General features: G+C 67.0%; 101 protein-coding genes and 3 pseudogenes (1 of these 104 running past the window's edge). 55 read left to right on the plus strand and 49 right to left on the minus strand.

Translation table 11 applies throughout. The annotated features are described in order from the left end of the window. Positions 1–632: 632 nt before the first annotated feature. A complete protein-coding gene (locus tag KY49_RS10760; RefSeq protein ID WP_042584680.1) occupies positions 633–1100 on the plus strand; it encodes a universal stress protein in 468 nt (155 codons plus the stop codon). 145 nt (positions 1101–1245) lie between these two features. Continuing rightward, entirely contained in the window at positions 1246–1992 is a 747-nt protein-coding gene (fnr, locus tag KY49_RS10765) for a fumarate/nitrate reduction transcriptional regulator Fnr (protein ID WP_010093341.1), read from the plus strand. 66 nt (positions 1993–2058) lie between these two features. Here fnr and KY49_RS10770 read toward each other — a convergent pair whose 3' ends face one another. Beyond that, positions 2059–2952, minus strand: a complete 894-nt coding sequence (locus KY49_RS10770; RefSeq protein WP_042584681.1) for a LysR family transcriptional regulator ArgP — start codon at positions 2950–2952, stop codon at positions 2059–2061. Between the two features lie 100 nt (positions 2953–3052). Here KY49_RS10770 and KY49_RS10775 point away from each other — a divergent pair, with 100 nt between their 5' ends. From KY49_RS10775 to KY49_RS10800, 6 genes are all read left to right on the plus strand, one after another. Then, positions 3053–3673, plus strand: coding sequence for a LysE/ArgO family amino acid transporter (locus KY49_RS10775; protein ID WP_042584682.1), 621 nt, complete (start codon positions 3053–3055; stop codon positions 3671–3673). A 259-nt stretch (positions 3674–3932) separates the two neighbouring features. Continuing rightward, the gene (locus tag KY49_RS10780; protein ID WP_042584683.1) at positions 3933–4454 is read left to right on the plus strand and encodes a pyridoxamine 5'-phosphate oxidase family protein; all 522 of its coding nucleotides are present in this window, start codon (positions 3933–3935) and stop codon (positions 4452–4454) included. Continuing rightward, complete coding sequence (locus KY49_RS10785; RefSeq protein ID WP_042584684.1) at positions 4451–4954, plus strand: NuoB/complex I 20 kDa subunit family protein; 504 nt, start codon at positions 4451–4453, stop codon at positions 4952–4954. Before KY49_RS10780 ends, KY49_RS10785 begins: the two co-directional genes overlap by 4 nt. 109 nt (positions 4955–5063) lie before the next feature. Next, complete coding sequence (locus KY49_RS39230; RefSeq protein ID WP_042584685.1) at positions 5064–5414, plus strand: LysR family transcriptional regulator; 351 nt, start codon at positions 5064–5066, stop codon at positions 5412–5414. A 130-nt stretch (positions 5415–5544) separates the two neighbouring features. Next, the gene (locus KY49_RS10795) at positions 5545–6933 is read left to right on the plus strand and encodes a uracil-xanthine permease family protein (RefSeq protein ID WP_042584686.1); all 1389 of its coding nucleotides are present in this window, start codon (positions 5545–5547) and stop codon (positions 6931–6933) included. Positions 6934–7004: 71 nt separating this feature from the next. Next, the gene (locus KY49_RS10800; RefSeq protein WP_042584687.1) at positions 7005–7640 is read left to right on the plus strand and encodes a LysE family translocator; all 636 of its coding nucleotides are present in this window, start codon (positions 7005–7007) and stop codon (positions 7638–7640) included. Here KY49_RS10800 and KY49_RS10805 read toward each other — a convergent pair. After that, on the minus strand, positions 7637–8068 hold the full coding sequence (locus KY49_RS10805; RefSeq protein WP_042584688.1) for a hypothetical protein: 432 nt from the start codon (positions 8066–8068) through the stop codon (positions 7637–7639). The two genes, KY49_RS10800 and KY49_RS10805, sit on opposite strands and share 4 nt — an antisense overlap. 482 nt (positions 8069–8550) lie before the next feature. On the opposite strand from KY49_RS10805, the gene KY49_RS10810 reads away from it, so the two are divergent. Next, positions 8551–9594 (plus strand): M4 family metallopeptidase, encoded by a 1044-nt coding sequence (locus KY49_RS10810; protein WP_042584689.1) that lies wholly within the window; start codon positions 8551–8553, stop codon positions 9592–9594. Positions 9595–9644: 50 nt separating this feature from the next. After that, positions 9645–10001, plus strand: a complete 357-nt coding sequence (locus tag KY49_RS37065) for a protealysin inhibitor emfourin (protein ID WP_139253309.1) — start codon at positions 9645–9647, stop codon at positions 9999–10001. Between the two features lie 83 nt (positions 10002–10084). On the opposite strand, the gene KY49_RS10820 is transcribed toward KY49_RS37065, so the two are convergent. The 10 genes from KY49_RS10820 to KY49_RS34455 form a co-directional block, all read right to left on the minus strand. After that, the gene (locus KY49_RS10820; protein WP_042584691.1) at positions 10085–12217 is read right to left on the minus strand and encodes an AprA-related methyltransferase; all 2133 of its coding nucleotides are present in this window, start codon (positions 12215–12217) and stop codon (positions 10085–10087) included. A gap of 11 nt (positions 12218–12228) precedes the next feature. Further along, positions 12229–16077 (minus strand): AMP-binding protein, encoded by a 3849-nt coding sequence (locus tag KY49_RS10825; protein ID WP_042584692.1) that lies wholly within the window; start codon positions 16075–16077, stop codon positions 12229–12231. A 147-nt stretch (positions 16078–16224) separates the two neighbouring features. Beyond that, the gene (locus tag KY49_RS10830) at positions 16225–17121 is read right to left on the minus strand and encodes an MBL fold metallo-hydrolase (RefSeq protein WP_042584693.1); all 897 of its coding nucleotides are present in this window, start codon (positions 17119–17121) and stop codon (positions 16225–16227) included. A gap of 5 nt (positions 17122–17126) precedes the next feature. After that, the gene (locus KY49_RS10835; protein ID WP_042584694.1) at positions 17127–18125 is read right to left on the minus strand and encodes a ketoacyl-ACP synthase III; all 999 of its coding nucleotides are present in this window, start codon (positions 18123–18125) and stop codon (positions 17127–17129) included. Then, positions 18122–19243, minus strand: coding sequence for a 3-oxoacyl-ACP synthase III family protein (locus tag KY49_RS10840; RefSeq protein WP_042584695.1), 1122 nt, complete (start codon positions 19241–19243; stop codon positions 18122–18124). Before KY49_RS10840 ends, KY49_RS10835 begins: the two co-directional genes overlap by 4 nt. Continuing rightward, positions 19243–20130 carry a hypothetical protein gene (locus KY49_RS10845; protein WP_042584696.1) on the minus strand — a complete coding sequence of 296 codons (888 nt, stop codon included), beginning with the start codon at positions 20128–20130 and terminating at the stop codon, positions 19243–19245. The genes KY49_RS10840 and KY49_RS10845 overlap by 1 nt, the downstream gene beginning before the upstream one ends. Next, positions 20127–21782 carry an AMP-binding protein gene (locus tag KY49_RS10850; protein WP_042584697.1) on the minus strand — a complete coding sequence of 552 codons (1656 nt, stop codon included), beginning with the start codon at positions 21780–21782 and terminating at the stop codon, positions 20127–20129. The genes KY49_RS10845 and KY49_RS10850 overlap by 4 nt, the downstream gene beginning before the upstream one ends. Positions 21783–22279: 497 nt before the next feature. Then, positions 22280–23491 carry an alpha/beta fold hydrolase gene (locus tag KY49_RS10855; RefSeq protein ID WP_042584970.1) on the minus strand — a complete coding sequence of 404 codons (1212 nt, stop codon included), beginning with the start codon at positions 23489–23491 and terminating at the stop codon, positions 22280–22282. A gap of 193 nt (positions 23492–23684) precedes the next feature. Continuing rightward, positions 23685–24518, minus strand: a complete 834-nt coding sequence (locus tag KY49_RS10860) for a LuxR family transcriptional regulator (RefSeq protein ID WP_042584971.1) — start codon at positions 24516–24518, stop codon at positions 23685–23687. Between the two features lie 136 nt (positions 24519–24654). Then, positions 24655–26568, minus strand: a complete 1914-nt coding sequence (locus KY49_RS34455) for a thioesterase domain-containing protein (protein ID WP_231636376.1) — start codon at positions 26566–26568, stop codon at positions 24655–24657. Positions 26569–27700: 1132 nt separating this feature from the next. Here KY49_RS34455 and KY49_RS10870 point away from each other — a divergent pair. After that, positions 27701–29395 carry a cholesterol oxidase substrate-binding domain-containing protein gene (locus tag KY49_RS10870; protein WP_042584972.1) on the plus strand — a complete coding sequence of 565 codons (1695 nt, stop codon included), beginning with the start codon at positions 27701–27703 and terminating at the stop codon, positions 29393–29395. A gap of 180 nt (positions 29396–29575) precedes the next feature. Here the strand turns inward: KY49_RS10870 and KY49_RS10875 are convergent, their stop codons facing one another. The 11 genes from KY49_RS10875 to KY49_RS10925 form a co-directional block, all read right to left on the minus strand. Then, the gene (locus tag KY49_RS10875) at positions 29576–30154 is read right to left on the minus strand and encodes a TerD family protein (RefSeq protein WP_042584698.1); all 579 of its coding nucleotides are present in this window, start codon (positions 30152–30154) and stop codon (positions 29576–29578) included. A gap of 42 nt (positions 30155–30196) precedes the next feature. Beyond that, positions 30197–30772, minus strand: coding sequence for a TerD family protein (locus KY49_RS10880; protein WP_010093298.1), 576 nt, complete (start codon positions 30770–30772; stop codon positions 30197–30199). Between the two features lie 75 nt (positions 30773–30847). Beyond that, positions 30848–31297 (minus strand): tellurite resistance TerB family protein, encoded by a 450-nt coding sequence (locus KY49_RS10885; RefSeq protein ID WP_042584699.1) that lies wholly within the window; start codon positions 31295–31297, stop codon positions 30848–30850. A gap of 48 nt (positions 31298–31345) precedes the next feature. Beyond that, a complete protein-coding gene (locus KY49_RS10890) occupies positions 31346–32530 on the minus strand; it encodes a TerD family protein (RefSeq protein ID WP_042584700.1) in 1185 nt (394 codons plus the stop codon). Continuing rightward, complete coding sequence (locus KY49_RS10895; RefSeq protein ID WP_042584701.1) at positions 32527–33120, minus strand: TerD family protein; 594 nt, start codon at positions 33118–33120, stop codon at positions 32527–32529. Before KY49_RS10895 ends, KY49_RS10890 begins: the two co-directional genes overlap by 4 nt. Positions 33121–33244: 124 nt before the next feature. Beyond that, the gene (locus KY49_RS10900; protein ID WP_042584702.1) at positions 33245–34192 is read right to left on the minus strand and encodes an HpcH/HpaI aldolase/citrate lyase family protein; all 948 of its coding nucleotides are present in this window, start codon (positions 34190–34192) and stop codon (positions 33245–33247) included. Then, positions 34189–35286, minus strand: a complete 1098-nt coding sequence (locus KY49_RS10905; protein WP_042584703.1) for a cysteine protease StiP family protein — start codon at positions 35284–35286, stop codon at positions 34189–34191. Before KY49_RS10905 ends, KY49_RS10900 begins: the two co-directional genes overlap by 4 nt. After that, positions 35279–36037 carry a hypothetical protein gene (locus KY49_RS10910; RefSeq protein ID WP_042584704.1) on the minus strand — a complete coding sequence of 253 codons (759 nt, stop codon included), beginning with the start codon at positions 36035–36037 and terminating at the stop codon, positions 35279–35281. The genes KY49_RS10905 and KY49_RS10910 overlap by 8 nt, the downstream gene beginning before the upstream one ends. Then, positions 36027–37154: a phosphoribosyltransferase domain-containing protein gene (locus KY49_RS10915; RefSeq protein WP_042584705.1), complete on the minus strand. Its 1128-nt coding sequence runs from the start codon at positions 37152–37154 to the stop codon at positions 36027–36029. The genes KY49_RS10910 and KY49_RS10915 overlap by 11 nt, the downstream gene beginning before the upstream one ends. A gap of 33 nt (positions 37155–37187) precedes the next feature. Next, positions 37188–38318 (minus strand): trypsin-like peptidase domain-containing protein, encoded by a 1131-nt coding sequence (locus tag KY49_RS10920; RefSeq protein WP_042584706.1) that lies wholly within the window; start codon positions 38316–38318, stop codon positions 37188–37190. A gap of 313 nt (positions 38319–38631) precedes the next feature. Then, positions 38632–39459 (minus strand): alpha/beta hydrolase, encoded by an 828-nt coding sequence (locus KY49_RS10925; RefSeq protein WP_042584707.1) that lies wholly within the window; start codon positions 39457–39459, stop codon positions 38632–38634. Positions 39460–39790: 331 nt separating this feature from the next. On the opposite strand from KY49_RS10925, the gene KY49_RS38095 reads away from it, so the two are divergent. From KY49_RS38095 to KY49_RS10945, 4 genes are all read left to right on the plus strand, one after another. After that, on the plus strand, positions 39791–40399 hold the full coding sequence (locus KY49_RS38095) for a hypothetical protein (RefSeq protein WP_157639629.1): 609 nt from the start codon (positions 39791–39793) through the stop codon (positions 40397–40399). 162 nt (positions 40400–40561) lie between these two features. Then, positions 40562–41269 carry a PadR family transcriptional regulator gene (locus KY49_RS10935; protein ID WP_042584709.1) on the plus strand — a complete coding sequence of 236 codons (708 nt, stop codon included), beginning with the start codon at positions 40562–40564 and terminating at the stop codon, positions 41267–41269. 31 nt (positions 41270–41300) lie between these two features. Beyond that, positions 41301–42119, plus strand: coding sequence for a siderophore-interacting protein (locus KY49_RS10940; RefSeq protein WP_042584710.1), 819 nt, complete (start codon positions 41301–41303; stop codon positions 42117–42119). Between the two features lie 196 nt (positions 42120–42315). Continuing rightward, complete coding sequence (locus KY49_RS10945; protein WP_042584711.1) at positions 42316–42534, plus strand: hypothetical protein; 219 nt, start codon at positions 42316–42318, stop codon at positions 42532–42534. Between the two features lie 23 nt (positions 42535–42557). On the opposite strand, the gene KY49_RS10950 is transcribed toward KY49_RS10945, so the two are convergent. After that, complete coding sequence (locus KY49_RS10950; protein WP_042584712.1) at positions 42558–43139, minus strand: undecaprenyl-diphosphatase; 582 nt, start codon at positions 43137–43139, stop codon at positions 42558–42560. Between the two features lie 445 nt (positions 43140–43584). Here KY49_RS10950 and KY49_RS10955 point away from each other — a divergent pair, with 445 nt between their 5' ends. Both KY49_RS10955 and KY49_RS10960 read left to right on the plus strand, forming a co-directional pair. Further along, complete coding sequence (locus tag KY49_RS10955; RefSeq protein ID WP_042584713.1) at positions 43585–44325, plus strand: acetoacetate decarboxylase; 741 nt, start codon at positions 43585–43587, stop codon at positions 44323–44325. 60 nt (positions 44326–44385) lie between these two features. Beyond that, positions 44386–45171 carry a 3-hydroxybutyrate dehydrogenase gene (locus KY49_RS10960; protein WP_042584714.1) on the plus strand — a complete coding sequence of 262 codons (786 nt, stop codon included), beginning with the start codon at positions 44386–44388 and terminating at the stop codon, positions 45169–45171. Positions 45172–45184: 13 nt separating this feature from the next. Here the strand turns inward: KY49_RS10960 and KY49_RS10965 are convergent, their stop codons facing one another. After that, positions 45185–46237: an RNA-guided endonuclease InsQ/TnpB family protein gene (locus tag KY49_RS10965; RefSeq protein ID WP_042584973.1), complete on the minus strand. Its 1053-nt coding sequence runs from the start codon at positions 46235–46237 to the stop codon at positions 45185–45187. A gap of 92 nt (positions 46238–46329) precedes the next feature. Between KY49_RS10965 and KY49_RS10970 the strand changes: the two genes are divergently transcribed. Together KY49_RS10970 and KY49_RS10975 are read left to right on the plus strand one after the other, a co-directional pair. Further along, the gene (locus tag KY49_RS10970; protein ID WP_042584974.1) at positions 46330–47547 is read left to right on the plus strand and encodes a DUF3734 domain-containing protein; all 1218 of its coding nucleotides are present in this window, start codon (positions 46330–46332) and stop codon (positions 47545–47547) included. A 62-nt stretch (positions 47548–47609) separates the two neighbouring features. Next, positions 47610–48074: a hypothetical protein gene (locus KY49_RS10975; protein ID WP_042584715.1), complete on the plus strand. Its 465-nt coding sequence runs from the start codon at positions 47610–47612 to the stop codon at positions 48072–48074. 54 nt (positions 48075–48128) lie between these two features. On the opposite strand, the gene KY49_RS10980 is transcribed toward KY49_RS10975, so the two are convergent. After that, positions 48129–49052 carry a LysR substrate-binding domain-containing protein gene (locus tag KY49_RS10980; RefSeq protein ID WP_042584716.1) on the minus strand — a complete coding sequence of 308 codons (924 nt, stop codon included), beginning with the start codon at positions 49050–49052 and terminating at the stop codon, positions 48129–48131. Positions 49053–49176: 124 nt separating this feature from the next. Between KY49_RS10980 and KY49_RS10985 the strand changes: the two genes are divergently transcribed. Continuing rightward, positions 49177–50262 (plus strand): tartrate dehydrogenase, encoded by a 1086-nt coding sequence (locus KY49_RS10985; protein WP_042584975.1) that lies wholly within the window; start codon positions 49177–49179, stop codon positions 50260–50262. A gap of 332 nt (positions 50263–50594) precedes the next feature. Here KY49_RS10985 and KY49_RS10990 read toward each other — a convergent pair whose 3' ends face one another. After that, positions 50595–51074 (minus strand): nuclear transport factor 2 family protein, encoded by a 480-nt coding sequence (locus tag KY49_RS10990; protein ID WP_042584717.1) that lies wholly within the window; start codon positions 51072–51074, stop codon positions 50595–50597. Positions 51075–51121: 47 nt separating this feature from the next. After that, a complete protein-coding gene (locus KY49_RS10995; protein WP_042584718.1) occupies positions 51122–51736 on the minus strand; it encodes a TetR/AcrR family transcriptional regulator in 615 nt (204 codons plus the stop codon). A 202-nt stretch (positions 51737–51938) separates the two neighbouring features. On the opposite strand from KY49_RS10995, the gene KY49_RS11000 reads away from it, so the two are divergent. From KY49_RS11000 to kdpA, 3 genes are read left to right on the plus strand one after another with little or no spacing between them, the layout of a single operon-like run. Further along, positions 51939–52577 (plus strand): GNAT family N-acetyltransferase, encoded by a 639-nt coding sequence (locus KY49_RS11000; protein ID WP_042584719.1) that lies wholly within the window; start codon positions 51939–51941, stop codon positions 52575–52577. Further along, complete coding sequence (locus tag KY49_RS11005) at positions 52574–53020, plus strand: hypothetical protein (RefSeq protein WP_080402545.1); 447 nt, start codon at positions 52574–52576, stop codon at positions 53018–53020. The genes KY49_RS11000 and KY49_RS11005 overlap by 4 nt, the downstream gene beginning before the upstream one ends. Before the next feature lie 47 nt (positions 53021–53067). Then, positions 53068–54840, plus strand: coding sequence for a potassium-transporting ATPase subunit KdpA (gene kdpA, locus KY49_RS11010; protein ID WP_042584720.1), 1773 nt, complete (start codon positions 53068–53070; stop codon positions 54838–54840). Positions 54841–54908: 68 nt separating this feature from the next. Here the strand turns inward: kdpA and tdh are convergent, their stop codons facing one another. Continuing rightward, the gene (tdh, locus tag KY49_RS11015) at positions 54909–55937 is read right to left on the minus strand and encodes an L-threonine 3-dehydrogenase (protein WP_010088941.1); all 1029 of its coding nucleotides are present in this window, start codon (positions 55935–55937) and stop codon (positions 54909–54911) included. A 12-nt stretch (positions 55938–55949) separates the two neighbouring features. Continuing rightward, positions 55950–57149: a glycine C-acetyltransferase gene (locus KY49_RS11020; protein WP_042584721.1), complete on the minus strand. Its 1200-nt coding sequence runs from the start codon at positions 57147–57149 to the stop codon at positions 55950–55952. A 160-nt stretch (positions 57150–57309) separates the two neighbouring features. Here KY49_RS11020 and KY49_RS11025 point away from each other — a divergent pair, with 160 nt between their 5' ends. From KY49_RS11025 to KY49_RS11035, 3 genes are all read left to right on the plus strand, one after another. Then, positions 57310–57921 (plus strand): helix-turn-helix domain-containing protein, encoded by a 612-nt coding sequence (locus KY49_RS11025; RefSeq protein ID WP_042584722.1) that lies wholly within the window; start codon positions 57310–57312, stop codon positions 57919–57921. A 197-nt stretch (positions 57922–58118) separates the two neighbouring features. After that, positions 58119–58499, plus strand: a complete 381-nt coding sequence (locus KY49_RS11030) for a DUF2471 family protein (RefSeq protein WP_042584723.1) — start codon at positions 58119–58121, stop codon at positions 58497–58499. Between the two features lie 164 nt (positions 58500–58663). Next, the gene (locus KY49_RS11035) at positions 58664–59677 is read left to right on the plus strand and encodes a tyrosine-type recombinase/integrase (protein ID WP_042584724.1); all 1014 of its coding nucleotides are present in this window, start codon (positions 58664–58666) and stop codon (positions 59675–59677) included. A gap of 139 nt (positions 59678–59816) precedes the next feature. On the opposite strand, the gene KY49_RS11040 is transcribed toward KY49_RS11035, so the two are convergent. Beyond that, complete coding sequence (locus tag KY49_RS11040) at positions 59817–60998, minus strand: DNA-binding protein (protein WP_042584725.1); 1182 nt, start codon at positions 60996–60998, stop codon at positions 59817–59819. A 1859-nt stretch (positions 60999–62857) separates the two neighbouring features. Here KY49_RS11040 and KY49_RS11045 point away from each other — a divergent pair. Next, a complete protein-coding gene (locus KY49_RS11045) occupies positions 62858–64222 on the plus strand; it encodes a replication initiation protein (protein ID WP_042584726.1) in 1365 nt (454 codons plus the stop codon). A gap of 55 nt (positions 64223–64277) precedes the next feature. Here KY49_RS11045 and KY49_RS11050 read toward each other — a convergent pair whose 3' ends face one another. Together KY49_RS11050 and parA are read right to left on the minus strand one after the other, a co-directional pair. After that, the gene (locus tag KY49_RS11050) at positions 64278–65339 is read right to left on the minus strand and encodes a ParB/RepB/Spo0J family partition protein (RefSeq protein ID WP_042584727.1); all 1062 of its coding nucleotides are present in this window, start codon (positions 65337–65339) and stop codon (positions 64278–64280) included. A gap of 23 nt (positions 65340–65362) precedes the next feature. After that, positions 65363–66025: a ParA family partition ATPase gene (gene parA, locus KY49_RS11055; protein ID WP_042584728.1), complete on the minus strand. Its 663-nt coding sequence runs from the start codon at positions 66023–66025 to the stop codon at positions 65363–65365. An 807-nt stretch (positions 66026–66832) separates the two neighbouring features. Between parA and arsC the strand changes: the two genes are divergently transcribed. Continuing rightward, positions 66833–67189 (plus strand): arsenate reductase (glutaredoxin), encoded by a 357-nt coding sequence (gene arsC / locus KY49_RS11060; protein ID WP_042584977.1) that lies wholly within the window; start codon positions 66833–66835, stop codon positions 67187–67189. 245 nt (positions 67190–67434) lie between these two features. Here arsC and KY49_RS11065 read toward each other — a convergent pair whose 3' ends face one another. After that, the gene (locus KY49_RS11065; RefSeq protein WP_042584729.1) at positions 67435–67629 is read right to left on the minus strand and encodes a zf-HC2 domain-containing protein; all 195 of its coding nucleotides are present in this window, start codon (positions 67627–67629) and stop codon (positions 67435–67437) included. Next, positions 67610–68206, minus strand: a complete 597-nt coding sequence (locus KY49_RS11070) for an RNA polymerase factor sigma-70 (RefSeq protein WP_042584730.1) — start codon at positions 68204–68206, stop codon at positions 67610–67612. The genes KY49_RS11065 and KY49_RS11070 overlap by 20 nt, the downstream gene beginning before the upstream one ends. Before the next feature lie 358 nt (positions 68207–68564). Between KY49_RS11070 and KY49_RS11075 the strand changes: the two genes are divergently transcribed. Then, on the plus strand, positions 68565–69119 hold the full coding sequence (locus tag KY49_RS11075) for an NADPH-dependent FMN reductase (RefSeq protein ID WP_042584731.1): 555 nt from the start codon (positions 68565–68567) through the stop codon (positions 69117–69119). Between the two features lie 37 nt (positions 69120–69156). On the opposite strand, the gene KY49_RS11080 is transcribed toward KY49_RS11075, so the two are convergent. Both KY49_RS11080 and KY49_RS37070 read right to left on the minus strand, forming a co-directional pair. After that, positions 69157–71418: a hybrid sensor histidine kinase/response regulator gene (locus KY49_RS11080; protein WP_042584732.1), complete on the minus strand. Its 2262-nt coding sequence runs from the start codon at positions 71416–71418 to the stop codon at positions 69157–69159. 113 nt (positions 71419–71531) lie between these two features. Continuing rightward, positions 71532–71813, minus strand: a complete 282-nt coding sequence (locus KY49_RS37070) for a hypothetical protein (protein WP_139253490.1) — start codon at positions 71811–71813, stop codon at positions 71532–71534. Between the two features lie 84 nt (positions 71814–71897). On the opposite strand from KY49_RS37070, the gene KY49_RS11085 reads away from it, so the two are divergent. Genes KY49_RS11085 through KY49_RS11095 form a run of 3 tightly spaced genes read left to right on the plus strand, consistent with a single transcriptional unit; the run spans position 71898 to position 73892 of the window. Next, positions 71898–72266, plus strand: a complete 369-nt coding sequence (locus KY49_RS11085) for a response regulator (RefSeq protein WP_042584733.1) — start codon at positions 71898–71900, stop codon at positions 72264–72266. After that, the gene (locus KY49_RS11090) at positions 72259–72948 is read left to right on the plus strand and encodes a chemotaxis protein CheC (protein ID WP_042584734.1); all 690 of its coding nucleotides are present in this window, start codon (positions 72259–72261) and stop codon (positions 72946–72948) included. The genes KY49_RS11085 and KY49_RS11090 overlap by 8 nt, the downstream gene beginning before the upstream one ends. Next, positions 72945–73892: a sensor domain-containing diguanylate cyclase gene (locus tag KY49_RS11095; RefSeq protein ID WP_042584735.1), complete on the plus strand. Its 948-nt coding sequence runs from the start codon at positions 72945–72947 to the stop codon at positions 73890–73892. The genes KY49_RS11090 and KY49_RS11095 overlap by 4 nt, the downstream gene beginning before the upstream one ends. 13 nt (positions 73893–73905) lie before the next feature. On the opposite strand, the gene KY49_RS11100 is transcribed toward KY49_RS11095, so the two are convergent. After that, positions 73906–74802, minus strand: a complete 897-nt coding sequence (locus KY49_RS11100) for an alpha/beta fold hydrolase (protein ID WP_042584736.1) — start codon at positions 74800–74802, stop codon at positions 73906–73908. A gap of 196 nt (positions 74803–74998) precedes the next feature. Between KY49_RS11100 and KY49_RS11105 the strand changes: the two genes are divergently transcribed. The 6 genes and pseudogenes from KY49_RS11105 (at position 74999) to KY49_RS11130 (ending at position 81137) form a co-directional block, all read left to right on the plus strand. Continuing rightward, a complete protein-coding gene (locus KY49_RS11105) occupies positions 74999–75331 on the plus strand; it encodes a hypothetical protein (RefSeq protein ID WP_010088922.1) in 333 nt (110 codons plus the stop codon). 316 nt (positions 75332–75647) lie between these two features. Next, positions 75648–76496 carry a presqualene diphosphate synthase HpnD gene (gene hpnD, locus KY49_RS11110; RefSeq protein WP_010090224.1) on the plus strand — a complete coding sequence of 283 codons (849 nt, stop codon included), beginning with the start codon at positions 75648–75650 and terminating at the stop codon, positions 76494–76496. Positions 76497–76500: 4 nt separating this feature from the next. Continuing rightward, positions 76501–77757, plus strand: a complete 1257-nt coding sequence (gene hpnE, locus KY49_RS11115) for a hydroxysqualene dehydroxylase HpnE (RefSeq protein ID WP_042584737.1) — start codon at positions 76501–76503, stop codon at positions 77755–77757. A gap of 11 nt (positions 77758–77768) precedes the next feature. Then, positions 77769–79744, plus strand: a pseudogene (gene shc, locus KY49_RS11120) (squalene--hopene cyclase). Between the two features lie 54 nt (positions 79745–79798). Next, on the plus strand, positions 79799–80455 hold the full coding sequence (locus KY49_RS11125) for a phosphorylase (protein ID WP_042584978.1): 657 nt from the start codon (positions 79799–79801) through the stop codon (positions 80453–80455). Positions 80456–80708: 253 nt separating this feature from the next. Continuing rightward, positions 80709–81137, plus strand: a complete 429-nt coding sequence (locus KY49_RS11130) for a VOC family protein (protein ID WP_042584738.1) — start codon at positions 80709–80711, stop codon at positions 81135–81137. Positions 81138–81257: 120 nt separating this feature from the next. Here the strand turns inward: KY49_RS11130 and KY49_RS11135 are convergent, their stop codons facing one another. Both KY49_RS11135 and KY49_RS11140 read right to left on the minus strand, forming a co-directional pair. Further along, positions 81258–82184 carry an MlaA family lipoprotein gene (locus KY49_RS11135; protein WP_042584739.1) on the minus strand — a complete coding sequence of 309 codons (927 nt, stop codon included), beginning with the start codon at positions 82182–82184 and terminating at the stop codon, positions 81258–81260. Beyond that, positions 82177–84810 (minus strand): MMPL family transporter, encoded by a 2634-nt coding sequence (locus KY49_RS11140; RefSeq protein ID WP_042584740.1) that lies wholly within the window; start codon positions 84808–84810, stop codon positions 82177–82179. Before KY49_RS11140 ends, KY49_RS11135 begins: the two co-directional genes overlap by 8 nt. Before the next feature lie 321 nt (positions 84811–85131). Between KY49_RS11140 and KY49_RS11145 the strand changes: the two genes are divergently transcribed. Then, entirely contained in the window at positions 85132–85728 is a 597-nt protein-coding gene (locus tag KY49_RS11145) for an MlaC/ttg2D family ABC transporter substrate-binding protein (RefSeq protein ID WP_042584741.1), read from the plus strand. A 78-nt stretch (positions 85729–85806) separates the two neighbouring features. Here KY49_RS11145 and KY49_RS11150 read toward each other — a convergent pair whose 3' ends face one another. The 5 genes from KY49_RS11150 to KY49_RS11170 form a co-directional block, all read right to left on the minus strand. Beyond that, a complete protein-coding gene (locus KY49_RS11150) occupies positions 85807–86490 on the minus strand; it encodes a response regulator (protein ID WP_042584742.1) in 684 nt (227 codons plus the stop codon). Between the two features lie 40 nt (positions 86491–86530). After that, the gene (locus KY49_RS11155; protein ID WP_042584743.1) at positions 86531–87913 is read right to left on the minus strand and encodes a cache domain-containing protein; all 1383 of its coding nucleotides are present in this window, start codon (positions 87911–87913) and stop codon (positions 86531–86533) included. Positions 87914–88047: 134 nt separating this feature from the next. Further along, complete coding sequence (locus KY49_RS11160; RefSeq protein WP_042584744.1) at positions 88048–89604, minus strand: sensor domain-containing diguanylate cyclase; 1557 nt, start codon at positions 89602–89604, stop codon at positions 88048–88050. 484 nt (positions 89605–90088) lie between these two features. Next, positions 90089–92263, minus strand: a complete 2175-nt coding sequence (locus KY49_RS11165; protein WP_042584745.1) for a malate synthase G — start codon at positions 92261–92263, stop codon at positions 90089–90091. 67 nt (positions 92264–92330) lie between these two features. Further along, on the minus strand, positions 92331–92735 hold the full coding sequence (locus tag KY49_RS11170; RefSeq protein ID WP_042584746.1) for a GlcG/HbpS family heme-binding protein: 405 nt from the start codon (positions 92733–92735) through the stop codon (positions 92331–92333). A gap of 319 nt (positions 92736–93054) precedes the next feature. Between KY49_RS11170 and KY49_RS11175 the strand changes: the two are divergent. Then, positions 93055–93487 (plus strand): annotated as a pseudogene (locus KY49_RS11175) (DUF6306 domain-containing protein); the annotation flags it as partial. On the opposite strand, the gene KY49_RS11180 reads toward KY49_RS11175, so the two are convergent. After that, a complete protein-coding gene (locus KY49_RS11180) occupies positions 93469–94419 on the minus strand; it encodes a LysR substrate-binding domain-containing protein (protein WP_042584747.1) in 951 nt (316 codons plus the stop codon). The pseudogene KY49_RS11175 and the gene KY49_RS11180 overlap by 19 nt on opposite strands. A gap of 116 nt (positions 94420–94535) precedes the next feature. On the opposite strand from KY49_RS11180, the gene KY49_RS11185 reads away from it, so the two are divergent. From KY49_RS11185 to KY49_RS11245, 13 genes are all read left to right on the plus strand, one after another. Next, positions 94536–96287 (plus strand): IlvD/Edd family dehydratase, encoded by a 1752-nt coding sequence (locus KY49_RS11185; RefSeq protein WP_042584748.1) that lies wholly within the window; start codon positions 94536–94538, stop codon positions 96285–96287. 28 nt (positions 96288–96315) lie between these two features. After that, positions 96316–97245, plus strand: coding sequence for a dihydrodipicolinate synthase family protein (locus KY49_RS11190; RefSeq protein WP_042584749.1), 930 nt, complete (start codon positions 96316–96318; stop codon positions 97243–97245). 127 nt (positions 97246–97372) lie between these two features. Next, the gene (locus KY49_RS11195) at positions 97373–98377 is read left to right on the plus strand and encodes an arabinose ABC transporter substrate-binding protein (protein ID WP_042584750.1); all 1005 of its coding nucleotides are present in this window, start codon (positions 97373–97375) and stop codon (positions 98375–98377) included. A 20-nt stretch (positions 98378–98397) separates the two neighbouring features. Further along, entirely contained in the window at positions 98398–99927 is a 1530-nt protein-coding gene (araG, locus tag KY49_RS11200) for an L-arabinose ABC transporter ATP-binding protein AraG (RefSeq protein ID WP_042584751.1), read from the plus strand. 50 nt (positions 99928–99977) lie between these two features. Next, the gene (gene araH, locus KY49_RS11205) at positions 99978–100997 is read left to right on the plus strand and encodes an L-arabinose ABC transporter permease AraH (RefSeq protein WP_042584752.1); all 1020 of its coding nucleotides are present in this window, start codon (positions 99978–99980) and stop codon (positions 100995–100997) included. Positions 100998–101060: 63 nt separating this feature from the next. Further along, complete coding sequence (locus KY49_RS11210; RefSeq protein ID WP_042584753.1) at positions 101061–101969, plus strand: SMP-30/gluconolactonase/LRE family protein; 909 nt, start codon at positions 101061–101063, stop codon at positions 101967–101969. 59 nt (positions 101970–102028) lie between these two features. Then, positions 102029–102529, plus strand: coding sequence for a MarR family winged helix-turn-helix transcriptional regulator (locus tag KY49_RS11215; RefSeq protein ID WP_042584754.1), 501 nt, complete (start codon positions 102029–102031; stop codon positions 102527–102529). Between the two features lie 185 nt (positions 102530–102714). Then, positions 102715–103545 carry a p-hydroxycinnamoyl CoA hydratase/lyase gene (locus KY49_RS11220; protein ID WP_010098467.1) on the plus strand — a complete coding sequence of 277 codons (831 nt, stop codon included), beginning with the start codon at positions 102715–102717 and terminating at the stop codon, positions 103543–103545. Positions 103546–103582: 37 nt separating this feature from the next. Continuing rightward, positions 103583–105031 (plus strand): aldehyde dehydrogenase, encoded by a 1449-nt coding sequence (locus KY49_RS11225; RefSeq protein WP_042584755.1) that lies wholly within the window; start codon positions 103583–103585, stop codon positions 105029–105031. A 10-nt stretch (positions 105032–105041) separates the two neighbouring features. Further along, positions 105042–106943, plus strand: coding sequence for a feruloyl-CoA synthase (locus KY49_RS11230; RefSeq protein WP_042584756.1), 1902 nt, complete (start codon positions 105042–105044; stop codon positions 106941–106943). Between the two features lie 155 nt (positions 106944–107098). After that, positions 107099–108298: a 3-(3-hydroxy-phenyl)propionate transporter MhpT gene (gene mhpT, locus KY49_RS11235; protein ID WP_042584757.1), complete on the plus strand. Its 1200-nt coding sequence runs from the start codon at positions 107099–107101 to the stop codon at positions 108296–108298. A 62-nt stretch (positions 108299–108360) separates the two neighbouring features. Further along, complete coding sequence (locus KY49_RS11240; RefSeq protein ID WP_009916476.1) at positions 108361–109500, plus strand: porin; 1140 nt, start codon at positions 108361–108363, stop codon at positions 109498–109500. Between the two features lie 28 nt (positions 109501–109528). Further along, positions 109529–111247: a tannase/feruloyl esterase family alpha/beta hydrolase gene (locus tag KY49_RS11245; RefSeq protein ID WP_042584758.1), complete on the plus strand. Its 1719-nt coding sequence runs from the start codon at positions 109529–109531 to the stop codon at positions 111245–111247. 36 nt (positions 111248–111283) lie between these two features. On the opposite strand, the gene KY49_RS11250 is transcribed toward KY49_RS11245, so the two are convergent. Then, entirely contained in the window at positions 111284–111643 is a 360-nt protein-coding gene (locus tag KY49_RS11250) for a DUF1493 family protein (protein WP_042584759.1), read from the minus strand. Continuing rightward, on the minus strand, positions 111643–112074 hold the full coding sequence (locus KY49_RS11255) for an STM2901 family protein (RefSeq protein ID WP_042584760.1): 432 nt from the start codon (positions 112072–112074) through the stop codon (positions 111643–111645). The genes KY49_RS11250 and KY49_RS11255 overlap by 1 nt, the downstream gene beginning before the upstream one ends. 234 nt (positions 112075–112308) lie before the next feature. On the opposite strand from KY49_RS11255, the pseudogene KY49_RS11260 reads away from it, so the two are divergent. Continuing rightward, positions 112309–113584 (plus strand): annotated as a pseudogene (locus tag KY49_RS11260) (IS256 family transposase). A gap of 159 nt (positions 113585–113743) precedes the next feature. Here KY49_RS11260 and KY49_RS11265 read toward each other — a convergent pair. Further along, complete coding sequence (locus KY49_RS11265; protein WP_042584761.1) at positions 113744–114220, minus strand: Lrp/AsnC family transcriptional regulator; 477 nt, start codon at positions 114218–114220, stop codon at positions 113744–113746. Positions 114221–114402: 182 nt separating this feature from the next. Between KY49_RS11265 and KY49_RS11270 the strand changes: the two genes are divergently transcribed. Continuing rightward, on the plus strand, positions 114403–115343 hold the 5' portion of the coding sequence (locus tag KY49_RS11270; protein WP_042584762.1) for a diaminopropionate ammonia-lyase. It continues 301 nt past the right edge of the window; 941 of the gene's 1242 nt are visible here — the first part of the coding sequence; it begins with the start codon at positions 114403–114405; the stop codon falls past the right edge of the window.

Consider the following 115343-nt stretch of genomic DNA (forward strand, 5'->3'; position numbering starts at 1 on the left):
TCCTAGGGTCTGTTTACATACGGAACGCACATGCGAATGCCCGAAATCGCTCGTAGGGCAAGGAGCAAGGAGCGCCGTTTGGCCGAGCCAAACAAGCGACGCGCGACGCCGCCATACGGGCGATTTCGGGCATTCCCGTGGAATGAAATTTAAGTTTGGGGTTGCCACGAGAACGGCCGCTCGCCGCGTTGCGCTCCTTGCGAATACGTCCAGTATTCGCGGCGTCGCGCGCCTCGCGAGCGGCCGTTCTCGTGGCAACGCATGTGCGTTCCGTATGTAAACAGACCCTAGCATGTCCGCGCCGCATCCGGCATGTCGCCGCGCGGTTCCAACGTGCACATCGTTTGATCGACGTCAGGTCGCGTGACGTCATTTACGCTTCAATGGCGAAGCCCGCGCAATGCCGGTCCGGCGATCGTTGCGCAGGCACCCAACACCGACGTGCTCATCGTCCAGCGACGGCACCGCGGCGCAATCGGCCGCGACTCGCCCGATCGCAACCGACGTCGGCGTCGCGCTGCACGGCCGACGGCACTGCAAGGTCGCCGGCATTCGTTTAACCTGCGTCGCAGCAGCGCGCCGTGCAACCGGCCTCCGGCCGGTTCCTTTTCAACCCGCATCTCGGAGAAACCATGTACAAGCGCATTCTGGTTGCCGTCGACGGCAGCGATACCTCCCGCCACGCGTTCGATGCCGCGCTTGCGCTCGCGCAAGCACACGGCGCGCAGCTGCAGCCGTATTACGTCGTCGAGAACGCCGCGATCTACTACAACGTGCCCGGCTACGATCCGTCCGTGCTGCGCGATCAGCTCGTCGAGCAGGGCAACGCGCTCGCGAAGGAATACACGCAGCGGATGCAGGCCGCCGGCGTGAAGGGCGAGGCGCGGTTCGCCGAAGCGACGTCGCTCGCGGATGTCTCGTCGCTGATCCTCGAAGGCGCGAGCGCATTCGGCGCCGACCTGCTCGTGCTCGGCACGCATGGCCGTCGCGGCTTCCGCCGGCTCGTGCTCGGCAGCATCGCCGAGCAATGCGTGCGGCACGCGTCGCTGCCCGTGCTGCTGATTCCCGCCGCCGCGCACGCCGGCGAGCAATCGAACTGAGCCCCGGCCGGCGCGCGCAGCGGACGCCGTCGCGCCGCCGGTCATGCCTACATGCCTATAACGAATCGCGACGTTTTGTCACCCGACCGCCACCAACTTGCGGTGGGACAATGATTCCGTCGATTCAACGCCGGAGAAACCGATCATGTTGACGCCCGTCGCCACACGCCACGCCGCCACGACTCACACCGCCAGCTGGGCACCGCGCCAGGCTGCGCACTGCTCGTCGTGCGCGATGCGGCACCTGTGCATGCCGCAGGGCCTGGCGCCCGAAGCGCTCAGCCGCCTCGAGACGGTCATCTGCGCCGCGCGCGCGGTCAAGCGCGGCGAAGCGCTGTTCCGCGAAGGCGACGCCTTCGACAATCTGTACGCGGTGCGCTCGGGTTCGCTGAAGACCGTCGCGACGCGTCACGACGGCCGCGAGCAAGTCACCGGCCTGCATCTCGCGGGCGAAGCGCTCGGCCTCGACGGCATCTGCGACGACACGCACCCGCGCACCGCGGTCGCGCTCGAAGACAGCTCCGTCTGCGTGATTCCTTACAGCGCGCTCAAGTCGCTGTGCTCCGAAGCCGGCTCGATGCAGCTGCGCATGCACAAGCTGATGAGCGAGCAGATCGTGCGCGAAACGTCGCAGACGATGCTGCTCGGTTCGCTGAACGCCGAGGAGCGGGTCGCCGCGTTCCTGCTCGACGTGTCGTCGCGCTACCTGAAGCGCGGCTATTCGCCGACGGAATTCAACCTGCGGATGACCCGCGAGGACATCGGCAGCTACCTCGGCATGACGCTCGAAACGGTCAGCCGCACGCTGTCGAAATTCCAGAAGCGCGGCCTGATCGAAATGCACGGCCGCCTCGTGCACATCGTCGACTTCGACGGCCTGCGCCACGTGTGACCCGGAACCCGGCCGCGCGCACCGCGTGCGGCCGACCGCAACGCGCGATGCGTCACCGCTCGCGCATCAATCGAGAAACAGCGCGGCCCGCGCCTTGAGCGCCGCGCTGAAATCGTCGAGCCAGCCGATCGACAGGCGCCAGCTCTGCCAGTACAGCTCGATGTCGACGGTGCGCCCCGCCGACATCTCGATGAGCTCCCCCGCCGCCAGCTGGCGCTCGATCATCCGGTCCGGACACATCCCCCATCCCAGCCCCGTTTCGCACGCGCGCAGATAGCCCGCGACGTGCGGTATCCAGTGCTGCGGCGGATCGAGGTCCGCGCGCGTCACGCGCCGGATGAAGCGCGCCTGCAACCCGTCCTTCGGATTGAACATCACGCACGGCGCGCGGCGCAGCGCGTCGCGATTGATCCCCGCGCTGAAATAGCGCGCATGGAACGCCGGCGAACACACGGCGTGATAGCGGATGCGCCCGAGCCGCGTCGAGCGGCAGCCCTGGATCGGCTCGGCCTGCGCGGTCACCGCGCCCTGCACGCTGCCGTCGCGGATGCGCGCCGCGGTGTGGTCCTGATCGTCGATCACGAGATCGAGCAGCGTCTCGCGCTCCGCGCAGAACGGCGCCACCGCGTCGATGAACCACGTCGCGACGCTGTCGTCGTTGACCGCGACGCGCAACGTCGGCCAGTCGGCAGCGAGCGCGCCCGGCAGCGCGGGCATCCGCCCGGACAGCTCCGCTTCGAGCAGCTGCACGCGCTCGGTATGGCGGCACAGCAGCGCGCCGGAGGTGGTCGCGACGCACGGCTGCCCGCGCTTCACGAGCACGCTGCCGACGCGCTCCTCGAGCAGTTTCACGCGCTGCGACACCGCCGACGGCGTGACGTTCAGCTCCTTCGCCGCCCGTTCGAACGAGCCGTGCCGGATCACCGCCGCGAGCGCGTCGAGCAATGCATAGTCGAGCATCAGATTTCCTTAATCACCATTAGCTGATTTAGCTTTTCTTAGCCGGTCAGTCCCCGCAGACTAGCGTCACTCGATTCTTTCGTCTACTGCTGCCCCCATCATGAACTGGCTCGCTTTTTCCCACGGCGCGGCGCTGTGCGCGTCGCTCATCGTCACCATCGGCGCGCAGAACGTGTTCGTGCTCCGTCAGGGCATCATGCGCGCGCACATCGGCAAGATCGTGCTGCTGTGCGCGCTGTCCGACATGATCCTGATCGGCGCGGGCGTCGGCGGCGCGTCGGTGCTCGTCGAACGCTATCCGACGTTCGTCCACGCGGTGCTGTACGTCGGCCTCGCCTATCTCGCGTGGTTCGGCCTCAACGCGTTGCGGCGCGCATTCAAGCCGGGGCACGCGACGCTCGACGTGCGCGGCGACGGCGTCGCACCGCCGCCGCAGAGCGGGCTCGCGGTCGTGCTGATGACGCTCGCGTTCACGTGGCTCAACCCGCACGTCTATCTCGACACGTTCCTGCTGATCGGCACGGCCGGCGCGCGCGAGCCGGAAGGCGCGCGGCTCGCGTTCGCGATCGGCGCGATGGCGACCAGCGTCGTGTGGTTCCTCGGCCTCGGGTACGGTGCGCGGCTGCTCGCGCCGTGGTTCCGCAAGGCGGTTGCGTGGCGCGTGCTCGACGGCGCGATCGGCAGCATGGTGCTGTTTCTGGCGGCCGTGCAGTTGCGGTGATGCGTCAGCCGCGCGCCACCTCGCGCAGCTTGCGTGTTCGCTCGCGCAGGCCCGGGCCCGCCACGGCATCCGGGTGAATGCGGTCGTGGCGGTCGACGGCGAGCATTCGACGGCCTGACGCCGGCCTTGACCAGCTGCATGTTGCCAAAAACATGCACGACGTATACAATTGTACATTGTGCATGTAATACGCCAGCGTGACGCTGAGTCAAGTTTCGTTGGTTTTCGAGGTCTTCCCGAAACCCTGCCGGACATCGCCATGAATGCAAGTCAGCTCCTTCAACACGCGCACGAAATCGTCAGCAACTGCACCTTCTGTTTTGTGTCTTCGAACGACGCATCCGGCCAGATCAACTCCAGGGTAGTCGAGATTCTGGAGATCGGGACGGATCTCACGATTCGTTTCATGACCGACTCGAGAACGCGCAAGGCGCTGGAGATTCGCCAAGGGAAGACGATCAGCCTGTCCTTCCTCAGCATGGCTGACCGAGGATACGTAACGATCGGCGCCGCCCCGAAAACCTCCGCGGATACTGCGCTGAAGCAGCGCATCTGGAAGGAATCGCTACGCACCTGGTTCCCAAACGGGCCGGATGACCCCTACGTGATCACCGTCACCTGTGAGCCGGCCTGGGTTGAACTGTGGTCGCGCGTGCGCGGGGTTGCGCCCGCGCCACTGGGCCTCAACTCGGTTCGGCTGACTCGGAAGGACGGCGACTGGCAAGCACATCAAACGTTTCCGACCGATGGCGGGCAACCGATCTCGACTTTCCAGCCATGATCGATCAACCATTCACGCTGGAGAAGGACGGCTTCATCGTGACCTCGCTCGAGGCCGTCCTGGCGGCCGCGCGGACGAACAGCCTTTGGTACATGACGTTCGGTCTCGCATGCTGCGCGGTCGAAATGATGCATGCGGCGGGGGCTCGATATGACATGGATCGCTTTGGCATGATCCCTCGCGCATCACCGCGACAATGCGACCTGATGATCGTTTCCGGCACATTGACCAACAAGATGGCTCCGGCCATGCGCAAGGTCTACGATCAAATGGCCGAACCGCGATACGTCGTGTCGATGGGATCGTGCGCCAACGGCGGGGGCTACTATCACTACAGCTACTCGGTGGTGCGCGGCTGCGACCGGATCGTGCCGGTGGACGTCTACGTTCCGGGCTGCCCGCCGACTGCCGAGGCATTGATCTATGGATTGATGCAGCTGCAACGCAAGATCATGGAGCAAAGCACCCACAGCCAGCCGCGCGTATTTGAGCGGCGGTGAGTGAATCGGCGTCGTCATCCGGCGAAGGCTCCGCAAGCAACAGGCGATAAAATTCGCGCAAGCGGACCTGTTGCCGCCCCTTTCGCGACGCACTTCTCTACGGTCTGCAATGGAGTACATCGATAGCTTACGGATCTTCTGCTCGGTCGTCGAAGCGCGCAGCTTCAGGCGCGCGGCGGATATCCTCGGACTTTCCGCGCCGGTGGTGTCGCGCGCGATCGCGGGGCTCGAGAAGCGACTCGGCATCCGGCTGTTCTTGCTGCCGAGCCCGCTGGTCCAGGACGATCTGGCGTCCGGCCGGCTCGTCCGCGTGCTCGATTCGTTCAGGATCGTCGACGCCGCGACCGAGCTGCGCCTCGCGTACAGCTCGCGCACGCTGCTGCCCGCCAAGGTGCGGACGTTCATCGACCATGCGGTCGCATTCTTCGACGCTCTGGCGCCCCATTCGCCGCCCGCGTGACGGCGCTCGCCGCCCGTTCGCGTCATCCGGGCGCGGCCGGCGCGCACTGACCGTCCGGCGGCCGTTCCGGGAGGGTGGCGGGCCTTCCCGTTAAAATCCTGCACTTTCCATCCCGACCGGCCGCTCCGCCATGCAACCCGCCTCCCTCGACCAACCCGCTTCCCATGGCGCCGACGACGCCGAGCCCGCCCGCGATCTCGTCTACGGCCCCGACGACCGGCCGGCCCCGACCGTCGCCTTCGTCGCCGCCCTGCAGCACCTGCTGGCGATCCTGGTGCCGATCGTCACGCCGGGCCTGCTGATCTGCCAGGCCCTCGGCGTGCCCAGCCGCGACACGACGCTGATCGTGTCGATGTCGCTGGTGATCTCCGGGATCGCGACCTTCGTCCAGTGCCGGCGCTTCGGCCCGCTCGGCGCGGGCCTGCTGATCGTGCAGGGCACCAGCTTCAACTTCGTCGGCCCGCTGATCGCCGGCGGCAGCCTGATGGTCAAGCAAGGCACCCCGGTCGAGACCGTGATGGCCGCCATCTTCGGCGTCGTGATCGCCGGCTCGTTCGTCGAGATGGGCGTGTCGCGCATCCTGCCGTTCATCAAGCGCCTCATCACGCCGCTGGTCACCGGCATCGTGGTGCTGCTGATCGGCCTCACGCTGATCAAGGTCGGCCTCGTCAGCATGGGCGGCGGCTACGGCGCGATGGCCAAGGGCACCTTCGCCAGCGTCGACAACCTGACGCTCTCCGGGCTCGTCCTCGGCACCATCATCCTGCTGAACCGGGTGCCCGTCGTCTGGGTGCGCAGCACCGCGCTCGTCATCGCGCTCGCGGTCGGCTATCTCGCGGCCGCGTTCATGGGCCGGCTCGACTTCACCGGCGCGCACGAAGCCGCGCTGTTCCAGATCCCGACTCCGCTGCACTTCGGCATCGGGTTCTCGTGGCCGCTGTTCGTGCCGATGCTGATCATCTACCTCGTCACGTCGCTCGAGGCGATCGGCGACGTCACCGCCACCAGCAAGATCTCGAAGCAGCCCGTCGAAGGCCCGCTGTGGATGCAGCGCATCAAGGGCGGCGTGCTGGTGAACGGCGCCAACTCGCTGCTGGCCGGCGTGTTCAATACCTTCCCCAGTTCCGTGTTCGCGCAAAACAACGGCGTGATCCAGCTCACCGGCATCGCGAGCCGCCACGTCGGCCTCTGGATCGCGGGCATGCTCGTCGTGCTGGGCCTGTTCCCGCCGGTGGCCGGCGTGCTGCAGGCCGTGCCCGAGCCCGTGCTCGGCGGCGCCGCGATGGTGATGTTCGGCGCAGTGGCCGCGTCCGGTATCAACATCCTCGCGGGTATCCGGCTGGATCGCCGCGCGCTGCTGATCATCGCGGTGTCGCTGGCGCTGGGCCTCGGCGTGTCGCAGGTGCCGGAGATCCTCGCCTGCCTGCCGCATGCGCTCAAGAACGTGCTGGAATCGGGCGTCGCCACGGGCGGCATCTGTGCGCTGGTGATGAACTGGTTCTTGCCGGAGAAGAAGTGACGAACTGACGGCGCGGCCGGGATAGCGGGCCGCGCAGATCGACGCTTATTCATCCATTCCGGAGCCGAAACGTGGATTCAACGACACTTCTGCTGTACGCGGTCACGGTCTCGGCCATCACCATCACGCCCGGCCCCACGATGCTGCTGGCGCTGAACAACGGCGCGACGCGCGGCCTGCGCGTCGCGGCCTATGGCATCGCCGGCGCCGCCCTGTCCGATCTGATCCTGATCGGCGCCGTGGGCTGCGGCCTCGGCGCAATCCTGCAGGCATCGGAGCAGTTGTTCGCCGCGGTGAAATGGATCGGCGCCGCCTATCTGCTGTATCTCGCGTGGGCGCTCTGGCGCGCGCCGGCGACGCTCGCTCGCCCCGAAAAAACGGAGACGGTCGCGGCACATGACGGCTGGTCCGCCTTCAGGCGTTCGCTGCTGGTCGCGCTGTCCAATCCCAAAGGCCTGCTGTTCTTCTCCGCCTTTCTGCCGCAGTTCATTCATGCGCGCGCGGCTGTCGCGCCGCAGTACGTCACGCTTGCGATCACGACCGCACTGATCGACATCGCACTGATGTGCGTGTACGCAATCGGCGGTCACCATGCGATGAAAGCGCTGTCCGGGCGTGCATTGCAATGGCTCAATCGCGGCTGCGCCGGCATGCTGGCGGGGTTGGCCGTGGCGCTGAGCCTGTATCGGCGCAACGCGGGAAACTAGCCGAATCTCGCTTCATCCGGCACCAGCAGGTCGATCCGCCGCATGCGTGGAAGCGCGAACGTGCACGCGCACGGCAGCACGCCCACCGCGACGACGATCGTCATCGTCGCGCGCGAGATCAGCGCGCTCTGGGTCATCACGTACCCGAGCATCAGCGGCTCCGCTTCGAAGACGCGCAGCGCACTCGTGACGCCCGGCAGCACGTCGCGCAGCAACGGCCGGTTCCGTCGCGCCGGCTCGGCGGACGCCGCGCCGAGGTGTCCCAGCTCCCTGAATACGCACAGCGTCGCCGCAACGCCCGCGACGATCGAATTGATCGACGCCCAATACGCAGGTATCCGAAATGTGCCGACCGCCGACGTGCACACGTTGGACGCGCACAGATGCACCAGCTGCAGCCTGTCGGTGAGTTGCAGCAGCGTCAGCAACGCGAGCGCCGCGTTGGCCGCGACGATGACGAGCTTGCGGTCGATCCGGTCGGCAGGCCGCGCACGGCCGGCGCGGCGCTTTAATTTCCATCACTTGTCGAACTTCGTCGTGCAGGCGCGCGCCGTCGACGAGCAATCGCTCCAGACGTCGGCGTCGTGACGTTTTGCGCCGGAGACGCGCACGCACGCTCCGGCGCCCGAATCCGGGCATATTTTCCCTTTGACATTATTTTGACGCCCCTCATATCGACAATCTCATTGCGCACGTTGTTTACGGATTCCACATAAAAGAAAACAGCGTAAATATCGACGTCGCAAAATCAATGCCAGAAACTCGGGCAAGCGGCTCGGGAAAATGCTGACAGAAACGGCCGAATGGGGCTACTAGCCTTATTGCAGCGACGCAATTGTCGGAATTTAAAAGGCTGCTGCAAATGTGCGCCTGAATTGCGCACCTGATCGTTTCTCCACATGGAGGATTTATGTGCACTCATGCAACGTGCCCGCACGGCCATTGCTTCATTATCCCGCCGCACATCCTTGAACATATTGCGACGAATACGAACGACCCGGGACTGAAACAACGCGCACTGGAAAATCTACACCTGCAAGGACTGATGCGCGGCATGCGCACGGGCATCGGGCAATTCGCGTTCGCGGGGGTTTCGCCCGGTGTACTGCGCCGGACGATCTATGACGCACAACATAAAGCAGCGCTGCCCGGCCACCTGCTGCGCAGCGAGACCTCGACGGGCAGTTTCCCCGTGCCCGTCAACGAGGCGTTCGATTACAGCGGCGACACGTACAACTTCTATCGGGAGAATTTCGGTCGCAATTCGGTCGATGGAAAGGGCATGCGGCTCGACTCGACCATTCACTACGGGAAGAGTTTCGACAACGCCTTCTGGAACGGCCAGCAAATGGTTTACGGTGACGGAGACGGGCAACTCTTCGACCGCTTCACCAAATGCCTCGATGTCGTCGCACACGAACTCACCCACGGCGTCACGCAGTTCACGGCACAGCTCGAGTACCACGACCAGCCCGGTGCGCTCAACGAATCGATGTCCGACGTGTTCGGGACGATGGTCAAGCAGTACATCCTCAAGCAGGATGTGACCACGGCGGACTGGCTCATAGGCGCAGGCCTGCTGATCCCGAAAGACGGCACCAATCGCACCGCACTGCGCTCCATGAAGGCCCCGGGAACGGCGTACGACGACCCTGATCTCGGCAAGGACCCGCAGCCCGCCGACATGAGCGGCTACTATCACGGCACCGCAGACAACGGCGGCGTGCACATCAATTCCGGCATCCCCAACCGCGCGTTCTACCTCGCGGCAGTGGCGATCGGCGGAAACTCGTGGGAGGTCACCGGAAAGATCTGGTACGAAACCCTCACCACACGGCTTTCGTCGCAGTCGCAGTTCGCCGATGCCGCCGCCGCAACGCGCGACATCGCGAAGAAGTACGGCGCCGCCGCGGCGACGGCGGTCGATGACGCGTGGACGACCGTTGGGCTTTAACCACGGCATGGCCGGGCAGGGATGTCCATGAACCGACGTGACGGGTCATCATGGGCACCCTGCCTCCACCACTGCGCGCCCAGATCATGCCAACCACCGAACCTTCGTACATCGAAGTCGAGCGATCAGGCGGACAGATTCCGACCTACCGGCCCAAGGTGCGCGTCGACGTTGACCGATTGACAGCCGATGAGCGGCAGAGGCTGGAAGAACTCGTCGCGAATGCGCGCCTCGAACATCAGGCCACCGGCGCCGTGAATCTCCCGTTTCCCGATGCCTTTACGTATCGACTTACCGTGAAGTTGCCCGGATGCCCCGAGCGTACCGTCGCATTCGCCGATCAGGACGGACACCCGGCGGCACTGGACGAACTGGCCGATTGGGTTCGTTCACGTGGGGCACCATAGCAGGCCGGCGGCGCACGCCTGCGCGTTCAGCGCCGCGCGCCGCGCACCCTGGCCTGCGCCGCGAACACTGCGCCCGGGCCCGCCTAGCGATTCATCCCGATATCGGCAACGTAGTTTGCAATACTGAAAAAGCGGTAATCGCTCAGCAGGTCCAGCCCCGGGAACCCCTCCGGATGAATCCGCCCATGGATCGGGCTGCCGGGACGCAGGCCGGCCAGCGTCAACGCGAGCATGAATTCGTTGAACGGCGCCATGAACTGGCGCGACACGAAATGCATGCCCCAATTGAACACCGACGGCAGCTGCTCGGTGCGCAACCACCCTTCCGGTCCGCCCTGCGTGTTCGCGCAGAGATTCTCCGCCCACGGACTATGTCCTTCGACGATGAGAAAGCCGTGCTTCGCGTGGCGCTTCCAGCGGGTCAGGAAATCGATCAGATCCGCCGCCGCCACATAACCGGGCACGAGGCCCTCCGCATCGCTGTACGCCACCTTGAACGCACGCTTGATGTCGTCGAGCGCAACCGGGTATTCGGCCTGGTCCGATACCGTCAGGAGGCCCGGATAGTACTGGTCGACGACCGCGCGCAGGCTGGATCGATCGACGAGGCGGAGATGGCGCTCGAGTATCGCTTCGGCCGCCTCCTCGCGCCGGATGCTCAACCGGCGGTTGTGGACCAGGAACATGAAGGTATGCAGCAGATCGCTCAGCCGCACCGGGCGCACGCTGCCGTCCGGCTGCCTGACGGTCAGGCCGCTTTCGGCCACCGCTTCGTCGTAGCGGTCGGGCTGGGAAATGTCGGCGGCGATCACGCGCACCTGCACGCCGGGTACGTCCTTCAGCGCGGACAAGGTGGCGGCGGCCCGGCCTCGCGCGGATTCGTTGTAGTCCGCGCCGATCACGAGCAGCGGATAGTCCGCGAGATGCTGGCCGCGCCGCGTCGAGTTGATCACGTATTCGGCCAGGCGCTTCACCGCGCTGCCGTCGCCGCAGCCCATGTCGGCGATGCCGGCCGGCTGGCGATCCAGCGGCGTGTCGTCGAACAGCTCGCGCAGGATTTTCGTCGTGATTTCCTGCGACGCCGGCCCCGAGCCGGCGCCGCTCGACGCATACACGTTCATCACGCGATCGATATGGCCGTCGCTATCGATGTCGAGCGGATCGGGATTGCCGAACAGGAGTTCGTCGAGCAGTGCATACGAACGCAAATAGGACGCGGGCAACCCCGCGTAAGGGGCGGCGATCGGCCGGTGAATCCGGCCCGACTCGGTGAGGCGCACCTTTTCCCGATCGATTTCCGCCATGCCGAACTTGCACATCAGCGACCACGCGGCGTACAGGACGACGGGGTCCGCATGCATCCACGCGCCGACCGCGACCCCGCCGGGCTGCTCGTCGAGCTTGTCGAAGATGCCGGGCGCCGTCTGCGAATACTGGCCGTCCGGCTGCTTGTCGAACACCGGCATATCGAGCGCGACCCAGGTCGGACCGAGCAGCAGGCCGTCCATCGCCGTGCGCAGCTGGCCATTCACCCGGCGCTCCAGATCGCTGGCCGGGGCCGGCAGCTCCGGCCAGCCCGCGATGCAGATCCGCGCGAGCTGCGCATACAGCACGCTGTCGTCGGCCGCCGTGCGTTTTCGATGACACAGCGCGTGCAGATGCTGGAGCACCGACGTGGCATTCGCCAATTGCTCGAACAGCGGCCGGGTGCGCTCGACGCACGCGACCACATATTCGCCGGCCGGTGTGAGCGCATATTCGGCGTCTTCGTCGCCGCGATCGAGGGTCAGCCAGCCGGCCAGGCTCAACAGGTTCAGCGCGCCCCACAGCACCCCCAGGTTGCGGGTCGGGTCGGACTGGCGGGACATCGCGAACGCGCGCATCGCGCGGGGCGTCCCGGCCCGCAGGCCACGGAATGCACCGGCAAACACCAGGCGCGCCAGCGTCGGCACCAGCACGATGCCGTTCGCCCAGTTGCAGCTGCGCGTATAGGCCATCACGCGCTGCGCGTCGCGCCGGCCGATGCGCAGCGTCGCCGCGTGCGTGTGTTGCTCGAGCCTGATCGGCAACGCCTTGTCGAGCACCTCCACGCCGATCGCGGTACCGGCCGACAGGCCGAGCAAGGCGCGCGCTTCGTTGGGATACGCGTCGAGATAGTGTTCGAGCTGCCGGGCCAGCGCGGTGGGGGATTCACCAAAGTCGAATCGGGTCTGCATGTTGGTCGATCTCACAAGGTCGAAGGTTGGGCTGCAATGGGCGAGGGCGCGTCCGAATCGGCGTGCGCAACGGCCGCCGCCGGCGCGGCGCCGTGAATCCGGGGCGCGAGATGGGCGGACAGCGCGCGAATGGACGGGTAATCCCAGACCGCCGACGGATCGACGGTCACGCTGAACGTCTCGCTGAATACCATCGTCATTTCGACGGCGAGGATCGAGTCGAAGCCGATCTCGGCGAACGTCGACTCGCGCGTCAATCGAAGCTTGCGGTGCTTGAGGCGCTCGCCCAGCCACGCGATGAGCCATTGCTCGACGGAGGCGACCCGCTCGCGATCGATCCGGCTCGCCGGATCCGGCGCGATCAGGCCCGCCACCGAAGCGACGTCTTCGCCGGCGGCCTCGTCGGGCTCGCGGGAAACCGAACGCGCACCGGCCTCGGCGACCAGCAACGAATCGACGGATTGGCTTGCGCCCGGGATCGTCTGTTCGATCGAGCCGATCTCGACCCCGTTGCGCTCGGCCCAGGCGTTCAATTCCGCCGTCGTGGACAGCGCGGAGCGCAGGCCGACCTGCCGCTGGGCCGCCTCGATCGCGAGTTCATACTGGCTCTGCGCCCAGCGCAGCGCCCCGTCGTCGATGCGCTGCTGCGCGGCCGCGCGTTCGATCACCGCCAGCAGCAAGCCCCATTGCGCGACCGTACCGAGCCAGTAATTGACCCAGACGGCGGCGTGGGCGGCGCCGTCGAGCTTCGACGCATTGGCGAGCCCGTCCTGCGCCAGCTGCTCGCCCAGTTGGCGCAGCTCCCTCGCCAGCACGCCGGCGCCCAGCGCAGTCTCCAGATAACGCAGCAGATCGTCGCTCCCGTTGAGCAGACGGCTGCCCAGGTGAACCAGCAGCGTTTCGGTCGGCCCCTCGAAGATGCGGGTCAGGCGCGCGTCCCGGAAGATCTGCGGCGCCAGGTTGGTTTCGACATAGCCCCGGCCGCCGAGGAACTGCATCATCTCGTCGGCCGATTGCGACAGCAGCTCGGAGCCGAGAATCTTCGAAATCAGCAGGCAGTCCTCGGGCACCGCGACGCCGAGGTCCAGCTCGGCGGCAAGATGCTCGACCAGCACACCAAGCCCGTCGATGCGGTGCCGCAGCTCGCCCAGGCGCAGGCGGCTCAGCGGATTGTCCAGCAGCAGGCCGGTGCCGATCCGGCGCCGCGCCCCGTATCGATGCATCAACTGCGCGCAACGTTTCATGCCGCCCAGGCAGACGGCCGCGATGGCGAGGCGCGCGATGTTCATTGCCTGCTGCGCGACGGACATCCCCTGTCCGATGCCGCCGAGCCGGTATGCATCGCTGATGCGCGCCCGATCCAGATGCAGCGAATTCTGGATCATGCCGCGCACGCCCATCGTCAGTTCCTCGGCGCCGATCCGCACGCCCGGCGTGCCGGGGCGCACCGCCAATCCGACCATCCCGGCGCCGTCGGCCTGCCTGGCGAACACGTTGACGATCCCCGCCCACGCGGACGAGCCGCACCAGCTCTTGTTCCCGGAAACCAGCCAGTCGCCGGAGTCGATGCGCTGCGCGCGGGAGGTGATCGCGCGCGGATGGGACCCCGCGGCCGGCTCGCTCATCGCGAAGGCGGCGAGCATCCGGCCGCTTGCGAGGCTCGGCAACAATTCGTCGCGCAATGGCGCCTGGGCATGCTGCATGATCGGCAGGATCCCGAGCGTGTTGTTCAGGCCGACGAAGAAAGCCAGTGTCGAATCGATCGCGGCCAGTTGCGAGATCACGCGCAACGTGTCGCGATGCGTGAAGCCAAGGCCGCCGTACGAACGGTCGATCGGCATGCCGAGGAGGCCCTGGTTCCCGAAATCGAGCACGACGTGCGGCGGGATCGTGCGACGCTCGTCGATGGTGCGCGAATCGATCCGCGTGCGCGCGTAGTGCCTGAGCCAGTCGTTCAGTTCGTCGACGGTGGAGGCGGCATGCTGCCGGCGACCGTCGGCCGGCGGCGCGTCGATGGCGGCGGCCGGGCGCGCGGGTTGCCGGCGATCGGGCGGCCGGCGATCCGGCGGCCGGCGCTCCGGCGTCGGCGTATGCGCACCGGTCTCGACGTCCCACTGCGCGAGGATCGTCAGCTCGCCGTCGCGCAGCTGCGTGCGGCACGTGCTGCGGCGCACCTTGCCGCTCGACGTTTTCGGCACGCTGCCGGGCGACACCAGCACGATCGCACTCGGGCCGATGTCGAGGCGGTTCCAGATCGCCTGGCGAATCGCGTCGATGAAGCCGTCGAGATTGCCCTTGCGCTGCGTGCGCTCGACTTCCGCCACGACGATCAGGCGCTCCGCGTCGACCTGGTCGTCCATGAAGGCCGCGCAGCCGTTCGGCACCAGTTCCGGCACGCCGACGATCAGCGCGTATTCGATGTCTTCCGAGTAGTAGTTGCGGCCGGCCAGGATGACCATGTCCTTGAGCCGGCCGGTGACGTAAAGCTCGCCGCCGAGCATGAAGCCGAGATCGCCGGTCCGCATGAACGCCTGATCCGGATTGCCCGCCAGCGTGTGCCGGAAGGTCGATTGCGTCTGCTCGTCCAGTTGCCAGTATCCGGCGGCGACGCTTGGGCCGGCCACGCAGATTTCGCCGATGGTCCCGTCGACGCAATGCCCGTTCGTCTCCAGATCACGCACGACCACGCGTTGGTCGCCGGCGGGGCGGCCCACGCTGACCAGCACCCGTTCGCCCGGGCGATCCAGCGGCGCCGGCGAGACCCCCGCGAACTCGCCGCGGATCACCACGGATTGCCGCTGGAGGGCGGCCTGGTCGGCGCAAACCGTCCTGATCGGCTGCTGCGCCGTGCGGCCGGCGACGAACAGCGTCCCCTCCGCCAGCCCGTAGCACGGTCGAAAGCTCCCGGCGGAGAAGCCCGCGGCGGCGAAGCGCTTGGCGAAATCCGACAAGGTGCCGGCGCGCACGGATTCGGCGCCGTTATAGGCGGTCCGAATACATGACAGGTCGAGCGTCGCCAATTGTTCGTCGGAGATTCGCCTGCAGGCCATCCGGTACGCAAAATCCGGCGCGCCCGTCAGATCCGCGCGATATTCGCTGATGGCGCGCAACCACAGGTACGGATGCTGGATGAAGCGCTCCGGGGCCATCAGGACACTCCGGAAGCCGCCGTAGAGCGACGTCAGGATCACGCCGATCAGGCCCATGTCGTGGTACGGCGGCAGCCAGCTGACCATCGTGCTCCGCTCGTCATAGGCGAACCATTCGCGCAGCATCCCCAGGTTATGCATCAGGTTGCCGTGCGAGACCATCACGCCCTTGGGCGTGCCGGTGGTCCCCGACGTGTATTGCAGGAAGGCGACGTGGGACGGCGGCACGCCGGCCGGCGCGTGCAGGGGCGGCACCGCTTCGGCGGCACCGACGTCGAGCAGCGTGCTGCCGGACGCTTCGGTATCGGCGATCCATGTCGTGCAACGTTCCAGGTCGTCGGGCGAGCACAGAATCGTGTTCGCGCCGGCATTCCTGACGATGCCGGCGATCCGCACCATATGTTGCTTGTTGCGCGGCGGGTAGGCGGGCACCGCGACGGCGCCCGCATACAGGCACCCCATGAAGGCGCTGACATAGTCGAGCCCCGGCCGGCACAGCAGCAGGACCCGGTCGCCGAGATCGACCGCGTTCCGTTGCAGCAGCGCGGCAACCCGGCGGGCGCGTGCGTCGAGCTCCGCGAAGGTCATCGAGTCGGCCTGCTCCTGTTCGGGCGGGCCGCTCAGGAACACGTAGGCGGTTTGGTCGCCGAGCGTGGCGGCCCGGTTCTGAAGCAGTTCGCTAAGCGTGGTCGGCAAGGTCGCAGTGGTCATGATGTCGTCGGAAGAGAAATGAAAACAGCGAGCAGCGGCCCGGCGCCGGCCGTCGCCCATGGGTTGCTGCGGCGGGAATCCGAAGGCGGCGTCTCGATCGTTTCGATCGCTTGTCGCCGCCTGTCGCACGCGGACATCCGGATACGGCTATCCGGCGCGATGGAACAGATCGATCATGCGCATCATGCTTTTGAGATGCAGGGAACGCGGCACCACTCTTTCGCTCCTTGCCGCGTAACGCGCAGTCCATTCGTGAGCTAGCTCATGCGCGGCGGCCGCGTTGCCGCGCACCGCGCCCGCGTCGGCCTCGCGCGCATCGAGGCAGGCGCGCGCATGCCGCACCGCCGATCGGGCGAGCTCGCCCGTGAGGATGCCGTGGTGCCCCAGCGCGAGCCGCGGCGCCTCCAGCTGCTCGACGACGTCCAGCGAGTGCCGATACGCGAACAGGTCCTCAAAGACCAGCGGCAGCCAGGTGGCGGGCCCGTGAAACTCGCCGAGCGCATCCGACACGAAAGCGATGTCCAGCTGCGGGCAGTAGTAGCCGAACTGGCAACGGCTGTGGCCCGGGAGCGCGATCGCCTGAATCTCCATGCCGCCGCCGATGTCGAGCCGCTTGCCCGCATTGACGGGGTAGAACGGCAGCTCGGGCAACTCGGTGAAATCGATGTCGACGGGGGGATCCCAGGACTGCGACGCGTGCGCGTCGAGCTGGCGGATGGTTCGGCAGGCCGACGGACTCTGGAAGGCATCGAACGTGTCGGGCGATCCGGATACGTGGAGCCACGGCATGCGCGACTTGAGCGTCATCAGCAGGCTGCAATGGTCGTAGTGCGAGTGGGTCACGAACCAGTAGCGCAGATGCCGGATGCCGCCGAAGTCCCGCAGCACATCGTGAAGCTGCCGCCACACGAGCTCCGTCATGCCGCTCAGGCCGCCCTCGATCAGCGTCGCGGCCTCGTCGTTGACGATCACGTACAGCGGCACGTCCGCCGTGCCGACGAGTGCCAGCCGCGAATCGATCCACCCGGGGGAATCGTTCAGCATGTCGTTCAGCTCCGATAGAGGGCGCAGGCCCAGGTCGCGCCCGCGCCGTAGGTCACCAGCAGATTGAGCTGCCCGGCCGGCATGCGGCCTTGCTCGCGCGCGATGGCCAGCGCGACCGGAAACGCCGCGCTCGCCATGTTGCCCAGCTGATCGACGGAAATCATGCAGCGCTCGCGGGGCAGCCCGAGTTGCTCGATGACCGCATCGAGGATGCGCAGGTTCGGCTGGTGCGGCACGACCAGGCCGATATCCCCGATCGTCAGCCGGTGCTTGTCGAGCATCTGCCGGCACGCGTCGACGATCCGCCGCGTCGCGTCTTCGAACATCGGCGCGCCTTTCATCCGGAAATGGTGCCGGCCGGCCGCGATGTCGTCGCCGTCGATGAAGCGCGGGCGGCGCGCGCCGGGCGCTTCGGTGCTGAGCAGGTCGAACTGGGTGCCGTCGGCGCCGAGCGCCAGGTCGATCAGCCCGCTCGCCGGGTCGTCCGTCGCCTGCAGCAGCAGCGCGGCGGCGCCGTCGCTCAGCAGGATCGACAGGTTGCGGCCGGCGTTGCTGGTGTCGATCCGCCGCGACAACGCCTCGGCGCAAATCAGCAGCACGTTGCGATACAGGCCGCTCGCGAGGAAATGGCGCGCGATCTCGATCCCGTAGAGCCCGCCGCTGCATTGCGCGCGGATGTCGAAGCACGGCACCTCCCGCAAGCCGAGCCGGGGCTGGATGTAGCACGCTTGCGACGGATCGTGATGATCCGGCGACAGCGTATTGACGATCAGCAGGTCGACGTCGTGCGCCGTCACACCGGCGTCGGCCATCGCCCGTTCCGCGGCCGGGCACGCGAGATCCGCCAGATGCTGATCCGGGGCGAGATAGCGTCGCGCGACGACGCCGGTGCGTTCGCGAATGAACGCGTCGCTGGTGTCGATCATGCCGGCGACTTCGTCGTTGCTGACGATCCGTTCCGGCAGCGCGTGGCCCATGCCGGCGATGACGAGTCTGGCGCTCATGCCCGGACCTCCTGTTCCTTCACGGCGGCGACGGCATCGCCCGCGTCGGTCACGACGGTTTCGCCCCAGCGCCACAATTGCGCGCCGAAGCTCCAGCCCGCGGCCGCGCCGGCAAGCACCACCAGCGATCCCGGCCGGATCACGCCCCGCCGGATCGACTCGTACAGCGCGAACGGCACGGCGGCCGACACGAGGCAAGCACAATCGGCCACGCGAATCACGTATTGGTCCGGCTTGAGCCCGAGCCGCTGCGCCCACGCGCGCACGATCAGCGCCGACGGCTGGTGGAACACCATCGCATCGACGTCGGCGGCGCCGATCCCGCTCCGGTGCAGCAGCCGCTCGACGATATCGGGAACGGCCACCGGAACGAAACGCGAGATCTGCTCCTGCGCTTCGGGCTTGAGCGTGAAATACACGCCGAACGGGTTATCGGCGCTGTTTGCCGCATCGTCGACTGCCGCGCCATCGGCTGGAGCCCGCGCGTTGCGCCACTGCATCGTCGCGAGGTCGTAGCGCGTCGCATCGCTGTGGTACGCGGCATCCAGCCAGTCGGCACCGTCGGGATCGGCCGGCTCGGCGACGAGCACGGCCGCGGCCGCGCCATCGCCGAAGTTCGTCGACGACTTGGTGGTGTAGTCGATCACCGCCGACATGCGCTCCGACGAGCACACCAGCGCCCGCTTCACGCGCCCTTGCTTGATGAGGTTGGTGGCGATCTGCAACTGCAGCACGAAGCTCGCGCATTCCATCTCGACATCGGCGTCGAGCGCGCGCGTCGCGCCGAGCCGGTCGCGCAGCGCATGCGCCAGCCGCGGCGCGAAACGGCGCCGGCCGTCGGCGTCCGACACGAACGGCGACGTCATGTTGAACAGCACCAGATCGAGTTCGGCGGGTTCCACGCCGGCACGAGCGAGCGCGTCGCGCGCCGTGCGCTCGGCCAGCGCAAGCTCGGATTCGCCGGCATCGGGATCGATCATGTAGCGCGATTCGATGCCCCAGAATTGCCACCATTCCGCCGGAATGGGCTCGACGCCCGCGAACACGGGATCGTCGTTGGGTACCTGGCGTGCCGGCAAGCGGCAGGCGAGACTTGCGATTCGGACGTTGTGCACCATCAGACCTCCATCGTGCTGCAGGCGATGCGCGGCCTGAACGGATCCAGCGTCATGGCGACCACCGTATGTTCATCGTCACGCAACGACATCGAATCTGCGACGCGGGACGCGAGCCACGCGGACAGCTGGAACGGGTTCGGGATATCCGCGGAACCGGCGACGACATCGACAGGCGATTCGCCCTCCGCGCCGGCGGCGATCGACGGCCATCCGCTCAGCCACGATTCGCAAAACAGCGTGGCGGCACGCCGGTCGATGCGGCTTTGCACCTCGTCGACCACCGCGCGCACCGCGGCGGCCGCATTGGCCGGTTCGCCGTCGAAGCGGCCGGTTGCGTGATCGAATCGGCTCTCGAACCGGGCCAGCGACAGCGCGCCGTTCACGCGCCGCGCGGGCAGCGCATCGAGCGTCGCGAACGGGGGCGACTCGAGGTCCGCGTAGCTGCTCGCATAGCCGCGGTCATGGCCGGAAGGCGTCAGGACGATCGCGCCCGCGCCGTCGGCGAAGCCGCTCGTGGCGACCTGCTCGACGTCCGCGAGCGCTTCCGCGCGAACGACGAGCGCGCGCCGATAGCCGAGCTGCCGGCAATGGCTCTGCGCGAGATCGAGGGCGAGCGTCCAGTCCGCGTCGAGCAGGTCGAACACGACCGCATGCCGCGCACGCAGGTCGCGCTGCACCGGGTGCGCGAGCCGCGGCCCGGCGATCGACGGCGCGTCCGCGAGCCGGCTGGGCGAAATCGACAGGCTGACGATCAGATCCAGTTCCGACGGCAGGCAGCCGGCTTGCAGCAGCGCCTGCCTGGCTGCGTTGACGGCGTAATCGTTGGCATAGGGTTGCGCAGCGGTCGCTGCACCCGGCAGGGCCACCGCGGCTCCAAGAATTTTCATAGCGCTAGCTCGTTTTGGACTGCGTGATTCAGGGGACTCGTCGCGCCGTTGGCCTGCTGCCTGAGCGCGGCGCGCCGCAACTTGCCCGATTCGTTGCGCGGCAAACCGCCGGCGTGGTAGGCAACCCGATGCGGACACTTGTACGGCGCAATCACGCCCTTCACGTGCTGCTGAAGCTGCGTCGTCAACGCCTCCGAGCCGTCGACCCCCGGCTGCAGCACGACGTGCGCGCAGATGAGCGTGCCGCCCCATTCGTCGATCTGTCCGACGACCGCGCACTCGGCGACGTCGGGATGGCGCAGCAACGCCTGCTCCACTTCGCCGGGCGACACCGTGTAGCCGGAGCTGATGATCATGTCGTCCGCGCGCGCCTGATAGAACAGGTAGCCTTCGTCGTCCAGGTAGGCGGCATCCCCCGTCAGGTTCCAGCCGTGCCTGACGTAGTCGCGTTGCCGCGCGTCGTTCAGGTAGCGGCACCCGGTCGGCCCCTGCACGGCCAGATAGCCGATCTGGTTGGGCGGCAGACACCGGCCCTGCTCGTCCACGATCGCCAGACGGTAGCCGGGCACCGCCTTGCCGATCGCGCCGGGCTTCGACTCGGTGTCGCCCGTCGACGCGAAGATGTGCAGCATCTCGGTCGCCCCGATCCCGTCGATCAGGTGCAGGCCGGTCCGCTCGTGCCAGGCCTCGCGCGTCCACGCCGGCAACGCTTCACCCGCCGCCACGCATTTGCGCAGCGACGACACGTCGTGATTGTCGAGATGGCCGAGCATGGCCCGATAGGCCGCCGGCGCCGTAAACAGGATGCTGACCCGATGCTTGGCGACGGCGGCCAGCAGCCGTTCCGGGCTCGCTTTCGGCAGCAGCACGACGCTCGCGCCGACGCTGACCGGAAACAGCAGCAGCGCGCCGAGGCCAAACGTGAACGCGAGCGGCGGCGATCCGCAGAAGACGTCGTCGGCCGTGGGCTTGAGCACGTGCTGCGGAAAGCAGTGGCAGGCCGCCATCACGTCGCGATGAAAATGGACGGTCGCCTTCGGCTCCCCGGTCGTCCCCGACGTGAATGCGATGAGGCAGGGATCGTCCGCGCGCGTCCCGGCGGCCGTGAAGTCATCCGAATAGCCGCTGAGCCAGCCGTCGCGCGGATGAACGTCGTCCGTCTCGTAGCGCCGGACATCGCCACGCCATTGCATGCGCGCCATCGCCGCGTCGAGTTCGGTGGACAGCGCGGCTTCGCAGATCGCGTGCGTGACCCTGGCCCGATCGAGGACGGTCGACAGTTCGCCCGCGCGCAGCTTCGGCATCGTCGTGACGACCACGCCGCCCGCCTTGACCACGCCGAACCACGCGGCGGCGAGTAACGGGTGGTTGGCGCCGTGCAGCAGCACCCGATTGCCGGCCACCAGGCCGGCATCATGGATCAGCATGTTGGCGATCCGGTTGCTCGCATCGCGCAATTCGCGATATGACCACGTCACGCCCGCTTCGGTCGTGATCGCAACGCGCGTGCCCCAGCCCCGTTCCTCGACTGCGGCATCCAGCAGCGCGGCGGCGCAATTGAGAAATTGCGGAAACTGCAGCCCCGGCAAATCAAAGACGAATTTCGGCCAATCCTCGATCGGGGGCAAGTTCGCGCGGCAAAAGTCGTCCATTGTCAGCGCTCGCAAGAGTGTGAGTTCAAAGTCCGCGATAGCGGCATGGCGCCGGCCGAACGCTATGCTCACGCCCGTTCCGTGCAGCCTGAATCGCGATGGCAAAAAAGGGGTTGTCGAAGCGGCAGGCGTATGTCATCCCCGGGTGGCGCACGGCGCATCCGGTCATTCACATGTCGGCCTGTTGATTCACTTGCAGGTATTTCGTCGCGCCATTCTTGAAAAACAAACGAGCGCGACGAAAGCAATTCGATCAATTCATTTCAATGCAATAAACTCAGGATTCCGAATTCCAAAGTAAACAATTTTCAAATCAAAGTAATGATCTTGCAAGCTTGTCGGCATTCTAAATGCAAGGCGCATGTGAAGCTAGATGGATCATTCAAATCTTTGCGCGAAACCGACATCATCAAAATAAAAAAGATTACGAATCGCACTGCTGAATTAAATTATTTCGCAACGCAGAGCAATGACTGATCGATCGGGCGCTTCGCGCGTCACGCGTGGCCCGCAAGAAACTTGAGCGCGCGCGCCGCCGACACCGGCGACGCGCGAAACAGTTTCGGATGACTGCCGCCCACCTCCACTTCGAGCCGCGCGCCCGGAATCCGCCCGGCGGCGAACACCGAACCGCCGCAATGCGCAATCTCGTCGTCGTCGCCCGCGACGACCATCGTCGGCACGCTGACGCGCGGCAGCAACGCAAGCGCGTCGACCTTGTTGAGCGCATCGCTCAACTTCGCATACCGGTACATCAGCTCGGCATTCGCATACGGATAGAGCGCCGCGTGCGCGATCTCGGCCGGAACGGTCGCGAGCGTCGATGGATCGGCGAACCTGCGCTGCAGGTCCTGCGCGACGTCGCGCCCCTGCGCGGCGGCTTCCATCAGCCACGCGTAGTTGCGCTGATGCATCGTCCGCAGCGCGTCGTCCGACAGGTTGTAGTCGCCGTACCACAGGTTCAGCGACACCGCCCGCGCCGGCTGCGCGAGCGCCGCCTGCAACGCGACGACGGCGCCGCCGCAGATGCCCATCAGGTGCGCGCGATCGACGCCGAAGCGGTCCATCACGGCGAACAGGTCGTCGACCTGCGCGTCGATGTCGGTGCGGGCCGCGTCGAACGCATCGCACGCGCCGAACAGCGCGCGCGTTTCCCAGGTCAGCACGAAGTGGCGCTCGGCGAGCGCGTCGAACCAGCGCTGGCACAGGTCGAGCGGCATCCCGCACGGCAGCGCGAGCACGACCGCGGGCCGGTCGCGATGCGAGCCCGCATACGCGGACAGCGAAACGCCCGCCTCGCGTGCGATCCGCACCCGCTCGACGCCGGCGCTCAGCACATCGAAGTCGAAGTCTTCCGCCTCGCGCTGCGCGCAGGCCAGGCGCTGCGGCGTGTCGAAGTGATCGTAGCGGTAATCGAACGCCGCGCTGATGCGCCGGCTCATCAACAGTTCGAACGACGACAGGCGTGTCGCGCCGTCCGGTTCGAACCGCACGTCGCGCGCGCCGATGCGTGCGAACGCGATCGCGACGACGCGCTGCGCGTCGCGCGCATCGGACGCCGGGCGATCGGACGCATCGTCGAACAGGCACAGGCGAACCGGCCCCGGCAGGCTCGCGGCGAGATGCCGGAACGCGCGGATCGTGCTCAGCACGCGCAAGTCGAGGATCGAGTCGGACGCGTCCAGTGCGGCGGCGGTCGATTCGTGCATGAAGGGATTCCAGGCGATCGATGACGAAACAGGCGCGCCGGGCGCGCCGCCCGGCACGTCGATTGAAGCACCCGTGCGCCGGAATGTCTGCAACGGAAAGCCGGGACACGTGCGGGCGTCGCGATCGTCGGCGCTCTGTCGGCGAACATTCGCGACGCCGCCGTCCCGCAGCGGTCCGTCACGCAGTTCTTCGTCACGCAGCCGACGCGCACGGCACGCGTTCGTCGATCATCCATTTCCTGAGCCCGTGCCGCCCGCTGATGCCGAGCTTGACCGCCGCGCGCTTGATGTAGGTCTCGACCGTGCTCTCCTTCAGGCCGAGCTCCCCCGCCATCTCGCGCAGCATCTTGCCCGCGAGCAGGCCGAGGCACACTTCGCTTTCGCGCGCCGACAGCACGACCGCCGAGCGCGCGAGCCGCGATTCGAAGTCGCGGCGCAGCGCCTCGACACCCGGCGCGCCCGCCGCCGGATCGCGCGGTGCCGCGCCTGCGACCGTGCCGTGACGCCACGTCGACGCGTGCCACTCGACGAGCGGCAGCAGCGTATCGGCGAAGTTCTTCAGGAACGACATCTCCTGCAACGAGAAGTCGCGATGCGACGACGTGCGATGCAGCGAGATCACGTAGCGGCGATTCGCCTTGCGCGACACGAGATGACACTGGAATCCCGCGCCCGTCTCGCGCAGCGGCATCGTATTGCTGCCGTCGCCGCGCCGCGCGGGCGGGTTGATGTGAATCAGCTGCCGGTCGCTGGCGCTCACGATCCAGTTCAGCAGCGGATGCCCGGCCGGGTCCCGCTCGACCTGCGCCGCGTGCGGCACCATCCGCGGATCGTCGCGGGGGGCGCCGGACGCGCCGAGCGATTGCACGTCGACGACCTTGCCTTCCGGTTCGTTGAGCGTCCATTCGCTGATTCCGGTGATCGCGAGCGGAATCGACTCGGCCAGCAGCGCGTGCATGTCGGATGCGAACCGCTCGCTTCCCGCGCTCGAAATCACCTTTCCGAGCTTCGTGAAGATTTCGACCATCTGACTCTCCTTGTATTGCGTGCCTGAACGCAGCGACGCGCCGCCGGCGCAGTCGCGCGCAGCGCGGATCGCGATGCGTCTGCGCTGCCATCGCGCGCCGTCCGGCTTGCGCCGGACAGCGCCCTTTTCTTTCATGTCAGTTCGATGCCAGTCCGAGCGCGGCCCCGGCGGCGGCCGCAGCAGGATCGCCGTCGCCGCGCACCGCCTGCTGCCACCATTGCGCGAAGCGCTCGACGTGCGGCGGCCGAATCATCGTGTAGTGATTGCCCGGACAGCGCCACATGGCCATCCGCGGCGCGAAGCGCCGCCAGCCGGACAGCACGTCATCGGGCACGAAGCCGCGCTCCGCGTCGTCACCGTCGGCGGCGAGCACGAGCGTCGCGCACCCCGCATAGACGTCGGCCGGACGGTACGCGGTGCGCAGCGCCGTCCCGTAGGTGCGCACGATGCCCTGCACGTCATGCAGCCCGGCGCCGCTGCGGATGATGCGGGCGTCGACCATCCCGCGATGGAGCATCGCCCATTGCCCGCGCCGGTCCGCGCGAAACAGCGCATCGCGCTCGATGCCGAGCGGGCGGCCCGTGGCCTGTTCGAGCGCGCGGGCGAGATTCCACACGACGCTCGCGAACGTGTACTGGCGCCCCAGCCGGCCTGCCGACGCCGGCGCCTCGGTGTCGACGATCGTCAGCGACGCGGGCGGACGGCCGATCGCCTGCAGCCGGCACGCGATTTCCATCGCGGCCCAGCCGCCGAACGAATGGCCGATCAGATGCACCGGCGCGCGCGCGTCGGCCGCCAGCCGTTCGACGACGGGCAGGTATGCCGTCGCCGCGACGTCGACGCTCGCATACGGCGCGAGCACGCCGTCGAGGCCGCGCGGCTGAAGGCCGTGCATCGGCCAGCCCGGCTCCACTGCGATCGTGAACGGCAGGAACGTCGCGACGTTGTCGCCTGCGCCCGGAATCAGCACGACCGGCCTGCAGCCCGGCGCCCCGCGCTGGATCGGCAGGTGCGGCGAATAGCTCGCCTCCGGCGGGTGCGCGTTCTGCTCACCGCCCCCGGCCGCCGCGCGGCGCTCGTCCTGCAGCGCATGCGCGATCGCGCGGCCGAGCGCCGCCGCGGCGCCGCCCGCCGACGCGTGCCGCGCCGGCACGTCAACCACGCGGATCTCGCCGGGCTCGAGCCGCGCCGCCCAGCCGTCCGCACGATCCGGCAGCGCGGCGGCGGCGCCGGCACTGCGCAGCTCGAACCAGTGAACCGGCATCGACAGCGAAAACGGTTCGTAGTGTGCAAACGCATGATCGAGCGCCGCCCAGCGGTCGAGCCATCGCAGCAGTTGCGCATCGCTGAGGCCGCGCAACCCGGGCGGCAGCAGCCCCGCGTCGCGGCACCGGGACGCGATCTCGGCAAAATCCGACGTCGCCGCGTCCGCGATCAGTTCGCGTGGATCGATCGCACTCGCGCCGCCGCCGTTCGCTTGGCCGCCATTCGCTTGGCCGCCGTCCGCTTCGCCATCGAACAGCCGCAGCCATTCGGCCCACCGCATGTCGCGCGAACGGGCGGCAACGCCGCCGGTTGCATTCGATTCGGCGACCAGCTCGACGAGACGCTCGCCGGCCGGCACGTCGGCGGCATGGCCGGGCGGGGCGGCCGCGTCCGCCGTCGACAGCGACGCATCCGCGATGCCGAGAAACGCGACGGTCTCGTCCCGCCCGGCCAGCTGGGTCGCCACTTCGTAGGCGAGCAGGCCGCCGGACGCCCAGCCCGCGAGCCGGTACGGCCCGCGCGGCTGGAGCGCGACGATGCGTTCGAGCAGGCGCGCGGCAAGCCATTCGACGGTCGACGGCGCATCGCACGACGGGTCGGCGTCCAGCTCGCACACGCGCCAGCCCGCGCCGAGATGCTCGGAGACGCGCCGCGCGCCGTCGCTCGAGCGTGCATAGCCCGCGATCCAGAAGATGCGGTGCGCATACGATCGATCTTCAGGCGCGGCGACCGCAACCCCGTCATCGACGATCGACAAGGCCGATGACAAGCGTGAAGCAGACACGATGTTCCCTCCGTGTTCGACGGCGCCATGCCGGCGGCGTCGCGTTGATCAACGATCGTTACTGGCAAATGCTGCGAAAAAACGCCGAGACGACTTCCGTCATTGAGCTTTGCTGATTGGCCGCCCGGCCGACAGACCCGGCGAAAAATCGTTTCCGCAAAACGAAACGATTATTCCCATTGAATTTGGCTCCGGCACATCCTAGTCGAGCATGATAGCGATGAATTTAAAATTTTGCATTTAGTAAAATGTTTCTTTTTATATAACTAAACGACCCAGCCACTGAATTCCCGGGAATTTCCGATCGATTCGCGCGTTCGATCTCAGCCAAATCGGGAAAATTTTCCTTTGTGCACGGCAAAATTCGGTAGAAAACTCTTGCGCACACACTAAAACATCCATTTCAAAGACGCCTTATTCAGAACAATTAAGGCTTAATGCGATCAACATGAGATACGCATCAGCAAACGCCAGGCCGTTTCTTTCCAGCGAACTGTTTCGATTCATTCAACGATCGATTCGATGTGCCACGCAGCCTGACATGAATTGTCCGCCGGCCGCCCGGCACCGGCTCGCTCACGCGCCCAGCCCCGACGGACGGCCCGGATAGCATTTCCGATGAATATGACATCGACGTTGCAGAACACACATAAATCAGATGATCGTTTCTTGACACAAAACTTCGCGCGGAAACGATAGTTCAGAATATTCTCGAAACCGCAATAATCATGGCAATACAACCCGATTCCCCTCGATCACCCAATGACTTGCCGCTGCGAATACAAGTTGCTAACCTTGGTGGCCGTAAAAATCAAATTGTCAACCGATTTAAAACTGCTTCCGAATTTATTTAATACCCCGAAACCATGAAAACAGGCATTCCCAGACCATCATTATTCTGACGATCGTCGGATATAGCGCCTCGAAACATTCCGGAGCGCATCGTTTTTCACTCCCGGCCAGCCAACGCGCGAATCTGCACGCGCATACGTTCCGCTGAAACAGCACCACCCGCGGTCTCAACTCGTTGTCTTTGGCCTATCCATCTGCAAAACAATTCCAATAGTTGGAGCACACCTTGAATCACGACTTCCGAGACGAATCCAAGCCGCGTCGCGCGTTCCTCGCCGACATGGCCAAGCTCGCGGCCGCCGGTGTCGTTGCCGGCTGGACACCGATCTACCAGGTTGCCGCGAACGCGGCGACGGCCGGCGCGACGCCGCCCGGCTTCCCCGGAGACATCCCGCTCTACAAGCAGGCGTTCCAGAACTGGAGCGGCGAGATCGTCGTGCAGGACGTATGGACCGCCGCGCCGCGCTCCGCCGACGACGTCGTCGCGACGGTCAACTGGGCGCGTGCGAACGGCTACCGGGTGCGCCCGCGCGGCTACATGCACAACTGGTCGCCGCTGACGCTCGATCCGGGCGTCGCCCCCGCGAACCTCGTGCTGCTCGACACGACGAAGTCGCTGACCGCGGTGTCCGTCGACACGTCGACGCGGCCGGCGCGCGTCACCGCGCAAACGGGCGTCTCGCTGGAGACGCTGCTCGCAAAGCTCGAGGATTACGGCCTCGGCGTCGTCGCCGCGCCCGCGCCGGGCGACATTACACTCGGCGGCGCACTCGCGATCGACGCGCACGGCACCGCCGTGCCCGCGGTCGGCGAAACCTTGCAGCCCGGCCACACCTACGGCTCATTGAGCAACCTGGTGCTCTCGCTGACCGCGGTCGTGTTCGATCCCGCCAGCCGGCAATACGCGCTGCGCACGTTCCAGCGCAACGATCCCGACATCGGCGCGTTCCTCGCGCACATCGGCCGGGCGCTCGTCGTCGAGGTCACGCTGGCGGCCGGGCCGAACCAGCGGCTGCGCTGCCAGAGCTTCATCGACATTCCGGCCTCCGAACTGTTTTCCGCCAACGCCTCGCAGGGCCGCACCGTCGCGTCGTTTCTCGATCAGTCGGGCCGGCTGGAAGCAATCTGGTTCCCGTTCACGACTTGCCCGTGGCTCAAGGTCTGGACCCTGCAGCCGAGCAAGCCGCTGCTGTCGCGCGCCGTCACGCAGCCGTACAACTACCCGTTCTCCGATTCGATCCCGCAATCGCTGTCGGATCTCGTCAAGCGGATCATCATCGGCGGCGAGGGCTCGCTCACGCCGCTGTTCGGCCAGACGCAATACGCGATCACGACCGCCGGTCTCGGGCTCACGCTCAGCGTGGACATCTGGGGCTGGTCGCGCACCGTGCTGCAGTACATCCGCCCGACGACGCTACGCGTCACCGCGAACGGCTACGCAGTGCTCGCGCGGCGCGCCGACGTGCAGCGCGTGGTCAGCGAGTTCGTCCAGTACTATCAGAACCGCGTCGACGCGTACAAGGCGCGCGGCGAATACCCGATGAACGGTCCCGTCGAGATCCGCATCACCGGCCTCGACAAGCCCGCCGATGCCGGCGCCGGCGCGGTGGTCCCGACGCTGTCCGCGCTCAAGCCGCGGCCCGACCATCCGGAATGGGACGTCGCCGTCTGGTTCGACATCCTGACGCTGCCGGGCACGCCCGCCGCCGATCGCTTCTATCGCGAGATCGAGCAGTGGATGCTCTCGAACTACAGCGGCGCGTATGCGACGGTGCGTCCCGAATGGTCGAAGGGCTGGGCCTACACCGACACGGCCGCGTGGCAGGACGACACGATGATCACCACCACGATCCCGAATCTGCAGAGTGCGGGCCAGCCCGCCGCGAGCAACTGGGACGCGGCGCGTGCGACCCTCGAGCGCTACGACCCGCAGCGGATCTTCCGGTCGCCGCTGCTGGATCGGTTGATGCCGTAGCGGTATCGGCGAGCGTCGGCGCTGCGCTTTGGCTTGCGCGCGGCGCGGACGACGCCCCGATAAACCAAAAGGGCCGAGCCCCGTGCAATACGGAACCCGGCCCAGTCAGCCCCGGCCGTCGAAACAGTCCGACTTTGCGGAGCCGGTTCAGACCGCCGGGGCTTTCTCCATCGACGGTCGTCAGCCGATGTTCACGCCATGGGCTTCAGCCAGGGGCTTCAGGCCGCCGGCGAAACCCTGGCCGATCGCCTTGAACTTGAACTCGTCGTTGTGACGGTACAGCTCGCCGAAGATCATCGCGGTCTCGGTGGACGCATCTTCGGACAGGTCGTAGCGGGCGATTTCCTTGCCATCGGCCTTGTTCACGACGCGGATGTAGGCGTTGGACACCTGGCCGAAGGACTGCTTGCGGCTTTCGGCGTCGTGGATGGTCACGGCGAACACCAGCTTCTTCACGTCGGCCGCCAGGCCGGTCAGCTTGACGACGACCTGTTCGTCATCGCCTTCGCCCTGGCCGGAACGGTTGTCGCCGAGGTGCTCGATGGTGCCGTCGGCGGACTTCTTGTTGTTGTAGAAGATGAAGCCGGCGTCGCTCAGGACCTTGCCGCTGTCGCCGGTGACGAAGATGGAGGCGTCGAGGTCGAACTCGGTGCCGTCGGTGACGCGCGGGTCCCAACCCAGGCCGACCAGCACTTCGCTCAAGCCCGGGGCTTCTTTCGACAGGGAGACGTTACCGCCTTTGGACAGACTTACAGCCATGGTGAGATTCCTCGTTCAGTTGAATTGCGTTGCGTTGCGCGATCAGAAGCTCATGCCGTAGCCATTGGCCAGCGCGCGCAGGCCGCCGGCGTAGCCTTGGCCGACGGCGCGGAACTTCCACTCGTTGTTGTGGCGGTACAGCTCGGCGAAGATCATCGCGGTTTCGACCGAAGCGTCCTCGGCGAGGTCGTAGCGGACGACCTCGGCGCCGTTGGTCTCGTTGACGATGCGGATGAACGAGTTGCTGACCTGGCCGAAGTTCTGCTTGCGAGCGTCGGCGTCGTGGATGGTGACGGTGAAGGCAACCTTGTCGACATCGGCCGGCACGCGGCTCAGGTCGACCTTGATCACCTCGTCGTCGCCGTCGCCGGCGCCGGTGCGGTTGTCGCCGGTGTGCTCGACGGAGCCGTCCGGGCTCTTCAGTTGGTTGTAGAAGATGAAGTCGGCGTCGCCGCGGACTTTGCCGTTGGCGCCCAGCAGGAAGGCGCTGGCGTCGAGGTCGAACTCGGTGCCGTCAGTGGCGCGCGGGTCCCAGCCCAGGCCGACCAGGATCTTGGTCAGGCCAGGGGCCTCTTTGGACAGGGAGAGGTTGCCGCCTTTTTGAAGAGTCAGTGCCATGCGTACAGCTCCTTGTGGTTGCTACGGGTTACGGGTTGTCGGCCGATGCTTGCGCATGGCCGAATGGACAGTGCGTCAGAGCTCGAAATCCGCCGGGTTCAGGCCCAGCTCCAGGCAGATCAGGCGACACGCAGCCTTCTCCTTGTCGTCGAAGTTGCCGTCCGAGCCGCCGATGGCAATGCACACCCGCACCAGCAGGCGCGCTTCGCCGTCCTTGCCCTTGATCTTGCTGATGGCCTTCAGCGCTTCGGCCTGGCCGATCTGAAAGTCGAACTCGAACTTCGCGCAGGCGTCGGTGAAGACCTTGATCACATCGGTCAGGTTGAAGACCTTGAGCTCCGGGGAGTTGTTGATGAAGCCGACCATCTTCATCTTCTCCTCGGACTGGATCACGCCGTCGGCCGCGGCGATCAGCGCGCAGCCATTGGCGACCGCCTCCATGAAGGTCCGGTTCTTGAACTTGGCGACTTCCGTCGTCAAGGTTTCGCGCGCTTTCGCCGCGTTGGTTTTCAGCCACTCGAGCATGGTTTCCTCCTCGTTGGGCGGGGCGCCTCGGCCCCGCCGGATATCTCGTTACTTGGAGCCGGCGCGCCAGCGCATCCCCCATCCGTAGGCACGGTCCATATCGTCATGCCCACGGTGAAAGTCGACCTGGCGGGTGACCTTGACGGCGCCGCCCACGTTTTCCAGCAGCGCGATCGCGCACATGCCGTGGCGGCCGCCTTCCTCGTTCAGCCGCACCTCGATCTCGGGCTGGCCGGGCACGAAGACGGTCACCACGCCGTCGGTCGCCTTCCAGTTGGGGGCGCCTTCGTAGATGAACGCGAAGACCAGGATCCGCTTGATCTCGCTCCACTGCTTGCCGTTGATGTGCAGCCATTCGCCGCCCGCGACGGAGCCGGTGCGGTCGTCACCCATGAGCTGGATGTAAGGCTCGTCATTCAGGTCGCCGAAGCAGTTGCCGAGCGCCTGGACGACGCCCTTGTAGCCGTCCTGCAGTTCGAACAGGCAGCCGACGTCGAGGTCGACGGAACTGCCCTTGCCGAAGAGGCCGCCCAGCAGGCCCCCGCCGCTGCCGCTGCCGCGGTTCCAGTTCAGGTTCACCTTGATCTCGCCAAAGCCGGCTGCCGGCTTGTCCAGGCTGATGCTGGAGCGCGTCTTGTCCAGCGTGACCTTGCTCAGGCTGACCGTCGATTTCGGCGGCGCCGGAGGAACGGGCGCCGGGGCCGGCGTCGGCGCCGAAGCCGGCGCCGGAGCGGCAACGTCGACGCCGAAGTGCTTGGCCAGCGGCTCCAGGCCACCCGCGAAGCCTTGACCGACGCAGCGGAATTTCCAGGCGCCCTGGCGGAGATAGAACTCGCCGAGGATCAGCGCCGTCTCGCTCATGCCGCCGGTCGGGATCTGGGCTTCGATGCCGCCGGTGACGGCCAGCGCCAGGGTCGACACGCGGTCGAAGGCGGCCTTGTTCTCGTAGATGGTTGCGGTCAGCGCAATCTTCTCGACCGCAGGGTCGACACGGCCGAGGTCCAGCGTGAACTCGGCGCGACCCGCGGCGCTGCCGGTCAGTTGGACGGCCCCGCCCAGGATGCTGGTCTGCCCGTAGAAGCACATGTCGCCGTCGCCGCGGACTTTGCCCGTGGTGGTCAGCGCGAATGCGGAGATGTCGATATCGGCGCCCGGGATCGGCGCGTAGTGGATGTCGACGCGAAGTGGGCCGGTGGCGACCGGCGCATTGCCGCCAGGCAGGAGCGTGGTCATGCGCGCACCGCCTGAATGGCCAGGTTGACGAGGTCTTCGGCGGTGCGACCGTTGGTGGACTGGCCGATCGCCTTGAACTCCCAGCCGCCGCTCGCACGGCTCAGGCTGGCCATCACCACGCCGGTGTGGCGGCCTTTCTCGGCCAGGTTGAAGCGCGCGAGCTCCTTGTTGTCGGTTTCGTTCAGGATGCGGCAGTACGCGTTCTCGACCTGATCGAAGGTCTGGCCGCGGAAGCTGTTCACGGTGAAGACCAGATGCGTCGCCTTGGCCGGCAGGCGCTGCAGGTCCACGTGGATGGTTTCGTCATCGCCATCGCCGTCGCCGGTCAGGTTGTCGCCGGAGTGTTCGATCGAGCCGTCCTTCGATTCCAGCTGGCGGAACCAGACGACATCGATGGGCGCGTAGTCGCCATCCAGAACGATGCACGAGGCATCGAGGTCGATCGAGTCGTTACCGCCGCCCAGCATCCTGGCGAGGAAGCCGCTGGGCTTCACGGGGTCCCAGCCCAGGCCCAGGCTGACGTTGCTCAGACCGGTGCCGGCCGTTTTCTCCAGCGAGATGCTCTGATTCTTGCTCAGGGTGAGTGCCATGATTACGCTCCTTGTTGATCTTCGTTGTTCGGTCGGGATTGAGAGGTCGAGGCGCTCTCCCGGCGCCCGATTTCTTGAACCGCGGGCGGGCCCGCCGCCACGCGGGATGAAAATGTCGCCGGCATCAATTGGCCTCCGCCAGGCGGATGCTGGGCTCGCCACCGGCGGCCTCGGCGGGCTTGACCCCAAGCCATTTGGCGCGCTCGAGGATGTTGGCTGCCCACTTGTGATGGGTGGCGGGTTCGCACATCGCGTCGTTGTGCCTGAACACGGCTTGCGCACCCTGATCGACGATCAGCCTGGCGGCGTTGAGATCCTCCAGGCTGACGCGAAGCGTGTCCTGGATGAGACTGATCTGGCGGGGGTGAATCGCTGTCTTGCCCACCAGCCCGTGACAGATGTCCAGCTCCAGTTCGGCTTGCAGGAGTGCCGGCGTGGCGAGCTGCTCGAACACCGGCGCGGTCAGCGAAAAACCTTGCGCGCCCATGACGCCGGCCAGCATCGGGATCACATAGCTCATCGGGGTGTCGTAGAGCGTCCTGGCCGGGTTGCGGCGAAGCCCAAGGCAGCCCATGAGGTCGTTGCCGCCGATCCGTAGCGCGATGATGCGTTCGTTCAGGCTGGCCTTCAGCGCCTGGCCCAGCTCCACCATTGCACCCGGGTTGTAGACGTCGGCAGTCTCGAGCGTGGGCATGAGGAGCAGGTCCGGGTTGCTGACCGCTTTCTCCCAGGCGCCCAGGCACTTCAAGGTCAGCTTCGGCACCACGAAACCGTCCACGTGCTTCATCAGCGGCCAGTCGTTCAGCACGGCCGCCATGCCCACATCGCGGGGCCGGACGAACACGAGCGGACCTTCCGCAGAACGTCCGCCGCGAACGTCGATCTGCGTGAGCAGCGCCTGCAGGTTCCCCAGCGCGCGCTCGACATCGATCTCCGCCACGGCGTCTTCCAGGCACACCACGAGCGAGCGAAGCTCGGGGAGCTTGCTGCCGAAGACCACGTCCAGAATGTCGCTGCGGGTGGCCGGCATGTACAGGGTCGCCCCGAGGGCGAACGGCGAAATGGCCTTCATCCGTTCACACTCCGGATGAGGGTCGCTGCACGGTACGGGCCCAGGGCCGAACCCGCTTCCTCGACGGTCACGCCGGCGCGCTCGGCGAGGTGCATCAGCAATTGCACGTCGCTGTCGCCGCGATCACGGACCAGGACGTGGTCAGGCACGCGGCGAAGGACGGCGCGCGTCGCCTCGGCGATGCCGGGCTTCACGCGGTTCAGGTTGGCGATCCCGAAGCGCGCCGCGAGCGAATGCACCACGTTGTCTGCTTCCGCCTGAAGCATCAGGCGCTGATCGGCAGTCCACGGAGACGCCTGCGGCACCTCGCCCAATGCGCGACGCGCCGTCTCGATCCGCTCGATGAAGTCACGGGTGACGTCGTGCTCATGCAGGTGGTCGTAGACCACGCAGCCATGCAGACCGCCTTGCGCCGGCCAGATGGAACGCGATACCAGGCCGGATACGGTGGCGCCCAGAATGCCTGACGGAATCACCCAGTCTTCCGCCGACGCGGCCAGCCACGCGCGGCCGCAAGGGTCCGCCAGCACGACGAGGCGCGGATCTTCCGGGAAGCGCGTGTCCGCGCCGAGCGCGCGCGCGAGTTCGCCGGAGATCGCGCCCTTGCCGGTCCAGCCATCCACGAAAACGATGTTCTCCGCACCGTGGAGACGGACGATCGCTTCGAGGGCAACCGTGTCCATGCCGCGGTCGCGGATGATGCTGACGCCGTAGTGGCGCGCGTCGCGCCCCATCGCCACCAGCGCGCGGCGCAGCAGCACGCCAAGCGGCAGTCCGGCGCGCACGAAGGAGACGAGCGCGATGCTCGCGCCGGTATACGCAGCATTCAAGGCCAGCGCCAGCGACTGCACGTCCGTGGCCATGCGCTTGCCGTTCTGCGCCAGGGCGCGCGCATAGAGACGCTGGTGAAACTCGGTCGGCGCATGCTCCAGGCTGATCATCTCGGAGTAGTGCTTGCGGTTCGTCTGGATCAGGCGCTCCTTCTCCTGAACGTCCGTCACCTGCATCTGCATGCGCTGCAGCAGGAGATGCACGTCGTCCGGGGCATAACTGCCGCTGCCGACCGTCATGAAGGAGGCGAAAAGATCACGCATGGATCAGGCCCTCCGCTGCCTTCGCCAACTGGCTCCGGGCCGGTGTGGCCCACATATGGCAGAGGTCCATGAAACCGAGGTCGGTGATGCTGTCGCCAAAGCCCAGCACCGGGCGTTCGCCGTTGAGTTCGCGGTCGCGTCGCAGCCATTCCAGAGCGGCCAGGCGCTTGGCCAGCCCGTCGGGCAGGAAGGCCAGATTGTTGCCGTTGGCGTGGATGTGCATGTCGTCCAGCAGCCCTCGGGCCTGAACTTCGGCAAGCACCGTGGAAAGCACTGCGTCGTCCGATTCGTTGTGCTTGGTCACCACGTAGTGGCAAAGCCCATGCTCAGCCACAACCCAGCCGCGCAGGGAGATGCCAAGGTCCCGCCCGATCCGCAACGTGGCTTCGCTCAGCGCCGGCAGACGATTCTGGAAAGTCCGGAGCGCTTCCGCCATCCGGCCGTGCCAGTCCTGATCGAGCGTGCCGTCGGCACGCAGGATCACGCCGCCGTGGGAACAGATTGCGCCGTGCGTGAACGGCAGCTTCACGCGGCGGTAGGCCTCGACGCTGCGCGCGGTGACCGGAACGACGTCGGCCGATGCCAGCAGCCAGTTGACGAAAGCCTGCTGCACCGGAGTCATGTAGCCGTTTGGCCGGCCGTCGACATCGACGGTTGCCGGGATGCGCGGGATGCCTTCCGGCATCTTGCGTGCGGTCTGGAACAGCGTGTCGTCGAGATCGACGAGCACCAGCGGGCGCTTACTGCTCATCGACGATCACCTCCGCGCCCAGGGCATCGACCAGCTCGGCGGGCAGCGCCTGCGCGGGGGTTTCGGTGCAGATCAGCACCCGGTCGAACTGGCCGGGCTTCACGTTGTAGAGGAAGTTCGGGATGCCGAGGCCGTAGTTGTCCGGGAAGGAAAGCGCGTGCTCGATGGCGTGGCCCAGTGCGATGGGGGAACGGGTGGTGGAGCTGAAGTGGACATCCGCGCCGGCGCGCTTCAAGCGCTCCGCCAGCAGGAAGGGCCGCCACACGAATTCGCCGGTGCCGATCACGATGATCTTCTCGCCCGGCGCGACCTGAAGGTCCGGCGCGAGGGTGTCTTCCACGTTGCGCACGCCCAGGCGTCCCCAGTCGTTCCGAGGGGAGAGCCGCCATTCACCGGCGGACACCGCGCCCACGTCCGGCATGTCCGGCAGCGGCGCGGACGGGTCTTCATGGAACCGGTAAGAACCCTTCATCAGCGACACCGACGTGGCCGATTCGCCGATGGCCTTGCCGACGGCCCCTGCGGACCAGTCGGTCAGGACGCAGGTGACGACCCGCTCGATCTTCGTCAGGCCGGCCTCCACCAGCGCGCGATGCAGGTTGACGAAGGTCTTGCCGGTGGAGGCTTCATCGTCCACCAGCACCAGCGATCTGGCCTCGAGCATCATCTCCCGGACTTCCGGCTCGACCGGCATGTGGATCAGATGAGCGCTGGCGTGGCTATGCTCTTCGTCGAATCGAGCGAAGAGTTCGGTGCCGAGCGGATGGCGGGTGCTGACCAGGTAGACGGTATCGGGCCGGGTTGCGCTCAATGCACGGTGCACGCCGGCGCCGAGCCCGACGGCGGTTTCTGCCATGCCGATCACGAGCACCGGGCCGGGCAGGTCCGCCGGGATCTCCGCGGCCAGGCGCTCGAAGCTGGCGGACATGACGGACGGGCTAACCGGTACGTGCCGACCCAGGACCTTGGACACGAACAGGAAGGCCCGCTTGGGGTTACGGCGCTCGGCGAAGCCGAACAGGGCGGACGGAGGCAGGACGGCGTCGTCGACGTTGACTTCGAGCAGTCCCCGCATCAGCTGTGCGCGGAGGGACACGGGTACGGCATGGCTTTCCATAACTGCTTCCTCGGGATTCAAGTCAATGTGCTTCTATGGGTTCCGCGCTTCGATTCGCCATAGAAACTGCTGCGCCTCGCGGGATATCTGGGCTGTGGTGAAGGTTTTGCCCGAGGGGGTTCTGGAGGCGACGACGCCGCAGGCATCCAGGAAGGCCAGCGCGAGGCCGGCCTTCACCGCGAAGTTCATGTTCTGGGCATCCGGCACCGTCGAGGTGACCATCCCCACGACCGCGCCGGACGTATCGAACAGCGGACTGCCGCTCGATCCGGGCTGGATCGGGGCCGTGAACTGCAGCAGGCTGGCGTCGTTGTGCAGGCCGAACAGAGCGGAGACACCTCCCTGCGTGACCTGCACGCCTCCGCCGGTCAGGCCGGCCAGCGGGAAGCCCATGGCGACCACCTGCTCGCCCAGGTCGCAGCCCGTGCCGTCCCTGAAGGAAACTTGCTTGAAGACGGGCGCCCCCTGGACGCGCAGCAGCGCGAGGTCGTTGCGGCGGTCCACCACCACGGGCTCCGCGCGGTGTCGGCCCTCGAGGGAAGCGATGTGGATTTCCTGCATGTCCTCGATGACATGCGCACAGGTGAGGACGTGCGTCGTGCTGATGGCGAAGCCGGTGCCGCTGGCAGCGCGACACGAATCGGAGGAGCGTGGGCGACGATCGGGATGGGCGTCGTCGACAGCCAGCCCGATCCTGCGGCCGAGGGCGGAAAGTCCATAGGCGGAGCCTTCGGCCAGCGCGCGGAACTTCCACTGCTGGTTACGGCAGTAGAACTCGCCGATGATGATTGCTGATTCGCCGTTCTCGGAGAGGTTCAGGCTGAACTCGATCTGGTCGTCGACCTGCAGGCGAAGGGAGCGGAGCTCGCGCACCGGGCCGATGGCCGAGAAGGTGTACACGACGACGAGTACGCGGTCCGCGCCGGCCGGAAGTGCGGAAAGGTCCAGTCGGCAGCCGATTCTCTCGCGGCTGCCGCTCCATGCCATCCAGCCTCGTTCGACCTGGAACAGGGCCGCGTCCCCCTTGGGCTGACGCTTGTCGTCAACCGGGAGTAGAGCGACTGCAGCATATTCCCCGAAGGCCGCGGGGTTCGCGCATTCCAGCGTCCAGGAACATTGAGGTGCTCCTAAAGCGGTGTTTGCGCCAGGCGCCAGCACCATCATTCCTGCTTCGCTCCTTGAGTCCGAACCCATACAGAAACAATACAACCGCCATACAAATAGTCGCGGTATGGTATCAAACTTAAGGCATTTTGTAAGACGATAAACGAACCCGTCTTGACGGTTCCGGCTATATGGCGGTGCTGGTCCGCCGTGAACCCTGAATCAGGAAATTGCCCGGCTCAAAAAAATCGAGAAATTCGGCGGGCAGGCCATAACGTTTGAACTGTTCACGCAGTCGTCACCAATCTGAAATTGTTGAAGAAGAACGATATCGAGCGACCTGCCTTGGGGAAGCCATGTGCACCAGGCGGCATCACCGCCCTGCGACCGTCACGAGCGCCTGCGCCAGGCACCCGTCGCGACGCGCGAGTGTTTCGAGTATCGAAAAGTGCGTGCAGCCCGGTACGTGGAGCAACTCGACCGCCTCTCCGGCGGACGCACACGCGGCCGCATATTCGTCCGACTGCCGCACGAGTTCCGGCAATTCCGCGCCGCCGACCGCGACCATCGTCGGCACGCCCTTTCCGATATGTCTCAACGGGCTGAATTCATCGATCTCCCGGGCCGACAACTTCAGTTTGTCGTTGAGCCATGACAGGCTGATCGGCTCGAGATCGACGAGCGCGCTGATCGGCAGTGCGCTCGTCACGACCGGATGCCCGCGATACATCGCAGTCAGGTGGCCGCCGGCCGAATGGCCGCACAGCACGAGCGGACGCCCCTTCGTCCCGAGCGCGTCGCGATCAGCGCCAAGATGATCGAGCAGGCGGCCGATCTCACCGACAATCCGTGTCATCGAAGCGTCGGGCGCCAGCGTGTACTCGGCAAGCACGACATTGAACCCGTTCGCGAGCGGGCCGCTTGCGATGAACGCAAAATCTTCCTTCGCGCAATTCTGCCAATAGCCGCCGTGGATGAATACGAGCGTCGGCGCAGCGGGCTGCCCGCACGCGATCCAGTCGTATCGTTCGCGCGGGCTACCGCCATAGCGAAGGTCACGGCGGCACGATGCCTGCTCGTATAGCCCGGTGCTGCGCGCCTGAAAATCGGCCATTACGGCCGGGAAATCGGGAATGGCCTGGACGTTGTTGTAAGCAGCGTCGAGCGCCGCGCGGTTCATGCCGCGATAAAGCGTCGTCATGTTCGTGTCCTCATCGGCTTCCAGGATAGACGGACGTGCCGGCTGCGCGGCACGCGTCAGCCATGGTTCCACGAAGGCTCGCCGCGGACTATCGCAGCGGCGCCATCCGTATCGAAAACGCGCCATCATTTGCCGAAGACCCGCGCGCCCTTCGTTATGTTCCGTGTGTGCAATTTCCGATCATCCGGGTCGCTCACCGCGGCCGAGCATCGCATACGGTCCCATCGTTCCCCGAACATTCGCCGGTGACTATCGCGGTTGCACCGCCAGTATCAGAAAAGCGCCATCCTTCGTTATCCGTGACAACGTGCGGCCCGCTACCAGGAGCCCGATGATGAACGGCCATCCTCCCTGTCCGCACCCGCCGACGCTGCATTTCCCGCCGCTTTTGCCCGGTAGTGATATTCCGCGTGGCGCGCTGCTGTTCCAGTCCGATGACCTCGAGCACGCGCGCACCAGGATCGGCCGGATCTATCGTCCATATCGGTTCACGGCTGGCGAACGCCGCACGACGCCCGTCACCATGTTCAAGCTCGACGGCAACGGCATGGCGCTGACATGGTTCGCGTACGGCACCGACATTTCGATCCAGCCCGAGATCTGCGGCAATTTCGCGCTCGTGCTCACCACGCTCGCGGGACACTCGGAAGCCCGGAGCGGCCGGGTCGAACAGGTGGGCGGCACAGGATCGACGGTGCTCGTCGCGTCGAATGCGCGGTCGGCATTCCGCTATAGCGCGGACAACGTGCAACTCGGCGTGCGCATCGACGCGGGGCGCGTCGGCGAACAGCTTCTGCAGGATCGCCGGTTCGATACGCTCGGGGCTTGGCCTTGTGGTAGGCGACCTTCAGGCGGTCGGCGACATCGCGTACCAACTCGTCGTAGTCGACTCCTTCACCGCGTATGGCGTGAATATGGGGACGCATTTCAGTTTGACTGAAACTGCGAATACGTCTTCATCTTTGGATTGCGTCGGCGAATTGAAGTAGCGCACGCAAAGCTCGCTGCAAGTCCAGTCCATCCCACCCCAAATATTCCGCATTGACTTCCTATCTTTCGATATATATCTTTAGATATGTTTTCCGACATATAGGACTCGATCATGCGACACAGTCACTTCCGCGGCCACGCCCGTTGCGACGGGTACGGTGCGCAATCCGCCCCCGCCTGGTTCACCGGTTTCTGGCACGCGATCGGCCGCCATCGCCGCGGCCGCGATCCGTTCGGCGGCGGCGGGCCCTTTGGCGGCGGCCCCGGCGGTTTCGGGGGATTCGGCGGCGACGATGCGATGCCGCGCGGCCGGCAGTTCAGCGCCGACGACCTGCAATTGATGCTGCTGGCGCTCCTCGCCGACCAGCCGAGCCACGGCTACGAGCTGATCAAGGCGCTCGACACGCGCTCGAACGGCTTCTACAGCCCGAGCCCCGGCATGGTCTACCCGGCCTTGACCTATCTGGAGGAAGTCGGCTTCGTCGCGTCGCAGGCGGAGGGCAACCGCAAGCGCTACGCGCTCACCGACGCCGGCCGCGCGCACCTCGACGCGCAGCGCGAGCGCATCGACACGCTGTTCGCACGCCTCACCCATCTCGCGCGCAAGATGGAATTCATGCGCCGCGCGTTCGCCGGCGAAACGGCCGGCGAAACCGCGGACGAATCGCAAGGCGGCTGGCTGCCGGAATTCGTCGAAGCGCGCGTCGCGCTGAAGCATGCGCTGCTGCACAGGAGCGGCGCGTCCGCCGACGAGCAGCGCCGCATCGCCGCGATCCTGCGGCGCGCGACCGCCGAAATCGAAGGCCGCACCGGCGAGTAAGCCGAATCGTTTCAGCAAGGAGCGCAGATTGATGCAACACAACCCCGACCTCACCGTGACGCGCGTGCGTCACCCCCTCAAGTTCCGCCTGCTGCAGGTCGCGCGCATTCACGCGGTGACGCCGCACCTGCTGCGCGTCACGCTGAGCGGCCCCGATCTCGCGGATTTCGAATCGGCGTCGTTCGACGATCACGTGAAGGTGTTCCTGCCGGCGCCCGGCGCCGAACGCCCCGCACTGCCGTCCCTGGGACCGGACGGCCCCGTGTTCCCCGACGGCGAGCCGAAGCCCGTCGCGCGCGACTTCACGCCGCGGCGCTTCGATCGTACGAAGTGCGAACTGGATCTGGAATTCGTGCTGAACCACCCGGGCCCGGCGTCGCAGTGGGCCGCGCAGGCGCGCGTCGGCCAATGGCTCGGCATCGGCGGCCCGCGCGGTTCGTTCGTCGTGCCGACCGGTTTCGACTGGCATCTGCTGATCGGCGACGACACCGCGCTGCCGGCCGTCGCCCGACGCCTGGAAGAGCTGCCCGCGGGCTCGCGCGCGGCGGTCGTGCTGGAAGTCGCGGACCGCCGCGCGCAAATCGCATTCGACACGCGCGCGGAAGTCCATGAGATCTGGCGTTTCCGCGACGAAGCGCAGGCGGGCGGCGGCGACGCGCTGCTGGACGCCGTCCGCGACCTGCCGCTGCCGACGGGCGATGGCTACGTGTGGGCGGCCGGCGAAGCGCTCGCGATGCGCGCGGTGCGGCAGCATCTGACCGGCGAACGGGGCGTCGACAAGGCGCGGATTCGTGCGGCGGCCTACTGGAAGCGCGGCGCGAGCGCGGTGCACGAATCGCTCGACGACTGACGCATACGGGCAGCCGGCGACGGGCAGCCGGCATACGGGCAGCCGGCGACGGACTCCCGAAATTCGGACTCCCGACACAGGCGTTCCGGCGACCGGCGCGCGGACGGCCTGGCATTGGCACGGCGGCTGGTATATACCTACGTCTGCGACGTCGCCGTCACGCAGTCGACGCTGTCCGCACCAGGAGCGCCCGGTCATGACAAATGAAAACCACGTTGCGCCTTTCCTTCGCCACCTGAGGATCGCCGGCTATTGCGGCCTCGCGGCCGTCGCGCTTGCGCTGTTCGTCGCGATGTGCGCGATCCTCAAGGAAAGCGCGCTCGAGCGCGACGCCGCGCGGCAGCCGGCAGACACGGCCGAGCTGCACGGCAGCGCTGCCCCGGCGACGGCCGAATCGGCCAGAACGCCGGGCTGACCGCCCCGGCCCGATCCTTCCCGTTACGGCGTGTGCAGACGCCCCATCACGACCGCATGCACCGACTCGCCGATGCGCTCGAGCATCGCCGTGACGGGCCGCGCATACAGGTGCGCGGCAAGCGCGCCGGCGGTGCCGACCAGCACGCCGCCCGCCATGTCGAACGGCCAATGGACGCCGACGTAGATCCGCCCCCACGCGATCGCGGCGGCCATCGCCGCCATCACGAGGCCCGTCACGCGCGTCGCGCCGCCGAGCAGCATGCCGACCGCCACGCTCCAGACGAACGTCATGTGATCGCTCGGAAACGAGCCGTCCGGCGCATGCGGGATCAGCTGCGTGCCGACGCCGGCCATGAACGGCCGCGGCGAGAACCAGAAATGCGACAGCACCTGTGCAAGCGCGAGCGCCACGCATGCGCCGACGCCGGCTTCGATGGCCTGGCGCCGCGTCGTGCGCACGCCGAACAGCCAGGTCAGCAGCACCATCGCGGGAATCGCATAGACGAGCCAGTCGGCGGCAAAGATCGCGAGCTTCGCGACGCCCGGTTGCGGCGCCGCGCCGGCATTGATCGCGGAAAAAAGGGTGAGATTGAAGTTCTGCATGTATCCGGAGATGTGGGGCGGGAATGCGCGACCGGTCATCCGGTCACGTCCGATGCTAAGAGCGGCTCGCTTAAGCAATGCTTAACGAGGGCCGGCACCGCGACGGGCGATGCCCGGCCATCCGGCCGCAAGGACGCGCTTAGAGCATGCTTTGCAACACAAGTTCACACAATTGAAATATTTCGCGCGGAGCGTTTCCCGTAAAGCCTCACCTTGCACCCCGAAAAAGCTCACCTTCGGTCACATCGCGGCGTCATCGACACCCGCGATGATCGGTGCGCTGAGCGCCCATCGGGCCATTGGCGTCGTTCGCATCAACATTTGCGTAGTCAATTCACCGATTCCTGCAACAATTTATTCCAGTTGCGGCATCGCACAACGACGGCGCGCAGGCATACGATTACGTGCACTCATCAACGAAGCCGATCAACAACAAGGAGTCCGCATGAAACCCAGCGATGTCCGATCGAAAGCGTTTGCGATGCCGTTGACCAGCCCTGCCTTCCCGATGGGCCCTTACCGTTTCGTCGATCGTGAGTTTCTGATCATCACGTATCGCACCGATCCGGACCGTCTGCGCGAAATCGTGCCGGAACCCCTGCAGGTCACCGAGCCGCTCGTGCATTACGAATTCATTCGCATGGCCGACTCCACCGGCTTCGGCGACTACACCGAAAGCGGCCAGGTGATCCCCGTCGAATACAACGGCCAGCCGGGCAGCTACACGCTCGCGATGTACCTCGACGACCATCCGCCGATCGCCGGCGGCCGCGAGCTGTGGGGCTTCCCGAAGAAGCTCGCGTCGCCCACGCTGCAAGTGAACACCGATCACATCCTCGGCACGCTCGACTACGGCAAGGTGCGCGTCGCGACGGGCACGATGGGCTACAAGCACCGCGAGCTCGACATCGCCGAGCAGGCCAAGCGCCTTGCCAGCCCCAATTTCCTGCTGAAGATCATTCCTCATGTCGACGGCACGGCGCGCGTCTGCGAGCTGGTGCGCTACTACATGGAGGATATCCAGATGAAAGGCGCATGGACCGGCCCGGCCTCGCTCGAGCTGTCGCCGCATGCGCTCGCGCCGGTCGCCGACCTGCCGGTGCTCGAGATCGTCGAGGCCCGGCATATCGTCGCGGATCTGACACTCGGCCTCGGCGAAGTCGTCTACGATTACCTGGCGCGGTAACGTCCGCCGTCCTTTTCCACCCCTTGCACCTTTTTCACCCTTGATTACGGAATCCCGAACATGAGCAATCTGAATGGCAAGACCGCAGTCGTCACCGGCGCCGCAAGCGGCATCGGCAAGGAAATCGCGCTGGAGCTGGCGAAGGCGGGCGCGGCGGTGGCGATCGCCGACCTGAACCAGGACGGCGCGAACGCCGTGGCCGAGGAAATCAAGCAGGCGGGCGGCAAGGCGATCGGCGTCGCGATGGACGTGACCAACGAGGACGCCGTCAACAGCGGCATCGACAAGGTGGCCGAAACGTTCGGCTCGATCGACATCCTCGTGTCGAACGCGGGCATCCAGATCGTCAACCCGATCGAGAACTATTCGTTCGCCGACTGGAAGAAGATGCAGGCGATCCACGTCGACGGCGCGTTCCTGACCACCAAGGCGGCGCTCAAGCACATGTACAAGGACGATCGCGGCGGCGTCGTGATCTACATGGGCTCGGTGCACTCGCACGAGGCGTCGCCGCTGAAGTCCGCGTACGTGACCGCGAAGCACGGGCTGCTGGGGCTGGCGCGCGTGCTGGCGAAGGAGGGCGCGAAGCACAATGTGCGCTCGCACGTCGTGTGCCCGGGCTTCGTGCGCACGCCGCTCGTCGACAAGCAGATTCCGGAGCAGGCGAAGGAGCTCGGGATCAGCGAAGATGAAGTGGTGAAGAAGGTGATGCTCGGCAACACGGTGGACGGCGTGTTCACGACGGTGCAGGACGTCGCGCAGACGGTGCTGTTCCTGTCGGCGTTCCCGAGCGCCGCGCTGACCGGCCAGTCGTTCATCGTCAGCCACGGCTGGTACATGCATTGACGTCCCCGCCCGCCTAAAGGCGGGCAATTCCCACGACTGGCGATGCACGTCCGCATCGGAGAATGTTCAACGCAGCGTTGGTATCACGATCATGCACGACACCACAGCCACTGCAGGTCCACTCTCTTATTCTCAGTCCCGCGATACCTTTCGGCCGCGTCGTGCTGTCTTTCGACCCGCACGACGAACAGGACTGGGTCGAACCGCTTTCGTCCACTTCCTCGAACGTGGCTCCGTGCGCCATCGCCTTGTAACGGAGCTTGTCCCGGAAGGACGACCAGGCTGCGTCGTAGACGCTTTTCGCCATCCTGGTTCTGGCGAGTTTCACGGCCGACACGTTGCCGACCGCGATGTAATCGAAGCGCCGCACCAGATCGAGTGCGAGCTTGTGCTGGAAATCGGCGCGAGCGTTCGCCACCTTGGCGTGCAACTTCGCGATATGCCGCTTGTGCTTACGCGCCCGCTGCGCCTTCGCCAGCTTGTCAGCCGCGCGCCGGCCGAACTGGTCATTCGGCAGTTTCTCTCCGGTCGAAAGTGTGGCGAAGTCTTTCAAGCCGAGGTCGATGCCGACACCGGAACGGACCGGGCGCGCCGGAACATCGGGCATCTCGATCACGATGTTCAGGAACCAGTTGCCGCGCGCATCCTGCGCGAAGTTGGTGCCGTCCCTGATCTTGCCGTCGGGAAGCGGTCGGCTGTTGAACACCCGGAAGGTGTTGCCGGCAAAGCGAAACGCGTCGCCCTCGCGTTTCAAGTCGCGGCCCTTCAGCGGCACCCAGCCGAGCGATCTCCGGCCGCGATAGCGCAGGTAAGGGCGACGGCGCTGGCTGCGCGACTTCGCGTATTGCTCGCACGTTGCGTTGACCGTGCCGGAGTGGATACCGAATGCCTTGCTGCTGCCGGTCGTCAGCACGTTCAGGTCGAACCCCGCCGGCCATTTCTTGCCCCACTTGAGCGCGTGCTTCTGCGTGTCATTGCAGAAGTTCCACACGTAGTTCACCGCTCGGCTCTGCTGGTTAAGGAGTCCGTTGAGCGATTTCACCCGGTAGCGGTAGACAAGGATCATGCCGGCCATCCTAACCTGTGGAAGAAGCTGCCTGTCAAGCGCGCTCCTTTCCTTCCCGCCATCAATGACGGGGTTTCTCGGAGCAAAGTATGGTGAAACCGCACGCCCGCACCGAAAGGCAGGCCGTCGATGCGACGGATCTGCATCACGAGGCCGGCGCGCCGGTCGCCGCCCGCACGCTTCCCTACGAGACGATCGCACTCGTGCTGCAGGGCGGCGGCGCGCTCGGCGCCTATCAGGCCGGCGTGTTCGAAGGCTTGCACGAAGCGGGCATTCCGCTCGACTGGATCGCGGGCATCTCGATCGGCGCGCTCAACACCGCGCTGATCGCGGGCAACGCGCCCGAGCATCGCGTCGAGCGGCTGCGTCAGTTCTGGGAAACGATCTGCCAGCCGGCGTTCTTTCCGGCGGTCCCCGCGGCATTCGAGTTCGCGCTGTTCAACAGCATCGACCAGGTCCGCACGTTCTTCACCGCATCGCAGGCCGCGAGCGCGATGATGCAGGGCCAGCGGGGCTTTTTCGCGCCGCGCTTCCCGCCGCCGCTGCCGGGCGTGTCCGATCATCCGGACAAGGTCAGCTGGTACGACACGGCCGCGTTGCGCTCGACGCTGCTCAAGCTGTGCGATTTCGATCGCATCAACTCGGGTGAGACCCGCGTATCGGTCGGCGCGGTCAACGTCGGCACCGGCAACTTCGTCTATTTCGACAACGCGCGCATCCGCCTCGAGCCGGAGCACTTCATGGCGTCCGGCGCGCTGCCGCCCGCGTTCCCGCCGGTCGAGATCGAAGGCGAGTACTACTGGGACGGCGGCGTCGTGTCGAACACGCCGCTGATGGAAGTGCTGCGCGCGCGCCCGCGCCGCGACACGCTCGCGTTCCAGGTCGACCTGTGGAGCGCGCGCGGGCCGCTGCCGCGCTCGCTGGCCGACGTCGCCGAGCGCACGAAGGACGTCCAGTACTCGAGCCGCACGCGTTTCGTCACCGACACGCTGCAGCGCGAGCAGCGCTATCGCAACGTGCTGCGCCAGGTGCTCGACATGGTGCCGGAGGAGCAGCGCAAGACCGATCCGTGGTGCATCGAGGCGGAAGCGATGTCGTGCGGGAAGAAATACAACATCCAGCACCTGATCTATCAGCAGAAGGCGTACGAGCATCACTACAAGGACTATCAGTTCGGTCTGTCGACGATGCGCGACCACTGGGCCGCGGGGCTCGACGACATCCGCAAGACGCTCGCCGTCAAGGACGGCCTCGCGTTGCCCGTCAACGACGCGGGCTTCGTGACGCACGACATTCACCGCAAGCGGTGACGTCGTGCCCGAACGGACCGGCGCGCTGCCTGCGCCGGTCCGTTTCTCTTTCCGAATCCGACATGCCGATTTTCATTGTTCTGTTCGCGCTCATCGCTCTCGCGTGGGGCGCGGTTCATACGTTTCACGTGATCGCCGCGCGGTTCGGCGAGCCGGTCGCGGTGGCCACCGCGGTGCTTGCCGCTGCGCTGCTGATGGCGCTGGTCGCGTGGTGGGTCAGGCGCCGCCGCGACATCGCGCCGAACACGAACGAAGAAGGCTGGACCCACATCGTGCATCGCGCGTGGGGCGAACTGCGCGTGTCCGCGACGCAGGGGCTGCTGTGGCTGTCGCACGACGGCGCGGACGGCCGCTATACGCTGTCGCAACTCGACGGCTGCCAGGCCGCACCGATCGGCGGGCGCTGGCATCTCGTCGTGCAGGTCCGCGATGCCGCGCGCGGCGAATGGAAGCTGCCGATGACGGACAAGCGCGACGCGCAGCGCTGGGCGCGCGTGCTCATGCTGGCGAGGGACAACCGGTTGTGACCGGTGCGGGCGGCACTGAATCACGATCCCGCAAAAGCTCACCTTTGGCGCGCATCATGCGACGCCGTCGTTCGCCGTGTCGTTCAGATGCGCGAACGCATCCGCGAGAAAGTCGACGCACACGCGCACTTTCGCCGACGTCGCGACCCGTTCCGGATAGACGGCCCAGACGTTCGCGGGCTGGGTCGCGTCCGGCAGCACGCGACATAGCGCGCCGCGCGCGATCAGCGGCCCCGCTTCCCAGATCGACCGCAGCACGATCCCACGCCCTGCGAGCGCCCATTGCACGGCGACTTCGCCGTGATTCGTCGACAGCGCGCCGCCGACCTTCACGGTCTGCGTCTCGCCGCGCACGTTCATGCGCCACACGCCGAGCGGATGATCGCGCTCCTTGATCGCGAGGCATTCGTGCGACGAAAGATCCGCGAGCGTGCGCGGCGTGCCGCGCCGCGCGAGATAGGCGGGCGACGCGCACAGCACGCGATGATTCGACGCGAGCCGGCGCGCGATCAGGTGATCGGCGATCTCGTCGCCGATCCGGATGTCGAGGTCGAACCCTTCGCCCGCGACGTCGACGAGCCGGTCGAACAGATCGAGCCGCAAGTTCAGTTGCGGATAACGCTCGGTGAACGCGAGCAGCGCCGGCGCGACGACGTGCCGGCCGAAGCCGAAACTGCTCGAGATGCGCAGCGTGCCGCGCGGCACCGTGCGCGTGGTCGACACGTCCTCGACGAGATGATCGACGTCGTCGAGAATCTTCTCGGCGCGCGCGAGCACGCGTTCGCCGGCTTCCGTCACCGCGACGCGGCGCGTCGAGCGGTGTAGCAGCCGCGTGCCGAGCTGCGCTTCCAGTTGCGCAACGCGCTTGCTGACATACGCGGGCGACACGCCGAGCTGCTCGGCCGCCGCGCTGAAGCTCGTCAGGCGGACGACGATGCTGAACACGCGCAGGTCGTCGAGGTTCGGCGATTTGTTCACGATTCGTGGAAAGTCGGTTAACCTTTTCGGCGATTTTAATCCGAATGGAAATAAATAGAATGAGGTCATCTGCCGCTGCGCGCGTTGTCCGCGGCGGCCCGAATCGATCTGGAGGAGCATGCGCATGAGCGACAGGATTTACAAAATCGCCGTCATCCCCGGCGACGGCATCGGCCGTGAAGTGATGCCCGAAGGCTTGCGCGCGCTCGACGCGGTGACGGCCCGCTTCGGCATCCGCTTCGACTTCACGCACATCGAATGGGCGAGCTGCGACTACTACGCGCAGCACGGCCGGATGATGCCGGAGGACTGGAAAGCGCAGCTGTCGGGCATGGACGCGATCCTGTTCGGCGCGGTCGGCTGGCCCGCGACGGTGCCGGACCACATCTCGCTGTGGGGTTCGCTGCTGAAGTTCCGCCGCGAATTCGACCAGTACATCAACCTGCGTCCCGCGCGCCTGTTCGACGGCGTGCCGTCGCCGCTCGCCGGCCGCCGCGCCGGCGACATCGACTTCATGATCGTGCGCGAGAACACCGAAGGCGAATACTCGTCGGTCGGCGGCACGATGTTCGAAGGCACCGACCGCGAAGTGGTCGTGCAGCAATCGATCTTCACGCGGCACGGCACCGAGCGCGTGCTGAAGTTCGCGTTCGAGCTCGCGCAGCGCCGCGCGAAGCGCCTGACGGTTGCGACGAAGAGCAACGGCATCGCGATCAGCATGCCGTGGTGGGACGCGCGCGCGGCCGAGATGGCGGAACGCTATCCGGACATCGTGTGGGAAAAGCAGCACATCGACATCCTGTGCGCGCGCTTCGTGCTGCAGCCGGACCGCTTCGACGTCGTCGTCGCATCGAACCTGTTCGGCGACATCCTGTCGGATCTCGGCCCCGCATGCACGGGCACGATCGGCATCGCGCCGTCCGCGAACCTCAACCCCGATCGCACGTTTCCGTCGCTGTTCGAGCCCGTGCACGGTTCGGCGCCCGACATCGCGGGGCAATTCATCGCGAACCCGATCGCGATGATCTGGTCGGCGGCGATGATGCTCGACTTCCTCGGCAACGGCGCCGGCCGCGAGCGCGACGCACACGACGCGATCGTCGCCGCGATCGAGGACGTGCTGCGCACGGGGCCGCATACGCGCGATCTCGCGGGCAGCGCCGGCACGCGGGAAGTGGGCGAAGCGATCGCGGCGCGGATTGCGGGATGACCGGTGATGGGCCGGGCGACGCTGCGCCGTATGCGTGAGAGGTGAGGTGATCGGCACAACGCGTCGCACGCTTGGCGCGGCGACGTGCCGATCTTGCACACGAGTGAGATGCGCGGTGTATCGACGCGCACCACCATGCATTTCGGCAGCGTCACATCGCGTATTCGCACCGAACGAGATCGGTGAGCTGCGCGTCGTGTCGTTGCGTCACCGAAGCGATTGATGCGATGGCGTTTTCACCTGCTCCCGAAAACGCTCACCTTGAACGAACCTGCTCCCGTATTGCCTCACCAATCGATCGCACAGCCGCCGCGTCCGACTGTGCGACGCGACTACAGGCCGAGATCGGACAGGCCCGGATGATCGTCCGGACGGCGGCCGAGCGGCCAGTGAAAGAGCCGGTCCGCTTCGCGGATCGGCATGTCGTTGATGCTCGCATGGCGATGCGCCATCAGGCCGTTGTGGTCGAACTCCCAGTTCTCGTTGCCGTACGAGCGGAACCAGTTGCCCGCATCGTCATGCCATTCATATGCGAACCGCACCGCGATGCGGTTGCCGTCGAACGCCCACAACTCCTTGATCAGCCGGTAGTCGAGCTCGCGCGCCCATTTCCGCTGCAACAGCCCGACGATTGCGTCGCGGCCGGTCACGAACTCCGCGCGGTTGCGCCAGCGGCTCTGCGGCGTATAAGCGAGCGACACGCGTTGCGGGTCGCGGGTGTTCCACCCGTCCTCGGCGGCGCGGACCTTCTGTCGCGCCGTCTCCAGCGAAAAGGGCGGTACGGGCGGGCGGACTTCGGCTGATTCAGACATCGTTTTCTCCAGTCAGGGTTCGGCCGCGCAATGCCGCGGCCAGCTTGCTACCTCGACGGCCGCGACACGGCGTCGAGCAACAGTTCGGCAGTGGCGCGCGCATCCCGGGCGGCCGTCGCGTCGCCGCTCACGAGCGCCACGCCGATCGCGCCGTCGATCAGCACGAGCCACTGGCGCGCAACGCGCGCGAGCGTGCGGCGCTCGATCCCCGCGTCGTCGGCCAGCGCGTCGAGCCGTTCGCGCACGAACGCCAGCAATCGCGCCTTGTGCGCCCGCGCGACGATGCGCACCGGATCGTCGGCGTCCGCGATCTCGCCCGACGCGTTCAGGAACGCGCATCCGTGAAAATCGGGCTGCGAGAACCAGTCGCGCAATACGTCGAACATGCCGATCAGCTGCGTGCGCGGCGTCTTGCCGCGCGCGAGCGTCGCATCGACGAACCAGCGCATCCAGCGTTCGTCGCGGCGTTCGAGCGCCGCAACGACCAGCGCTTCCTTCGATTCGAAGTGCGAATAAAAGCTCTTGCGCGCCGCGCCCGACCGTTTCACGATCGCGTCGACGCCGGTTGCATGGATACCGCCCGAATAGATCAGCGCTTCGGCCGCATCGAGCAGACGGTCGCGCGCGCCCGGTTCCCCGGGCTGAGGTTCGTATGAGGTCATGGTCGGTCAAACAGATCTGTCATGGTTCGAGTTGACGGGTTTACTGTAGAACGATCATTCTCCCTCGTCAAGAAGAATGCAGAACGATCGTTCCACCACGATATGCGTGCGACGCCGGTCCGCAATCTTTACGACATTTTTTCTTGATGCCGACATTCGCGGCTCACTACACTGCGTGCACCTTGTTGGGCCTGAGGATGTCATGCCGCATTCCGAACCCGCACGTCGCACCCGTAGCTACGCCGCTTACGCGAAGCAGCTCGACGAGCGCGTCGTGCTGAGACGTTTCGATCCGCGCGTGGACTCGTACGAGTCGCTGACCGCGCTGCTGCAGCGTGCCTTCGCGCCGCTCGGCGCGCTGGGCTTTCCATACCCGGCCGCCGACCGTTCCGCCGCCGGAACGCGCGAGCGCACGCTCGCCGACGAGTGCTTCGTCGCGCTCAGCAAGGGGCATCTGGTCGCGACGCTGACGATGCGCCTGTCCGATCCCGATTCGCCGTGCGATCCGTATCGCAGCCGCCGGGTCGCGACGATCCGCGAGCTCGCGGTCGATCCGGTCTGGCAGGCGCGCGGCATCGGCCGCTCGCTGCTCGCGTTCGCCGAGCGGTGGAGCGCGTCGCACCGGGCCAGCCATCTCGCGCTCGATGTGCCGCAAGAGGCCGGCCGGCTCGTCGCGTTCTGCGTCGACGAAGGCTTCCGGCCGATCGACGTCATGCGCTTCGCGGGCCGCGGCTATGACAGCACCGTGCTCTGCAAGCCGGTCGGCCCGACGAACGGCGCAGCCGCGATGCGCGGCGCCGTCGCGATTCGCCCCAATCGCCGCCAAGCGGCTTCATCATGAAGCGCGACCCGCTCCCGGGCCGCGACTCGTCCATCCCGCCCATCCCACCCGTCTCGCCGGACGAAGCCGCGCGGCTCGCGCTGCGCAACGCGCGCCTTCGCGCCGCGATCCGGCTGCGCGGCCTCGCGAAGCTGGCGCTCGTCACGATCGCCGTCGCGCACCTGCTGACGCTCGCGTTCGAATTCGCGCTCGTCTCGGCCGGGTTCGCGCCGGAAGCCGCGACGCTGCTGCTGTTCCGCTTCATGTCGTGCGCACTGGTCAGCTACTGGCTGCAGGCCGACGCACAGCGCGCATACCGCCATGCGCGCGAGCACGGGTTCGTCGCGTTCGGCGGTCCCGACGAAGCGCCGGTCCGCATCGCGCCGCGCTGTCCGAAGCGCTGGCTCGTGCTCCTCAACCTGCAGCTCGATCCGCACTGGATCGAGAACAAGCCGCTCCGCTAGCGGCGCGCGCCGCGTTATGCATGCGTTGAAATGAAACGATCCATTCGATGCAGGCCGGCGGCGCCGGCCTGGGAGGCAGCGTGATCGGCAATGCCTGGACACAGGTCGGCGTGTTCCTGTTTGTTCTCACCTTTCTGGTCAAACCGCTCGGGACAGCCATCGCCCGTATCGCGCTCGGCGACCTGCCGGGGCCGCTGCGGCGCGTCGCCGTCGTCGAACGCGCGATTTACCGGCTGGCGGGCGTCGCCCCCGACGAGGAAATGGACTGGAAGCGCTATGCGGTCGCGCTCGTCGCGTTCAACGCGCTCGGCGCGGCTGCGCTTTACCTGCTGCAGCGCATCCAGGTCTGGCTGCCGCTCAATCCGCAGCACTTGCCGAACGTCGAACCGGGGCTCGCATTCAACACGGCCGTCAGCTTCGCGACGAATACGAGCTGGCAGGCGTATGCGGGCGAGACGACGCTCAGCCACCTGACGCAGATGCTCGGCATCGGCGTGCAGGCGTTCCTGTCGGCGGCGAGCGGGATGGTCGTCATGCTCGCGCTGATTCGTGGGCTCGTGCGCCGGGGCAGCAAAACGATCGGCAATGTCTGGATCGACCTGACGCGCATGACGCTCTACGTGCTGGTTCCGCTGGCGGCCTTGTTCGCGGCGGCGTTCATCGGGCAGGGTGTGGTGCAGAATTTCGCGCCGAATCGCGAGGTTGCGATCGTGCAGCCGCACGCGTCGACGCCCGCCGCCGGGCTGACGCTGCCGATGGGGCCCGTCGCGTCGCAGGAATCGATCAAGCTGATGAGCGGCGACGGCGGCGGATTCTTCAACGCGAATTCGGCGCATCCGTACGAGAACCCGACACCGTTCGCGAATTTCCTTCAGATGCTGGCGATGCTGATCATTCCGGCCGCGCTCTGCCACACGTTCGGCACGATGATTCAGGATCGCCGGCAGGGATGGGCGATCTACGCCGCGATGCTGACGCTGTTCGCCGCCGCCGCCGCGATGGTGATCCGGGCGGAGGAGGCTGCCGGTCCGGCGCTGAGTGCGCCCGGCATCGACACGGTCGCGTCGGCGAGCCAGCCGGGCGGCAACATGGAAGGGAAGGAGACGCGCTTCGGAATCGTGTCGTCGGCGCTGTACGCGACGGTGTCGACGAGCAGCGGCGACGGCGCGGTCGATGCGATGCACGATTCGTTCACGCCGCTCGGGGGCCTCGTGCCGATGGCGCTGATGCAGACCGGCGAAGTCGTGTTCGGCGGCCCCGGTTCGGGCCTGTACAGCATGCTGATGGTGGTGCTGCTCGCGGTATTCGTCGCCGGGCTGATGATCGGGCGCGCCCCCGAATACGTCGGCAAGAAGATCGAAGCGTACGAAATGAAGATGGTGTCGATCGCGATTCTCGCGACGCCGGCGATCGTGCTGGTCGGCACCGCGATCGCGGCCGTGACGCCGGCCGGCGTCGCCGGACTCGGCAATCCGGGCGCGCACGGCTTCAGCGAGATGCTCTACGCGTTCTCGTCCGCCGCGAACAACAACGGCAGCGCGTTTGCGGGCCTGTCGGCGAACACGACGTTCTACGACACGTCACTGGCTGCCGCGATGTGGTTCGGCCGCTTCACGGTCATCGTGCCGGTGCTGGCGATCGCAGGCTCCCTCGCGGCCAAGCAGCGACGCGCGGCCGGCGCCGGCACGCTGCCGACGCACGGGCCGCTGTTCGTCTGCATGCTGCTCTCGACCGTGGTGCTGGTCACGCTGTTGACGTTTCTGCCGGCGCTCGCGCTCGGCCCGATCGCCGAGCATCTTGCGATGACGGCCGGCCGGTGACGCTTTCCGTGCCCCCGGCCGACGCCGCGCGGCGAAGCGCGACGACGCGCGCCATGCAGGGAACGCGTTCAGGCCGTCCAGTCGAGAATCACCTTGCCGCTTTCGCCGGACAGCATCGCCGCGAAGCCCTTCTCGTAATCGTCGACGGCATAGCGGTGCGTGATGATCGGCGACAGGTCGAGGCCACTTTGCAGCATCGCGACCATCTTGTACCAGGTCTCGAACATTTCACGGCCGTAGATGCCCTTGATCTCCAGCCCCTTGAAGATCACCTGGTTCCAGTCGATCGCGGTCTGCGCGGGCGGAATGCCGAGCAGCGCGACCTTGCCGCCGTGGTTCATCGCCTCGAGCATGCCCGTGAACGCGCTCGGCACGCCGGACATCTCGAGCCCCACGTCGAACCCTTCGGTCATGTGCAGGTCAGTCATCACGTCGCGCAGCGACTCGCGCGCGACGTTGACCGCGCGCGTCGCACCCATCTTGCGCGCGAGTTCGAGGCGGTAGTCGTTGATGTCGGTGATCACGACGTTGCGCGCGCCGACGTGCTTCGCGATCGCGACGGCCATGATGCCGATCGGGCCGGCGCCGGTGATCAGCACGTCCTCGCCGACGAGGTTGAACGACAGCGCCGTGTGCGTCGCGTTGCCGAACGGGTCGAAGATCGACGCGAGATCGTCGGAAATCTCCGGCGGAATCTTGAACGCGTTGAACGCGGGAATCGCCAGGTATTCTGCGAACGCGCCCTCGCGATTGACGCCGACGCCGATCGTGTTGCGGCACAGGTGCCGGCGCCCTGCGCGGCAGTTCCGGCAGAAGCCGCAGGTAATGTGGCCTTCGCCGGACACGCGATCGCCGATCGCGAAGCCGCGCACTTCCTGCCCCATCTCGACGATCTCGCCGACGTATTCGTGACCGACGTGCATCGGCACGGGAATCGTCTTCTGCGCCCAGTCGTCCCACTTCCAGATGTGGATGTCGGTGCCGCAGATCGCCGTGCGGCGGATCTTGATCAGCACGTCGTTGTGCCCGACCTCGGGGCGCTTCACGCGCGTGAGCGACAGGCCGGGACCGCGTTCGAGCTTTGCCAGTGCTTTCATGGGCGGTCTCCGTCAGACGATGCCGAGCGACTTGCCGACGCGCACGAACGCGGCGACCGCCTGGTCGATCTGTTCGGGCGTATGCGCGGCGCTCATCTGCGTGCGGATGCGCGCACGCCCGCGCGGCACGACCGGGAACGAGAAGCCGATCACGTAGACGCCTTCGGCGAGCAGCGCATCGGCCATGTTCGTCGCGAGCTGCGCATCGCCGAGCATCACCGGGATGATCGGATGCGCGCCCGGCACCAGCGTGAAGCCGGCCTCGGTCATCTGCTGGCGGAAGCGCGCGCCGTTCTCGCGCACGCGCTCGCGCAGTTTCGCGCCCTCGTCGCTGCCGAGCAGCTCGAGCACCTCGAGCGACGCCGCGGCGATGCTCGGCGTGAGCGTATTCGAGAACAGGTAAGGGCGTGAGCGCTGACGCAGCAGCTCGACGATCTCCCGCCGCGCGGCGACGTAGCCGCCCGACGCGCCGCCCAGCGCCTTGCCGAGCGTGCCGGTGATGATGTCGATGCGCCCCTCGACGCCGCAGTATTCGGGCGTGCCGCGCCCATGCTTGCCGATGAAGCCGACCGCATGCGAATCGTCGACCATCACGAGTGCGCCGTAGCGGTCGGCGAGATCGCAGATGCCCTTCAGGTCGGCGATGATGCCGTCCATCGAGAACACGCCGTCGGTCGCGATCAGCTTGTGGCGCACGCCCGCCGCGTCGGCTTCCTTGAGCTTCGCTTCGAGATCCGCGAGATCGTTGTTCTTGTAGCGATACCGCTGCGCCTTGCAGAGGCGGATGCCGTCGATGATGCTCGCGTGATTCAGCTCGTCGCTGATCACGGCGTCTTTCTCGTCGAGCAGCGTTTCGAACAGCCCGCCGTTCGCGTCGAAGCAGCTCGAATAGAGGATGCTGTCGTCGGTGCCGAGGAACGCGGCAAGCGCGCTTTCCAGCCGCTTGTGCACGGTCTGCGTGCCGCAGATGAAGCGCACCGATGCCATCCCGAACCCGTCCTGGTCGAGACCGGCCTTGGCCGCGGCGATCAGGCGCGGATCGTTGGCCAGACCGAGATAGTTGTTCGCGCAGAAATTCAGCACGCCGGCGCCGCCGGCGAGCCGCACGGCTGCCGCCTGCGGGCTCGCGATCTCGCGCTCGGTCTTGTAGAAACCATCCGCGCGGATCTGGTCGAGCGTCCCGCGCACCTGGGCGAGAAAGGCATCACGCATCGCAAAGCTCCTGACATGAATCGCAACCCGCCGGCCGCCGCTCGTGGCGGCGGCCCGGCAGCCTGCTACTGTTATAGTCGGTCGTTCGGTTGACCGCTTTTATCCGTTATTCCGAACTAAAATTCGAAATACCGAACAACTCTAAGCGAACGGAATTCAAATGGCAAGCTCCTCCGGTTCGCGGCGCACACCCGCCGACGCCGCACCGCCGCCGGCCGCCGCGACGCCGCCGCGCGTCGGCGAACAGATCCAGCGCCTGCGCAACGAACGCAAGCTCACGCTCGACGACCTGTCGCGCGCGGCCGGCGTGTCGAAGTCGATGCTCTCCGAGATCGAGCGCGACAAGGCGAACCCGACGATCGCCGTTGCGTGGCGGCTGACGAACGCGCTCGGCATCACGCTCGACGAGCTGTTCTCGCAGCCGAAGTCGCAGGAGACGATCCGCGTCGACGGTCCGCACGACATCCCGACGCTCGCCGGCCACGACGGCCGATACCAGCTGCGCGTCTGGGGCCCGATCGATCTCGCCGGCCGGTTCGAGTGGTACGAACTGACGCTGCCGGGCGGTGGCGCGCTCGTCTCGAACGCGCACGAGCCGGGCACACGCGAGCACCTGACCGTGCTGCAGGGCACGATGGAAATCGAGGCCGCGGCGGCCGTCCGCCGCCTGAAGAGCGGCGATACCGCACGCTACCCGGCCGACGCGCCGCACGCGATCCGCAATCCCGGCAAGGCCGAAGCGAGAGCGTTGTTGATCGTGATTCATCGCTGACGGGCCGTCGAGTCAGCCAAACGGCCAGTTGCATAAAATACTGTATGTTTGTACAGTATACGGACATTCCGATACGCGTCTGCCAGAGTGCGAAGCCTGGGCTGCCCCAGGCACTAAAGCGCCGATTCTGGCCGACCGCAAAGCATGGGGCCGGAGTAAGGCGCTGAAGCACCCACTCCGGCCGACAGGAGCCTGCGATGACCGAAGAACAAGATTTGGCCGCGCTCAGCTTCAAGGCTGCTGCGCATGACCTCGAACAGATCGTTCGGCATATTGCCGAGCGCTATATCCGGCAGGAGGTGCCACTGACGTGGCGCCTGCTGCACGCGATCGAAGCCGAGGCATTGGCGGATCTCGGGTTTGCCAGCCGGCACGAGGCCGGCATGCGTCAACTGTTCGAACGGCCGTCGGACATGACGTTTCCCGAAACGGACGACCCGACCGACTTCGGCAAGTCCAACGCGCTGCCGGCCGTATTCTCGTTCGCAGTCGTCGCGTATGAGGCCGCGGCAAGCAAGCGCAACGTGCAACCCCCGTCCGTCACAACCGGGCGCACGGCCAAGGGCTGGCGCGGCTGATTGCGGGCCGGGCGCGGCTTGCCGGCAACCGTCGTTGCGGCCGGGTCAGCGAGCGCCATGCAGTGCGGCGACGGATGCGCGTTCCGCATATCGAGCCTTTCGGCTCATCCCGCCCGGGGGTTGCAAAAAGAGCTACCATGTACGCAACTAACGGAAAAACTGACATGTCCCTTCCTTCGCCCACGCACACGCCATTGCCAACGGTAGAAAAGGATTTGTTCGACCGTCACGCATCGGACTGGATCGCATCGCCCGAAGCCGCGTTCGACGCATGGCTTGCCATGCAGGACTACCGCCAGTCGTCCGCCGACGTCTATCGCGCGCAATGGGGGGCGTTTCTGACCTGGCTGCGCACGCATCAGAAAAATCTCGCATCGGTCGACACCGCATCGATCGCCCACTTCGTCGGCGAGCTGCCGATCAAGAAAACGCAGCGAATGCGCTATTTGCGGCTGATCGAGCGCGTGCTCGATCATATCCGGCGCAGCGAATTCGGATCGACCAACCCGGCGCGCTTCATTGCTCAGGATGGCGAAGCCACATGGCGCAAGGCGCGCGACAATGAGCCGACCGGCTTTCTCGCGCCGGCCGAGCGCGCGAAGCTGCTTGCCTACCTGTTTTCGCCGATCGGCGTAACCGGCGCCGCGCACTGGAAAGAACGTCGCGACCGCGCGCTCGTTGCCGCGTTTCTCGGCGCCGGCGTGAAGACCGGCGAAGCCCGCGTGCTCACGATTAGTTGCATCAGTCCGGGCGGCACGTCGCTGCAGATTCCGTCGACACATCCCGATTTCGCGCGGGAAACGCACGTGGCGTCATTCGCGATCGCGCTGTTCGATGCGTGGCTCGCGGAACGCAAGCGTCAGGACATTCCGGGCGACCTCGTCTTTCCGGCGTCGCACGCGGGGCGTCCGATGCACAAGGCGACGATGTTGCGCGCAGTCGACGCAATCGTCGAAGCGGCAGACATCGCGACGTCGCGCACCGCGCGCGCAAGCCCGCAGACCTTGCGCAACACCTATGCCGCGGAATTGTTCGAGAACGACGTGCCGCCCGAGCGGGTCGGCACGTGGCTGGGCTTCGTGCAGCCGATCTCGTCGAATCGTCTGCACCGCGCGTGGAAGAACTGGCGTGACAGCTTGATCGAGGGTGAGGTGCCGTCCGAGCCCGAATCTCACTGATCCGGGTCTTGCCGGACGCAACCGGCGATGTGTGAGCGCCTTGCGCAGCAGGGCCTCACCGTTTCATCGATCCCGAAAAACCTCACCTCAAGCCTCCCGGAAAATCTCACCTTTGACTGTGCATCCGGATCGAACTCGGTCAATTGCTTCCAAAACGGGTGACCGCTTCGAAGCGCGAGGGCCACGAGCCTGACGCGTATTCACACTCCGGGCACGACACTTCGAAACCCTCAACCGTGTGCGACAACTCCGGCTCGCCGTCGCAGTGCGGACACTGGCTCGGCACGGGGATATCGGAATCCAGTGCCGTGCCGATCACTGTGAATGCGTCGGCGTCGAGCTTGCCGGCATCGGCCAGGCGCCGGATCAACCCGGCAATTTCCGGATTCATCCCGCGATTCGCGCGCAGCGTGTTCATTTCGCGCGTCGCCGCGGCCAATTCATCGCTCTGGCTGCGCAGTTGTTCCTCCAGGCGGTCCGCGCGCGTCTTCGCAGCACTCAATTGCTGCAGAAAATCGAATTCCTTGCGTTGCACGTCGCGCAGCCCGGCCTGATACGTCGACGCCATGCTGCGCAACGAGTCCAGCTCGACCAGCATCGGCTTGACCCGGCGCTCGGCCTCGGCCACCGCATCCTTGATCTGCTGCGCGTAATGCTCGGTTCGTTGCTGCAACTCGGCTTGCAGCGCATCGATGCGGTCGCGCAGCGCAGCGTTCTGCGTCTGTTCGGCATCGACGCGGCCGGTGGCCGCGGCCAGATCCTTTTCCAGGCGGTTGACTGTGGTGAGCAGCGTGGCCTCGTTTGCCGAACCGTGGGTGCTTTGGGACGCCAATTGAACTTCGAGCTCGGTCACCCGCGCCTGAAGCTGTTCGTTACGGGTTTCGCTGCGCGCGATGGCCGCTTCGAGCGTTTCCTGGCGAACGGCCGCGTCGCGCAGCTGCTGTTCGGCCTGCGCGACGTCGGTGCGCACCTGTTCACGGTCTGCATCGAGACTATCGCGTGCAACTTTCAGCGCTTCTTCATAGAGCGCGCCGAGCAGGGCACCGGCTTTTTCCTCGACGGCCTTCGGAATCGCGGCGCCTTCCAGACGAACCTTCGATGCCGAGCGGATCCGCTCCCAGAAATGGTCGATGTCCTTCGGAATGTCGCTGGCGCTGCCGGTCTGGGTGAGATCGCGAACATTGGCGGCTGACGGCCGGATGCCGAGATCGAAAAACAGCCGCTTGCACGCATGCAGCGACAACTCCTGGCGTCGTGCGCCGGCAGCGCGCAACGATTCCAGCTCTTCTCGGATGACTTGACGCATCTCGTCCAGGGTCATGGCGTCTCTCGCAAGCATTAGGTGGCGCAATCATAACGAAATACGTACTGATCGATACCAATTTTTGACGGACGTTGCGAATTTGCGTCGACGTGCACAGAAAGCGCTGCTGTGGCCGTCTGTGACCGATGAAGGGTGCGGATTCCGTGAAACAAAGCGAAGAAAGCGAGCTAAGCGATTGTATCGAAAGCGTTTTTGAACCAATAGCGAAAAGTTGGCGTTGTTTCACATGACGGCAGGTCCCAAGGATCGGTGGGTGTTGGGGTAAGGGGTGTCTGTGGAAAACTCCATCCCCGAAGTGTTGAGAGTAATAGAAGTAAACACCTTTGAACCCTTAGTTAAAAACGTTAACGCCACGGCACAGCCTTATGTAGCAAGGGTTTCAGGCTGGCAAGGTGAAGCTTTACGGGAATCAAGGTGACCTTCTCCGGGAGCCGACGTGATGGGGTTCGGGGAGCTCCGTGAGCCCTTGCAGGAAAGGTCGTGAGCGGATTCAGGACCACAGTGAATCACAGGATTTTCCAAGGGTGAGGGTTTTCGGGGCCTCACAGCCACGAAACGCCTGCTGTGCCTGAGGGCACAGTTTTTTGCCTGTGAAGGTGTCGGTGAGCCTTTTCGGGACCTTCGTTTGCAGCCGATTCTGCCCTTCTTTTAGGCAATTTGGATGAAAGGTGAGATTTCACGGGATTCCACACAGTTTTGCTGTGAGGATATCCAGGACGCGAACGCGATTTTGCACCGCAAATGTGCATTTGCGGGCCTGTGAACCCCAAAAGGTGAGCGTTTTCGGGAGTAAAACGGGGGATTCCCTGGCCAGATCGGCTTGAGGTGAGCTTTTTCGGGGCATGACTGAAGAGCAGCCTGTGGACCCAAAGGTGAGCGTTTTCGGGAACGATATTTGCTCGAAAAATGGTCAATGGTGAGGCTTTTCGGGAGCTGTGAGCGTCCACTTCCGCTGAAATCCCCGCCGGTACTGGATGGTGAGCCCGTTTTCACAGGCGTTTTTTTGGCAAAGGTGAGATTTTTCGGGACTCGTCACGCTGCTGTCGTACGAATGGGCGCTGTGGATAGGTGAGGCTTTTCGGGGGCTGGCGGCATTGGGCCGGCCAGCCGGGAATCGCGCTAAGTATCGGAGGGCATTGGGTTTTTTGAAACCGCGGAGGTTACGGTGAGGTTTTTCGGGAGTCGTCCGAATGTCTGCTTTCGCGCCGCTTTTGTCGGTAAGGTGAGGGTTTACAGGAGGTGCAAACGGTCGATCCCGCGCGCGACGGGCGTTCGCCACAGATCGGCCACCAGGGCTGTGCGGACAGAGGGTGAGAATTTTCGGGAGTCCGTGATGATGGTGCACTGTACAATGCGCGCCCGGGCTGTCGAAGCCGGGTGGCGATGGGCATCGAAACACGCACAGGCCATGCCGGATCTGGTCGCTCATACGCCGAATGCGTGCGTCTGTCCGGACTTCTGACGCTGTGCCGATCGCCCGACCGGCTTTGCCTGTACATGCATACAGGCGGCTGCGCACAGGTTTGCTGCGATCGGTCAGGCGCAGTGAAAACGCTGTGCGGCGCGGCGCTCACGAAAAGCAGTCGCAAATTTGCGACAAGGTCACAGGTGAGCCGATACGGGAAGGTACGGCGCGCGTATCGTGCACAGGCGAAAAACTGTGATTCCGCGTCTCCCGCGACGCGTAAAGGTGAGTCCCGCACAGGCCGATTCTGGACCGGTGAGCCTTTACGGGAGCCGATTGGGGTGAGTGCCGTTTCGCCGGCGCGCATCACCGGCTATGGTGAGCATGCCGTTCTGGACGCGCATCACCACAGGCGCTATCCTTCCGGGAAACTTCTCCTCCGACCAGACGCATGGCCACGAAGCGCGCCAAGAAAACCGATGTGGATGTGGTGAGTGCCAGTTCAGCCGAATTGCGAAAGGCCGTCGAGGCGATCGCCATTCAGCCGAAAAGCGGCAAGATCACCCTCCTGACTCGCAAGCTGTTCAATGTCCTGCTGGCCGTGGCCCAGCAGGCCGACGACTCGGGCGATACTTATCGCGCGCTGCTGTCGGATATCGTTGCCAACTCCGCCTTCGATTCGAACGATACCGCGCTCGTGAAGGAACACCTGCGCCGCATGGTGTCGGTGCAGGTCGAATGGAGCACCGGCACGTCGAGTCAGAAGCCTGGCCGCAAGTGGGGGATCTCGACGCTGATCGCGGATGCGGAAATTCTCGAAGACCCGGCCACGCGCCGCGTGTGGGTCGAATTCTCGTTCGCACCGAAGATCAAGAAGAAGCTGCTCGACCCGGTCCAGTACGCGCGCCTGAGCCTCCAGTTCCAGAGCCAGCTGCGCAGCAGCGCAGGCCTCGCGCTATACGAGATCTGCGTGCGCTACCTGACGAACCCGAGCCACCTGACGATGCGCGAGCCGTGGGAATGGTGGCGACCGATCCTGTCGGGCACGCCCGACACCGAAGCCGGCGACGAAGCGAAGCGCGAATACAAGTACTTCAAGCGCGACTATCTGCGCCCCGCGATCGCGGAGGTCAACGCGGTCACGAACATTTTCGTCGAGCTGATCGAGCATCGTGAAGGGCGGCGGGTCGCGGAGATCCAGTTCCGCGTCACCGAACGCAAGCAACCCATGCTGGCGCTCGACGAGCATCCGAACGTGTTCGACAGCACGCTGGTCGACCGGATGGTGAAGCTCGGCATTCCGTTGAAGGAAGCACAGACGCTGTACGCGGATAGCGAAGAAAACCGCATCCGTGCGGCGCTGCAGATGACGGAGCAGCGGATGCGCAGCACGTCGCTGCCGCCGGTGCGCAGCGCGGCTGCGCTGTTCAAGGATGCACTGAAGAAGGGCTATGCGCCGCCGGTAGAGGCCGTCGACGCGTTGCCGGCCGGCGCGACGCCGGGCAAGGCTGCCGCGGCGCAGCCGGACGATCTGAAGGCGCGGCTGCTGAGCGAATATGCCGCGTATCGGCGCAAGGAAGCAAAGGCGCTGTACGACGAGCAGGGTGAAGCGGAGCGCGAGGTGGCGCGCGAGTCGTTCGAATCGGAAGCACTGCCGACGATGGGCTCGCATCTGCGCGACGATTGGCGCAAGCGCGGCCTCGACTCCAAGCTGACCGAGACGGCTTTCTTCGATTGGCTGGCCCGGAAGACCTGGGGCGAGCCGACCGACGGCGACCTGCTTTCCTTTACGCTGAATCAATCCCGGGCGGCCTGAGCCGCCTGTCCTGCCTGCGGCGGCGCCGGCATCGCCGGGCGCCCGCCGCGTCTGATCAGTCCGACAACAGCATCCGCTCAAGCTGCTCGAGAATCGCGTCACGCTTTTCCTTCGGCAGCCCGCGCAGCCGCAATTCGATGCGGTCTTCCCCATACGACTTCAGATCGCCGACCGACTTGCCGCCGAGCTTGATCTCGAGCCGTTGCGCATATCGCTGACGGCTGGCGGGTTTCGGCGTCTCCTGGGCGGCCGCTCGGCCTTTCACGATATCGGACACCTGGCGCGTGCTCAGGTCGTCCGACACGATCTTGTTGATCAGCCGCAGCGTCGCATCCGTGCCGCGCGCGTTGTGATAGCGCCCGACCTGATACGCCATGTTCGAACCGAAGCGATCGGGGCGTGCGACCATTTCCTGCATGATCGCTTCCGGCAGCTTGCCGATCGACAGCGCGACGGCGACCGTCGACTCGTCGAGCCCGAGGTGTTCGGCCAGTTCCTTTTGGCTCTGGAAGTGCTTGTCGTCGAGGAATCGGCGCCACACGACCGCGTTGTCGAACACGGTTTGCGAATCGCGCTGGACGTTCAGGTCGTAGCCGAGCTTGTAGCTCTGGATGCCGATCGGCAGATCAATCACGATCGCCTTGACCGATTCCTTGTTCGCTTCCTTCAGCGCACGCACGCGACGGCCGCCGTCGCTGACGAAATACATGCCCGGATTGTCGTAGTCGGGAATCACGTGAATCGCCTGCTGCTGCCCCTGCTTCGCGAGGTTGACCGCGAGCTCGGCAATCGACGATTTCAGATAGAAGTGCCGCGGGTTGAACGGGCTGTGCTTGATCGCCTTCAGCGAGAGTTCGATCACCTGTCCGGGCGCATAGCGGTTCTCGAGACGCCACGCGCGGTATTGGGACGATTCGTCCGTCGGCGCATCGAGGGTGATGTCCGGCGCCGACGGCGTGACGCTGTCTTTCTTGGCTGATTTCGGTGCTGCAGGTGCGGGCGTTTCCGATTTGACGAGACCGTCGATCGCATTCAGCCGATCGAGGGCCGTGCGCTTTTCACTCGTCGTCATATCCGGTCGCGCCTGGAATCCTTTGGCGAATTGGGAAGGTTTCATGCGAGTCCTTTATGCGCATAAAGTCAGGGCAGCATCGCGACGATCTCGTCGGCGCATGCGCGAATTTCCGCCGCGGCGAGCTTCGCGCCACGATCGTTCATCTGCAGGACGGTCTGGCCGAGCGCCATCGCCTGCTTGTACGCTTCCCGCGTCGGGATTTGCGTCTTGAGCAACGGGAAGCCGAGCTCCTCGAGCGCCCGCTTGAGTTCGCGGGTCAGCATGCGCTTCTCTTCGGTCTTGTTCAGCAGGAATACGGCGCGCAGATCTTCGTTCATGACCTGCGCTTGCTGGATCAGCTTGACCAGGCCGACACTCGACCAGTAATCGGCCGGCGACGACGAAGTCGGGATGACGGCGATCGACGCTGCGAGCAGGACGACGCCGGAGACCTTCTCGGTGATCGACGGCGGGCAATCCACGACGATGACGTCGTAGTCGTTAATGAACTTCTTGATCTCGCGGTGGATCTGGCCGCCTGCTTCGGCAAGATTCACGACAGGGAAAGGGATGCCGGTTTCACTGTCGCCCGATGCGCTGGACCAGTGGACCAGGGTGTTTTGACCATCGGCGTCGACGACGAGGACGCGCTTCCCTTTTTCGTGAAATGCGGCGCCGAGGTGCATGGCGATCGTGCTTTTGCCGACCCCGCCTTTTTGTTGAGTGACTGCAATGATTTCCGCGGCCAATTTTCACTCCTGTTTTTGGTCGTTGGAATTCTACAGGACGATATTTATATTTCAATGAAATTGTTGTTCGTCAACTACGCGTTGGCCGTTCGGACGAGCGATTTATGCGCATAAACCGATGACCGCATGGCGGCCGGAGCCGGCGCGCGTGCCGGGCTGGCGCATGAAGATGTCCGCATGGTTTTGTCGCTCCACGGTATGCGAATGGCGGGGCGAACGGTGGTCAGGTCATTGCCAGGCCAATCGGTCGATGCGTGCCACGCGTCGACGTATAACGGAATCACCGTGTGGCAACAGCCTGCGGAGTTTATGCGCATCAATCGAAGGCGCCCTTCCGCTCATGCATGGGGGATTCGTGACGATCGCCGGTGGCGCGGCCCCGCGAGTGAATCTCAGACTGGTGAGCGGCTCTCACGCATCGCATGGTCGGCGTGCGTCAGGCCTTGTGTCGTTTATGCGCATAAACCGACCACTGATCAGCGTCCGCTTGCTCGCGGCATGACAGGCGGTTGAGCCACGGTGCTGCGACTCACGATGATCGGACGGTGTCAGACGCACACTCCCCTGCCAGACACGGCCGCGCGCCACGCAATTCTTCCACGGCGATAGAGGGCATCACGCATCGTCGGGTTTATGCGCATAAAGAGGCGGGACACTATTGAACGTCCCGACATTCCGCCGCCCTCGAGATCAAGCGACCAGCAAGCGTCCGAGACGTCGATGCGCAGTGCGACAACCCTACTCCCCGCTTCGAGCACGCCGTGAGGACTGGCTACAATGCGAGACCCTATCACCCAGGTCCGAATGATGATCACGATCTACCACAACCCCCGATGCTCGAAATCGCGCGAGACGCTGGCGCTTGTCGAGGCGCTGAATCCGAGCGGCACGCCCGTGAATGTCATCGAGTATCTGAAGACGCCTCCGACGGTCGAGGCGTTGGAAACGCTGCATCGTCAGCTCGCGCGTCCGGTTCGCGACATGCTGCGCGACAACGAGGAGCCGTACAAGGCGCTCGATCTCGGTCGCGCGGATTTGACTGATGCGCAAGCCTACGATGCGATCGCCGCCCATCCGATCCTGCTTCAGCGTCCAATCGTCGTGTACAAGGGCAAGGCCGCCATCGGGCGCCCGCCTGAATCGGTGCGCGAATTGTTCGAATAATTCTAATTTCACGTATTTTTCTTATTGTGCCGATCCGGCGCGAATGCTCCGGATTGATCGATGCGTGCTCGACGTGCGGCCGGATCGGCCGCGTCGGCACCGCGATCTATCGGCGCGTCCCGCGGCAGGTATCACGCCGACACGCGTCACCGGCAGGAATCACCGGCAGCGTCGCTCGACGACCAACGCCGATGCGCACGTCGCGTTTCTCGACCGCCAGCGTCGGCCCAAAGCCGGCGAAGCCGTCACGCCTCCTCGTCCCCCTGCCCCGCCGCGGCCTTCGCCGCCGCGCGCAGCAGCGCGATCTGCTCGCGGTATTGCCGGCAGCCGCTGCAGGTCGGCAAATGCACGCGCACCTGCACGCGCTCGTGGACCGTCAGGCGCCGGTCGAGCGCATCCGATAACAGGCGCGTCACATCCTTACATTTCCCCGGTAGCATCTTCGGTCGTCAGTCCCTTTTCGCTCAGGCAGGTGCGCAAGCGCGTGCGCGCACGGTACAGCAGCACGCTGCAATGATTGGTCGTCAACGTCAACTCGGTGCAGATGTCGTCGATCTCGACATCGAGAAACTCGCGCATCATGAACACGCGTCCGATCTGCTCCGGAAGATGGTTCAGGCAGATCTCGAACAGCATCCAGAACTGCTGTTGCTGCAGCAGTGTCTCCGGTCGAGGCCACGGCCGCGGTCTCGCATGCGGGGCCCAGTGTCCGTTGTCCTTGAAGAGTTCGCGCTCGAGCACGGATTCGCCGTCGAGTTCGGCGTCGAGCGCGGACAGGTTCACTGTCCGCTGCCGCGCGCGCAGCACGTCGATCAGCTTGTTGCGCAGGATGCCGAACACCCAGGTCTTGTGCGCGGACAGGCCGGCGAAATCCCCCGCGTGCGTCCACGCGGCGGTCAGCGCTTCCTGCACCGCGTCCTCCGCCGCATCGGCGTCGCGTAGCTGCAGGCGCGCGAAACGCAGCAGGTCGTGCCGCAGTTGTGCAAGATAGGCGGGGTCGTCGTACGCGGACGGCATCGTCGGGAATCTCTCGGGAGGAAGCCGCGCGCGCCACAGGTCGCCGCGCCGCGCGGTGCGAGCAGCTTACTGGGCGTCGCGCCTGCCCGCAATGCGCAACATTGTTCATGAATTTGGCTGGCGGGCTGCGCTATGCTTGCCGACAGGTTGGCTTCGCGCAAACGTTGGTGCGCGACCGGTCATGTGTAACAGCCGGGCATGTCGACAAAGTTATCCACAGTTTCTGTGGAAAACCTTGTGGAAAGTCGGCCGGATGGCCCCGTGGGGCGGCTCGCGGGCTGGCCTGCCTATAAACAGACCTTTGCCGCCTATCCTGAAGCAATCGATTCTATTCCACACCCACCGGAAGGAGACAGTCATGGCACATCGCATTGCGGTCATCGTCGGCAGCCTGCGACGCGGTTCCTGGAACCGAGCGCTCGCACGCGCAGTGGTCTCGCTCGCGCCGGCCGATCTTGCGTTCGAATTCGTCGAGATCGGCGAGTTGCCGCTGTACAGCCAGGACTACGACGCGGACTTCCCGGAAGTCGCCAAGCGTTTCAAGCAGGCGATCGAAGCGGCCGACGGCCTGCTGTTCGTCACGCCGGAATACAACCGGTCGATTCCCGGCGTGCTGAAGAACGCGATCGACTGGGGCTCGCGCCCGTGGGGCGCGAACTCGTGGGCCGGCAAGCCGGGCGCGGTGCTCGGCACGTCGCCGGGCGCGACCGGCACGGCCCTGTCGCAGCAGCATCTGCGCAACGTGCTCGCGTATCTCGACGTCGCGACGCTCGGGCAGCCGGAGATGTTCATCAAGCACGACCCGACGCGCATCGACGACGAGGGCAGGATCGTCAGCGACGATACACGCAAGTTCCTGCAGGGCTTCGTCGATCGCTACGCCGCGTGGGTGCGGCTGAATAAGGGGGCCTGAGGCCAGCGAAGCGCCGGCCGCGGGCCGGCGCGCTCCGTCAGGCACCGGCCGCGTGCCGCGCATCGCGTGCATCGCGCGTGTCGCGGATGCCGTGCAGGATCTCGTCGAGCAGCGCGATGTCGAACGGCTTCGACAGCACGCGCACGTTCACGCCGCGCGTGCGGTCGAGCTCCTCCGCATACCCCGTCACGAGGATCACGGCCAGCTTCTCCGGCCGCCGCCCGATCGCTTCGGCGAGGTCGATGCCATTCAGGCGGCCGGGCATGTGAATGTCCGAAATCACGAGATCGAAGCCGTCGTTCGCCGGCGCCGCTTCGACGAGACTCAGCGCGTCGTCGGCGGTCGCCGCGTAGGTCACGCGGTGACCCAGCAGCGTGAGCAGCGCCTCCGTTCCGGCGGCGACTTCGCTGTTGTCCTCGACGAGCAGCACGTGCAGGCCCGCCGGCGGGCTCGCGTCCTGCACCGGCGCCACGACGGGGGCCGGCGGCCGGGTGGCGGTCACTTCCAGCGGGTTCGCGCGCGGCAGATAGAGCCGCACCGAGGTGCCCGCGCCCACCGCGCTGTCGATCGTCGCGAGTCCGCCCGAACGCTCGCAGAACGCGAACACCTGCGGCAGCCCGAGCCCCGTGCCCATCCCGTGCGGCTTCGTCGTGAACAGCGGCTCGAACGCGCGCGCGAGCACGTCGGGCGCCATGCCCGAGCCCGTATCGTCGAGCGAGATCTGCACGAAATCGCCGGTCAGCGGAAAGCCGTCCTCACGGCGCAGCGTCACGTTGCGCGCGCCGACGGTGAAGCGGCCGCCGATCGGCATCGCGTCGCGCGCGTTGACGGCGAGGTTGATGACCGCGAGCTCGAGCTCCGCCACGTCCACGCGGATCGGCCATACGCCGGGCTCGATCGCGACGGTCAGCGACGACTTCGAGCCGAGCGACGTCTTCAGCAGTTCGCGGCAGGTGCCGACCCACTGCCCCACGTCGATCGTCTCGTTGTGCAGCGGCTGCTTGCGCGCGACGCCGAGCAGCTGGCGCGTCAACGACTGCCCGTTCTTCAGCGCCCGCTCGATCGCGCCGAGTTCCGTGTCGAGCTGCTGGACGCCGCGGTGCCGCGCGATCTGCACGTTGGTCGAGATGATCATCAGCAGGTTGTTGAAGTCGTGCGCGACGCTGCCGACGAGGTTGCCGAGCGCCTGCATCTTGCGCGACTGCCGGTACGCGGATTCGATCGACCGCCGCATCGACGCTTCCGCCTGCCAGCGGTCCCACGCGGCCTCTTCGGCCTTGAGCCGCTTGAGCGACAGCCAGATCACGCACCACAGCGCGAACGACGGCGCGAACATCGACACGAACAGCACGGTGAGATGCTCGTACCACTCGCGCCAGATCGCCGACGTGCGATACGCGCACGACACGTATACCGGATAGCTGCCGACCTGCCGGTACGCGACGATCTCGCTGCCGGCATCGTGGCGCACGCGCACGACGCCGCCGCGCGGGTCGCTGTGCTCGTCGCCGAACGACAGCGCGCGATAGGCTTCGGCCGCGGCGGGCGGCGGCGGATACGACGCGAGCACCGCGCCGTCGGCGCGCGCGAGCGCCATCGTCATCGGCGTCTTCGCGCCGCCGATCAGCTCGCGGTAGAACGCATTGAAATACGACGACTTCAGCGCGATCGACACCATCCCGGCGAACGAGCCGTCGCTGTGCCGCCGCGCGACGCCGGTGTTGAACACGGGCGTGTCCGCGAGCCGCCTCGGCCCCTGCATCACGCGCGAGATGTGCTCGATGACCTTGCCGTCGCGGATGCCGAGGAAGTCGTCGCGATTCGCGATCGACGTGTGCGGCGCCGGATAGTAGAGGCTGTTCGCGAGCAGCTTGCCGCTCGCGCCGAAGATCGACACCGCCGCGACCTGCGGGTAGCCGCCGCCGATCTCGTTGAGCGCGTCGTGGATGTCGGACTCGTCCTTGCGCACCGCCGCGTCGTCCATGTCCTGCACGAGATCGGCGATGCGCGCGTCGAGCGTCTCGCTCAGGTCGAACACCTTGAGCGCGTGCTCCTCGGCCACGCGCACGGTGCGCATCGTCACGTCGCTCGCGGCGGCTTCGCGCGACTTCAGGTCGTTGTACGCCATCACCGCGACGTAGATGCACGGCAGCACGATCGCGGCGATCAGCAGCACGATCAGCGTCACGCGGCGGACCGCGAAATCGTGTTCGGGCGCGCCGGACGGATAGGCCCCGTCGTCCTGCCAGTCGTCGGCGGAAGCGTGGTGGCGGGAATCGGCGGGCCGGTCGGACGTCATGGATGGGAACGGGTGAAGCTCAGGCGGAGGTGCCTGCCATCATAAACGAGTTGCGCCCGGAGCTCGCGCCACGCGGCGCGCGCCGTCCTGACGTTTCCGACAGGGGGATTCCGTCAGATTGAAAACGCGACGAATCCGGAAGCGCAAACGTACACAAAGAAAAATTTTGCGTCCTTGGCGTAAAAATGGTCGTAGCTGTTTTCGGAATGCGGCGCGATCGGATCGATTCTGTCTGAATCAGCAAAAATGGCGAGTTGCACCGCCCCGGTTTTACCCAGAGAATCGCGCCTTGCTTTCCATGACAGATAGATACGCGCCTGCTGATGCCAGCGCGCAGCCCGCCGCGGGCAGAAAGTTGCCGCGGCGTCCGGCGCAGGGGTGCCCGGCGGCTGCACGCGTTCGCTTACACGGCGCCTAAAGAAACGCGGCGCGCGGTCGTTAACGCGAGAGAGACCATTCCGTAATTCGCTCCGCCCGCCATGTCTTTGCCGATTGTGATTGCCGACGATTCACTACTCGCTCGCAAGCTGCTGACAAAGGCGCTGCCGGGGGACTGGGACGTGGACATCGCGTATGCGGCGAACGGCCGAGAGGCACTTGCGCTCTATCGTGACGGCAAAGCTTCCGTGATGTTTCTCGACCTGACGATGCCGGACATGAACGGCTATCAGGTCCTCGAAACACTGCGTCACGAAGATCTGAATACGTTCGTGATCGTGGTATCGGCCGACATCCAGCCGCAGGCGCGCGAGCGCGTGCGCGAGCTGGGTGCGATCGCGTTCGTCGCGAAGCCCGTGACGTCGGAGGCGTTGCTGCCCATTCTCAGGGAGTATGGGTTGTATGCCTGACTCGGTGTTCACGGCGGAGCAACGCGACGCGTTGCAGGAAATCGCCAATCTTGCGATGGGCCGCGCTGCCGCACGGCTCGCGTCGCTGCTCGGCCGGTTCATCGAGCTGTCGGTGCCGCGCGTGCGCGTCGTGCAGGCGTCCGATGCGGGCAAGGCGCTGCGCGAGATGACGGGCATTCACGACAACGTGACCGCCGTGCGCCAGGGGTTCCGCTCCGACATCAAGGGCGAGGCGCTCGTGCTGTGCCGCACCGCGAACGTCAACCGGCTCGCGGCGCTCGTCGACCATTCGTTCGGCGACGCCGCGGCGGGCGAGTGCACGCGCGACGATGATGACGAAGTCGACGAAGCCGGCGACGAGACTGCCGCGCGCGGCGAGACGTCATCCCAGGACGAACTCGTGTTCGACGTCGCGAACGTGCTGATGGGCGCGTGCGTGTCGTCGATCCTCGACGAGCTCGGCCGCACGCCGGTGTTCTTCCCGCCCGGGCTGCTGGGCGCGAACGTGTCGTTCGACGACGTGTTCCAGCCCACCGTGCTCGCCTGGAGCGTCGCGCTGCTGCTCGAAGTGAACCTCGGCCTCGAGGACGACGCCTTCCGCGCCCATTTCGTGATGCTGATGGCCGAAGATTCGATCCGCCTGATGGGCGACGCGCTCGACGCGTTGCTTTCCGCGCTATGACCGCCCCCACCGCCCCGACCGCTTCGCTGAGCGACCTGGTAATCGAACGGGTCGGCTTCGGCCTGTTCGTGCTCGACCGCGCGATGAACGTGCTGATGTGGAACCGCTTCATGCAGGACCATAGCGGCGTGCCCGCCGACGACGTGATCGGCCGCAACCTGTTCGACTGCTTTCCGGACCTGCCGCGCGCGTGGCTCGCGCGCAAGCTCGAGAGCGTGTTCCAGCTCGGCAGCTTCGCGTTCAGCTCGTGGGAGCAGCGGCCGTACCTGTTCCGCTTCGAGCATGACCGGCCGATCACGGGCGGCGTCGACTTCATGCAGCAGGACTGCACGTTCATGCCGCTCACGCGCGGGCGCGAAGTCGAGGCCGTGTGCGTGACGATATCGGACGTCACGCACGTGAGCGTGATGCAGCGCGAACGCGAGGAAGCGGTGGCGAAGCTGCGCGAGCACGCGAACTGCGACGGGCTGACCGGCATCGCGAACCGGCGCTTCTTCGAGGAGCGGCTGCGCGACGAGTTCGCGCGCTGGCAGCGCTATGGCGGCAACCTGTCGGTGCTGCTGTTCGATCTCGATCACTTCAAGACGATCAACGACCGGTTCGGCCATGCGGTCGGCGACGCCGTGCTGCGCGAGATGGCGCTGCGCGTCGCCGGGATCGTGCGCGCGCAGGATACCTTCTGCCGCTTCGGCGGCGAGGAATTCGCGCTGCTGCTGCCGTGCACCGATCTCGCCGAAGCGATGCTGGTGGCGGAGAAGGTGCGATGCGCGATCGGCGCCACGCCGGTCGATGCCGAGGGCGTGCGCGTGCCGGTGACGGCGAGCGTCGGCGGCGCGAGCGCGCATGCGGGCGCGCAGACCTGCGACGTGCTCGTCAACGAGGCCGACGCCGCGCTGTATCGCGCGAAGCGGCTCGGCCGCGACCGTTCCGTCGCCTACGCGTAGGCGACGTTCCCGTTCAGCTCTTCGCGATGTCCGCCAGCACGCCGGCCAGCACCGCCGGCTGCGACACGAACGGCGAATGGCTGCTGTCGAGCTGATGCACGTGCGTCGGGTTGTCCGGCGTGAACGCATCGGCTTCGTCGATGAAGCGCTGCTGCAGCGCGGGCAGGATCACGTGGTCCTGCAGGCACTTGATGTAGTGGCGGTCGAGCGCGCCCCAGCGCGCGGCGGTCGTCGGGATCGCCGTCGCGAACGGCGCGGCCGGCACGTCGCAGCTCATCAGGTTCGCGACCGCCTCGTATTCGGCCTGCGGGACGTCGTCGCACAGCGCGCGCCTGGCCGTCGCGCGATAAGCGGCGTCGTCGCTGCGCGGATCGATGCGCAGCGCGCCGGTCGCGCGCGGGCTCGCGAGCATCAGCTGGCCGAGCAACTCGCCCTGGTTCTCCGGCGCGCGCACGTAGTCGAGGCCGGGCACGCCCGACGCGGGCATGAACGCCGCGAGGTAGACGATCTTCGCGATCTTCTCGGGCATCCGTTCGGCAGCCGCCGTGATCGCGATGCCGCCCATGCTGTGCCCGACCAGGACGACCTTGCCGTGGCCGAGCGCATACGCGTCGTCGACCGCCTGCATCACCTGCGACGCGTAGTCGTCGAGCGTCGTGTTCGCGACCGGCGACGGCTCGGCGCCGAACGCTTCGCGATCGAGCGGCCGCTGGAAGTACGATGCGGGAAAGCGGGCGTTGATCCCGTGCGCGGGCAGGTCGCGCGCGATCGACAGATGGCCGCGTGCGGCCAGCGCGGCCATCACGTGCGCGAAGCACCACGCGCCGTGCCATGCGCCGTGCACGAACACGAAAACCGGGTGGGCGGACTGCGGGGCTGCGGGTGGCACGGCTGTCACGTTCGTCTCCATGAGTTCGGAATGCGTTGTCCGGATAAAGCGTCATCTTAGACGAACCGACGCGAGCCCAAGCGGCGGCGGCCGGTTGCACCGGATCGGCCGCCGGCCATGTGTCCCCGAATGTGTCGCGGAGACGACATTTCGTTCATATCTGATTTAAATTCGCGGCAGATCGCGCTAATTTGATGCTTTGCCCCGATCGCGCCCCATGAACGTCGACTATCTCTTTTACCGGAAGCCGGACAAGCCCGGCCCCTATTCCCTCGACGACCTGGGCGACGTCGCGCCGCCGATCGGCCCGAGCGACGCGGTGCGCGCGGGCATCGCGCGCGTCTTCGAGCAGATCGACTGGCGCGAATCGGCCGACGTGCCGGGCGCGTGGTTCGGCACGGGCGGCCCGGTGTTCCAGTTCACCGCCGATCCGGACGGCCGCGTGACGAGCTTCATGGGCTCACGGCTCGAACGGCGCGCGATGCTTCAACTGACGCGCGAAATGGGGCTCATCGCGCTCGATCTGCAGCGCGACATCGTCTACGGCTAGGTGTGAAGCGCCTGTAGAGGCCCTCGACCAGGCGTCCCCGGCCCGCAGGGGCCGTCCGGCCGAGGGCGGCCAGCCGCGCCCGGCGGGCCGCGCAGCCCGGCGCCGCGCGTGCGGGCGCCGTCGCGCCGCACGCCGGCCGCACCGCCATCGATGTTCAAAGATTGCTATACTTTCGCCCAATTCCGGCTTCCGGCCGGCAATTCATGCTTGTCTGCGTCGATCGTTCGCACATCTCGCACGCATTTGACGCCCTTACCATCCCAGCCGGGCATGGCTTCTTCAATCGCCCCGCGTGGGCGTCTCCGTGGAGCTCGTCTTGGCCGCTTCCAATCTCGTCGTGGACGAACAAGAAATCGACGCCGCTGCCGTCACATCGGGCAGTTCTTTTTATCTTGCGATGCGCATCCTGCCGGCGACGCAGCGCGATGCGATGTTCCAGGTGTATGCGTTCTGCCGCGCGGTCGACGACATCGCCGACAGCGACCTGCCGCGCGCCGAGCGCGCCGCCGGCCTCGAACGCTGGCGCGCGGACATCGACGCATGCTTCGCCGGCCGGCCGCCGCGCCATCTCGCGGCGCTCACGCGCGAGATCCACGCGTTCAACCTGCAGCGCGACGATTTCCACGCAATGATCGACGGCATGGCGATGGACGCCGCCGAAGACATCTGCGCGCCCGACGAGCCGACGCTCGACCTGTATTGCGATCGCGTCGCGAGCGCGGCCGGCCGCCTGTCGGTGAGGATATTCGGGATGCCCGAAGCGGAAGGCATCGCGCTGTCGCACCATCTCGGCCGCGCGCTGCAGCTGACCAACATCCTGCGCGACATCGACGACGACGCGGCGATCAACCGCTGCTACCTGCCGCGCGAGCTGCTCGCGCGCGAAGGGATCGCGATCACCGATCCGGCGACGATCGCGCGCGCGCCGGCCTTGCCGCGCGTCTGCGCGACGCTCGTCGAGCGCGCGATCGAGCATTTCCGGCAGGCGGACGCGGTGATGGACAAGTGTGCGCGGGCGCAAGTGAAGGCGCCGCGCATCATGTCGGGCGCATACCGCTGCATCCTCGATGCGGCGGTCGCGCGCGGCTTCGATGCCCCTCGGCTGCCGATCCGCAAGCCGAAGGCGCGCATGCTGATGATCGCCGCGCGCTACGCGCTGTTCTGAGGCGATGCCCAGAACCGTCCACGTGATCGGGGCAGGACTCGCGGGGCTGTCGGCCGCCGTCGAGCTGCAACGTCGTGGGCGCCGCATCGTGCTGCACGATGCGCACGCGCAGGCGGGCGGGCGTTGCCGTTCGTGGTTCGACGCCACGCTGAACGCGACACTCGACACCGGACTGCATCTGGTGTTCGCGGGACAGCCCGCGACGCAACGCTACCTGCGCACGATCGGCGCGGCCGATCAGCTGGACGGGCCGGCGCTGCCGGAATTCCCGGTCGTTGACGTCGGTGCACAGCAGCGCTGGACGCTGCGCTTCGGCAGCCGGCGCTGGCCGTCGTGGCTGTTCGACGCCGCGTCGCGGGCGCCGGGCACGACGCCGCTGGATTACCTGTCGCTCGTGCCGCTCGCGTTCGCGCGCACGGGCCGCTCGCTCGCGCAAACGATGCGTTGCGACGGCGTGCTGTGGGATCGCTGGCTGCGGCCGTATTTCCTCGGCGCGCTGAACGTCGAGCCGCGCCATGCGACGGCGGAGCTCGCGCGGGCGGTCGTGCTCGGCACGCTCGCGGCCGGCGGGCCGGCGTGCCGCCCGCTCGTCGCGCGCCACGGGCTCGGCAGCGCGTTCGTCGATCCCGCGCTGCGGATGCTGCAGCATGGCGGCGCGTCGATCCGGCTGCGCTCGCGGCTCGACGCGCTCGAATTCGGCGCGAACGGCCATGCGGTCGACGCGCTGATGATCGACGGCGCCCGGGTCGATCTCGCACCGGGCGACGCGGTCGTGCTGGCGGTGCCGCCCGACGTCGCGCAGCCGCTCGTGCCCGACCTGACCGCGCCGGATACGTATAGCGCGGTCGTCACCGCGTACTTCGCGGCCGAGCCGCCGCCGGGCTGCGCGGTGTACACGACCGTCGTCAACGGCGTCGCAGTCGATGCGGTGCGGGCCGCCGAAGGCCAGCTCGCGGCGACGATCCGCGACGCGGGCCGCTGGCTCGACACGCCGCGCGACACGCTCGCGCGGGCCATCTGGCAGGACGTCGCGCGCGTGACGGGCGCGTCCGTGGATGCCATGCCCGCGTGGCAGCTCGTCATCGAGCCGCGCGCGGGGTTTGCGGCGGTGCCGTCGCAGGAAATGAAACGTCCGGCTGCGCGTACGCGCTGGACCAATCTCGCGCTGGCGGGCGACTGGATTGCCACCGGCCTGCCCGCCACGATCGAGGGCGCGATCCGCTCCGGCCAGAAGGCCGCGGACGTGCTCCAGCAACAATAAGAGAGGGACCGATGAACGATCTCACCGATATGCCAACCCTGGCCGCCGACTCCGCGGCAGCCGACCTCGACGCCGCCGTCGCACGCGCGACCGACGCGCTGCTGGCCGCCCAGCAAGCCGACGGGCACTGGGTCTACGAACTCGAAGCGGATTCGACGATTCCGGCCGAGTACATCCTGCTCGTCCACTATCTCGGCGAAACGCCGAACCTCGAGCTCGAACGGAAGATCGGCCGCTATCTGCGCCGCATCCAGCAGCCGGACGGCGGCTGGCCGCTGTTCACCGACGGCGCGCCGAACATCAGCGCGAGCGTGAAGGCGTACTTCGCGCTGAAGGTGATCGGCGACGACGAGAACGCCGAGCACATGCAGCGTGCGCGCAAGGCGATCCACGCGATGGGCGGCGCGGAGATGTCGAACGTGTTCACGCGCATCCAGCTCGCGCTGTATGGTGCGATTCCGTGGCGCGCGGTGCCGATGATGCCGGTCGAGATCATGCTGCTGCCGCAGTGGTTCCCGTTCCACCTGTCGAAGGTGTCGTACTGGGCGCGCACGGTGATCGTGCCGCTGCTCGTGCTGAACGCGAAGCGGCCGATCGCGAAGAACCCGCGCGGCGTGCGCATCGACGAGCTGTTCGTCGATCCGCCCGTCAATGCGGGGCTGCTGCCGCGCCAAGGCCACCAGAGCGCCGGCTGGTTCGCGTTCTTCCGCGTCGTCGATCACGCGCTGCGCGCGGTCGACGGCCTGTTCCCGAGCTACACGCGCGAACGCGCGATCCGGCAGGCGGTTGCATTCGTCGACGAGCGCCTGAACGGCGAGGACGGACTCGGCGCGATTTATCCGGCGATGGCCAACGCGGTGATGATGTACGACGCGCTCGGCTATCCGGAAGACCATCCGAACCGCGCGATCGCACGCCGGTCGGTCGAGAAGCTGCTCGTCGTGCACGACGACGAGGCGTATTGCCAGCCGTGCCTGTCGCCGGTGTGGGATACGTCGCTCGCGGCGCACGCGCTGCTCGAGACGGGCGACCCGCGCGCGGAAGACGCCGTGGTGCGCGGCCTCGAATGGCTGCGTCCGCTGCAGATCCTCGACGTGCGCGGCGACTGGATCTCGCGCCGCCCGAACGTGCGGCCCGGCGGCTGGGCGTTCCAGTACGCGAACCCGCATTACCCGGACGTCGACGATACGGCGGTCGTCGTGATGGCGATGGACCGCGTCGAGAAGCTCCGGCATTCGGACGCGTATCGCGAGGCGATCGCGCGCGCGCGCGCGAGTGGGTCGTCGGCATGCAGAGCAGCGACGGCGGCTGGGGCGCGTTCGAGCCGGAAAACACGCAGTACTACCTGAACAACATCCCGTTCTCCGATCACGGCGCGCTGCTCGATCCGCCGACCGCGGACGTGTCGGGCCGCTGCCTGTCGATGCTGTCGCAGCTCGGCGAGACGGCCGCGAACAGCGAAGCGGCGCGCCGCTCGCTCGACTACATGCTGAAGGAGCAGGAGCCGGACGGCAGCTGGTACGGCCGCTGGGGGATGAACTACGTGTACGGCACGTGGACCGCGCTGTGCTCGCTGAACGCGGCCGGCCTCGGCCCGGACGATCCGCGCGTGAAGCGCGGCGCGCAGTGGCTGCTGTCGGTCCAGAACAAGGACGGCGGCTGGGGCGAGGACGGCGACAGCTACAAGCTCGACTATCGCGGCTACGAGCAGGCGCCGAGCACGTCGTCGCAGACGGCCTGGGCGCTGCTCGGCCTGATGGCGGCCGGCGAGGTGAACCACCCGGCGGTCGCGCGCGGGATCGACTACCTGATCGCCGAACAGAAGGAACACGGGCTGTGGGACGAGACGCGCTTCACGGCGACCGGCTTCCCGCGCGTGTTCTACCTGCGCTACCACGGCTATCGCAAGTTCTTCCCGCTGTGGGCGCTTGCGCGCTACCGCAACCTGAAGCGCGCCAACGCGACGCGCGTGACGGTCGGGATGTAACGCGTGACGGCGGCGAAGCACAACGGCACGCTGCCCGTCATCGCGGTGACGGGGATGGCGTTCGAGGCGCGCATCGCGGGCGGCGACGGCGTCGAGGCGGTGTTCGCCGCGCGCGCCGACCGGCTCGAGCGTGCGCTGACCGAAGCGACCGCGCGCGGCTGCGCGGGCATCGTCAGCTTCGGCACCGCGGGCGGGCTTGCGCCCGACCTCGCGCCGGGCGCGCTCGTGATCGCCGACGCGATCGACGGGCCGTTCGGCCGCGTGCAGACGGACGTCGGCTGGAGCGCGCGGCTCGTCGGCGCGCTGCATGACACGCCGGTGTGGCCGCGGGTCACGCGCGGCGTGATGGCGGCCGTCGGCGCGCCGGTCGTGAGCGAAGAAGACAAGGCGTCGCTGTATCGCGCGAAAGGCGCGCTGGCCGTCGACATGGAATCGCACATCGCCGCGGCCTTCGCGGCGGCGCGCGGCGTGCCGTTCGCGGTGTGCCGCGCGATCGTCGATCCGGCATGGCGCACGTTGCCGAGCGCCGCGACGGCCGGGCTGCGCGACGACGGCAGCACCGCGATCCTGCCGATCCTGCGCGAGCTCATCAAGCAACCTTCCCAGCTCGGCCCGCTGCTGCAGGTCGCGGGCGATGCGCGCGCGGCGCGCACGACGCTGATCCAGGCGCGGCATGCGTTCGGGCGCGCGGGGGCGCTGCGGATCGGGTGAGCGGGCGCTTCCGTTTTTCCTCCCACCTTCCTCTCTCCCTTTTCCTTCGAAAGAACGGCGTCCGCCGCGACGGCGGTGTGCTTCGCAGTTCACTGCCGGATCGAGATGCCTGCCGGCCACCTGAAACAGGCCTACACTCATCCATGCCCCCGCGGTATCTGAATACCGGCCGCCGCATCAGTTCGACGGGCGCGGGCGGACACGTTCGTTCGTCATGGCGCCGCGCATTCGCGGCAAAGGCAAAGGAGAAGCCATGGAAAAGATCCTGAAATCCACAGCCTTGTTCATCGCAGGCTTTGGCCCGATTGCGATTGAAGCCCAGGCAAGCCGCGACCTCTACAGTCAGGCCCTCGGTATTCCCTTCAAGGAAGAGAAAGGCGGCTACCTTCATACGGAGAGTCTGAAAGGCGCAAACACGTTCGCGTTGTGGCCGCTTTCTCAGGCGGCTCAGTCGTGCTTCGGCACGGATTCGTGGCGTCGTGACGTACCCGTCCCACAAGCCTGGATCGAGTTTGATGTCGACAACGTCGAAGCCGCTACGGCAGAACTTGAATCACGCGGGTATCGAATGCTGGTCAGGAATCGGAACGAGCCGTGGGGCCAGACCGTCAGCCGCTTCATCGGGCCGGAAGGATTGCTGGTGGGAATCACTTTTACGCCGTCGATGCGGGACGAGAAATGATGGCGGACCGAGTTGTGGCAACGGTCGTCAAACGACCTCAAGCATGCTGCAAATTCACCAAAACAAAAAAAGAGCGCTGCATCGAGCAGCGCTCCTGATCGTCTTCCGGCAGTCGCGGCGTTACTGCGCCGCGGGACCGCTCGCAGGCACCGCCGGCGCACTCGCCGGCATCGCACCGCCCGCCCCCGGATCGTCATATTGCGGCAGCCCAGGCGCGGCCGGCGCGTTGGCCGGCGCCCCGCCCGATTCGCCCGGATCCTCGTAGCTCGGCAGCCCGGGCGCCGCCGGCGTGCCGGCGGGCTTGCCGCCCGGCGTCGCTTCCCCACCCGATTCATCCGGCTCGTTGTATTGCGGCAGCGCGCCCGGCGCGGACTCGCCCTTGTAGGTCAGCGACTTGCGCTGCTGCAGGTACGCGTCGCGCACGAACGAATACGGATCGAGCGCTGCCTGCTTCAGCAGGTCGGTCGCGCCGAGCAGGTCCGAACGCGCGCTCACGAACTGCATCACGTACATCGGATTGCGCGCGGCCGGCTCGATGTAGTTGAGCAGGTTGAAGCGCACGTCGACCGCGCGGCCGACGCCGTCGCGGAACGTGCTCGGCCCGAACACCGGCAGCACGAGATACGGGCCGGACGGCATGCCCCAGCGCGCGAGCGTCAGGCCGAAATCCTGGTGATGCTTCGGCAGCCCCGCGGGCGTCGCGATGTCGATCAGGCCGCCGACGCCGAACAGCGAGTTCATCGCGACGCGCATCAGGTCCTGCGTCGCATCGGTGATCCGCAGCTGCAGCAGGTTGTTCGCGAGGTTGCCGAGGTCGCCGAGGTTCGAGAAGAAGTTGCTGATCGCCGTGCGCACCGGCGTCGGCGTGACCTTCTGGTAGCCCTTCGCGATCGGCACCGCGATGTTCCGGTCGACGGTGTCGTTGAACGTGTACACCGCGCGGTTCATCGGCTCGAGCGGATCGGACGGATTGCGGTTGGGGCCGGTCGCGCAGCCGCTCAGCAGCGCGCCAGCGGCGACGGTGGCCGCAATGGTTCTTTTATTCATTGATTCCTTGCGATTGGTTCTGCGCGCGCTTCACGCGCGGTTTGCCCATGAGTACCGGCTGGAACACCACGGCGCCGATCAGCGTGCACGTCAGCGCGAGCGCGAGCAGCTTGCCCATGCTGGACGTGCCGGGGTGATGCGACAGCCACAGGCTGCCGAATGCGGTGGCCGTGGTCGCGGCGCTGAACAGCACCGCATGCGTGAGGCTCGAATGCAGCAGGCCAGTCTGCCCGGCGCGCCACGCCATCACGAAATACACCTTGAACGCGACGCCGACGCCGAGCATCAGCGGCAGCGCGATGATGTTGGCGAAGTTGAGCGACATGCCGAACACGACGCACAGCTCGAGCGTCACGATGCCCGACACGAGCAGCGGCACCAGCGTGCGCAGCACGTCGCCGAAACGGCGCAGCGTGATCCACAGCAGGATCGTGATCGACACGATCGACCACAGCGCCGCATGCAGGAACGCGTTGATGATGGTGTCGGCCGAATGCAGGATCGAGATCGGCCCGCCGATCGCGCCCGGCTCCGCGGTCTTCACGGCCGTCGCGAAGCGGCGCAGCATCGTGTCGTCGCCCGGGTCGACGCCCTTCGGCACCTTCGGCGAGATCTGCACGAGCGCATGGCCGTCCGGCGCGACCCAGTCGCGCACGAGCTGCGGCGGCAGCGAGTCGCGCGTGATCTCCTGCGGCTGGAGCAGCGTCGCGAGCTGGCCAAGCGCGGTGCGCAGCGTATCGGCGAACGCGCGCTCGGCGCGGTCGCGCGTCGCGGCGTCGGCGGCCGCGAGCTTCGCGAGCGACGCCGACAGGTGCTGCGCGGCCGCCGCGCCCGGGCCCGGATGATCCTCGGCCGCGTAGCCCAGCAGGTCCGACACGCGCTTGAGCGCGGCGACGCGCTGCGCGTCGGTCGCGGGCGGCGCGGCGGGCTGCGTCAGCGCGGGCAACAGCTCGCTCGCGGCGGCGGCGATCGACGCGCGCTTGGCCGGCTGGTCGGCCGGGATGAAGGTCGACAGCGTCGTCGTGCGACCGACTTCGGGCAGCGCGTCGAGGCGCTTCGCGGCCGCGTCGGCTTCCGCGAGCGACGGCGCGAGCAGCGTGACGTCGTTGACCGACGCCTCCGGCGAATCCTTCAGCGCGAGCAGGGTCGCCATCGATTCGCTGGACGGGTCCTTCAGGTGCAGCGGGTTGAAATCGAAGTGCAGGAACCTGAGCAGCGGCAGCGCACCGATCACGACCACGAGCGTACCGATCAGGATCGGCTTGCGGTGCACGTCGAGGAACTCGTCGACCGGCGCGAGCATCGGGAAGCCCGGCGACTTCGATTCGCCCGGCGGCGCGAACAGGCGCAGCAGCGCGGGCAACAGCGTGACGGTGGTGGCCAGCGCGACGAACATGCCGATGCCCGCGATCAGGCCGAGCTCGGACACGCCGCGATACGCGGTCGGGATGAACGAGAAGAAGCTGGCCGCGACCGCCGCGGTCGCGAGCGCGAGCGGCATGCCCATCGAGTGCGCGGCGCCGATCAGCGCGTGGTCGATGCGCGGGTCGCGGAAGCGCTCCTCGCGGTACTTCACGCCGTACTGGATCGAGAAATCGACGCCGAGGCCGACGAACAGCACCATGAACGCGACCGAGATCATGTTCAGCGAGCCGACCATCATCAGGCCGAGCGCGGCGGTGACGGCGAGGCCGACGAACAGCGTGACGATCACCGAGCCGATCATCCGCTTCGAGCGCAGCGCGAGCCACAGGATGACGAGCACGGCGAGCAGCGTGAGGGCGCCGTTGAGCGCGGCGCCGTCCTGTACCGACGCGAATTCGTCGTCGGCGAGCGGCTGCTCGCCGGTCAGCCGCACGACCGCGCCGAAGCGCTTTTCGAGGTCGAGCGCGCGCGCGGTGTCGCGGATCGTCCGGCTCGCTTCCTCGCCGGCCTTCAGCGCGCCGTAGTTGACCACCGGCTGCACGGTGACGAACGCGCGCGCGGGCTGCTTCGCGGCGTCGCTGTCGACGAGCGCGCGCCACGAGAACGCGGCGGGCTTGCCGGCCAGCACGTCGTCGACCGTCGCGGCGCTGCGCGACAGCAGCTTGGCCATCGCCGGCAGCTTCACCTGGCCGGTCAGGAGCGGCTGGCCGAGCGTCGTCGACAGCGTGGTCGCGAGCCCGGTCAGGCTCGGGTTCTTCGCGAGCTCGTTGACGAGCGGACGCGCGCGCGCGAGTTGCGACGTGGTGTCCGCGACTTCCTGCGGCGGCAGGAACAGCAGCCCGTTGTGCTCGAAGAACGGGCCGCCGCCGGGCTCGGCGACCTGGCCGATGCGGCCGGCTTCGGCCTGCTTCTGCAGCGCGGCCGTCAGCGCATGCGCGGCGGCCGTCGCGAATTCGGGCGCGGGGGCTTCGACGACCGCGAGGATCGTGCCGTCGCGTTGCGGGAACGCGCGGTCGATGCCCTTGCCGAGCGCCGCCCATTGAGGCTCGGCGTCGACGAGCTTGCTGATGTCCGTACTGATCTTGAAGTGACGCGCGACGTAGACGCCGCTCATGGCGGCGATGATCAGGGACAGCACGACGACCCAGACCGGGCGTCGGACCGACCACGCGACGAGTCGAATGATGAGAGATGTCACCATGAGGCGGTGGGGTGGGGCTCGAAAAGGCAAAGTGCCCAAGTATACCGGCGCGGCGCGGCGGCGGTCGTGACGTTGGGCGTCGTGGGGCCGGAAGAATCTTTTCCTGTCGGAGAGGGAATCGGCGCCCGGCCGGGTTCCCGTCATGGGTAAGCGTTTGTTTACTTTCCCCGGGGCCGCCGTTTTCGGCCGCGCCTGTGACAATTAGGCGTGAAAGGTAACAGTCGGTCACGGTGCGGCAAGCGTGCGTCAGGCCCGGTATACTTGCGTCGACCGGATGGCGCGCCGCGCCGTCCGTTTTTCCTTAGCGAGTGCGATATCCGTATGAAACGTCATCTGTTTGCTTTTCTCGCCGCGGCCACCGTGTCGATTTCCGCTTTCGCGCAGAGTGCGCCGGTCGACGTGGTTCGCAATGCGGTCGAGGGCACCGTCAATGCGATGAAGGCCGATCCGGTCGCACGCGGCGGTGACATGGCGAAGGTCACGCAGGTGGTCGAGGCGCGCTTCCTGCCCGCGACGAATTTCGAGCGCACGACCCGCATCGCGGTCGGCGACGCGTGGAAGCAGGCGACGCCGCAACAGCAGCAGGAGCTTTACAAGCAGTTCAAGCTGCTGATGACGCGCACCTACGCCGCGTCGCTCGCGCAGCTCGGCAACCAGGACGCGAAGTTCTCGTTCAAGACGGGCGGCGCGTCGGGCGCCGACGCGCTCGTGCAGTCGACGGTGACGACGCCGGGCGACAGCCAGTCGGTCGGCTACCGGCTCGGCAAGATCGGCAACGACTGGAAGATCTACGACATCGACATGTCGGGCGCGTGGCTGATCCAGGTCTACCAGGGGCAGTTCAAGAGCCAGCTCGCGCAGGGCGGCATCGATGGGCTGATCGCGTTCCTGCAGAAGCACAACGCGCGGACGAACTGACCGCCGCGGCGGTTCACGATGCACGAAGGGCGCTTGGCGCCCTTTTTTGTTGCCTGTCCTGTTTTGTCCGAATCGCCCCTACCGCCGCCGATGCTCGACCGCGAACTTGATCAGCTCGGCCTGTCCTTCGATGTCGAGCTTGCGTTTCAGGTTGAGCCGGTGCGTCTCGACGGTGCGCACCGAGAGCCCGGTCTGCTGCGCGATCTGCTTGCTCGACAGGCCTTCGGCGAGCGCATCGAGGATGTCGCGCTCGCGCGGCGTCAGGCGATCGAGCGGCGACGCCGCCGCGCTGGCGTGGATCATCCGCGCGGCGAGCCCTTCGCTGAAGAACGTGTGGCCCGCGAGCACCGCGCCGATCGCGCGGACGATCTCGCTCGCCGGCGAATCCTTCAGCAGGTAGCCGCTCGCGCCGGCGCGCACGGCCTGCGTCACGTATTCGACGTTGTCGTGCATCGACAGCATCAGCACGCGGATGCCGGGAAAGCGCTCGTGGAACACGCCGGCGAGCGCGATGCCGTTCATGCCGTTCATGCCGACGTCCATCAGCGCGAGATCGGGTTCGAGCGATTCGGCAAGCGCCAGCGCCTCGTCGGCGTTGCCGGCCTCGCCGACGACCGACAGGTCGGCCGCTTCGAGCCGCATCCGCAGGCCGTCGCGCACGAGCGGATGGTCGTCGACGAGCAGAAGGCGGGCGACCGGCTGGGCGACCGGCTGGGCGACGGGGGCGGCGGGGAGCGTTGCGGGGGTGTCCGGGGCGCTCATGGGCGATGGGTCTCCTTGAATCGAGTGGCGGCGCGCGCGGTCAGGCCGGTGAAGTCAGCGGCACGCGCGCGGCCACCACGGTGTGGCCGACCTGCGACGTGATCGTCAGCGCGCCGCCGAGCGCGTCGAGGCGTTCGCGCATGTTGCGCAGGCCGATGCCGCCGCGCGCGTCGGCCTGCGAGCGCTCGGCGTCGAACCCGCAGCCGTTGTCGGCGATGCTCAGCGTGACCGCGTGCGTCGCGACGTCGAGCGTCACCGCGGCGCGCGACGCCTGCGCATGATGCACGATGTTGCTGAGCGCTTCCTGCGCGATCCGGAACAGCGCGGTGTTGACCGCGGCGGGCAGCGGCCGCGCGCCGCTGTGCGCGACCTGCGTGTAGCCGATGTCGACGCCGCTCTCCGCGCCGAGCTCGCGCACGAGCTGGTCGAGCGCGGCCGCGAGCCCGAGATCGTCGAGCATCGCCGGCCGCAGCGCGTGCGAGATGCGCCGCACTTCGCGCAGCGTGTCGCCGAGCCGGACGACGCCGGACGCGAGCGCCTGCTCGGCCTCGGGCACGCGCGCCGCGCCGCGCTCGAAGCGCGCGAGCGCCGATTCGAGCATCAGCTTCGCCGACACCATCATCTGGCTGATGCCGTCGTGCAGCTCGCGCGACAGCCGCGCGCGCTCCTGTTCCTGCGATTCGACGACGCGCTGCGCAAGCTGCTTGAGCTTCGCATCCGCGCTGCGCGATTCGCTGACGTTCAGCACCAGCGCGCAGACGGCGATCGCCGCCGCGCCGGCCAGCGCGATCACGGTCAGCCAGCTCATCGTGCGCTCGATGTTCGCGGATGCGCGCGCATCGATCCGCTGCAGCGCGTTGTCGACGTCGTCGAGGTAGATGCCCGTGCCGACCATCCAGCCCCAGCGCTCGAGCGCGATGACGTAGCCGAGCTTCGGCGCGGCCCGCCCGGTCGACGGGCGCTGCCAGATGTAGCGGACGTAGCCGCCGCCGTGCGACGCGGCGTTGATCAGCTGCTGGATCGTCAGGCTGCCCTGCGGGTCGCGCATCGTCCAGAAATTGTGGCCGACCCGCTCGGGCTCGCGCGGATGCATCAGCGAATTGCCGTGCAGGTCGTACACGAAGAAATAGCCGTCGGGGCCGAAATCCATTTTCTGCAGCATCGCGAGCGCCTGCGTGCGCAGCAGCGCGTCGTCGCGCGCGTTGCTGCCGCTCGCCTCGTAGAGCGGCATGATCGCGCTCGTCGCCAGGTCGACGTAATGCTTGAGCTCGACTTCCTTGCTCGACAGGTACGCGGACTGGATCGTCGCATGCTGGGTGCGCGCGAGCGACGTCGCCTGATGGCGCACCCCGAAGCCGATGCCGGCGATCGCGACGAGAAACGGCACGATGGCCAGAAGAAAGATCTTTGCCTTGAGTCTCATGATGGTGTGGGCCGGCCATGCGGGCCTGTGCCGGCGCATCGAGCCGGCGCATTGAGCCGGCGCATTGAGCCGGTATTGTCGGCGATTTCGCGCGGGCGTGGCGGTCGGGGCAGCCGGCGCCGCACGCCGCCGCGTCACGCCCGCCGGCGTTGGAAGCGCGTGGCGGCCTGCACGAACACTTGGTTGCGGCCGCGTTCCTTCGCGCGAAACAGCGCGTCGTCGGCGCGCTTCAGCGCCGCGTGGACGCTGCCGTCCCATTCGGGGAAGCAGGTCGTCACGCCGATGCTGGCGGTCAGCCGGCCGAACTCGCTGGCGTCGTGCCGGATGCCGAGCTCGTGGATGCTCGCGCGGATCGTCTCGGCGACCGCCGCCGCGCCGCCCGCGTCCACGCCCGGCAGGATCACGACGAATTCCTCGCCGCCGTAGCGCGCCGCGTAGTCGGCCGGGCGGCGCAGGCAGCCGGCGAGGCAGCGTCCGACCGCGGCGAGCGCGTCGTCGCCGGCCTGATGGCCTTGGGTGTCGTTGTAGCGCTTGAAGTAGTCGACGTCGATGAACAGCAGCGACAGCGCATGCTGCGAGCGCGCGGCGCGGCGCCATTCGCGCTCGAGCGTGAGGTCGAGCATGCGGCGGTTGTCGAGGCCGGTGAGGCCGTCGGTGCGCGCGAGCGCCCGCAGCTCGGCTTCCGCGCGATGGCGCCTGCGCAGCTGCACGTCGAGCAGCAGCGACAGGCCGACGAAGCCGAGCGCGAGCAGCACCATCGCGGACCCGATCGGAATCGCGCGGTCGTACCACGCGGCGTAGATGTCCGATTCGGCCTCGGCGACCATGATGATCAGCGGCAGGTTGTCGAGGTGCCGGAACACGTACAGGCGCCGCACGCCGTCGATCGACGCGGTGTCGGCGAAGCTGCCGTCGTGCGCGCTCATGAAATGCTTGAACGTGCTCGCCTTGCTGATGTCGCGGCCGATGATCTTCGGGTCGTACGGCTTGCGCATCAGCATCCGGCCGTTCGTCGCGATCAGCGACATCGAGCCGCGCTTGCCGAGCGTGAGCCGTGCGAACAGGTCCTGGAAATATTCGAGCCGGATCGACATCACGGCGACGCCGCCGAACGAGCCGTCAGGCTGCGAGATGCGGCGGCTGAGCGCGATGCTGGGCGAGCCGTTGCGCAGCCGCGACCGATACGGATCGCTGATGTACAGGCCGACGTCCGGCCGGTCGCGATGCACGGTGAAATAGGGCTCGTTGCCGAAATTGGCGGTGCGCGGCACGTCGCTCGCGCCGTCGACGACGATGTTGCCCTGCGCGTCCATCGCATAAATGCCGCCGAGATAGCGGGCCGCCGTCGCGCGGTCGAACAGCACCTGGCGACGCACCCGCATCGGCAGGCGCGCGACGTCGGGCTGGCCCTGCCCGTCGACGACCGCCTGCAGCGACAGCGAATAGATCTCGATGTTGCGCTCGATGTCCCATGCGGCCATCAGCGCGAGGTTCTGCAGCGTGGTGCGCGCGCGCTCGCGCGCGTCGATCCGGCCCTCGTAGAGCACGATGCCGCACAGCAGGAGCAGGATCAGCGCGATCAGCAGTCCCGAGTAGAAAATCAGGTGCGGAAGCAGCAACCGGCGCAGGCGTGTGGCGGCGCGGCTCGTCAGGCCGGGTTCGCTGGGCGCTGCGTAGTCGGTATCTGCCATGGTCCGAAGATCGGTGGGCATCGCCGGTGCGCGCGACGGGCGTGCCGGGCCGATGCAGTTGTTCTCGTATGGTGTTGCTGGCGGCGATCCGGTACGGCTCCGTTCATGCCGGATGGCGGGCGGGCCCGGGCGGGCGCCGAAACCATCCGGATGTCTGTCTCCTGCTTGATGGAGAAACGGCCAGGCTGAACATCGGCGGCAGGTGGCTGATCCTCGCGCATCGGACGCAGTATAACTGCGCGCTTTTGCGGGCGCGATAAATGTTGAGAATCGATGTGACGAATTGAATTACATCGGGTTTCAACGGACGCGAACGGCGGTTCGAGCCGTGTCCGGCAACGGTTTTCAGGCGCAGGAGGAGACTCGCCCGATGCGCCGGATGGTCAAATCGAACGGCTGTTCGTGACCTGATATGAGAAACGGGCGGCCGCGATGGCCGCCCGTTTCGGCACGCAGGCACGCGGGGGCGACCCGCGTGCGGCGATCAGCCGGCGCGCTGATGCTGCTTGAACGCGAGCCGGAACCGGTGCAGCAGCGGCTCGGTGTAGCCGCTCGGTTGCGCGGTGCCCTGCAGCGCGAGCGCGCACGCGGCCTTGAACGCATACGACGCATCGAAATCGGGCGCCATCGGCCGGTAGTTCGCGTCGCCGGCGTTCTGCTGGTCGACGACGCGCGCCATCCGCTTGAACACGCCGAGCACGAAGTCCTCGGTGATCACGCCATGGCGCAGCCAGTTCGCGATGTGCTGGCTCGAGATGCGCAGCGTCGCGCGGTCTTCCATCAGGGCGACGTTGTTGATGTCGGGCACCTTCGAGCAGCCGACGCCCTGCTCGACCCAGCGCACGACGTAGCCGAGGATGCCCTGCGCGTTGTTCTCGACCTCGCGCAGGATCTCGGCTTCGCTCCATTCGGCGCGCTCGACGACCGGGATCGTCAGCAGCCCTTCGAGCAGCGCGTCGCGCTCGCTCTCGTACGGAATCTTCTCGAGTTCCTGCTGGACGGCCTGCACGTCGACCAGGTGGTAGTGCAGCGCATGCAGCGTCGCGGCGGTCGGCGACGGCACCCACGCGGTGTTCGCGCCCGCGCGCGGATGGCCGATCTTCTGTTCGAGCATCGCGTGCATCAGGTCCGGCATCGCCCACATGCCCTTGCCGATCTGCGCGCGGCCGCGCAGCCCGGCGGCGAGGCCGGCGAGCACGTTGTTGCGTTCGTACGCGGTGATCCACGCCGACGTCTTCATGTCGCCCTTGCGGATCATCGGGCCCGCTTCCATCGACGAGTGCATCTCGTCGCCGGTGCGGTCGAGGAAGCCCGTGTTGATGAACGCGACGCGCGCGGCGGTGGCCGCGATGCACGCGGCGAGGTTCACGCTGGTGCGGCGCTCCTCGTCCATGATGCCCATCTTCAGCGTGTTGCGCGGCAGGCCGTACAGGTCTTCGATGCGCGCGAACAGCGTGTCGGAGAACGCGACTTCCACGGGGCCGTGCATCTTCGGCTTCACGATGTAGATCGAGCCCGTGCGCGAGTTGCGCTTCGACTTCAGGTCGTGCAGCGCGCACAGCGTCGTGACGACGCCGTCGAGGATGCCTTCCGGAATCTCGTGGCCGTCGCGGTCGAGCACCGCGCCGTTGGTCATCAGGTGGCCGACGTTGCGGATGAACAGCAGCGAGCGGCCGTGCAGCGTCAGCGTGCCGCCGGCGGGCGTCGTGTAGTCGCGGTCGGCGTTCAGGCGGCGCGTGAAGGTCTTGCCGCCCTTCGCCACTTCCTCGACGAGCGTGCCCTGCATCAGGCCGAGCCAGTTGCGGTACAGCTGCACCTTGTCGTCCGCATCGACCGCGGCGACCGAATCCTCGCAGTCGATGATCGTGCTGACCGCCGCTTCGAGCACGACGTCCTTCACGTTCGCGACGTCGGCGCGGCCGATCGGCGCCGACGCGTCGATCTGGATCTCGATGTGCAGGCCGTTGTGCTTCAGCAGGATCGCCGACGGCGCGTCGGGCGCGCCCTGGTAGCCGGCGAATTGTTCCGGCTGCGCGAGATGCGTGACGCCCGCGTTGGTCTCGACGGCGAGCCGGCCGTCCTGCACGCGGTAGCGCAGCGCGTCGCGGTGCGAGCCGCGCGCGAGCGGCGCCGCGTTGTCGAGCACGCCGCGCGCATAGTCGATCACGCGCTGGCCGCGCGTCGGGTTGTAGGCCGCGGTGCGTTCCGCGCCGTTGTCCTCGGGCAGTGCATCGGTGCCGTACAGCGCGTCATACAGGCTGCCCCAGCGCGCGTTCGCGGCATTCAGCGCATAGCGCGGAATCGACAGCGGCACGACGAGCTGCGGGCCGGCTTGCTGCGCGATTTCGCTGTCGACGTTCTCGGTGGCGGCCGCGACGCTCGCGGGCGCGGGCACCAGGTAGCCGATCTGCTCGAGGAACGCGCGATACGCGGCATGGTCGCGCACCGGGCCGGGGTGCGCGCGGTGCCACGTATCGAGTTCCTGCTGCAGGCGGTCGCGTTCCGCGAGCAGTTCGCGGTTGCGCGGCGCGAGGTCGTGCACCAGCGCGGAGAAGCCGCGCCAGAATGCCGCCTTGTCGATGCCGGTGCCCGGCAGCGCTTCGTTTTCGATGAACTGGCTCAGCGCATCCGCGACTTGCAGTCCGTCATGGTCGATCATCGTGAGTCCTCCCGGGGAAAGATGGGGCGCGCGCGGCCAGCGCAAGCCCGTTGTTATTAGCGAGGCCCTATGCCGCGACGCTTTGCAGGCCGGCGCGGGCGATCTGCGCGTCCTGTTCGGACTTTACGCCAGACACGCCGATTGCGCCCGCGACCTGGCCGTCGACCGTCACGGGCACGCCGCCTTCGAGCAAGCCCGCAATCGGCACGCTCAGGAAGGCGGTGCGGCCGCCGTTGATCATATCCTCATACGCTTTCGTCTCGCGCCGGCCGAGCGCGGCGGCGCGCGCCTTTTCCTGCGCGACGTACGCGCTCGCGGGCGACGCGCCGTCGAGCCGCATGAGCGCGAGCGGGTGGCCGCCGTCGTCGACGACGGCGATCGTCACGGCCCAGCCGTGGCGTTCGGCTTCCGCGCGGGCGGCGGCCAGCATGCGGTCCGCGTCGGCGCATTCGAGTACGGGTCTGGTTTGCATGGCGGTTGCTCCGGAATCAGTTGACTTGGGGGTGTCGAACGTTCGCTCCAGTGCGCACGGGCGGGCGGCCCGCGCCATGCCGATCAGTCTGGCAGCCGATGCGGGCGGTGACAATCAGGTCTGGCCGCGGGCCGGTTGCGCGTTTCTTGACGCGCGTCACGGGCCGCCGGTCGCGCACGGTCGTCCCGCATGCGAATATGTCACAATGTGAGCTATTTTCGCGTGACCTGTCGCGAGACGATCCGATGCGTCACCGTTTCTGCATGGAGGACGTCGCATGTCACATCAGACCCGTGGCGAAGCCGGCCCGGCGCCGGTCGACGCGCAGCGCGACGCGCTGCTCGCGGTGCTGGACGAGCTGCTGGAAGCGGAGCGCGCGGGCGCGCGTCGCGTCCGAGACGGCGGCCGAGATCCACGATCCCGAGCTCCACCGGCTGGTCGCGGGCATCCGCCTGGACGAGGCGCACTGGTGCAGCGTGCTCGTCGACGCGATCAGGTCGCTGAACGCGACGCCGACCCGCAAGACCGGCGCGTTCTACGAGAAGGCGATGGCGATCGACGACCTGGCCGAGCGGATGGCGTTCCTGAACCGCGGCCAGCGCTGGGTCGTGCGCAAGCTGCAGGCGCTGTTGCCGACGCTGGACAATCCCGAGATCCATCACGCGCTGACGTTGATGCTCGTGTCGCACGAGAAGAACATCGGGCACGTCGACGCGCGCTTGCGCGAAGGACATCAGGCCCCCCCGCCGTAAACCTCCCGCGCCACCGCGCGCAGCGCGTCGACCATCACCGTCGCCGCCGGCGAATACAGCCGGTCCGTGCGCGTGATGAGCCCGAAATCGTCCATCCGGCAATCCATCTCCAGCGGCAGCATCGCGACGATGCCGTGCGCCGCGTAATAGCGCGCGACTTCGTCCGCGAGCACCGCGATCATGTCGCTCTGCTCCAGCACGCGCGTGATGAACAGCAGCGCGGCCGTTTCCACCACGTTCGCCGGCGGCGCGAGGCTCGCGCGCTGGAACATCAGCTCGAAGCGATGCCGCAGCACGCTGCCGGCCGGCGGCACGACCCAGGCGGCGCGCTGCACGTCGGCGAGCGCGAGCGGCGCGCGCGCGAGCAGCGGATGCCCGGGCCGCACGACCGCGGCGACCGGCTCGCCGGTCAGCGGCTCGTAGCGCAGGTGCAGCTTGTCGTGTTCCGCGGACAGCCGGCCGAGCACGACGTCGAGCTTGTCCTGCGCGAGACGTTCGAGCAGCACGTTGCTCGTGTCGATCTCGACGGACACGTGGATGCCCGCATGCGTGCCCTTCACGGCGGCGACGGCCGGCGGCACGACGCGCAGGCCCGGCGACGTGATCGCGCCGACCGCGACGTGCCCGAGGCGCCCGGCCTTCAGCGCGGCGAGCTCCTCACGGGCCTGGTCGAGGCTGCCGAGCGCCGCGCGCGCGTGGCGGATCAGCGCGTCGCCGTACAGCGTCGGCCGCATCCCGCGCGGCAGGCGCTCGAACAGCACCGCGCCGATGGTCTCCTCCAGCTCGCGCAGCAGCTTCGACGCGGCCGGCTGCGTCATGTTCAGCGCGGCCGCCGCGCGATGGATGCCGCCTTCGTCGGCGAGTGCGACGACCAGCAGCAACTGGCGCGTCTTCAGACGGGTGCGGGGTTCCCACGGGCTGGAATCGGGCATCGTACGGGTTTATATCTATGTCGAAAGTGATATGGCAGACGTTGAAAACGTCATTAGCAAGTTATCAGAATTCTTCCTAGACTGCGCCGATATCCCCGTCTCACACAGGACAGACGATGTCGGCAACCAAGCCCAAGCTGCGCTCCGCCCAATGGTTCGGCACGACGGACAAGAACGGCTTCATGTACCGGAGCTGGATGAAGAACCAGGGCATCCCCGATCACGAATTCGACGGCCGGCCGATCGTCGGCATCTGCAATACGTGGTCCGAACTGACGCCGTGCAACGCGCACTTCCGCAAGCTCGCGGAGCACGTGAAGCGCGGCGTCCACGAGGCGGGCGGCTTTCCGGTCGAGTTTCCGGTGTTCTCGAACGGCGAATCGAACCTGCGGCCGTCCGCGATGCTCACGCGCAACCTCGCGTCGATGGACGTCGAGGAGGCGATCCGCGGCAACCCGATCGACGCGGTCGTGCTGCTCGCGGGCTGCGACAAGACCACGCCCGCGCTGCTGATGGGCGCCGCGAGCTGCGACGTGCCGGCGCTCGTCGTGTCCGGCGGCCCGATGCTGAACGGCAAGCTCGACGGCAAGGACATCGGCTCCGGCACCGCCGTGTGGCAGCTGCACGAAGCGCTGAAGGCGGGCGAGATCGATCTGCATCGCTTCCTGTCGGCGGAGGCCGGCATGTCGCGCTCGGCCGGCACCTGCAACACGATGGGCACCGCGTCGACGATGGCGTGCCTGGCCGAAGCGCTCGGCGTCACGCTGCCGCACAACGCGGCGATTCCGGCCGTCGATGCGCGGCGCTACGTGCTCGCGCACATGTCGGGCATCCGCATCGTCGAGATGGCGCTCGAAGGGCTCACGCTGTCGAAGGTGCTGACGCGCGCCGCATTCGAGAACGCGATCCGCGCGAACGCGGCGATCGGCGGCTCGACCAACGCGGTGATCCACCTGAAGGCGATCGCGGGGCGGCTCGGCGTGCCGCTCGAGCTCGAGGACTGGATGCGCATCGGCCGCGATACGCCGACGATCGTCGACCTGATGCCGTCGGGCCGCTTCCTGATGGAGGAGTTCTACTACGCGGGCGGCCTGCCGGCGGTGCTGCGCCGCCTCGGCGAAGGCGGGCTGCTGCCGCATCCCGATGCGCTGACCGTCAACGGCAGGACGCTGTGGGACAACGTGCGCGACGCGCCGAACTACGACGACGAGGTGATCCGCCCGCTCGACCGGCCGCTGATCGCGGATGGCGGCATCCGCGTCCTGCGCGGCAATCTCGCGCCGCGCGGCGCGGTGCTCAAGCCGTCGGCGGCGAGCCCCGAGCTGCTGAAGCATCGCGGCCGCGCGGTCGTGTTCGAGAACTTCGACCACTACAAGGCCGCGATCGACGACGAAGCGCTCGACGTCGACGCGAGCTCGGTGCTGGTGCTGAAGAACTGCGGGCCGCGCGGTTATCCGGGGATGGCCGAGGTCGGCAACATGGGCCTGCCGCCGAAGCTGCTGCGGCAGGGCGTGAAGGACATGGTGCGGATCTCCGACGCGCGGATGAGCGGCACCGCGTACGGCACGGTCGTGCTGCACGTCGCGCCGGAGGCGGCGGCGGGCGGCCCGCTCGCGGCGGTGCGCAGCGGCGACTGGATCGAACTCGACTGCGACGCGGGCACGCTGCATCTCGACGTCAGCGACGAGGAGCTGGCGCGCCGGCTGTCGGACGTCGACCCGGCCGCCGCGCCCGGCGTCGCCGGGCAGCTCGGCAAGGGCGGCTATGCGCGGCTGTACATCGACCACGTGCTGCAGGCCGACGAAGGCTGCGACCTCGACTTCCTGGTCGGCCAGCGCGGCGCGGCGGTGCCGAGCCATTCGCATTGAGCGTGCCTGCCTGACCGGAACCCGAACCATGACCTCCAGCCGTTCCCCGCGTTACCGCGGCATCTTCCCCGTCGTCCCGACGACCTTCACCGAGACCGGCGCGCTCGATCTCGCGAGCCAGAAACGCGCGGTCGATTTCATGATCGATGCCGGCGCCGACGGGCTGTGCATCCTCGCGAACTTCTCCGAGCAGTTCGCGCTGGCCGACGACGAGCGCGACGTGCTCGCGCGCACGATCGTCGAGCACGTCGCCGGCCGCGTGCCGGTGATCGTGACGACGTCGCACTACAGCTCGGACGTGTGCGCCGCGCGCAGCCGGCATGCGCAGGCGCTCGGCGCGTCGATGGTGATGGCGATGCCGCCGTACCACGGCGCGACGTTCCGCGTGCCCGAGCCGCGGATCTTCGAGTTCTTCGCGCGCGTGTCGGACGCGCTCGACATCCCGATCATGATCCAGGACGCGCCGGCGAGCGGCACCGCGCTGCCTGCGCCGTTTCTCGCGCGGATGGCGCGCGAGATCGAGCAGGTCGCGTACTTCAAGATCGAGACGCCGGGCGCGGCGAACAAGCTGCGCGAGCTGATCCGGCTCGGCGGCGACGCGGTCGAGGGGCCGTGGGACGGCGAGGAGGCGATCACGCTGCTCGCCGACCTGAACGCGGGCGCGACCGGCGCGATGACGGGTGGCGCGTATCCGGACGGGCTGCGGCCGATCCTCGTCGCGCATCGCGAAGGGCGCATCGACGACGCCTATGCGCGCTACGCGCAATGGCTGCCGCTGATCAATCACGAGAACCGCCAGGCGGGGCTGCTGGCCGCGAAGGCGCTGATGCGCGAAGGCGGCGTGATCGCGTGCGAGCGCGCGCGCCATCCGCTGCCGGAGCTGCATCCGGACACCCGCGCCGAACTGGTCGCGATCGCGCGCCGGCTCGACCCGCTGGTGCTGCGCTGGGCGCGCTGAAGCGGACCGGCGAGCGGCTGCCGAGCATGCCGCGAATGCCGACGATGCCGCATCGCCGCCGAGCACGACATCGATACCGACACCTACACCACGGTCGACGACGACCCGTACCCAGAGGAGACACGACATGACCCGCACGATTCGCCGACTGACCCTGCGCGCCGCGCTCGCGGCGCTGTGCCTCGCGCCGCTCGGCATGCCGGGCGCCGCCCGCGCCGACGCGCCGCTGAAGATCGGCTTCCTGGTGAAGATGCCCGAGCAGGCGTGGTTCATCAACGAGCAGAATGCGGCCGCCACGCTCGGCCAGAAGGAGAACTTCTCGGTCGTGAAGATCGGCACGCCCGACGGCGAGAAGACGCTCGCGGCGATCGACAACCTCGGCTCGCAGGGCGCGCAGGGCTTCGTGATCTGCGCGCCCGACGTGCGGCTCGGGCCGGCGATCGCGGCGCGCGCGAAGCGCTACAACATGAAGTTCGTGACCGTCGACGACCAGCTCGTCGATTCGTCGGGCAAGCCGCTCGCGAACGTCCCGCATCTCGGGATGTCGGCGATCAAGATCGGCAACCAGGTCGGCCAGGCGATCGCCGACGAGATGAAGCGGCGCGGCTGGAAGCCGGAGGAGGTCGGCGCGCTGCGCGTGACCAACTACGAGCTGCCGACCGCGAAGCTGCGCACCGACGGCGCGACGCAGGCGCTGCTCGCGAACGGCTTCCGCAAGGAGAACATCTTCGACGCGCCGCAGAAGACGACCGACGACGAAGGCGGCTTCAGCGCGGCCGCGCCGGTGCTCGCGCGGCATCCGAACGTGAAGAAGTGGGTGGTCTACGCGCTGAACGAGGAGACCGTGCTCGGCGCGGTGCGCGCGACCGAGCAATTGCACATCCCGGCCGCGGACGTGATCGGCGTCGGCATCAACGGCGCGGGCGAGGCGTTCGCCGAATTCCAGAAGAAGGAGCCGACCGGCTTCTACGGCACGATCGCGGTCAGCTCGACGAATCACGGCAAGGACAGCGCGCAGAACCTCGTCGACTGGATCCGCAACGGCAAGACGCCGCCCGCCGACACGCAGACGAGCGGCAAGCTGATGACGCGCGGCAACTGGCAGGCCGTGCGCGCCGAGCTGGGCATCTGACGACGGCCGGCGAGGACGCGATGACGACGGACACGATTACGCGGCCCGACGCCGTGACCACCCGCGATGCGCTGCTGGCGCTCGACGGCATCACGGTGAGCTTCCCGGGCGTGCGTGCGCTCGACGCGGTGTCGCTGTCGGTGCGCGCGGGCGAGGTGCACGGGCTGATGGGCGAGAACGGCGCGGGAAAGTCGACGCTGCTGAAGGTGCTGTCGGGCGTGAACCAGCCGCAGGCCGGCACGCTGACGCTGAACGGCGTCGCGCAGCGCTTCGCGTCGACGCGCGCGGCGCTGGAGGCCGGCATCGCGATCATCTACCAGGAGCTGCATCTGGTGCCCGAGCTGACGGTCGCGGAAAACCTGATGCTCGGGCAACTGCCGAGCCGGCTCGGCGTGGTCGACGCGCGCACGCTGGTCGCGCGGGCGACGCGCGAGCTCGAACGGCTCGGCGAGCGCATCGACCCGAACACGCCGGTCAAGCACCTGTCGATCGGGCAGCGCCAGATGATCGAGATCGGCAAGGCGCTGATGCGCGACGCGCGCGTGATCGCGTTCGACGAGCCGACCAGCTCGCTGTCCGCGCGCGAGACCGCGCAGCTGTTCCGGATCATCCATGCGCTGCGCGCGGACGGCCGCGCGATCATCTACGTCACGCACCGAATGGAAGAGGTCTACACGCTGTGCGACCGCGTGACGGTGTTTCGCGACGGCCGGCGCATCGAGACCTTCGAATCGGTCGACGGGCTCGACCGCGACCGGCTGATCGGCAGCATGGTCGGCCGCTCGATTGCGGACGTATACGGCTACCGGCCGCGCGCGGCGGGCGACGTGCTGATCGAGGCGAACGGGCTGATGGGGCCCGGGCTGTCCGAGCCCGTGTCGTTCAGCGCGCGCCGCGGCGAGATCGTCGGGTTCTTCGGGCTCGTCGGCGCGGGGCGTTCGGAGCTGATGAAGCTGCTGGCCGGCGCGGCGCGCCCGAGCGCGGGCCACGTCGCGCTGCGCGGGCGGCGCGTCGCGTTCGCGAGCCCGCGCGACGCGGTGCGCGCCGGCGTCGCGCTGTGCCCGGAGGACCGCAAGCAGGACGGCATCGTCGCGATCGCGTCGGTGGCCGACAACCTGAACATCAGCGCGCGCCGGCATTTCAGCCCCGCGCGCGTGCTGCTCGCGCCGCGCAAGGAGCGCGAGCTCGCACGGCGCTACATCGAGCGCCTCGCGATCAAGACCCGCGACGGCGACACGCCGATCGGCGCGCTGTCGGGCGGCAACCAGCAGAAGGTGGTGCTCGCGCGCTGGCTCGCGGAGCGCATCGACGTGTTCCTGATGGACGAGCCGACGCGCGGCATCGACGTCGGCGCACGCGCGGAAATCTACAACCTGTTCTACGAACTCGCGGAAGCGGGGCGCACGGTGATCCTCGTGTCGAGCGATCTCGCCGAGGTGATCGGCGTGTCGGACCGCATCGTCGTGATGAAGGAAGGGCGGATTGCCGGCTGCGTGGCGAAGGCGCAGGCCAGCCCCGATGCGCTGATCAGGCTCGCGCTGCCGCGCTAGCGGCGCGAAAGCAGGACCGAAGCGAAACGTGAACGGAAACGAGTAACGACATGAGCCAAGCCATGCAACCTCAAGGCACTTCCCCTTCCCCCGACACGCCTGCGCCGGCGGCGCGCCCGCGCGGCGGCGCGTGGGACCTGATCAACCGCTCCGGCATCGTGATGGTGTTCGTCGTGCTGTTCGCGACGCTGTCGCTGACCGTGCCCGACTTCCTCACGCCCCGCAACATCCAGGGCCTGCTGCTGTCGGTCACGCTGATCGGCTCGATCGCCGTGACGATGATGTTCGTGCTCGCGCTCGGCGAAGTCGACCTGTCGGTCGCGTCGATCGTCGCGTTCTCGGGCGTCGTCGCGTCGACGCTGATCACCGCGACGCACAGCGTGCTGCTCGGCATCGTCGCCGGCGTGCTCGCGGGCGGCGCGGTCGGGCTCGTCAACGGCGTGCTGATCGCGCGCTGGCGGATCAACTCGCTGATCGTCACGCTCGCGATGATGGAGGTGGTGCGCGGCCTCGCGTTCATCACGTCGAACGGCGACGCGGTGATGATCTCCGAGGAGCGCTTCTTCGAGCTCGGGTCGGGCGCGTTCCTCGGCATCTCGTATCCGATCTGGAGCAACATCGTCGGCTTCGTCGTGTTCGGCTTCCTGCTGCGCAAGACGGTGTTCGGCAAGAACGTGCTGGCCGTCGGCGGCAACGGGGAGGCGGCGCTGCTCGCGGGGCTGCCGGTGATGCGCATCAAGGTCACGGTGTTCGTGCTGCAGGGGCTCGTCACCGGTTTCGCGGGCGTGATGCTCGCGTCGCGGATGAGCCTCGGCGACCCGAAGACGTCGGTCGGCCTCGAGCTCGGCGTGATCTCCGCGTGCGTGCTCGGCGGCGTGTCGCTGACGGGCGGCGTCGCGACGATCTCCGGCGTGCTCGTCGGCGTGCTGATCATGGGGTCCGTGCAGGACGCGATGAGCCTGCTGAACGTGCCGACGTTTTACCAATATCTGATACGGGGCGGCATTCTGTTGCTCGCGGTGCTGTTCGACCAGTATCGTCGCAATCAGCGGCGTGCGATGCGGGTCTGACGGCGGGGCCGGATGCTGTCGGGGCGGCTGCGCGCGAATACAGGCAGACATTCTGGAGACAGCATGCAACAGCAGATTCAGGCGGCGCGGGCGACGCTGCTGGTGGACAGCCGCAACACGCTCGGCGAGGGCGCGACGTGGTGCGATGCGACGCACGCGTTGTACTGGACGGACATCGAAGGCGCGCAGCTTTGGCGATGCCGCGCCGACGGCACGGGCGCGACGCACTGGCCGATGCCCGAGCGGCTCGCGTGCTTCGCGCTGACGGACGAGCCGGACGTGCTGCTCGTCGGGCTCGCGACGCATCTCGCGTTCCTCGACTTGCGCACGGAGACGTTCACGCGGATCGTCGACGTCGAGCCCGAGCTGCCGACGCGGCTCAACGACGGCCGCTGCGATCCGCACGGCGCGTTCGTGTTCGGGATGAAGGACGAAGGCGGTGAGCCGCCGCGCGCGGTCGGCGGGTTCTATCGGCTCAATGCAGACCTCGCACTCGAACGGCTCGCGTTGCCGCCGGCGGCGATCGCGAACAGCATCGCGTTTTCGCCGGACGGTTCGAAGATGTATTTCTGCGACTCAGCTACGCGCGAGATTTTTGTTTGCGACCATCGCGCGGACGGCGGCGTCGCGAACGTGCGGTCGTTCGCGCGCCTGACCGACGCGGACGGCGACCCGGACGGCTCGACGATCGATCGCGACGGCGGGCTGTGGAACGCGCAGTGGGGCGGAAGGCGGGTGGTGCGTTACGGGCCGGACGGTGTCGAAACGGAGCGCATCGCCGTGCCGACCGCGCAGCCGAGCTGCGTGGCGCTCGACGACGCAGGCCGCCTGTACGTGACGAGCGCACGCGTCGGGCTGAGCGATGCCGCGCTTGCGAATGACGCGCATGCCGGCGGCGTGTTCGTTACGCAGACGCGATACGCGGGCTTGCCGGCCGCGCGATTCCCGTTCAAGCGTATGGTGCGCGGCTGACGGCGAGAACCGCACGCGCGTGCTGGTAAGATGGCCCGCAATTTCATCCGGCCCGCGCCATGAGCACTGCACCGACCAAGTCCGCGAATTCCAGGAACGCGAAGAACGCCGTCCGCGCCGCGGGCGACAAGCCGAAGGCGCGCACGCCGCAGCGCCTCACCTACGTGATCGGCAGCCTCGACCGGCTGCTGCGCCGTCACATGACCGACGCGCTCGCGCCGCTCGGCATCACGCTCGCGCAGTACACGGCGCTGTCGGTGCTCGAGGCGCGCGGCGCATCGTCGAACGCGCAGCTCGCCGAGCGCTCGTTCATCACGCCGCAATCGGCGAACGAGGTGATGAGCGTGATGGCGGCTCGCGGCTTCGTCACGCGCGAAGCCGATCCGTCGCACGGCCGCGTGATCCTGCTGACGCTGACCGACGAAGGCGCGGCGATGCTGCGCGAATGCGAGGCCGTGCTGCGCCCGCTCGAAAGCCAGATGCTCGGCGAACTCCCCGCCGACGACGCCGCGCACGTGCAGCGCGCACTCGAAGTGTTCGTCCGCAACCTGCGCGGCTGACGTACCCGACCCCACGAAACCGCCGGTCGTTCGCTGTCCCGGATATCCCCGACAGGACACCCGATCCGGGTTTACACCGGCGTTCTTGTCGCTTGCAATATCAGGTAGCCTGATATTAAATGAAGCCGTTCGCAGCAGAGGCGCTGCGCACCGAATCGGCACTGGAACACATCACAGGAACAGACATGAGCAAGTACGAGAACCGCTGGCAGACCGTCGAGGTAAAAGTGGAGGCAGGCATCGCGTGGGTGACGCTGAACCGTCCGGACAAGCGCAACGCGATGAGCCCGACGCTCAACCAGGAGATGCTGCAGGTGCTCGACGCGATCGAGTTCGACGACGACGCGAAGGTGCTCGTGCTGACCGGCGCGGGCGCCGCGTGGACGGCCGGCATGGATCTGAAGGAGTACTTCCGCGAAATCGACGGCGGCCCGGACGCGCTGCAGGAGAAGGTGCGGCGCGACGCGTCGGAATGGCAATGGCGGCGCCTGCGGATGTACGGCAAGCCGACGATCGCGATGGTGAACGGCTGGTGCTTCGGCGGCGGCTTCTCGCCGCTCGTCGCGTGCGATCTCGCGATCGCGGCCGACGAAGCGGTGTTCGGCCTGTCGGAGATCAACTGGGGCATCCCGCCGGGCAACCTCGTCAGCAAGGCGATGGCGGATACCGTCGGGCATCGCCGCGCGCTGCACTACATCATGACGGGCGACACGTTCACCGGCGTCGAGGCGGCGGACATGGGCCTCGTGAACCGCAGCGTGCCGCTCGCCGAACTGCGCGACGCGACGATCGCGCTCGCCGCGCGCCTGATCGACAAGAACCCGGTCGTGCTGCGCGCGGCGAAGCACGGCTTCAAGCGGTCGCGGGAACTGACGTGGGAGCAGTGCGAGGATTACCTGTACGCGAAGCTCGATCAGGCGCAATTGCGCGACCCGGAGCGGGGCCGCGAGCAGGGGCTCAAGCAGTTCCTCGACGACAAGGCGATCAAGCCCGGGCTGCAGGCGTACAAGCGCTGATCGATACTGCCACGCAGGCATGGGACTGGAGACACCAATGACCGACAGACAGATGCTGATCGGCGGCGAATGGTGCGCGGCACGCGACGGGCGCACCTTCGACCGCTTCAATCCGGCGACCGGCGCGCTCGCGTCGCGTGCGCCGGCCGCGGGCGCCGCCGACGTCGACGCGGCGGTCGACGCCGCGCACCGCGCGTTTCCCGCCTGGGCCGCGCTCGCGCCGACCGAGCGCCGCCGGCTGCTGCTGAAGGCGGCGGACCTGATGGACGCGCGCGTCGACGCCTTCATCGCGACCGGCGTCGCGGAAACCGGCGCGACGCCGGGCTGGTACGGCTTCAACGTGACGCTCGCGGCGAACATGCTGCGCGAGGCGGCCGCGATGACGACGCAGATCGACGGCGACGTCATCCCGTCCGACGTGCCCGGCAATCTCGCGCTCGCGATGCGCGTGCCGTGCGGCGTCGTGCTCGGCATCGCGCCGTGGAATGCGCCGGTGATCCTCGGCACCCGCGCGCTCGCGATGCCGCTCGCGTGCGGCAACACGGTCGTGCTGAAGGCGTCCGAGGCGTGCCCCGGCGTGCACGCGCTGATCGGCGCGGTGCTGCACGACGCGGGGCTCGGCGCGGGCGTCGTCAACGTGGTCACGCACGCGGCGGACGACGCGCCGGAACTCGTCGAGCGGCTGATCGCGCATCCGCACGTGAAGCGTGTCAACTTCACCGGCTCGACGCACGTCGGGCGCATCGTCGCGCGCCACGCGGCGGCGCACCTGAAGCCGGTGCTGCTCGAACTCGGCGGCAAGGCGCCGGTGCTCGTGCTCGACGACGCGGATCTCGACGCCGCCGTCGACGCGATCGCGTTCGGCGCATTCTTCAACCAGGGGCAGATCTGCATGTCGACCGAGCGCGTGATCGCCGCGCGGCCGGTCGCGGACGCGCTCGTCGAGCGGCTCGCCGCGAAGGCGCGCACGCTCGTCGCCGGCGATCCGCACGCGGGCCATGCGCTCGGCACGATGGTCGATGCGCGCGCTGCCGCCCGCGCGGCGGCGCTCGTCGAGGATGCGCGCCTGCACGGCGCGCGCCTGCCGCTCGGCTGCCGGATCGACGGCGCGGTGATGCAGCCCGCGATCGTCGACGGCGTGACGCCGCACATGCGCCTGTATCGCGAGGAATCGTTCGCGCCGGTCGTCGCGATCCTGCGCGCGGACAACGACGACGACGCGGTCGCGCTCGCGAACGACAGCGAGTTCGGGCTCGCGGCGAGCGTGTTCAGCCGCGACGTCGCGCGCGCGCTGGCGGTCGCGCGGCGGATCGAATCGGGGATCTGCCACATCAACGGCCCGACCGTGCACGACGAAGCGCAGATGCCGTTCGGCGGCGTGAAGGCGAGCGGCCATGGCCGCTTCGGCAGCCGTGCGTCGATCGCCGAATTCACCGAGCTGCGCTGGATCACCGTGCAGACCGCGCCGCGCCACTACCCGATCTGAGAGGGAAACGATGAACGCATCGATGACCTCGCACGCCACGGATCGCAACGCCGGCGGCGCGCGCTATCGCGCGGTGGCGGTCGCGCAGGGCGACACCGACATCCATCGTGACGGCGACGGCACCTGGCGGCTGCACGCGCTCGAACCGCTCGGCGCGTATCCGGAGCGCCTCACCGATTGCCTCGCGAACGGCGCGCACGCGCATCCGGACCGCGTGCTCGCCGCGCGCCGCAGCGAAGACGGCCGCTGGATCGAGATCACGTACGCGCAGATGTTCGAGCGCGCCCGTGCGCTCGGGCAGGGCCTCGCCGATCTCGGGCTGTCGGCCGAGCGGCCGCTCGCGGTGCTGTCCGGCAACGATCTCGAACACCTGCAGCTGATGTTCGCGGCGATGCTGGCCGGCGTGCCGTATGCGCCGATCTCGCCCGCGTATTCGCTCGTATCGACCGACTACGGCAAGCTGCGCCACACGCTCGGCGTGCTGCGGCCGGGCGCGGTGTTCGTCGCCGACGGCGACGCGTTCGCGCGCGCGCTCGACGCGGCGCTGCCGGCCGACGCGACGCTGATCGTCGCGCAAAGCAGCCAGGCGGATGCCCGGCGCGACGCCGTGCCGTTCGCGCACCTGCTCGACACCGTGCCGCGCACGATCGACCTGATCCACGAGACGGTCGGCCCCGATCACATCGCGAAGATCCTGTTCACGTCGGGCTCGACGAAGCAGCCGAAGGCCGTGCCGACCACGCACCGGATGCTGTGCAGCAACCAGCAGATGCTGCGCCAGACGATGCCGGAACTGACGCGCGAGCCGCCGGTGCTGGTCGACTGGCTGCCGTGGAACCACACGTTCGGCGGCAGTCACAACCTCGGCATCGCGCTGTACAACGGCGGCACGCTGTACCTGGACGACGGACGCCCGGTGCCGGGCCGTTTCGACGAGACCGTGCGCAACCTGCGCGAGATCGCGCCGACGATCTACTTCAACGTGCCGAAGGGCTGGGAGGAGCTGACCGCCGCGCTCGAACGCGACGCCGCGTTGCGCGACACGTTCTTCTCGCGCGTGAAGCTGTTCTTCTTCGGCGGCGCGGGGCTGTCGCAAGCGGCATGGGACCGCCTCGACCGCGTGGCCGAAGCGCATTGCGGCGAACGCATCCGGATCATGGCGGGCCTCGGAATGACGGAGACGTCGCCGTCGTGCCTGTTCACGACCGGCCCGCTGATGCGCTCGGGCTACATCGGCCTGCCCGCGCCCGGCTGCGACGTGAAGCTCGCGCCGTGCGGCGGCAAGCTCGAACTGCGCTTCAAGGGGCCGAACGTGATGCGCGGCTACTGGCACGCGGACGTCGATCCGCGCGACGTGTTCGACGACGAAGGCTATTACCGCAGCGGCGACGCGGCGACGTTCGCCGATCCGGCGCGGCCCGAGCTCGGCCTGCAGTTCGACGGCCGGCTGACCGAGGACTTCAAGCTGAGCACGGGCACCTTCGTCAGCGTCGGGCCGTTGCGTGCGCACGCGGTGTCGACCGGCGCGCCTTACGTGCAGGATGTGGTCGTGACGGGGCTCAATCGCGACGACATCGGCCTGCTGGTGTTTCCGCGCGTCGACGCGTGCCGTGCGCTGGCCGGGCTCGGCGGCGATGCGGCGGTGGCCGACGTGCTGCGTGCGCCCGCCGTGCGCGCGGCGTTCGCCGCGTGGCTCGAACGGCTCAACCGTGGCGCGACCGGCAGCTCGACGTTCGTCGCGCGCATCCGCTTGATGGAGTCGCCGCCGTCGCTCGATCTCGGCGAAGTCACCGACAAGGGCTCGCTGAACCAGGCGGCCGTGCAGCAGCATCGCGCGGCGGTGATCGAGGCGCTTTACGACGCGACGGCCGGCGATCCGGCGGCCGGCGACCCGGATGTGATCCACGCTTGAGCATTGGCCGGTCGGGTGAGCTGCCGACCGGTTTTTTTCGACTACATAATCAGGCAGCCTGATAAAGGCCGTCGTTCGATCAGGAGACAGCGCGTTCGTCGGCCTCTGGCCGGCGGCGGATGCGCACGTGGGATTTGCATAGGACTGGAGACAAAATGAACACCTATGTTGCAGAGAAGCCGGCGATCGCGACGACCCTCGCGCTGTGCTTCGCGATCGCGTTGCTCGAAGGGCTCGACCTGCAGTCGGTCGGCGTCGCCGCGCCGCGCATGGCGCACGAATTCGGGCTCACGGTGTCGCAGATGGGCGTCGCGTTCAGCGCGGGCACCTTCGGCCTGCTGCCCGGCGCGATGCTCGGCGGCCGGCTCGCGGACCGGTTCGGCCGCAAGCGCGTATTGATCGCGTCGGTCGCGCTGTTCGGGTTGCTGTCGATCGCCACTGCGCAGGCATCGAGCTTCGCGATGCTCGTGGTCGTGCGCGTGCTGACCGGCATCGGGCTCGGCGGCGCGATGCCGAACCTGATCGCGCTGTCGTCCGAAGCAGTCGAGCCGCGCGCGCGCAGCAGCGCGGTCGCCGCGATGTACTGCGGCATTCCGTTCGGCGGCGTGATCGCGTCGCTGATCGGCGTGCTGCTCGCCGGCGACGCCGAGTGGCGCCACATCTTCTACGTCGGCGGCGTGGGGCCGCTGCTGCTCGTGCCGCTGCTGATCGGCCTGCTGCCCGAGTCGCGCGCGTATCTCGGCGTCGCCGGCGCGGAGCGCGCGAGCGTCGCGCACACGCTGTTCGGCGGCGGTCGCACGCTGTCCACGCTCGCCCTGTGGGTCAGTTATTTCTGCACGCTGATCGTCCTGTACTTCCTGCTGAACTGGCTGCCGTCGCTGATGGCGGCGCGCGGGCTGGACCGCGCGCACGTCGGCCTCGTGCAGATCGCGTTCAACGTCGGCGGCGGGCTCGGCGCGCTCGGCATCGGCGCGGCGATGGACCGGATGCGCGCGACGCGCGTCGTCGGCGGCATGTATGCGGGCATCGTGCTGTCGCTCGCCGCGCTCGCGGCCGCGCCGGGTTTCGCGTCGCTCGCGGCGGCCGCGTTCGCGGCCGGCATGTTCGTGATCGGCGGCCAGTCGGTGCTGTATGCGCTCGCCGCGATCTACTACCCGACCGCGATGCGCGGCACCGGCGTCGGCACCGCGGTCGCGGTCGGCCGGCTCGGCTCCGTCGTCGGGCCGCTCGCCGCCGCGCAACTGCTCGCGATGGGCCGCAGCGCGCCGGTCGTGATCGGCGCGAGCATCCCCGTCACGCTCGTTGCCGCCGTGGCCGCGTGGCTGCTGATCGGGCGGCCGCAGGCGGGCGACTGAATTTCGTTTCATCCACGAGCGCCATCAGAGCGCGACATCAACACAGGTTCGGAGACACCATCATGAAGAACACCCAGGCCCTGCTGGCGGCCGGCGCATGCGCGCTGGCCGCGGCGAGCGCGCATGCGCAGTCGAGCGTGACGCTGTACGGGATCATCGACACCGGCATCGAATACGTGTCGCACGCGAACGCGGCCGGCGACCACGTCGTGCGCATGCCCGCCGTGACGGGCGAGCTGCCGTCGCGCTGGGGCCTGCGCGGCACCGAGGATCTCGGCGGCGGCTACCAGGCGGTGTTCGTGCTCGAGAGCGGCTTCAACGTGCGCGGCGGCGATCTCGGCCAGGGCGGCCGGCTGTTCGGCCGGCAGGCGTTCGTCGGGCTGAAGAGCGGCTTCGGCACGCTCGCGTTCGGCCGCCAGTACATGATGACCTACCTCGCGCTGCAGGGCGCCGACATCGTCGGCCCGGACATCTACGGCCTCGGTTCGCTCGACGCCTACGTGCCGAACGGCCGCGCGGACAACGCGGTCACGTACACGGCGAATTACAAGGGCTTCACGTTCGGCGCCGGTTATTCATTCGGCCGCGACGGCGCGGGCACCGGCAATTCGCCGGGGCAGGGCACGTGCGCGGGGCAGGTGCCGGGCCACGCGGTCGAATGCCGCGACTGGTCGGTGATGCTCAAGTACGACAGCGCGCTGTTCGGCGTTGCCGCGTCGTACGAGGAGCAGCGCGGCGGCGCGAACGCGGCGGCGAACTTCTTCGACGGCGTGGCGCCCGCCGCTTTCACGACCAGCGCGGACAAGGATGCGCGCACGCACGTCAGCGGCTACGTGAACGTCGGCCATGCCCGCATCGGCGCGGGCTGGCTCGGGCGGCGCGTGACGACCGAAGCGCCTGCCGCGCCGGGCGCACGCTCGGACCTGTTCTTCGTCGGTGCGTCGTATGCGTTCACGCCGCTGTTCACCGTCGACGGCCAGGGCTACCGGATCGTCAACACCGCGCACGATACGCGCGCGACGATGGCGACGCTGCGCGCCACTTACGCGTTGTCGAAGCGCACGTCGGTCTACGCGCAGACCTCGTATCTGTGGAACAGCGCGCACGCGCGCTATGCGGTCAGCGGCGGCGGCCCCGGCACGACGCCCGGCGCAGGGATGAACCAGCTCGGCGCGATGGTCGGCGTCAAGCATCTGTTCTGAGCCACATTCCTGACGAAACGGAGACACCGTGAACAAATCCGTACTCCTTTGCGTTGCGCCGCTGTCCGCCGCGATCCTCGCCGGCTGCGGCGGCGACGATTCGATCTCGCCGGCTTCCCCGCATTTGAGCGCCGCGACGCCGGCCGCGATGACGCAGACCTGCGACGCGCTCGCCGCGCGGCTCGCGTATGCGAACACGACGTTCACGTCGGTGACGACCGCCGCCGCGGGCGCGCTGACGGTGGCCGGCAAGCCGATCGCCGAGCACTGCGTGATTGCCGGGAAGATGAACGAGCGCGTGAGCCCCGTGGACGGCAAGACCTATGCGATCGGCTTCGAGATGCGCCTGCCGAAGGCGTGGAACGGCCGTTTCTTCTATCAGGCGAACGGCGGCCTCGACGGCAACGTGCTGACGGCGACCGGCGAGGTCGGCGGCGGCGGGCCGCTGACGAATGCGCTGAACCTGGGCTTCGCGGTGATCAGCTCGGATTCCGGGCACGGCGGCGCGCAGAACCCGCTGTTCGGGCTCGACCCGCAGGCGCGCCGCGACTACGGCTACGCGGCCGTCGATGCGCTGACGCCGATGGCGAAGCAGGTGATCCGCGTCGCCTACGGGAAGGGGCCGGACCGCAGCTATTTCGGCGGCTGCTCGAACGGCGGGCGTCACGCGATGGTGACGGCGGCGCGCAACGCGGCCGACTACGACGGGATCATTGCCGGCGATCCGGGCTTTCATCTGCCGAAGGCGGCGATCGGCGAGATGTATGGCGCGCAGCAGTTCGCGAAGATCGCGTCGGCGACCGGCGCGAACGGGCTGCCGGACCTTCGCAGCGGCTTCACCGACGCGGAGCGGCAGTTCGTCGGCGCGAAGATCGTCGAGAAATGCGACGCGCTCGACGGCGTCGCGGACGGCATGGTGCAGGATGTCGCTGCGTGCCAGGCGCATTTCAGCGTCGACGCCGACATCCCGACCTGCGCGAACGGCGCGCGCACCGGCGCGTGCCTGACGGGCGCGCAGAAGACGGCGCTCGCCAACGTGTTCGCGGGGGCACGCAACAGCGCGGGCGCGGCGCTGTATGCGAGCTTTCCGTACGATCCAGGCGTCGCCGGCAGCAACTGGGCTGCGTGGAAGCAGTCGAATTCGGTCACGCTCGACCCGGCCGCGATGGCGTTCACGTTCATGACGCCGCCGAAGCCCGCGGCGACGCTCGCGAACCTGCCGGGCTTCGCGCTCGGCTTCGACATGGATAACGACGCGCCGGCGATCTTCGCGACGAGCGGCGTGTATACAGAATCCGCGTGGTCGTTCATGACGCCGCCCGACGAGACGAATCTGTCGGCGCTGAAGGCGCGCGGCGCGAAGCTGCTCGTCTATCACGGCACCGGTGATCCGGTGTTTTCGTTCAACGACACGCGCGACTGGTATGCGCGGCTCGCGCAGGCGAATGGCGGGGATGCGTCGGATTTCGCGCGGTTCTATCCGGTGCCGGGGATGAATCATTGTTCGGGCGGGCCGGCGGCGGATCAGTTCGATATGTTGACGCCGCTGGTTGCGTGGGTGGAGCAGGGGCAGCCGCCGGAGGCGGTCGTCGCCACCGCGCGCGATGGGACGAATGCGATTCCGAATGCGGAAGTGCCGACGGCGTGGGGAGCGGGGCGGACGCGGCCGCTGTGTCCTTATCCGAAAGTGGCGCGGTATAGCGGGGCGGGGGAGGTGAATTCGGCGGGGAGTTTCAGTTGCCGTTGAGGTTGCCGCAAAGGCACTCCATGAGTGCCTTTTCTATCAACGGCTCGGTGAGAGTTCCGATAATGCTTTCGTGTCCCACTTTCCGTTAGCGAGTGCTCGATGAAGCATGCCAACGGTCAGCGTTTCCCGCTTAAACGTGTGCGGCTTCCTGAGTAGCTTCATCAGCAAGTGATAAAAAATCCCTTCGCCTTCCATCAGGAAGTAGTGGTGAAAATCGTAGTCGCCTCTGTCCACGCGAAACGCTTCAAAGAAACGCTGCATGAACAAATCGGCGTCATCCCCCTGCTGGCCTAAGTCATCCTCAACGGTTGATTCCCGAGTGATCACCTTTTTGGGAGATATGCAGGCTTCTTTCCTGACGAACGACTCAAGGTCTTCCCAACTGTAGTTTTCCATCAAAACACCCGGTCCTCAGGCGAGACAATGCGATTGTATCGAACGACAGTGTGATGTGCGATCTGATAGACATCGTTCGCCAGCAGCACCCAACCGACGCCCGGCACAGTCCGACCGACGAATGTGCTGAGTTTGTGCGTCAGAATCCAACGCAGCCTTTTCATGCTGTTCAAGGTGAATGTGGGCAGAACCTTCCTTTTCAGTTCATAGCGGAACACTGCGCGAGACATAACAGACGCCAGCGACGTTCCTTTGGTCGCGCCCAGCGGTTTAGCTCTGGTGGGCAGAATGGGAAGTCCCGACAAGATCAGGATGACGTACTCCACATCGTTAATGCCGAGCTGCTCGCAGGTTTGGTCAACGGCGATGAACAGGAAAAGCTCTGTAGGCTCCAGGCCCGTGTGCGTTCCGTAGTTGTAGGTGTTGCTCATTCGGCCCTCATGGTGATTATTATTTCAGCGCAAACGATCGTATCAAAGAACCGGACCGCTACATCTTCATGTGTGGCGAATAAGGGGGCGTCCCGCAGTCACGTGCACTGGCAGGGCGGCAAGATGGGATTGGGGAGCAGTCGCGCGACAGAGCGACTGCAATCTAAGCTGGGCAGGAGGACCTATCCGTCATTTTGTGGGCGAGGCATATCATGAGGGTTAAAAGTCATGGGTATGCCGATGAAGAAGAAGAGACGAACGGTGGCCTCGCAGGCAGCGGCCCGAGGGCCGCTGCCTGAACTGCCCAAGGAACTGCTGGACCAACTGGTCAAGGGGCCAATGACGCCGGCTGAGGTGCAGGACCTGATGCTGGCGTTCAACAAGGCGCTCATCGAACGCGCAATGGGCGCCGAGATGAATCTGCATCTGGGCCTATCAGCCGGGCCAGTCCAAGCCGCCCGGCCAGGCCAACGAACGCAACGGCGCCAGCGGCAAGACCGTCATCACCGATCGCGGCCCGGTCCGGGTCGAGGTGCCTCGTGACCGCGATGGCAGCTTCGAGCCGATCCTGATTCCCAAGCACGAACGCCGCTTCACCGGCTTCGACGAGCGCATCATCGCGATGTACGCGCGCGGCATGAGCGTGCGCGAGATTCAAGGGTTTCTGGCCGAGCACTACGGCACCGAAGTGTCGCCCGACTTCATCAGCTCGGTCACCGACGAGGTGATGGCCGAGGCGCTGAGCTGGCAGAGCCGCCCGCTCGAAACGATGTACCCGGTGGTGTTCTTCGATGCGCTGCGGGTCAAGATCCGCGACGACGGCGTGGTCAGCAACAAGGCGGTCTATCTGGCCTTGGGCATCCAGGCCGACGGCCAGCGCGACGTGCTGGGCCTCTGGATCGAGCAGACCGAGGGCGCCAAGTTCTGGCTCAAGGTGTTCAACGAACTGAAGACGCGCGGCTGCCAGGACATCCTGATCGCCGTGGTCGACGGCCTGAAGGGGCTGACCGAGGCCATCGGCGCCGCCTATCCCAGGACGGCGGTTCAGACCTGCATCGTGCATCTGATCCGCAACAGCCTGGAATATGCTGGCTGGAAGGACCGTAAAGCCGTGGCGCAGGCACTGCGCCCGATCTACGCGGCGGCCAGCGAAGGGGCGGCAAGTCAGGCGCTACAGGACTTCGCCGACGGCCCCTGGGGCGAGAAATACCCGACCATCGCGCAATCGTGGCAGCGCGCCTGGGAGCACGTCACACCGTTCTTCGTGTTTCCGCCGGAGATTCGACGGGTTGTGTACACGACCAACGCCATCGAAAGCCTGAACATGCAGTTGCGCAAGATCATCAAGACCCGCGGCCACTTCCCGAATGACGAGGCTGCCATCAAGCTGCTCTGGCTGGCGCTGCGCAACGTGCTGGCCAAGACCGTGCGGTCGGCCTTCGACTGGAAATCCGCCATGAACCAGTTTGCTATCCTGTTCGGTGAGCGGTTCACGCAGGCGCGTGGCTAACGATTTGTTCAACCGCCTCACCCACAAAAATGCGGACAGGTTCGGGCAGGATTACTCAGCGTCTGTAACAAGTGAGGCGACAAACAAAAAGTCCGCACGCGGGCTTTTTGTTTGAGCTTTTGTTCATCTTCTTCGGCCGCTTTGCTTCGTCCCGGCGGCTTACTCGTCTGTCTCGACTGGCACGTCAAGGCCGACCTTCACCCGCCCCATGCTCACTAGCGTCTTGAACCGCTTTACGTTGTTGTTCGAAAAGAACAGCTGCCGCGTGAGCGCGTTGTACTGATCCATATCCCGTACGGTGAGAATCAGCACGAAATCCCACTCACCCGTCACGTAGTAGCACTGCTGCACCTGCGGACACCGCTCGAAAGTCCGCTTCATCGCATCGATCTGGTCGATCTGCTCGCGCTCCATCTCGACGTTGACGACGATCGTCAGCGCATATCCAACCTTCTCCGGTGCGACGACGGCCGTGTAGCGCTCGATCACGCCGTCTTCCGCGAGGCGGCGCAGCCGCCGGTTCACAGCGGCCGTCGACAGGTTCACGCGCGCGCCCAGTTCGTTCTGGGGCGTCTGCGCATCCCGCTGGACTTCCATCAGCAGCTTGCGATCGAACGCATCGAGAGGGGTGGTCATGATTTCGCGTGAAGCCTCGCCAAAGTGAGAAATTGTTGCGCAAAGCCAGCTCAGTTGGGGATTTTATTAACCAGCCTGCGCAATATTATTTTGCTCATCGAGGGCGGGCGCAAGCTGCGCTTTCCCGATGCGACTCAACCGACGGACCTCTGCCGAGGCCGCCTCCACGGAGCAAGCCTGCCATGCTGATCGCCAATCCCAGGTCGTCACGCGCCCCTTATCCCGACGCGCTGCGGCGCGTGCTGAACATCGCGACCGCCGACGAAAGCGGCGCGTGGCTGTCGAACTGGCCTCTCCTCGGCGCCTCGCCGACGCCGTTGTGGGACCTGCCCGACACCGCCGCGCAACTCGGCGTCGCGCGGCTCGCGGTCAAGGACGAGTCGTTCCGCTCGCCGCTCGGCAGCTTCAAGGCGCTGGGCGCGCCGGTTGCGCTGCTGCGTCTGGTGAAGCGCCTGTGGCGCACGCACGACCTCGACCCGAAGGACCTGATCGCAGGCCGCCACGCGTCGCTGCTCGCCGGCCTGACCGTGATCAGCGCGACGGACGGCAATCACGGCAACGCGCTGGCCGCGGCGGCGCGCTCGATCGGCTGCCGCTGCGTGATCGTCCTGCATGCGAACGTCGGCGCCGAACGCGAGCGCGCGATCGCCGCGCACGGCGCGCAGATCGTGCGGATCGACGGCAACTACGACGAATCGGTCGTGCGCGCCGCGCAGCTCGCGCACGCAAACGGCTGGCACGTGGTGTCGGATACGTCATACGATGGTTACGAGGCGATTCCGCGCGACGTGATGCAGGGCTACGGCGTGATCGCGGCCGAACTCGTCGGCCAGGCGGCGGACACGCCCGGCGCGCCCGCGTTCACGCACGTGTTCCTGCAAGGCGGCGTGGGCGGACTGGCCGCCGGGTTCGCGAGCTATCTGTGGGAGCGTCATGGCGCGCGGCGGCCGCACTTCATCGTCGTCGAACCGCGGCAGGCCGATTGCCTGTACCAAAGCGCGCTCGCGGGCCGCGCGACGAAGGCGACCGGCGCCGTCGATTCGGTGATGGCCGGCCTTGCGTGCGGAGAAGCGTCGCCGCTCGCGTGGGATTTCCTCGAGCCGTGCATCGATCACTTCATGCT

The organism is Burkholderia sp. MSHR3999, from assembly GCF_000833595.1.
GTDB classification, from domain to species: domain Bacteria; phylum Pseudomonadota; class Gammaproteobacteria; order Burkholderiales; family Burkholderiaceae; genus Burkholderia; species Burkholderia ubonensis.

Bases quoted from the DNA above. Each gene is read 5' to 3' on its own strand.
- KY49_RS10760 (WP_042584680.1), top strand. From the start codon at position 633: ATGTACAAGCGCATTCTGGTTGCCGTCGACGGCAGCGATACCTCCCGC.
- fnr (WP_010093341.1), top strand. From the start codon at position 1,246: ATGTTGACGCCCGTCGCCACACGCCACGCCGCCACGACTCACACCGCC.
- KY49_RS10770 (WP_042584681.1), bottom strand. From the start codon at position 2,952: ATGCTCGACTATGCATTGCTCGACGCGCTCGCGGCGGTGATCCGGCAC.
- KY49_RS10775 (WP_042584682.1), top strand. From the start codon at position 3,053: ATGAACTGGCTCGCTTTTTCCCACGGCGCGGCGCTGTGCGCGTCGCTC.
- KY49_RS10780 (WP_042584683.1), top strand. From the start codon at position 3,933: ATGAATGCAAGTCAGCTCCTTCAACACGCGCACGAAATCGTCAGCAAC.
- KY49_RS10785 (WP_042584684.1), top strand. From the start codon at position 4,451: ATGATCGATCAACCATTCACGCTGGAGAAGGACGGCTTCATCGTGACC.
- KY49_RS39230 (WP_042584685.1), top strand. From the start codon at position 5,064: ATGGAGTACATCGATAGCTTACGGATCTTCTGCTCGGTCGTCGAAGCG.
- KY49_RS10795 (WP_042584686.1), top strand. From the start codon at position 5,545: ATGCAACCCGCCTCCCTCGACCAACCCGCTTCCCATGGCGCCGACGAC.
- KY49_RS10810 (WP_042584689.1), top strand. From the start codon at position 8,551: ATGTGCACTCATGCAACGTGCCCGCACGGCCATTGCTTCATTATCCCG.
- KY49_RS37065 (WP_139253309.1), top strand. From the start codon at position 9,645: ATGGGCACCCTGCCTCCACCACTGCGCGCCCAGATCATGCCAACCACC.
- KY49_RS10820 (WP_042584691.1), bottom strand. From the start codon at position 12,217: ATGCAGACCCGATTCGACTTTGGTGAATCCCCCACCGCGCTGGCCCGG.
- KY49_RS10825 (WP_042584692.1), bottom strand. From the start codon at position 16,077: ATGACCACTGCGACCTTGCCGACCACGCTTAGCGAACTGCTTCAGAAC.
- KY49_RS10830 (WP_042584693.1), bottom strand. From the start codon at position 17,121: ATGCTGAACGATTCCCCCGGGTGGATCGATTCGCGGCTGGCACTCGTC.
- KY49_RS10835 (WP_042584694.1), bottom strand. From the start codon at position 18,125: ATGAGCGCCAGACTCGTCATCGCCGGCATGGGCCACGCGCTGCCGGAA.
- KY49_RS10840 (WP_042584695.1), bottom strand. From the start codon at position 19,243: ATGGTGCACAACGTCCGAATCGCAAGTCTCGCCTGCCGCTTGCCGGCA.
- KY49_RS10845 (WP_042584696.1), bottom strand. From the start codon at position 20,130: ATGAAAATTCTTGGAGCCGCGGTGGCCCTGCCGGGTGCAGCGACCGCT.
- KY49_RS10850 (WP_042584697.1), bottom strand. From the start codon at position 21,782: ATGGACGACTTTTGCCGCGCGAACTTGCCCCCGATCGAGGATTGGCCG.
- KY49_RS10855 (WP_042584970.1), bottom strand. From the start codon at position 23,491: ATGCACGAATCGACCGCCGCCGCACTGGACGCGTCCGACTCGATCCTC.
- KY49_RS10860 (WP_042584971.1), bottom strand. From the start codon at position 24,518: ATGGTCGAAATCTTCACGAAGCTCGGAAAGGTGATTTCGAGCGCGGGA.
- KY49_RS10870 (WP_042584972.1), top strand. From the start codon at position 27,701: ATGGCCAAGCTCGCGGCCGCCGGTGTCGTTGCCGGCTGGACACCGATC.
- KY49_RS10875 (WP_042584698.1), bottom strand. From the start codon at position 30,154: ATGGCTGTAAGTCTGTCCAAAGGCGGTAACGTCTCCCTGTCGAAAGAA.
- KY49_RS10880 (WP_010093298.1), bottom strand. From the start codon at position 30,772: ATGGCACTGACTCTTCAAAAAGGCGGCAACCTCTCCCTGTCCAAAGAG.
- KY49_RS10885 (WP_042584699.1), bottom strand. From the start codon at position 31,297: ATGCTCGAGTGGCTGAAAACCAACGCGGCGAAAGCGCGCGAAACCTTG.
- KY49_RS10890 (WP_042584700.1), bottom strand. From the start codon at position 32,530: ATGACCACGCTCCTGCCTGGCGGCAATGCGCCGGTCGCCACCGGCCCA.
- KY49_RS10895 (WP_042584701.1), bottom strand. From the start codon at position 33,120: ATGGCACTCACCCTGAGCAAGAATCAGAGCATCTCGCTGGAGAAAACG.
- KY49_RS10900 (WP_042584702.1), bottom strand. From the start codon at position 34,192: ATGAAGGCCATTTCGCCGTTCGCCCTCGGGGCGACCCTGTACATGCCG.
- KY49_RS10905 (WP_042584703.1), bottom strand. From the start codon at position 35,286: ATGCGTGATCTTTTCGCCTCCTTCATGACGGTCGGCAGCGGCAGTTAT.
- KY49_RS10910 (WP_042584704.1), bottom strand. From the start codon at position 36,037: ATGAGCAGTAAGCGCCCGCTGGTGCTCGTCGATCTCGACGACACGCTG.
- KY49_RS10915 (WP_042584705.1), bottom strand. From the start codon at position 37,154: ATGGAAAGCCATGCCGTACCCGTGTCCCTCCGCGCACAGCTGATGCGG.
- KY49_RS10920 (WP_042584706.1), bottom strand. From the start codon at position 38,318: ATGATGGTGCTGGCGCCTGGCGCAAACACCGCTTTAGGAGCACCTCAA.
- KY49_RS10925 (WP_042584707.1), bottom strand. From the start codon at position 39,459: ATGACGACGCTTTATCGCGGCATGAACCGCGCGGCGCTCGACGCTGCT.
- KY49_RS38095 (WP_157639629.1), top strand. From the start codon at position 39,791: ATGATGAACGGCCATCCTCCCTGTCCGCACCCGCCGACGCTGCATTTC.
- KY49_RS10935 (WP_042584709.1), top strand. From the start codon at position 40,562: ATGCGACACAGTCACTTCCGCGGCCACGCCCGTTGCGACGGGTACGGT.
- KY49_RS10940 (WP_042584710.1), top strand. From the start codon at position 41,301: ATGCAACACAACCCCGACCTCACCGTGACGCGCGTGCGTCACCCCCTC.
- KY49_RS10945 (WP_042584711.1), top strand. From the start codon at position 42,316: ATGACAAATGAAAACCACGTTGCGCCTTTCCTTCGCCACCTGAGGATC.
- KY49_RS10950 (WP_042584712.1), bottom strand. From the start codon at position 43,139: ATGCAGAACTTCAATCTCACCCTTTTTTCCGCGATCAATGCCGGCGCG.
- KY49_RS10955 (WP_042584713.1), top strand. From the start codon at position 43,585: ATGAAACCCAGCGATGTCCGATCGAAAGCGTTTGCGATGCCGTTGACC.
- KY49_RS10960 (WP_042584714.1), top strand. From the start codon at position 44,386: ATGAGCAATCTGAATGGCAAGACCGCAGTCGTCACCGGCGCCGCAAGC.
- KY49_RS10965 (WP_042584973.1), bottom strand. From the start codon at position 46,237: ATGATCCTTGTCTACCGCTACCGGGTGAAATCGCTCAACGGACTCCTT.
- KY49_RS10975 (WP_042584715.1), top strand. From the start codon at position 47,610: ATGCCGATTTTCATTGTTCTGTTCGCGCTCATCGCTCTCGCGTGGGGC.
- KY49_RS10985 (WP_042584975.1), top strand. From the start codon at position 49,177: ATGAGCGACAGGATTTACAAAATCGCCGTCATCCCCGGCGACGGCATC.
- KY49_RS10990 (WP_042584717.1), bottom strand. From the start codon at position 51,074: ATGTCTGAATCAGCCGAAGTCCGCCCGCCCGTACCGCCCTTTTCGCTG.
- KY49_RS10995 (WP_042584718.1), bottom strand. From the start codon at position 51,736: ATGACCTCATACGAACCTCAGCCCGGGGAACCGGGCGCGCGCGACCGT.
- KY49_RS11000 (WP_042584719.1), top strand. From the start codon at position 51,939: ATGCCGCATTCCGAACCCGCACGTCGCACCCGTAGCTACGCCGCTTAC.
- KY49_RS11005 (WP_080402545.1), top strand. From the start codon at position 52,574: ATGAAGCGCGACCCGCTCCCGGGCCGCGACTCGTCCATCCCGCCCATC.
- kdpA (WP_042584720.1), top strand. From the start codon at position 53,068: ATGCAGGCCGGCGGCGCCGGCCTGGGAGGCAGCGTGATCGGCAATGCC.
- tdh (WP_010088941.1), bottom strand. From the start codon at position 55,937: ATGAAAGCACTGGCAAAGCTCGAACGCGGTCCCGGCCTGTCGCTCACG.
- KY49_RS11020 (WP_042584721.1), bottom strand. From the start codon at position 57,149: ATGCGTGATGCCTTTCTCGCCCAGGTGCGCGGGACGCTCGACCAGATC.
- KY49_RS11025 (WP_042584722.1), top strand. From the start codon at position 57,310: ATGGCAAGCTCCTCCGGTTCGCGGCGCACACCCGCCGACGCCGCACCG.
- KY49_RS11030 (WP_042584723.1), top strand. From the start codon at position 58,119: ATGACCGAAGAACAAGATTTGGCCGCGCTCAGCTTCAAGGCTGCTGCG.
- KY49_RS11035 (WP_042584724.1), top strand. From the start codon at position 58,664: ATGTCCCTTCCTTCGCCCACGCACACGCCATTGCCAACGGTAGAAAAG.
- KY49_RS11040 (WP_042584725.1), bottom strand. From the start codon at position 60,998: ATGACCCTGGACGAGATGCGTCAAGTCATCCGAGAAGAGCTGGAATCG.
- KY49_RS11045 (WP_042584726.1), top strand. From the start codon at position 62,858: ATGGCCACGAAGCGCGCCAAGAAAACCGATGTGGATGTGGTGAGTGCC.
- KY49_RS11050 (WP_042584727.1), bottom strand. From the start codon at position 65,339: ATGAAACCTTCCCAATTCGCCAAAGGATTCCAGGCGCGACCGGATATG.
- arsC (WP_042584977.1), top strand. From the start codon at position 66,833: ATGATCACGATCTACCACAACCCCCGATGCTCGAAATCGCGCGAGACG.
- KY49_RS11065 (WP_042584729.1), bottom strand. From the start codon at position 67,629: ATGCTACCGGGGAAATGTAAGGATGTGACGCGCCTGTTATCGGATGCG.
- KY49_RS11070 (WP_042584730.1), bottom strand. From the start codon at position 68,206: ATGCCGTCCGCGTACGACGACCCCGCCTATCTTGCACAACTGCGGCAC.
- KY49_RS11075 (WP_042584731.1), top strand. From the start codon at position 68,565: ATGGCACATCGCATTGCGGTCATCGTCGGCAGCCTGCGACGCGGTTCC.
- KY49_RS11080 (WP_042584732.1), bottom strand. From the start codon at position 71,418: ATGACGTCCGACCGGCCCGCCGATTCCCGCCACCACGCTTCCGCCGAC.
- KY49_RS11085 (WP_042584733.1), top strand. From the start codon at position 71,898: ATGTCTTTGCCGATTGTGATTGCCGACGATTCACTACTCGCTCGCAAG.
- KY49_RS11090 (WP_042584734.1), top strand. From the start codon at position 72,259: ATGCCTGACTCGGTGTTCACGGCGGAGCAACGCGACGCGTTGCAGGAA.
- KY49_RS11095 (WP_042584735.1), top strand. From the start codon at position 72,945: ATGACCGCCCCCACCGCCCCGACCGCTTCGCTGAGCGACCTGGTAATC.
- KY49_RS11100 (WP_042584736.1), bottom strand. From the start codon at position 74,802: ATGGAGACGAACGTGACAGCCGTGCCACCCGCAGCCCCGCAGTCCGCC.
- KY49_RS11105 (WP_010088922.1), top strand. From the start codon at position 74,999: ATGAACGTCGACTATCTCTTTTACCGGAAGCCGGACAAGCCCGGCCCC.
- hpnE (WP_042584737.1), top strand. From the start codon at position 76,501: ATGCCCAGAACCGTCCACGTGATCGGGGCAGGACTCGCGGGGCTGTCG.
- KY49_RS11125 (WP_042584978.1), top strand. From the start codon at position 79,799: ATGGCGTTCGAGGCGCGCATCGCGGGCGGCGACGGCGTCGAGGCGGTG.
- KY49_RS11130 (WP_042584738.1), top strand. From the start codon at position 80,709: ATGGAAAAGATCCTGAAATCCACAGCCTTGTTCATCGCAGGCTTTGGC.
- KY49_RS11135 (WP_042584739.1), bottom strand. From the start codon at position 82,184: ATGAATAAAAGAACCATTGCGGCCACCGTCGCCGCTGGCGCGCTGCTG.
- KY49_RS11140 (WP_042584740.1), bottom strand. From the start codon at position 84,810: ATGGTGACATCTCTCATCATTCGACTCGTCGCGTGGTCGGTCCGACGC.
- KY49_RS11145 (WP_042584741.1), top strand. From the start codon at position 85,132: ATGAAACGTCATCTGTTTGCTTTTCTCGCCGCGGCCACCGTGTCGATT.
- KY49_RS11150 (WP_042584742.1), bottom strand. From the start codon at position 86,490: ATGAGCGCCCCGGACACCCCCGCAACGCTCCCCGCCGCCCCCGTCGCC.
- KY49_RS11155 (WP_042584743.1), bottom strand. From the start codon at position 87,913: ATGAGACTCAAGGCAAAGATCTTTCTTCTGGCCATCGTGCCGTTTCTC.
- KY49_RS11160 (WP_042584744.1), bottom strand. From the start codon at position 89,604: ATGGCAGATACCGACTACGCAGCGCCCAGCGAACCCGGCCTGACGAGC.
- KY49_RS11165 (WP_042584745.1), bottom strand. From the start codon at position 92,263: ATGATCGACCATGACGGACTGCAAGTCGCGGATGCGCTGAGCCAGTTC.
- KY49_RS11170 (WP_042584746.1), bottom strand. From the start codon at position 92,735: ATGCAAACCAGACCCGTACTCGAATGCGCCGACGCGGACCGCATGCTG.
- KY49_RS11180 (WP_042584747.1), bottom strand. From the start codon at position 94,419: ATGCCCGATTCCAGCCCGTGGGAACCCCGCACCCGTCTGAAGACGCGC.
- KY49_RS11185 (WP_042584748.1), top strand. From the start codon at position 94,536: ATGTCGGCAACCAAGCCCAAGCTGCGCTCCGCCCAATGGTTCGGCACG.
- KY49_RS11190 (WP_042584749.1), top strand. From the start codon at position 96,316: ATGACCTCCAGCCGTTCCCCGCGTTACCGCGGCATCTTCCCCGTCGTC.
- KY49_RS11195 (WP_042584750.1), top strand. From the start codon at position 97,373: ATGACCCGCACGATTCGCCGACTGACCCTGCGCGCCGCGCTCGCGGCG.
- araG (WP_042584751.1), top strand. From the start codon at position 98,398: ATGACGACGGACACGATTACGCGGCCCGACGCCGTGACCACCCGCGAT.
- araH (WP_042584752.1), top strand. From the start codon at position 99,978: ATGAGCCAAGCCATGCAACCTCAAGGCACTTCCCCTTCCCCCGACACG.
- KY49_RS11210 (WP_042584753.1), top strand. From the start codon at position 101,061: ATGCAACAGCAGATTCAGGCGGCGCGGGCGACGCTGCTGGTGGACAGC.
- KY49_RS11215 (WP_042584754.1), top strand. From the start codon at position 102,029: ATGAGCACTGCACCGACCAAGTCCGCGAATTCCAGGAACGCGAAGAAC.
- KY49_RS11220 (WP_010098467.1), top strand. From the start codon at position 102,715: ATGAGCAAGTACGAGAACCGCTGGCAGACCGTCGAGGTAAAAGTGGAG.
- KY49_RS11225 (WP_042584755.1), top strand. From the start codon at position 103,583: ATGACCGACAGACAGATGCTGATCGGCGGCGAATGGTGCGCGGCACGC.
- KY49_RS11230 (WP_042584756.1), top strand. From the start codon at position 105,042: ATGAACGCATCGATGACCTCGCACGCCACGGATCGCAACGCCGGCGGC.
- mhpT (WP_042584757.1), top strand. From the start codon at position 107,099: ATGAACACCTATGTTGCAGAGAAGCCGGCGATCGCGACGACCCTCGCG.
- KY49_RS11240 (WP_009916476.1), top strand. From the start codon at position 108,361: ATGAAGAACACCCAGGCCCTGCTGGCGGCCGGCGCATGCGCGCTGGCC.
- KY49_RS11250 (WP_042584759.1), bottom strand. From the start codon at position 111,643: ATGGAAAACTACAGTTGGGAAGACCTTGAGTCGTTCGTCAGGAAAGAA.
- KY49_RS11255 (WP_042584760.1), bottom strand. From the start codon at position 112,074: ATGAGCAACACCTACAACTACGGAACGCACACGGGCCTGGAGCCTACA.
- KY49_RS11265 (WP_042584761.1), bottom strand. From the start codon at position 114,220: ATGACCACCCCTCTCGATGCGTTCGATCGCAAGCTGCTGATGGAAGTC.